The following is a 113888-nucleotide window of genomic DNA, read 5'->3' as shown; positions in this document are numbered from 1 at the left end:
GCGGCCGCCGGGACACGTGCCCCGGCCGGGCCCTCCGCGGGGAGCGGAGGGCCCGGCCGGACGGCGCGTTGCGGATGTCAGCGGACGAAGACGGAGGCCTGGTCGGCCAGGTGCAGGAAGTACTGCGGCAGGATCCCCAGCCCCAGGGTGACCAGGACGCCCAGGGCGATCGCGGTCGCCGTGAAGGCGCTGGGGACGGCGACCGTGGGCCCGTCCGGGCGGGGGTCGGAGAAGAACATCAGCACGATCACCCGGATGTAGAAGAACGCCGCCACCGCCGAGGACAGCACACCGACGATCACCAACGGGGTCGCCCCGCTGCTCGCCGCCGCCTGGAAGACGGCGAACTTCCCGGCGAAACCACTGGTCAGCGGGATACCGGCGAAGGCGAGCAGGAAGAGCGCGAAGGTGGCCGCCACCAGCGGCGAGCGCCGCCCCAGACCGGCCCAGCGGGAGAGGTGGGTGGCCTCGCCGCCGGCGTCGCGGACCAGGGTGACCACCGCGAAGGCGCCGAGGGTCACGAAGGAGTAGGCGCCGAGGTAGAACAGCACCGCCGACACGCCCGCCTTGTTCATCGCGATCACGCCGGTGAGGATGAATCCGGCGTGGGCGATCGAGGAGTAGGCGAGCAGCCGCTTCACATCGGTCTGGGTGACCGCGATGATCGCGCCGACCACCATGGTGAGGATCGCCACACCCCAGAGCACCGGGCGCCAGTCCCAGGTGACCCCGGGGAAGGCCGCGTAGAGCAGTCGCAGCAGTGCGCCGAAGGCGGCGACCTTGGTGGCGGCGGCCATGAAGCCGGTGACCGGGGTGGGGGCGCCCTGGTAGACGTCCGGGGTCCAGGCGTGGAAGGGGACCGCGCCGACCTTGAACAGCAGGCCGACGCCCAGCATGGCCAGGCCGATCAGCAGCAGCGCGTCATTGGCGGTGGTGTTGGCCAGCGCCGGGGTCGGCGTGGCCGTACCGGAGACCACGTCGGCGATGCCGCCGAGCGAGACGGTGCCCGCGTATCCGTAGATCAGCGCCAGGCCGAACAGGAAGAAGGCCGAGGAGAAGGCGCCGAGCAGGAAGTACTTGACCGCCGCCTCCTGCGAGAGCAGCCGCCGGCGCCGGGCCAGGGCGCAGAGCAGGTAGAGCGGGAGCGAGAAGACCTCCAGCGCCACGAACATGGTCAGCAGGTCGCTGGCGGCCGGGAAGAGCAGCATCCCGCCGACGGCGAACATGGTGAGCGGGAACACCTCGGTGGTGGCGAAGCCGGAGCGGGCGGCGGACTTCTCCGCGTCGCTGCCGGGGACGGTCGCCGCCTGCGGTGCGAAGGCGTCCACCGGGGCGCCGGTGGAGCTGCGGGGCTCCAGATGGCGTTCGGCGAAACCCAGCACCGCGACGATGGCGACCAGGGCGATGGTGCCCTGCAGGAACAGTGACGGTCCGTCGACAGCGACCGCGCCCATCGCGGCCAAGTGCGCGTTGGCGCCGGCGTAGCCCTTGGCGGCCAGCACCACGATGGCGACGAAGGCGCCGATCAGCCCGGCCATGGCGATGCCGACCTGGGCCCAGTAGCGGTTGCGGCGGGGCAGGAACGCCTCGGCGAGGATGCCGAGCGCCGCCGCGCCGAAGACCACCAGCATCGGCGAGAGCTGGGCGTACTCGATGTGCGGCGTCGGGATGGTCTGCGTCGTGGACGACGCGGCCACTGTCCACAGGCTGTGGACGGCGATGGGCGCGCTCACTGGCCACCTCCCTGGCTGTTGGCGGCTGCCACCTGGGCAGCCGTGATCGGGTGCGCGGGCGCGGGGTCGGTGCGGTGCACGTCCGACATGGTGTCCCGCACCGCCGGGTTGACGATGTCGGCGATCGGCCGGGGGTACACGCCGAGGAACAGCAGCAGCGCGATCAGCGGGGTGACCACCACCAGCTCGCGGGCGTGCAGATCGCGGAAGCCGGCCACCTCGGGCTTGACCGGCCCGGTCATGGTGCGCTGGTAGAGCACCAGCACGTAGAGCGCGGCCAGGACGATGCCGATGGTGGCGATGATCCCGATGGCCGGGTACCGGGTGAAGGTGCCGACCAGGACCAGGAACTCGCTGACGAAGGGCGCCAGCCCGGGCAGCGAGAGGGTGGCCAGTCCGCCGATCATGAACGTCCCGGCCAGCACCGGGGCGACCTTCTGCACGCCGCCGTAGTCGGCGATCAGCCTGCTGCCCCGACGGGACATCAGGAAGCCCGCCACCAGCAGCAGGGCGGCGGTGGAGATGCCGTGGTTGACCATGTAGAGGGTCGCCCCGGCCTGGCCCTGGCTGGTCATCGCGAAGATGCCCATGATGATGAAGCCGAAGTGCGAGATCGAGGCGTAGGCGATCAGCCGCTTGATGTCCTTCTGACCCACCGCCAGCAGCGCCCCGTAGATGATCCCGATCAGCGAGAGCACCAGGATCGCCGGCCCGAAGGTCTTGGAGGCGTCCGGGAAGAGCTGCAGGCAGAAGCGCAGCATCGCGTAGGTGCCGACCTTGTCGACCACCGCGGTGATCAGCACGGCGACGCCGGGGGTGGCCTCGCCCATGGCGTTGGGCAGCCAGGTGTGCAGCGGCCACAGCGGGGCCTTCACCGCGAAGGCGAACATGAAGCCCAGGAACAGCGCCTTCTCGGCGACCGGGGAGAAGTGCAGCTTCCCGGAGGCCAGCGCCTGGGTGATGGTGCCGAGGTCGAAGGTGCCGTGGCCGTCGGTGCCGATGCCCTGCTTGGCGGTGATGACGTAGAGGCCGATCACCGCGGCCAGCATGATCAGGCCGCCGAGCAAGTTGTAGAGCAGGAACTTGACCGCCGCGTAGGAGCGCTGGCGAGCGTCCTCGCCCACGGTGCGGTCGCCGAAGCCGCCGATGAGGAAGTACATCGGGATCAGCATGGCTTCAAAGAAGACGTAGAACAGGAAGACGTCGGTGGCCTCGAAGGAGAGCACCACCATCGCCTCCACCGCCAGGATCAGCGCGAAGAAGCCCTGGGTGCGGCGGTTGCGCTCGAAGGTGCCGGCGTCGTTGGCGACCGGGTCGGCGTCGTGCCAGGAGGCCAGCATCACCACCGGGACCAGGACGGCGGTCAGCAGGATCAGGACGACCGCGATGCCGTCCACGCCGAGGCTGTAGCCGATGCCGAAGTCCGAGATCCAGGAATGGTACTCGGTCATCTGGTAGCGCGCGCCGCCCGGCTTGAAGCGGATCGCGACGATGGCCGCCAGCACCAGTGTGAGGACCGAGACCCCCAGCGGCAGAACCTTGTTGACGTCCCGTCGCTTGGCCGAGGTCGCGGCGGGCAGCGCGGCGGTGAGGACCGCGCCGACCGCCGGGAGCGCGGCGGCGACCGTGAGGAGAGGAAAGGAACTCATACGGCCCTCATCAGGAGAGTGGTGGCGACCAGCACCAGCGCACCGCCGAACATCGACAGCGCGTAGGAGCGGACGTAGCCGTTCTGCAGCTTGCGCATCCGGCCCGAGGTCCCGCCGACGGCGGCGGCGATGCCGTTGACCACGCCGTCGAAGCCCTTGGCGTCCAGATAGACCAGGAAGCGGGTGAGGTGCGTGCCGCCGCCGACCAGCACGACGTGGTTGAAGTCGTCCTGCAGCAGATCGCGGCGGGCCGCCCGGGTGAGCAGCGAGCCGACCGGCGGGGTGGCCGGGACCGGCTGCCGTCCGTACATCAGCCAGGAGACCAGCACGCCGAGGGCGATCACCGCGAAGGTGACGCCGGAGACGGTCCAGCTGCTCAGCGGGGAGTGGCCCTCCTCGTGGCCGGTGACCGGGGTCAGCCAGTTGACGAAGGAGCTGTTCCAGGCGAACAGGGCGCCGGCGCCGACCGAGCCGATGGACAGCACCACCATCGGGATGCCCATGGTCTTCGGCGACTCGTGCGGGTGCGGCTCGTGCCCCTCGGCGTCGGGCTGCCAGCGCTTCTCGCCGAAGAAGGTCATCAGCATCACCCGGGTCATGTAGAACGCGGTGACCGCGGCGCCGACCAGGGCGGCGCAGCCGAGGATCCAGCCCTCGGTGCCGCCGTGGGCGAAGGCCGCCTCGATGATCTTGTCCTTGGAGAAGAAGCCCGACAGGCCCGGGAAGCCGATGATGGCGAGGTAGCCGAGGCCGAAGGTGACGAAGGTCAGCGGCATGTAGCTGCGCAGACCGCCGTACTTGCGCATGTCGACCTCGTCGTTCATGCCGTGCATCACCGAGCCGGCACCGAGGAACAGCCCGGCCTTGAAGAAGCCGTGGGTGACCAGGTGCATGATCGCGAAGACATAGCCGATCGGGCCGAGGCCGGCCGCCATCACCATGTAGCCGATCTGCGACATCGTCGATCCGGCCAGGGCCTTCTTGATGTCGTCCTTGGCGCAACCGACGATGGCACCGAAGAGCAGCGTCACCGCGCCCACGCACACCGTCGCCAGCTGGGCGGTCGGGGCGAGGTTGAAGATGGCGCTGGAGCGGGTGATCAGGTAGACGCCGGCGGTGACCATGGTGGCGGCGTGGATCAGGGCCGAGACCGGGGTCGGGCCCTCCATCGCGTCACCGAGCCAGGACTGCAGCGGCACCTGGGCCGACTTGCCGCAGGCGGCCAGCAGCAGCATCAGGCCGATGCCGGTCAGCGTCCCCTGCGAGGCGGTGTGGGCCGCGCCGAAGACCGGACCGAAGGCGAAGGTCCCGAAGGTGCTGAACATCAGCATGATCGCGATCGAGAGGCCGATGTCGCCGACCCGGTTGACCAGGAACGCCTTCTTGGCGGCGGTGGCCGCGCTGGGCTTGTGCTGCCAGAAGCCGATCAGCAGGTACGAGGCCAGGCCCACGCCCTCCCAGCCGACGTACAGCAGCAGGTAGTTGTCGGCGAGGACCAGCAGCAGCATGGCCGCCAGGAAGAGGTTGAGGTAGCCGAAGAAGCGGCGGCGGCGCTCGTCGTGCGCCATGTAGCCGACCGAGTAGAGATGGATCAGCGAGCCGACGCCGGTGATCAGCAGCACGAACACGACCGAGAGCTGGTCGAGTTGGAAGCCGATCTGGGCCTGGAAGCCCTCGACCGGCACCCAGGTGAACAGGTGGTCGAAGGCCGGGCGCTGCGCGGTCGAGCGGCTCAGCATGTCGAAGAACAGGGCGAGCCCCACGCCGAAGGAGGCGGTGGAGGCGAGGACGCCCAGCCAGTGGCCGAAGCGGTCCAGGCGGCGACCGCCCAGCAGGAGCACGGCGGCTCCGGCCAGGGGTAGCCCAACCAGTACGGGGATGAGATTGTCCACGGTGTGTCAGCCTCCGCCGCTACAGCTTCATGAGGTTGGTGTCGTCGACCGAGGCCGAGTGACGGGTGCGGAAGACACTCACGATGATCGCGAGACCGACGACGACCTCGGCCGCGGCGACCACCATGGTGAAGAAGGCGATGATCTGCCCGTCCAGGTTGCCGTGCAGCCGGGAGAAGGTGACCAGGGCCAGGTTGGAGGCGTTCAGCATCAGCTCGACGCACATGAAGAGCACGATCGCGTTCCGCCGGACCAGCACGCCGGTGGCGCCGATGGTGAACAGCAGCGCCGCCAGGTAGAGGTAGTTGACGGGGTTCATTCCTGCGGCTCCTCTGCGGTCGGTGCGGGCGCCGAGGCAGCGGCCGGCGCCTTCGCCAGCTCGGTGCTGTGCCGGGGCTTGGGCGTCCTGCGGCCGAGCCACCCTGCGGTGCTCGCCTCCAGCTCGCCCATCCGGTCCACCAGCTCGCCGCTGACGTCGCGCATCTGGCCACGGGCCCGCAGCGTCGGGTTGACGGTGAGTTCGGACGGCGTGCCGTCCGGCAGCAGACCCGGGACGTCCACCGCGTTGTGCCGGGCGTAGACGCCGGGGGCCGGCAGCGGGGTGACCTGGGTGCCCAGCCGGACCCGGCGCTCGGCCAGGTCGCGCTGCGACTGCTTCTCCTCGGTGAGCTCACGGTGCGTCAGCACCATGGCGCCGATGGCGGCGGTGATCAGCAGTGCGCCGGTGACCTCGAAGGCCCAGACGTACTTGGTGAAGATCAGCGCGGCCAGGCCCTGGACGTTGCCGCCGGCCTTGGCGTCGGCGGCGCCGGTCCCGGTGAAGGTCCGCAGCTTGGCGTTGGCGATCCCGGCGATCAGCAGCACGCCGAAGCCGAGTCCGGCCACGACCGCCGCGATCCGCTGGCCCTTCAGCGCGTCCTTCACGGTGTCCTCGGCGCTGACGCCGACCAGCATCACCACGAAGAGGAACAGCATCATGATCGCGCCGGTGTAGACGACGATCTGGACGACGCCCAGGAAGACCGCGCCCTCGGCCATGTAGCAGATGGCCAGCGCGATCATCGTCCCGGCGAGGCAGAGCGCCGAGTGCACCGCCTTGCGGCAGAGCACCATGCCCAGCGCCCCGGCGACCGCGATCACCGCGAGGATCCAGAACTGGACGGCCTCCCCGGTGGAGGCGGCCCCGGTGAGGGGGGTGGCGATCTCGATCACGCCGACGCACCTTCCTCCGTGGGCTTCTCGCCCTTGCTGACGGCGACCTGACGGACCGTCCCCGGGGCGGCCTCGGTGACCAGCCCGCGGTAGTAGTCGCCCTCGTCGGTGCCCGGGAAGATCGAGTGCGGCGAGTCGACCATGCCCTCGGTGAGGCCGGCCAGCAGCTGCTCCTTGGTGAAGATCAGCGACTCCCGGCTGCTGTCCGCCAGCTCGTACTCGTTGGTCATGGTCAGCGCCCGGGTCGGGCAGGCCTCGATGCAGAGTCCGCAGAGGATGCAGCGGGCGTAGTTGATCTGGTAGACCCGCCCGTAGCGCTCGCCCGGGGAGTAGCGCTCCTCCTCGGTGTTGTCGGCGCCCTCGACGTAGATCGCGTCGGCCGGGCAGGCCCAGGCGCACAGCTCGCAGCCGACGCACTTCTCCAGCCCGTCCGGGTGCCGGTTGAGCTGGTGCCGACCGTGGAAGCGCGGCGCGGTGGGCTTCTTGTACTCCGGGTACTGCTCGGTGAGCCGCTTCTTGAACATGGCCGAGAAGGTCACGCCGAAGCCGGCTGCGGGGCCCAAGATGTTGTCAGGCATCCTCGTCCGCTCCCTTCAGTGCTGCTGCAGACACCGCTGCAACGGATTCGGGCGTCCGCGACCTGCGGCGCGGTACGGGGGGAAGCTGCTGACCCGGCAGCGGCGGTACCGGGAAGCCGCCGGCCATGGGGTCGAACGCGGGCTGCTCCGCTGCTGCCGCCGCAGGCTCCTCCCGCTTGCGGAGCATGTCCCAGACGATGGAGAGCAGCAGCAGGACCACCACGGCCCCGCCCACGTACAGCACGTCGGTGCCGAAGCTGTAGCCCTTGTTCCGCAGCGCGCGGAAGGTGGCGACCATGACCAGCCACACCAGCGACACCGGGATGAGGACCTTCCACCCCAGCTTCATGAACTGGTCGTAGCGCAGCCGGGGCAGGGTGCCGCGGAGCCAGATGAAGAAGAACAGCAGCAGCTGGATCTTGACGATCATCCACAGCAGCGGCCACCAGCCGTGGTTGGCCCCGGCCCAGAAGGCGCTGATCGGCCAGGGGGCCCGCCAGCCGCCCAGGAAGAGGATGGAGGCGACCGCGGAGACGGTGACCATGTTGATGTACTCGGCCAGCATGAACATCGCGAACTTCAGCGAGGAGTACTCGGTGTTGAAGCCGCCCACCAGCTCGCCCTCGGCCTCGGGGAGGTCGAAGGGGGCCCGGTTGGTCTCGCCGACCATCGAGATGACGTAGATGACGAAGCTCACCGGCAGCAGGCAGACGAACCAGGTGTGGGTCTGCGCGTCCACGATGGCCGAGGTGGACATCGAGCCCGAGTAGATGAACACCGCCGCGAAGGACAGGCCCATCGCGATCTCGTAGGACACCATCTGCGCCGCCGAGCGCACCCCGCCGAGCAGCGGGTAGGTCGAGCCGGAGGCCCAGCCGGCCAGCACGATGCCGTAGATGCCGACGGAGGCGGCGGCCAGGATGTATAGCATCGCCACCGGGAGGTCGGTGAGCTGCATCGTGGTCCTGGTGCCGAAGATGCTGATCTCGTGGTCGGCCGGGCCGAACGGGATCACCGCCACGGCCAGGAAGGCCGGGATCGCGGAGATCACCGGGGCCAGGATGAACACCACCTTGTCCGAGGCGGTGACGACCAGGTCCTCCTTGAGGGCCAGCTTCACCCCGTCGGCGAGGCTCTGCAGCATGCCCCAGGGACCGTGCCGGTTGGGGCCGATCCGCAGCTGCATCCAGGCGACGACCTTGCGCTCCCACACGATGGCGATGAGCACGGTGACGACCAGGAAGGCGAAGCAGAAGACGGCCTTGATGACCACCAGCCACCAGGGGTCGACCCCGAAGACGGTGAGGTCCTCGGCGGCCAGCTGACTGACGGTGAGGTGATCGGCCGCGAGTTGGAGTGCGGGCGTGCTCATCGGTTCGCCTCCGTGACGGCAGGGGCCTGCGCGAGCCCGACCACCCGGCCGGGGGTCGCTCCGAGGGTCCGGAAGGAGCCACCGGGGGTGGAGTTGAGCGGGATCCAGACCACCCGGTCCGGGAGTTCCGGGGTGATCAGCAGCGGCAGCGTGAGGCTGCCGGCCGGTCCGGTGACGCTGAGCGGGGCACCGTCGGCGATGCCGACCTCGGCCGCGGTGGCGGGCGAGAGCCGGGCGACGGCCGGGTGCCGGGTTCCGGCGAGGGCGGTGTCGCCCTCCTGGAGCACACCGTTGTCCAGCAGCAGCCGCCAGCCGCCGAGCACGGCCTCGCCGGCGCTGGGACGGGGCAGCGGACGGGCCTGCTCGGTCGGTGCGTCGACCCGGTCGCCGTGCCAGGCGCCGAGCCCGTCCAGTTCGCGGCGGGCCGCGGTGATGTCCGGGAGCCGCAGGCTGTCGCCCATGGCGTCGGCGATCATGTGCAGCACCCGCAGGTCCGAGCCCAGATGACGGGTGGTCATCTGATCGGCCTTCAGGGCCGGTTCGAAGAACCTGATCCGGCCCTCCCAGTCCATGAAGGCACCGGCCTTCTCGGCCACCGCCGCGACCGGGAACACCACGTCGGCGCGGTCGGTGACGGCGGAGGGCCGCAGCTCCAGGCTGACCACGAAGCCCGCCCTGGCCAGGGCCGCCTCGGCGGCGGCCGGGTCGGGCAGGTCCGCGGTCTCGACCCCGCCGACGACCAGGGCGTCCAGGTCACCGTTGGCGGCGGCGGTGAGGATGCCGGCGGTGTCGCGGCCGAAGCGCTCGGGCAGACCGTCCAGGCCCCAGGCCGCGGCCAGCTGCCGGCGGGCGTCGGGGTCGGTACCGGGACGTCCGCCGGGCAGCAGGCCCGGCAGCGCTCCGGCCTCGACCGCGCCCCGCTCCCCCGCACGGCGCGGGATCCAGGCCAGCCGTGCGCCCGAGGCCCGGGCCAGCCGGATCGCCGCGCTCAGCGCGCCCGGCGTCCCGGCCAGCCGCTCGCCGACCAGCACCACCGCGCCGGGCTGCCGCAGCAGCTCGGCGGCGCGGCCGGCGTCGCCGTCCAGCGGGTCGCCCTCGGCCAGCGCCTCCAGCCACTCGGCCTCGGTGCCGGGCGCGGCCGGCAGCAGCGCCCCGCCCAGCTTGGAGAGCCCGCGGGTGGCGTAGGCGGCCACCGTGAAGACCTTGAGCCCCTTGGTCCTGGCGGCCTTGCGCAGCCGCAGGAAGACGATCGGGGACTCCTCCTCCGGCTCGAAGCCGACCAGCAGCGCCGCCGGAGCGGCCTCCAGCTGCTGGTAGGTCACCCCGCGCCCGTCCGCGTCGATGCCGCGGCCGGCCACCGCGGCGGCCAGGAAGTCGGCCTCCTCGGCGCTGTGGATCCGGGACCGGAAGTCGACGTCGTTGGTGCCCAGCACCGCCCTGGCGAACTTGGCGTAGGCGTAGGCGTCCTCGACGGTGGACCGGCCGCCGACCAGCACCCCGGTACGGCCCCGCACCAGCCCGGCCGCGGCCGCCCGCAGCGCCTCCGGCCAGCTGGCCGGGGCCAGCTCGCCGTCGGCCCCGCGCACCAGCGGAGTGGTCAGCCGCTCGCGCGACTGGCCGTAGCGGAAGCCGAAGCGGCCCTTGTCGCAGGACCACTCCTCGTTCACCGCCGGGTCGTCCCCGGCCAGCCGGCGCATCACCTTGCCGCGCCGGTGGTCGGTGCGGATCGCGCAGCCGGACGAGCAGTGCTCGCACACGCTGGGCGAGGAGACCAGGTCGAACGGGCGGGAGCGGAACCGGTAGGCGGCCGAGGTCAGCGCGCCCACCGGGCAGATCTGGATGGTGTTGCCGGAGAAGTAGGAGCGGAAGTCGTCGCCCTCCCCGATCCCGACCTGCTCATTGGCCCCGCGTTCCAGCAGGTCGATGAAGGGGTCGCCGGCGATCTGCTCGCTGAACCGGGTGCAGCGGGCGCACAGCACGCAGCGCTCGCGGTCCAGCAGCACCTGGGTGCTGATCGGCATCGGCTTCTCGTAGGTCCGCTTGACGCCCTCGAAGCGGCTGTCGGACTGGCCGTGCGACAGCGCCTGGTTCTGCAGCGGGCACTCGCCGCCCTTGTCGCAGACCGGGCAGTCCAGCGGGTGGTTGATCAGCAGCAGCTCCATCACGCCGTGCTGCGCCTTCTCCGCGACCGGCGAGGTCACCTGGGTGTTGACGACCATGCCGTCGGTCACCGTCATGGTGCAGGAGGCGACCGGCTTGCGCTGGCCCTCGACCTCGACGATGCACTGCCGGCAGGCCCCGACCGGGTCCAGCAGCGGGTGGTCGCAGAAGCGCGGGACCTGCACGCCGATCATCTCGGCGGCGCGGATGATGAGGGTGCCCTTGGGCACGTGCACCTGGACGCCGTCGATGGTGACGGCCAGAAGCTCCTCGGGTGGTGGAGCCGCCGGAGTCGCAGGGGTGTTGGCCACTGTCGTCATGCGAGCACCCCCTTCTCCTGGGCGGACTGATGGGTGGGTACGTAGCCGCGCCGGCCGCGGGCGTCGTCGGCCCAGACCGTGGAGGCGGCCGGGTCGAACGGGCAGCGGCCCTCGCGCAGGTGCTGCTCGTACTCCTCGCGGAAGTACTGCAGCGAGGAGAAGATCGGGCTGGCGGCGCCGTCGCCGAGGGCGCAGAAGGACTTGCCGTTGATGTTGTCGGCGATGTCGTTCAGCTTCTCCAGGTCGCCCTCGACGCCCTTGCCCGCCTCGATCCGGCGCAGCAGCTGGACCAGCCAGTAGGTGCCCTCGCGGCAGGGGGTGCACTTGCCGCAGGACTCGTGGGCGTAGAACTCGGTCCAGCGGGTGACCGCGCGGACCACGCAGGTGGTCTCGTCGAAGATCTGCAGCGCCTTGGTGCCGAGCATCGAGCCGGCCGCGCCGACGCCCTCGTAGTCCAGGGCGACGTCGAGGTGCTCCTCGGTGAACATCGGGGTGGAGGAGCCGCCCGGGGTCCAGAACTTCAGCCGGTGACCCTCCCTCACTCCCCCGGTGATCTCCAGGAGTTGACGGAGCGTGATGCCGAGCGGGGCCTCGTACTGGCCCGGGTTGGTGACATGCCCGGAGAGGGAGTAGAGCGTGAAGCCGGGCGACTTCTCACTCCCCATCGAGCGGAACCACTCCTTGCCCCGGTGCAGGATGCTGGGCACCGAGGCGATCGACTCGACGTTGTTGACCACGGTCGGGCAGGCGTAGAGCCCGGCGATGGCCGGGAACGGCGGCCGCAGCCGCGGCTGGCCGCGCCGGCCCTCCAGCGAGTCCAGCAGCGCCGTCTCCTCGCCGCAGATGTAGGCGCCGGCCCCGGCGTGCACGGTGATGTCGAGGTCGAAGCCGGAGCCCAGGACGTCCTTGCCCAGGTATCCGGCCGCGTAGGCCTCGGCGACCGCGGCGTGCAGCCGCCGCAGCACCGGGACGGTCTCGCCGCGCAGGTAGATGAAGGCGTGGCTGCAGCGGATCGCGTAGCTCGCGATGATCATGCCTTCGATCAGCGAGTGCGGGTTGGCGAACAGCAGCGGGATGTCCTTGCAGGTGCCCGGCTCGGACTCGTCCGCGTTGACCACCAGGTAGTGCGGTTTGCCGTCGCCCTGCGGGATGAACTGCCACTTCATCCCGGTCGGGAACCCGGCGCCGCCCCTCCCTCGCAGTCCGGCGTCCTTGACCAGCGCGATCACCGCGTCGGGGTCCATCCGCAGGGCCTCGTGCAGGCCCTTGTAGCCGTCATGGCGCCGGTAGGTGTCCAGGGTCCAGGGGCGGTCGTCGTCCCAGCTGTCGGACAGGACCGGGGAGAGCAGCTTCTCCGGGTGCTCGGCGGTCACTCTTCGACTCCTTCGTTGTCGCCGGGGGCGGCGTCCGCAACGGTGTCCGCAGCGGCGGCGGCGTCCTGCGGGGGGTCCTCGTGCCGCGGGGCGACGACCCGCCTGGCGGCGGCGGTGCCGGGCAGGGTCTCGCCGCGGGCCAGCCGCAGGCCGGCCAGCGTCGGGGCGCCGCCGGCGCCGGACTCGTCCACCGCGCCCTCGCGGGCGTCCGGGAAGCCGGCCAGGATCCGGGAGGTCTCCTTGAAGCTGCACAGCCGTGCGCCCCGGGTCGGCCGCACCTGCGCGCCGTCGCCGGAGCGCAGCTGGTCGACCAGGTCCTTGGCGCTCTCCGGCGTCTGGTTGTCAAAGAACTCCCAGTTCACCATCACCACCGGGGCGTAGTCGCAGGCGGCGTTGCACTCGATGTGCTCCAGCGAGACCGCGCCGTCGCCGGTGGTCTCGTTGTTGCCGATGCCCAGGTGCTGCTGCAGTTCGGCGAAGATCTCGTCGCCGCCGAGGACCGCGCACAGGGTGTTGGTGCACACGCCCACGTGGTACTCGCCGGCCGGACGCCGCCGGTACATGGTGTAGAAGGTCGCCACCGCGGTGACCTCGGCCGTGGTCAGCCCCAACTGCTCGGCGCAGTACCGGATCCCGGTACGGCTGACGAAGCCCTCGGCGGACTGCACCAGGTGCAGCAGCGGCAGCAGCGCGGAGCGGCTGTCCGGGTAGCGGGCGATCAGCTCGGCCGCGTCCGGATCCAGCCGGGCCCGCACCTCGGCCGGAAAGGCCGGGGCCGGCAGCTCGGGCAGCCCGAGCAGCGTCGGCCCGGACAGCCCTGGCCCGGACCCCGCCTCGTTCTCAGTGGTGGTCACCGGTCCACGCCTCCCATCACGGGGTCGATCCCGGCCACGGCGACGATGACGTCCGCGACCTGCCCGCCCTCGCACATCGCTGCCATCGACTGAAGATTGGTGAAGGAGGGGTCGCGGAAGTGCACCCGGTAGGGCCTGGTCCCGCCGTCGCTGACGACGTGCACGCCCAGCTCGCCCTTGGGCGACTCCACCGCCACGTACGCCTGTCCGGCCGGGACGTGGAAGCCCTCGGTGACCAGCTTGAAGTGGTGGATCAGGGCTTCCATGGACTCGCCCATGATGGTGCGGATGTGGTCCAGCGAGTTGCCCATCCCGTCCGGCCCCAGCGACAACTGCGCGGGCCAGGCGATCTTCTTGTCCTCGACCATCACCCGGCCAGGTCCGCCGCGCAGCCGGTCCAGGCACTGCTCGACGATCCGCAGCGACTGCTCCATCTCCGCGAGCCGGATCAGGAAGCGGCCGTAGGAGTCGCAGGTGTCGGCGGTCGGCACGTCGAACTCGTACTGCTCGTAGCCGCAGTACGGGTTGGACTTGCGCAGGTCGTGCGGCAGCCCGGTGGAGCGCAGGATCGGGCCGGTGGCGCCCAGCGCCATGCAGCCGGCCAGGTCCAGGTAGCCGACGTCCACCAACCGGGCCTTGAACACCGGGTTGTTGGTGGCCAGCTTGTCGTACTCGTGCATCCGGCCGCGCAGCGTCTTCACGCCCTCGCGGATCTGGTCCAGCGCACCGGGCGGCAGGTCCTGCGCCAGACCGCCGGGACGGACGTAGGCGTGGTTCATCCGCAGCCCGGTGACCAGCTCGAAGATGTCGAGGATGATCTCCCGGTCGCGGAAGCCGTAGATCATCAGGGTGGTGGAGCCGATCTCCATCCCGCCGGTGGCCAGGCAGACCAGGTGCGAGGAGATCCGGTTGAGCTCCATCATCAGCACCCGGATCACGGTGGCCCGCTCCGGGATGTCCTCGGTGATCCCGAGCAGCCGCTCCACCGCCAGGCAGTAGGCGGTCTCGTTGAACAGCGGGGTCAGGTAGTCCATCCGGGTCACGAAGGTCGTGCCCTGGGTCCAGTTCCTGAACTCCATGTTCTTCTCGATGCCGGTGTGCAGGTAGCCGATCCCGCACCTGGCCTCGGTGACGGTCTCGCCGTCGATCTCCAGGATCAGCCGCAGCACCCCGTGGGTGGAGGGGTGCTGCGGGCCCATGTTGACGATGATCCGCTCGTCGTCGGCCTTGGCCGCCGCCGTGACGATCTCGTCCCAGTCCCCGCCGGTGACGGTGTAGACGCGCCCCTCGGTGGTCTCCCTGGTGGGGGCCTCCGGCTGCTGTTGGGTCTGACTCTCCATCAGTTGTACGACCTCCGCTGGTCGGGAGCCGGGATCTGCGCGCCCTTGTACTCGACGGGGATGCCGCCGAGCGGATAGTCCTTGCGCTGCGGGTGACCCAGCCAGTCGTCCGGCATCATGATCCGGGTGAGCGCCGGGTGGCCCTCGAAGACGATGCCGAAGAAGTCGTACGTCTCCCGCTCGTGCCAGTCGTTGGTGGGGTAGACCGCGAAGGTGGAGGGGATCACCGGATCGTCGTCCGGCGCCGAGGTCTCCACCCGGATCAGCCGGTTGTGGGTGATCGAGCGCAGGTGGTAGACCGCGTGCAGCTCGCGCCCCCGGTCGCCCGGGTAGTGCACCCCGCTGACGCCGGTGCACAGCTCGAAGCGCAGCGCCGGGTCGTCCCGCAGGGTCTTCATCACCTGCGTCAGGAACTCCCGCTCGACGTGGAAGGTGATCTCGCCGCGGTCCACGACCGTCTTCTCGATCACCGCGCCGACGTCCAGGCCCTGCTCCTCCAGCGCGCCCTCCAGCTCGTCGGCGCACTCGTCGAACCAGCCGTGCCCGTACGGGCGGGGCGAGGCGCCGGGCAGCACGATCGGCCGGACCAACCGGCCGTAGCCGGAGGTGTCGCCGCTGTTGCCGCCGACCCCGGCGTGCTCGCTGGGGTTCGACCCGCCGAACATCCCGTGCCGGACGCCGACGACCTCCAGCTCGGTCGCCCCGGCCCGCGGCGTCGGGACGCCGCTCTCCGCGGTTTCCGCGCCTTCCGCGCCCTCCGCACCTTCTGCGGCAGCGCTCTCTTCGGTGCCGTCACTCACCGCAGCAGCCCCTTCATCTCGATCGTCGGGACCGCCTGCAGCGCCTGCTGCTCCGCCTCGTCGTCCGCCTTGGCGCGCTGGGCGCCGAGCTTCTCGTGGCGGATCTGCTCGTGCAGCTTGAGGATCGCGTCCATCAGCATCTCCGGCCGCGGCGGACAGCCGGGCAGGTAGATGTCCACGGGGATGACGTGGTCGACGCCCTGGACGATCGCGTAGTTGTTGAACATCCCGCCCGAGGAGGCACAGACCCCCATCGAGATCACCCACTTGGGGTTGGCCATCTGGTCGTAGACCTGACGGACCACCGGCGCCATCTTCTGGCTGACCCGGCCCGCCACGATCATCAGATCGGCCTGGCGCGGCGACCCGCGGAAGACCTCCATGCCGAACCGCGCCAGGTCGTAGCGGCCGGCCCCGGTCGTCATCATCTCGATGGCGCAGCAGGCGAGGCCGAAGGTGGCCGGGAAGAGCGAGCTCTTCCGCACCCAGCCGGCGGCCTGCTCGACCGAGGTGAGCAGGAAGCCGCTGGGCAGCTTCTCCTCGATACCCATCTGGTGGTCCTCTCAGCTCGTCCTGTGCCGTGTCGGGCTGTGCCGTGCGATCAGTCCCATTCCAGGCCCCCGCGCCGCCAGACGTACGCGTACGCGACAAAGACCGTGGCGATGAACAGCACCATCTCCACCAGGCCGAAGATCCCCAGCGAGTCGAAGGAGACCGCCCACGGGTAGAGGAAGACGATCTCGATGTCGAAGACGATGAAGAGCATCGCCGTCAGGTAGTACTTGATCGGGAACCGCCCGCCGCCGACCGGCTGCGGCGTCGGCTCGATCCCGCACTCGTAGGCATCCAATTTGGCGCGGTTGTACCGCTTCGGGCCGGTCAGCGCGGCCATCGCCACGGAGCCGATCGCGAAGGCAGCCGCGAGGGCGCCAAGTACCAGAATCGGCGCATATGCGTTCATACCGAACGACCTCCCAGGCGTCAGTCCGAGCCGACGTCCATGTCGGTGACTGCGAGTCCGTACAGCTCGGGAGCTTGATCACCTCATGTGAGGCAGTTCACAAGCCCCCAAGACGGCTGCATCCTATGCCTGTTCATGTGTGATCTGCGACACGGGGGTAAGCACCTTCAATGTGATCTACGCCACCTGACGAATGATCATGAGGTTACAGGCGGGTAAAATCAGCCACCCACCGTGTGCTTCTGTTCACAAAGAGCCAACTGATGGGGCATCACTGCAGGTTGGAGGGTCTATCGCTTATCAGAGCAGATGCTTCCATCGCAACTTTTGCCCGCCGCAGGAGCGCGTGTTATTGGTCGCCACCCCGAGGGGGTGGTCGACTGGACAACGGGTTGACGCCGCGGTCGGCGGGCTCAGCTGGCAGGCCGGGAGGCGGGGCGGGGAGGCGGGACGACAACGCTGCGTTACCCGGCAACTGCGGGTGGCTTACATGGCGCCACCGTTGCCGCCCACCGCCGCCCGTGGCTTGTTGCTGTTGCTCGCTCCGCTCGCGGCGACAGGAGCAGGGGGATGCGGGCGGCCCACCGTTGCCGGGCGGCGGGTGAGTTGGTGGCGGGGCCTGCAGAAACGTTCCTTCCGAGGGGCAGTGACCCCAAAAGCCCGGCCCGAGGGCAAACCCGGGTCACTTTTGGGACAAGATGTCACTTGATCATGCCGTAATGCCCGAATTGCCCCGACCCTGGCGTACCAAGAGTGACCCCGTGTCCCAAAAGTGACCCGGGTTTGCCCGAAGCGCGCTCGCAGAATCGTTTCTGCGCCCCCACCCACCACGCGCACCCGGGAACGGCGCGCGGCCCCGACCAGGCTCCCCCGCTGCAGTTGGCCCGCGAGCGCAGCGAGCAACAGCAACAAGCCACGGGCGGGGGCGGGCGGCAACGGTGGCGCCATGTAAGCCACCTACAGCTGCCGCGACCAGCGAAGACGCCTCGCCTCCCCCGACCCCGACGTCACCCCGACCCCCTACGCCCTCGGGGCCACCTTCGCCAGGCCGTTGATGATCCGGTCCATCGCGTCGCCGCCCTGCGGGTCGGTGAGGTTGGCCAGCAGCTTCAGGACGAACTTCATCAGGACAGGGTGGGTCAGCCCGTGCTGGGCGGCCATCCGCATCACCAGGGGGTTGCCGATGGCCTTCACGAAGCCGCGGCCCAGCGAGTAGTAGCCGCCGTAGATGTCCTTGAGGATGGTCGGGTAGGCCTCCAGCGCCCGCTCCCGGCCCAGGTCGGTCTGCCGGGCCAGGGCCTGGACGATGACGCCGGCCGCGATCTGGCCGGACTCCATCGCATAGGCGATGCCCTCGCCGTTGAACGGGTTGACCATCCCGCCCGCGTCACCGACCAGCAGGAAGCCGCGGGTGTAGTGCGGCTGGCGGTTGAAGGCCATCGGCAGGGCCGCGCCGCGGATCGGCTCGGTCATGTTCTCGGGGGTGTAGCCCCACTCCTCGGGCATGCCCGCGCACCACACCTTGAGCAGCTCGCGGTAGTCGATGTCCTTGAACGACTTGGTGGTGTTCAGCAGCCCCAGCCCGACGTTGCTGGTGCCGTCGCCCATGCCGAAGATCCAGCCGTAGCCGGGGAGCAGCTTCTCCTGCCCGGACCTGCGGTCCCACAGCTCCAGCCAGGACTCCAGGTAGTCGTCCTCGCTGCGCGGGGAGTTGAAGTAGGTGCGGTAGGCGACGCCCATCGGGCGGTCGTCGCGCCGGTGCAGGCCCATGGCCAGGGACAGCCGGGTGGAGTTGCCGTCGGCGGCGACCACCAGCGGCGCCTTGAAGACCACCTCGCGCTTCTCTTCTCCCAGCTTCGCCGTGACCCCGGTGATCCGCCCGGTGCGCGGGTCGACGATCGGGCCGGTGACATTGCACAGCTGGTGCAGCTTGGCCCCGGCCTTCTCCGCCTGGGAGGCCAGCAGTTCGTCGAAGTCGGCGCGCTTGCGGACCAGTCCGTAGTCGGGGAAGCTCGCCAGCTCCGGCCAGTCCAGCTCCAGGCGCACCCCGCCGCCGATGATCCGCAGACCCTTGTTGCGCAGCCAGCCGGCCTCCTCGGAGATGTCGATCCCCATGTCCACCAACTGCTTGACCGCGCGCGGGGTCAGCCCGTCCCCGCAGACCTTCTCGCGCGGGAACTGGGCCTTCTCCAGCAGCAGTACCTCCAGGCCGGCCCGGGCCAGGTGGTACGCCGTGGTCGAGCCCGCGGGACCGGCTCCGACGACGATCACATCGGCCTCGGCCTCGACGGCTGCGCTCTGCGCGGTCTGCTGGGTCTGCTGGGTCGACTGCGACACCGGGGACTCCTGCTTGCTCTCGTCGGAAGTCTTTGCTGCTTCGGACCCGCGTCGGGCCACTCCGCAGTCTATGTCTGATCACCTACGCTGATCCGGATCCACCACCAGACGACCACACGACCACAGCACCAGGGGCGGCAGGAGCAGGCCATGCACATCGGAGTCATCGGGCACAGCGACCTCTCGGAGATCACCGAGATGCTGGTCCGCGGCGAGCTCTGGAAGCTGGTGACCGGGTATCAGACCTACGGCCTGGTCGGCGTCAGCCCGCTGGGCCCGGGCGCGGAGAGCTGGTTCGCCGCCGCGGTGCTGGAGCACGGGGGCACCCTGGAGGTGCTCGGCGCCCCCGCTCCCTCGCCGCTGCTGCGCCAGGCCCGCGCAGTGCACCGGCTGGCCCCGGGGCTCGACCCGATCGACGCGCTGCTCGGCCTGGTCGAGGAACTCGTCGCGGTCTGGGACGGCAGCCAGGACGGCCGGATCTCCGAGGCGGTCGCCCGCGCCGAGGCCCAGGGCATCTATGTGCACCGCGTCTGGCCGGAGGGCTCGGCGCACAGCGGCTGACGGCCCTCGGCTCAGCCCCGGATCCCCCGGTGCAGTGCCACGATCCCGCCGGTCAGGTTGCGCCAGGCCACCTTGGACCAGCCGGCCTGCTGCAGCAGTGCGGCGAGCGCCGGCTGGTCCGGCCAGGCGCGGATCGAGTCGGCGAGGTAGACGTAGGCGTCCGGGTTGCTGCTGACGGCGGTGGCCACCGGCGGCAGCGCGCGCATCAGGTACTCCGAGTAGACGGTGCGGAACGGCGCCCAGACCGGGTGGCTGAACTCGCAGATGACGACCCGGCCGCCGGGCCTGGTGACCCGCAGCAGCTCGCGCAGGGCGGCGTCGGTGTCCTGGACGTTGCGCAGCCCGAAGGAGATGGTGACGGCGTCGAACACGCCGTCCGCGAACGGCAGCCGGGTGGCGTCCCCCGCGGTGAGCGGCAGTTCCGGGTGGCGGCGCTTGCCCTCCCGCAGCATCCCGAGCGAGAAGTCGCAGGGCACGACCGTCGCACCGGCCTCGGCGAAGGGCAGCGAGGAGGTCGCCGTGCCGGCCGCGAGGTCGAGCACCCGCTCACCGGGCCTGGCGTCGACCGCACGGGCCACCGCCTTGCGCCACAGCCGGGTCTGGCCCAGCGAGAGCACGTCGTTGGTGATGTCGTACTTGGCCGCGACGTCGTCGAACATGGAGGCGACTTCGTGCGGCTGCTTGTCCAGGGAGGCTCGGGTCACGGTCCCCATTGTTCACCCACCGGTCCGGTGCTCAGGCACGGCGGTGGACGAGTCGCCCGCCGAGGACGGTGGCCAGGCAGTCACCGGCGGCGCTGAACACCGCCAGGTCGGCCCGGCCGCCCACGGCCAGGGTGGGGGTGCGGCCGTCGGTGGCCAGACCGTTGCGGTGGGCGGCGGCGCGCAGTTCGGGGTCGGCGAAGGCGGCGGGCTCGGCCGCGGTCGCGCCGGCGCGAAGTAGGGCGTACACCCGTTCCCGCGCGCTGGGCGCGTCCGGCAGCGCACCCTGGTGCAGCGCGCCGGGCGTGACGGTTCCGTCCCAGCGCCGCACCCTGGCCTGCGGATAGGCGGCCTCCAGCTCCGCCGCCGGACCGAGGGCGGCGATGCGCTCGCCGTCCACGGCCACGGCGGTGCCGTCGTCACTGCCTACGTGCAGAGTGAGCAAGGCGCGGCGTCAGTTGGCGTTGAGGAGCTTCAGCTCCGGGTGCGCCGTGCCGCCGCTGATCGCGGTGGAGGCGATGTGCGAGTAGGCGTGGTCGTTGACCGGGTCGTTCGCCGGGTCGTCGTGGACCACGATGTGCTCGTAGGTGGTGGCGCGCTGGGCGGGGACGCGTCCGGCCGAGCGGATCAGGTTGATCAGCTCCATCCGGTTGGACCGGTGCTTGGCCCCGGCCGAGGAGACCACGTTCTCCTCCAGCATCACCGAGCCCAGGTCGTCCGCCCCGTAGTGCAGCGTCAGCTGGCCCATCTCCTTGCCGACGGTCAGCCAGGAGCCCTGGATGTGGGCGATGTTGTCGAGGAACAGCCGGGCCACCGCGATCAGCCGCAGGTACTCGAACAGCGTCGCCTGGGTACGGCCCTTGAGGTGGTTGTTCTCTGGCTGGTAGGTGTACGGGATGAACGCGCGGAAGCCGCCGGTGCGGTCCTGCACGTCGCGGATCATGCGCAGGTGCTCGATCCGCTCGGCGTTGGTCTCGCCGGTGCCCATCAGCATGGTGGAGGTGGACTCGACGCCCAGGTTGTGGGCGATCTCCATGATCTCCAGCCAGCGCTCGCCCGACTCCTTGAGCGGCGCGATGGCCTTGCGGGGGCGCTCGGGCAGCAGCTCCGCGCCGGCGCCCGCGAAGGAGTCCAGCCCGGCGGCGTGGATCCGGCGGATCGCCTCCTCGGCGGTGACCCCGGAGATCCGCGACATGTGCTCGACCTCGGAGGCGCCGAGGGAGTGGATCACCAGCTGCGGGAAGTCCTTCTTGATCGCGGAGAAGGCCCGCTCGTAGTACTCCACGCCGTAGTCGGGGTGGTGGCCGCCCTGGAACATGATCTGGGTACCGCCCAGCTCGACGGTCTCCGCGCAGCGGCGCAGGATCTCCTCCAGGTCCCGCGACCAGCCCTTCTCCACGTCCTTGGGCGGGGCGTAGAAGGCGCAGAACTTGCAGGCCGTGACGCACACATTGGTGTAGTTGATGTTGCGTTCGATGATGTACGTCGCGATGTGCTCGGTGCCGGCGTAGCGGCGGCGGCGTGCGGCGTCGGCGGCTGCGCCGAGGGCGTGCAGGGGGGCGCGGCGGTAGATCTCCAGCGCCTCCTCCGGGGTGATACGCCCCCCGGCCGCGGCGCGGTCGAGGACTGCCTGCAGATCCGTCTCCTGGGGCTGGGCGGTCTCGAGCACCTCGGCGTCCTCTCTCGTCACTGCTTGTCTCATCACTGCTGCGGTCCGACACGTCCATACGGTCGCCGCCCAGACTACGCCAGCGCCCCTACCCCGCCTTGTGCAAGTCGCCGCTGGGCGTCCCGCTGCCTGCGCCGTTGTCCTGGTAGTGCAGCGTGCCGTCGGGGTTGAGGGTGAAGACCTGGGTGTCGGAGGCGGCCGAGCAACTGCCCGTACTGCTGCCCGGCAGCAGCCGGTCCTTGAAGGTGATCGAGGACGCGGTGGACGACACCAGCCGGTCGCCGCCCAGGCAGGACAGGCCGGCCAGTCCGGTCACGGTGGTGATGCTGGTGGTGTTCTCGGCCCCGACCGGCCCCGGCCGGATGGCGATCGCATAGGGCTCGCTGAGCAGGCCGTCGGAGGTGACCAGCGTCCCGGTCCAGGTGCCCAGGAAGACGGCCGGAACGGCGTTGGGGCTGCTCGGACCTGGGGACGGGGCGGCCGGCGGGGTCGGGCCGGCGGCGGTGGGGGTCTCGGTGGCGGAGGCCGAGGTGGTGACGGAGGCCGTGCTGGAAGGGGAGGTGGAAGGCGTGGTGGACGCGGTGGTCGTCGTCGTCACCGTGCCGGTCCCGAGGGAGCCTCCGGTGCTCCCGGTACCGCCGTTGTTGCGCAGCAGCAGCGGGACCAGCACCGCGGCGAGCACCACCAGCAGCACCACACCGCCGACCAGCACCGGCGTCCGGCCGCGACCGGACTGCGGGGGTGGCGGCGGTGGCTGCTGCCGAGTGGGTGGTGCCGCCATGGGAGGAGTGTCCGAGACGGACGCCGCCCCCACTCCGGCTCCTGTCCCTGCTCCTGCTCCCGTTCCCGCCCCCGTTCCCGGCACCGGTGTGGCATCCATCACCGGCGCAGGGCCGAATCCCCCGGGCACCGGCGTGACGGCCTCCCCCACCGTCTCCAGGTCCAGCAGCTCGGCCGTCCGCCGCCCCACCGAGGCGACCAGCAGCGGTGGCAGCCAGCCGTCGGACGGGCCGACCCCGCCCAGTACCGTCCGCAGTTCCTCCAGGCTCGGGCGATCCCCCGGCTCCTTCGCCAGGCAACGCTCCACCGCGGCGCGCAGCGGCCCGTCCGGGAACCCCTCCAGCCGCGGCGCCTCGTGCAGCACCCGGTACAGCAGCAGCACCGGCGAGGTCCCGCTGTCGCCGAAGGGTCCGGCGCCCGTCGTCGCGAAGGCCAGCACCCCGCCCAGCGCGAAGACGTCGCTCGCGGGTCCCGCCGCCTCCCCCGCGCCCTGCTCCGGTGACATGTAGCCGGGCGAGCCGACCACGTACCCGGACCGGGTCAGCGCCGTCGCCGCGTCCAGGGCCCGGGCGATCCCGAAGTCGATCAGCCGCGGCCCGTCCAGGGTGAGCAGCACGTTGGACGGCTTCAGGTCGCGGTGCACCAGCCCGGTGGCGTGGACCGCGGCCAGCGAGTCGGCGAGCCCGACCCCCAGCATCCGCACCGAGTCCTCCGGCAGCACCCCGAAGTCCCGTACCGCGACGTCCAGTCCGGGGCCGGGGACGTACCCGGTGGCCACCCAGGGCTGTTCGCTCTCGGTGTCGGCGTCCAGCACCGGCGCGGTCCAGACCCCTCCGACCCGGCGCGCCGCCGCGACCTCCTGGCGGAAGCGGGCCCGGAAGTCGGTGTCGTCGGCCAGGTCGGTCCGCACCAGCTTCACCGCGACGGTGCGGCCCCCCGCCGTCCGGCCCAGGTAGACCCGGCCCATGCCGCCCGCACCGAGCCGCCCCAGCAGCCGGTACGCCCCGATCTGTCGCGGATCTCCCGCCCCCAACGGTTCCATGACTGGCCATCATGTCCGCCGGAGCGACGGCCTGTCAGCCGTCCAGCAGGATCACGTCCTCCGTACTCGCGCCGATCCGGCGGGCGAACTCCCGCATCCCCTCCAACTGCCGGTCCCCGAAGGAGAAGTCCAGCGCCTCGGCGAAGTAGCGGCGCAGCAGCTCCTCGTCGAACAGCTCCCAGCGGGCGGTCTGCTCGGCGACCTTGTCGACCTCCTCCATGGACAGGTCGCGCGAGGCCAGGAACGCGCGCCGCACCTCGCGCACCAGCTCCGGCTCGCGCTCCAGGAAGTCCCTGCGGGCGGCCCAGACCGCGAAGACGAAGGGCAGCCCGGTCCAGTCCTTCCACATCGCGCCCAGGTCGTGGACGTCGAGGCCGAGCCGCGGTCCGTCGAACATGGTGGCGCGCAGCGCGGCGTCGCCGATCAGCACGGCGGCGTCGGCCTCCTGCATCATCAGCGCCAGGTCGGGCGGGCAGCTGTAGTAGTCGGGCTGCACCCCGTACTGCTCGGCCAGCAGCAGCTGCGCCAGCCGCACCGAGGTGCGGCTGGTCGAACCGAGGGCGACCTTGCGACCGTCGAGCTGGTCCAGCGGCACCTGGCTGACGATCACGCAGGACAGCACCGGGCCGTCACTGCCCACCGCGATGTCCGGCATGACGACCAGCTGGTCGGCGTTGCGCAGGTATTCCACGCAGGTGATCGGGGAGATGTCCAGGTCGCCGGCGACCAGGGCGTCGCTGAGCCGCTCGGGGGTGTCCTTGCTGAGGTCCAGGTCGAGCAGGCTGCCGGTACGGGCCAGACCCCAGTAGATGGGGACGCAGTTCAGGAACTGGATGTGCCCGACCCGGGGCCGCACGCGACGGTGGTCGCTGCCGTTCCCGGTGGGTCCGTCCACACGCTCGGAGTTGTCGGGGTCGCCGTCACGCTCGGTGTATGTATCCACACCCAGCACAGTAGTCCGGGAGGTGAGATCGTCCCTGGCCGGGCCCGGAACCGCGTGCTAGGGTTTTCCGCAGTTGCAGTTTGATTTCCCATGCAGTACTCGAGCCTGCGGAGCATGTGACCGCGGGCTTCTGTCGTTTTCAGAAGCTTTGTCACAGAAGTACCTGAAGCGGGGCGATCAGCGCAGCGGACCGGGCGCCACGAGGTGTGGCGTCCTTTACGTCCCTCGCAAGGAGAACGGTATGGCGACCGGAACCGTCAAGTGGTTCAACGCCGAGAAGGGCTTCGGCTTCATCGCCCAGGACGGCGGCGGCCCCGACGTCTTCGTCCACTACTCCGCCATCAACGCGAACGGCTTCCGCTCGCTTGAGGAGAACCAGACCGTGGAGTTCGACGTCACGCAGGGTCCGAAGGGCCCGCAGGCGGAGAACGTCACCGCGATCTGAATCCCATCCACTGATCACCCGCTCCTGATCATCCAAGATCGGGCCGCACGATCGCCCGGTGGCTAGTACAGCACCACCCAAGAGGGCCCGCGCCGCTGCAGCGACGACGGGCCCTCTGCCTGTCCTGTTCTGTTCTGTTCTACCTGCCCGTCACACGGGGGCGAGCTCCCGCGAAGGTCAGCGCGCCTGCAGCCGCCGACCGCGCAGCGCCAGCTCGATCTCGAAGCGGGCGTCCGGATCCGACAGCGCCTCCCCGAACAGCTCGTCGATGCCGCGCATCCGCTGCCGCACCGTCTGCGGGTGCAGGCCCAGCCGCGCGGCGACCTCCGGAGCGCTGCCGCTGGACGTCTCCAACCACGCCAGCAGCGTCTCCTCCAGCCGCTCCCTGCGCTTCCCGGTCAACCCCTCCAGCGGCGCCAGCCGACGCGCCGCCAGCAGCTTGACCAGGTCCTCGTCGCCCAGCAGCAGGACCGACGACAGCTGGTTGTCGCAGTGCACCAGTCCCGGTTCCGCGTCCGCGGGCAGCCGCGCGGCCACGGTACGGGCCCAGCGCAGCGACTGCGCCGCCTGCACGACCGGGACCGCCGGCCCCAGCACCGCCGTACGGTCGGCCAGGACCGCGGCCAACTGCTCGACCCTGCCCGGCAGCTCGGGATCGGCGAGGAACAGGCAGGGCTCCTGGCCCTGCCCCTCCAGGTCGGCGAGCACCGACGGCATGGTCCGCAGCCCGGCGGCCGCGCCGAGCAGCCCGTCCGTGCGCAGCGCCACCGCGGCGATCCGCTCCGGCAGCGGGTACCGGGCCGCCCGCGAGCACTCCGTCAGCACCGGTTCGGCCGCGCCGCCGACCAGCAGCTGCACCAGCCTCCGCCGGGCCCGTCGCAGCGTGCCGGCCGCGTCCGCGCGCGCCTCGGCGTAGCCCTCGACCGAGGCCGCGGCCATCTCGTCGATGTGGGCGAAGATCGCCTCCGCGAGCGCCGTCATCGCCACCGCCGGCACCCCGGCCCGACGCGCCAGCCGGGCGTACCGACGCCACGCCAGCCTGGCCCCCAGCCGGTAGGCCGCCTGCAACGCGTCCAGGCTGCGCCCCTCGCGCCACTCACCGCGTCCCAGCGCCCGGTACACCTGGAGCGATTCCTCCGGGCAGGCACGATCGTCCGCGACCAACTCGGCGAACTGCGCCACGGCCCGCGCCGCGCCCTGCTGGATTCCCACCCCGAACCGGCCGTCCAGCGGCCTCGCGTACTCGGGAATCTGACGGCGTATCTCCTGCACGATCTCCGGCACCAGCCGCACATTCTCGGCCCTGATCAGCGCCGAAAGCCCGGACGGCAACGCCGCCCACGGACGCGCCTGCATGTACGCCCGGGCCTGTGCCTGAGGCTGGCTCAGGCGCCGGACAGGCCCCTGGAGCTGGGTCGAAACGGCCATCAAACCTCCTGCGTCGGTCCGGAATACCTGCCGATGCAGCAATTTCGATAATTGCCAGCAATCGATGGCAGCTTCCGGAGAATCACATCCCCCGACGTGAAGAATCTGCGCACAATTTCATGCAGCAATGCCAAACAATGATGCCTGAGACGCAGTATCTGTCCCTTGTTACCGGAGTGTCAACGTTGAAAAGCGGATGAGGATCACCCGGATAGGACGGGGAGCCGGCCCCCACCGCCGGGGGCGGCACCCGCAGGTGGCTTACATGGCACCACCGCTGCCGCCCGCCCCCGCCCGTGGCTTGTTGCTGCTGCTCGCTGCGCTCGCGGCGACAGGAGCAGGGAGGGTGCGGGCTCTCGCCGTTGCCGGGCGGCGGGGCAGTTGGTGGTGCGACCGAAGAAGCGATTCTCCAGATAGGTGCCCTCTACACTTTGGGTCACTTCTCGTACATGGGGTCACTTGATCTACGCGAATGCCCGGATATATCCGACATCTCCGTACGACGAGTGACCCCTTGTACGAGAAGTGACCCGAGTTCAGACGACTCGACCCGCCGCACGCCCCCCGGCCCGCCCGGCACGCCCCCGCCACGGGCCTACGGCGCCCAACCGGGGCACCCCCTCCCGTAGTTGGCCGCTTTCGGGGCGGAGCCCCGGAGACGGTGGGTGCGATCGCGGCCCGGCGAATGCCGTTGCAGGCCGAGCGCGAAACCCTGGACGGACCGGGCCAGGGCGCGTGCGAGTGCGCGAACCGCGATGGCTATGGTCTCCAGATGCCCCCAACGGACCCGGATCCTCACCGCAAGCGGCACCTCCGGCACATCGGTCGCCCGTTCGGGCTACTCCTTATCGGCGCCACCACCGGGCTCTGCTCGGCATGCTCGGGTTCAGCGGATGTCCGCCCCGCGTTCCCGCCTCCGGTCGGCCGGCAGACCGCTGAATGCGCCGCCCTTCAAGCGGCGCTCCCACAGGACTTCGGCGGCCAGCAGCGCAGATCCGTTTCGCCGAGGAGCACGACCACGGCAGCCTGGGGATCACCCGCGATCACACTGCGCTGCGGCGTGACCATCCCAGCAGTGATCAACCCAGCCAGCGGCAACAAGTACAACGCGCTGGCCGCCTCCTGGGACGTCGGCGGCCTCTGCTGGCTCCCGGAGGCGCTTCCCGGTGGTGGCGAGAAGTACACCACCGTCAAACAGGACGTCTACGTCGAAATCTCGATCCCGGGTTCCTACTTCAACCGGAGAACCGTGATGCCGAACCCGTTGACCTCGATCACCGACCTCGTGAGCCGAGCAGATCCCCGGAACCCCGAGAAGGTGTTCGACTGTGCGGACTAGCCCCGCGGTGGGCGGCAGTCCTGGCCCCAGCTCGACTGCTGAGGCCAGGAGCCAGGGGCCGGACTGAGACTGTCCTTCTCCGGCTCCTCCTGGGACTGGGCATGAACGTCGTACTGGTACGTTCCCCCACCTGGTCGAGGTCCAAGGCGCGCGCAGGTCCAGGGAGACTGCCTCGACCATCATCGACAAGATGGTGGGTCCACCGGCCGAATCCGAATGCGTCCACATGGCCGTCATGCGCCTGGATCCGACTGCGCAGCTCCACTACTAGTATTCGGCCACGACACGCATGACAGCGCATGCGGAAACCCCCGCTGGCGAGTAGACGAATTTTGCCAAACCATTGCCGGACCGATTCACCCCTTTATGCGCGCGATGCAATGCGGCGAACGCGGAGAAAAGCCACGAGCATGCCGAACCCCGGCAAATCAATGATTATGCCAGCTGGATCCCGGCATGGAATGCATTCGGGGTCGGCAAATTTCATGATCCGCAATAGTGCCTTATTGCTCGCCCGATGAGACTGTGATGTACTCCCGATGCCGAACCGCTGCATGATGCACACGCATCTGATCCTTCCGGGAGAAGCGATGAAATTGCGACTGATCGCACTGCTGCCCACCGTGATTGCCGCTACGTTCACTCTGCCCCTGTCCACTGCGGCAGCCCAAACGAGCGACACGATTACCGCCGCATCAGGGACGCCTACCGGCTGGACGCTCATGGACCATGTCTGCACGGTGATCGGCGACGACACCGTCACCCAGGCCGTCGTCTGCTCCGATCTCTACAAGGACCAGTACGGCGAGGCAGTTCCCGCCGTGGAGGCCATGTGTCAGGATATCGGTTCGCCAACATATTTCCCGCAGTGCGCGAACATATCGCTCGCTTCAACGGGACTGAGGCTGTACACGACGGGACCCGTCCTCGAGGAGGAAAATCCGTATGCCATCAGCTGCGGACATGACCTGACAAACATGTGTCCTGCCAATGATCGGGAAATATGGACCTTCACTCCATATGCGGTTGCATCCGACCAATGGACCGTGGTGAAGGCGAGCACGGTGAAAATTCAGCTACCCGGGACAGGGCAAATCAAAACGCTCAACCAGGACCTCGGATCTGGACACTGGGCACCTTAGCGCTGATTGCGCAGACCTGCCGTCGGATCACCAGTCAGAGATAACGCTTGAAACCCCGGCGCCACCACTGGTTCCGGGGGTCGTGTTGGCTCAGGTCAGATCACGAAGTGACGAGCGACGGTTCCTCCGTCAGCGCGTTCCAGGTGGTTAAGAGTCTGACGAAGGCACCGAACTGATCCGACTACTCGCACGATCGCCGGTCGCGGTGCTTTCACGCACAGGCTCACGTGTCCTTGTCGTGTTCCGGTGCCCGGCGCTCCCTGGACGCCCCACGTCGGCGCCGCCACCTGATCGTCTCTCCCACAGTGCAGAGCAGGGCGAGAAAGGCGACCACCAACCATGCGTCGCCATGCGGTAGCCATACAGGCAGCATGCCCACCAGAGCGAACACAGCCGCATAGGCGGAGAACGCCAACAGCGGCCGCTTGAGGAAAAAGGCCAGGAACGGCCTCGTGGCCTCCGGTTCAGTGCCGCTGATCGAGACCTCCGACGTTGTGAGTTGCACTCGGGTGACACGACGGGATCGTAGGGCACCCTGATCACGCCTGACAGCCCACCGTCTTCACCGAAGCGACCCTGCACAGTCGTGGCCCCCGGCCCCGCTGCTGGGGTCGGGGGCCACGCCGGCTCGGGTCAGATCACACAGCTACGAGCGACGGCTCCTCCGCCGGCGCGTCCTCCTCGTCGAAGAGGGACTCCGCCTTGGCGCTGCTGAACTTCTCGCGGTCGAGGATGCCCTCGCGCGCGGCGACCAGGATCGGGACCACGGCCTGCCCGGCGACGTTGGTGGCCGTCCTCATCATGTCCAGGATCGGGTCGATGGCGATCAGCAGGCCGACTCCCTCCAGCGGGAGGCCGAGGGTGGAGAGGGTCAGGGTCAGCATGACGATGGCGCCGGTGAGGCCGGCCGTCGCGGCGGAGCCGATGACCGAGACGAAGGCGATCAGCAGGTAGTCGCCGATGCCGAGGTGGATGCCGTAGACCTGGGCCACGAAGATCGCCGCCAGCGACGGGTAGATCGCGGCGCAGCCGTCCATCTTGGTGGTGGCGCCGAACGGCACGGCGAACGAGGCGTACTCGCGCGGGACGCCGAGGTCGATGGTGACGCGACGGGTGACCGGCATGGTGCCGACGGAGGAGCGGGACACGAAGGCGAGCTGGATCGCGGGCCAGGCGCCCTTGAAGAAGTCCAGCGGGTTGACCTTGGCGACGAAGCGCAGCAGCAGCGAGTAGACGCCGAACAGCACGATGGCGCAGCCGACGTAGACGTCCGCGGTGAAGGTCGCCAGCGGCGAGAGCAGGCTCCAGCCGTAGACGGCGACGGACTTGCCGATCAGGCCGAGGGTGCCCAGCGGGGAGAGCCGGATGATCCACCACAGTGCGGTCTGCACCAGGTCGAGCACGGACTGGGTGAGCTTGAGGAAGGGCTCGCCCTTCTTCTCGCCGACCTTCAGCAGCGCGGCGCCGAAGACGATGCCCAGGAACACGATCTGAAGGACGTTCACCTGGACGAACGAGTCGACGATGTTGGTCGGGATCAGCCCGGTGAGGAAGTCGGTCCAGGAGGCGGTGACGTCGGTCAGCTTGGAGCCGTCGTGCGCGGTGAGCCCGGTGCCGTGGCCGGGGTTGGTGATGACGCCGATGAGCAGGCCGATGCTGACCGCGATCAGCGAGGTGATGGCGAACCACATCAGGGTCCGGGCGGCCAGCCTGGCTGCGTTGTTGACGGTCCGGAGGTTGGCGACCGAGATCACGATCGCGCTGAAGACCAGCGGCGGGACGGCCAGCTTCAGCAGCTGGACGAAGATGGTGCCGATCTGGGTGAGCGTGGTGGTGAGCCAGCTCACCTCGGCCTCACGGGCGACGAAGCCGAGGGCGACGCCCAGGCCCAGGCCGAGCAGGATCTGGGCCCAGAACGGGGTGCGGCGGATCCGACCGAGGAAGGATATGGACTGCGCGGACTCGGAGGTCTCGGGCGATGACATGGGTGGGAGCGCTCCAGTGCGGGGGCGGGGCGGCCGTGCGGCTCGGGACAGACGGTCTCGGGACAGGCGGTCTCGGAACAGGGGTGCCGGGGCGGGCCGTGGGTGGGACGGGAACGGACGGAGGCGGCGGCGCGCGGTCCTATCCGGCGAGCAGCGGACGGGACGGGCGCGACGCCCGCATACAGCCGCAGGCGAACGCGGATGCGGCACGCAGCCCCTGCATGCCGGCCGTGTCCACCGTGGCCCCGGCGCACGCGCGGGCAGCACGCAGCATCGTCGTGAGCCGGAGGCTCAGGACGTGGTGCGGGTGCGCGGCGGGGGCGTTCATGTAAGGGACCTTAGCATCAAAACTTTCTCTTACTCAAAGCCCTGCTTTGAGGTATGGACGGGAAGGACCCCGGATCGACCTGCAAGAGGCTTTTGCCCTGGGCGCAGTTATACGTATAACTTTGAGGAACGGAGCCATCCCCCTGCCCGAGGAGAACACCCGCTGTGGGCTACCTGACCGTCCTGCGCAGCCCCCGGGTCGCCCGGCTGCTACTGGGGACCCTCACCGGCCGGCTTCCCGCTGGGATGACCGTCGTCGCCATCGCGCTGGCCCTGCACGCCGCGGGTGCGCCCTACGCCAGGATCGGGCTGACCACCGCCGCGTACGCGGTCGCTGCCGCCGTCGGCGGTCCGGTGCTGGGTCGGCTGGTGGACCGGGCCGGGCAGCCGCGGGTGCTGCTGGTCTCCGCCTGCTTCGCCGCCTGCGGCTACGCCGCGCTGGCGGTCGCCCCCGGCAACCCCGCCGCCGCCCTGGCCGGCGCCGCGCTGGCCGGGCTCGCCATGCCGCCGCTGGAGCCGTGCCTGCGGTCGCTGTGGCCCGACATCGTCGCCCCGGCCGCGCTGGAGACCGCGTACGCGCTGGACTCCGCCGCCCAGCAGATCCTCTATGTCGCCGGGCCGCTGCTGGTGGCCGGGGTCGCCGCCTTCGGCAGCCCGTCGGTCGCGCTGTGGCTGGCAGCCGGGCTGGGGCTGCTCGGCACCGTGACCGTGGCGACCTCCGCACCGGCCCGCGCCTGGCGGGCACCGGTGCGCGTACCCGGCGCGGGCACCGGCTGGCTGGGGCCGCTGCGCTCCCCCGGGCTGGTACTGCTGCTGGTCGCCTTCGCCGGGACCGGCTGGGCCATCGGCGCGCAGAACATCCTCTTCGTCGCCTACGCCCAGGAGCACCCCGGCATCCCCGGCGGCGCCGGCGCCCTGCTCGCGCTGGCCGCGCTCGCCGGGCTGCTGGGCGCCCTCGGCTACGGCGCGGTCCGCTGGAAGGCGCCGACCTCCACCCGGACCTGGGCGCTGGCCGGCGGCATGGCGCTCTGCTACCTGCCGCTGCTGCTGGTGCCCGCCCCGGGGTGGATGGGGGTGGCGGCCTTCGTCTCCGGGCTGGGCCTCGCCCCGCTGCTCGCCGCCGCCTTCCTGCTGATCGCCGAGCTGGCACCGGCCGGGACCACCACCGAGGCGTTCGCCTGGCTGGTCACCCTGTTCGCGACCGGCAACGCCCTCGGCTCGGCCGTCTCCGGGGCGTTCGTCGGCGGATCGCTGCGCACCGCCGCGGTCATCGCCGTCGGCGGGATCACGGCAGGGGCGGTGCTGCTGCTGACCACCCGTCGGCTGCTGGTCCCGGCGGCGGTACCGGCCCTGCCGCCGGTACCGGCTGCCGACCACAAGGCGCCCGCTGCCGGCTACGACCCGTCGGCGACCGCCCCCGCCGAACCCAGGGCCCACTCGGCCACCGTCTCGTAGTGCGCGGCCCCGGTGCCCAGGTGACTGCGCATCAGCTTCAGCGAGGTGGCCGGCCACTCCGTTCCGGCGAAGTCGGCGAGCGCGCCGGCCAGTGCGGGCAGGCCCCTGCCCGCCGCCGTGGGCGGACCGCTGCGGCCGCCGGCCCGGGCCAGGGTGAGGTGGCCCCGGAACGGGCGCTCGTCAACATCGATGCCGGTGTCCCGGGCCGCCGTCGCGACCTCCTCCGCGAGCCGGCGCAGCGGCAGGGTGTCCCCCTGGACGCCGGCCCACAGCGCGCGTTCGCCGAAGCGGCCGCTGCCGGCCAGCCGTAGCCGGGGCGTCCGGGCGACGGTGGCCGCGGCGGCGTCCAGGCGGGCCCGCAGCGGCCCCAGGTCCTCGGCGTCGACCTGGCCGAGGAAGGCCAGGGTGAGGTGCCAGGTCGGCTCGCCGGTCCAGCGCAGGCCGGCTGCCTGCGGCAGCGCGTGCAGCGGCGCGACGGCGGCGGCCAGCTCGCGGACCGCCGCCGGGGGCGGCACGACAGCGGCGAAGAGTCTCATGCGGGCAGTCTCGGCCACGGCCTTCTCCCGGGAAAGGGCTGACGGGTACAAAGATCGTATGGAGATACGACTTGCTGGATCCGAAGACCTCCACCCCGTACTGAAGATCCTGGACGGGACGGTGGAGTGGCTGGTCGCCCAGGGCCGCACCGGCCAGTGGGGCACCGAGCCGTGGTCCACCCGTCCGGCCCTGGTGGACCGGATGGGCGGACGGATCGCCCGCGGTGAGGCCCGGGTCGCGGTGCTGGACGGGGAGGTCGTCGGCGTGGTCTCGGTGTCCGGCGAGGCCCAGCCCTATGTCCGCCCGGCCGGCGAACCGGAGCTGTACGTCAACCTGCTGGCGACCGAGCGCCGCTTCAAGGGCCGTCGGGTCGGCGGTGCGCTGCTGGACGCCGCGCGGGCGGAGGCCCTGCGCCAGGGCCTGCACCTGCTGCGGGTGGACTGCTACGCCGGGGACGACGGGAAGCTGGTGGCCTACTACCGCAGCCAGGGCTTCACCGAGGTGGAGCCGTTCGACGTCGCCCGGGAGGGGCTGCCCGACTGGCCGGGGATGCTGCTGGCGCAGCGGCTGGACTGAACCCGCGGGGACCGGACAGCCGCACCGGCCGCCGGGGCTGCGGATGGGGAACCTGTCCCGATTCGGTGGACAGATTCCCGATCCGCAGCGACGCCGCGCCGGCCCCATCCGGCCGGGCTCGGCCTCAGGCCGCCACGACGACCTTCGGCGCCTGCCGCGGCACGAAGGTGATCAGCTGGTGCTCCGGGCCGCGGTGCAGGTCCAGCTGGACCCGCAGATTGCCGATCCGGGCCAGCACCAGGCCGATCCCGGCCGCGGCGGCCGCCGAGACCAGACCGCAGGCCAGCAGCCCGATCCTGGGGCCGAACTGCTCGGTGACCCAGCCCACCAGCGGCGCGCCCAGCGGCGTTCCGCCCGCGAAGACCATCATGTAGAGGCTCATCACCCGGCCCCGCATCGCCGGGTCGGTACGCAGCTGGATCAGCGAGTTGGCCGCCGTGTTGGTGGTCATGCCGAACAGGCCGACCAGGGTCAGCAGCGCCGCGAAGATCCAGTACGACGGCGAGACCGCCGACACCGCCTCCAGCAGGCCGAAGACCAGCGCGGCGACCACCAGCAGCCGAAGCCGTGGCCTGCTGCGCCGGGCGGCCACCAGCGCGCCGGCCAGCGAGCCGACGGCCATCGCCGTGTTGAGCAGACCGTACAGCCCGGGTCCGACATGGAAGACCGAGTACGCGAACGCGGACAGGATGGTCGCGAAGTTGAACCCGAAGGTGCCGATGAAGCCGACCAGGACGATCGGCCAGATCAGGTCGGGGCGTCCGGCGACGTAGCGCAGCCCCTCCTTCAACTGCCCCTTCTCACGCGGCAGTCGCGGGGTGCGGTGCAGCTCGGAGGCGCGCATCGCGAGCAGGCCGAGGATGACCGCGCCGAAGGAGAGCGCGTTGACCGCGAAGGCGTAGCCGGCGCCGACCGCGGCCATCAGACCGCCGGCGACGGCCGGGCCGATCAGCCGGGCGGTCTGGAAGTTGGCGGCGTTCAGGCTGACGGCGTTGCCGAGGTCCTTCTTGCCGACCATCTCCACCACGAAGGTCTGCCGGGTCGGGTTGTCGACCACGGTCACCAGGCCGAGCAGGAAGGCGAAGAGGTAGATGTGCCAGACCTGGATGACGCCGGAGAGCGTCAGCGCGGCCAGCCCCACGGCCAGCAGTCCCATCGCGCCCTGGGTGGCGATGAGCAGCTGCCGCTTGGGGAAGCGGTCGGCGAGGACGCCGCCGAAGAGGCCGAACAGCAGCATGGGCAGGAACTGCATGGCGGTGGTGACGCCGACGGCGAAGGCGCTGCCGGTGATGCTGAGGACCAGCCAGTCCTGGGCGATGCGCTGGACCCAGGTGCCCGAGTTGGAGACGACCTGGCCGATGAAGAAGTACCGGTAGTTGCGGTTCTTCAGGGCGGAGAACATCCCGCTCTTCGCGGCCCTGTTCGCGGTGCCGGTACTGCCGGAGCCGGTGCGTTCGTCGGGGTCGTCGTCGACGGGGACGACGAGGGACTGCATCGGGGTCTCCTCGGCGGCGTCCGCCTCGGTGGCGAGGCTGACCGCGTTGGCGGTGGTGGTGCTGGTGCTGCTGATGTCAGTGGTACGGATGTTCGCTGTGGTGGCTCCGGTCTGTGCAGGCAATAGCTTGTCCCCTGGCTGGTAACGAATGATCAGGTTCTGTCGGATGCGGCGTCAGAGCTGTGCGAGGCGCTCCAGTACCGGAGCGGCGGCGCGCAGCACCGCCCACTCCTCCTCGCTGAGCTCCCCGGCGAGGTCGGCGAGCCACGCATCCCGCTTGGCCCGGCTCTGGTCGAGGATGCTCTCGGCCTGCTCGGTGCTGCTGACGACGACCTGTCGACGGTCGTCGGGGTGCGGCTCCCTCCGCACCAGGCCCTTCTCCTCCAGCATCGCGATGATCCGGGTCATCGACGGCGGCTGGACGTGCTCCTTGCGCGCCAGCTCGCCCGGGGACGCGCTGCCGCAGCGGGCGAGAGTCGCCAACACCTGCATCTCGGTGGGCGTCAGCGACTCCTCGACGCGCTGGTTGCGCAGGCGGCGGGAGAGTCGCATCACGGCGGACCGCAGCGTGCTGACCGCTGCGGCGTCGCTCTCGGAGAGCTCGGGCATGATTGTTAGGTTAACTCATTACCGAGCCTAAGTAAAATCTATTGCAGAGGGCACGTATTCAGCCGTGCAGGCCCAGGTTCATCCGTGCGGTCGCCAGGTCGCTGGAGAGGTCGGCCGCGTCCAGGGCCGCTATCGCAGAGGTCCATGCGGACTGGGTGTCCGCCGCGGCCAGCCGGTCGGCCTGCGCCGCCTGCTCCAGATCGTCCTTGGCCAGGGCCGCCGCGACGCCCTTCATGAAACTGCCGGTGAAGACGGTGGAGGAGGTGAGCTCACGGGCCTGGTCGCGATCGGCGTCGCCGAGCCGGGTGGCCAGGACCGTCCCGTCCGCCCACTGTGACGGGAGCGTGGCACGGACCTCGTCGGCCAGCATCAGCGCCGGATCGACCAGCTGCAGAAAGCTCTGCTGGACGGCGGTGTAGTGCGACGCCGACTGACGGAGGTCACCGGTGAGCTGACCGCTGTAGGGCGCCTTCAAGGCGCACCACGCCTGGGTGTCCCCGTCGTCCCAGGAGGACTGCTCCGGGTAGTAGGGAGTGATGGCGGCCACCTCGGTGACCCCGAGGGGGTCGGTGAACGCTGTGTACGCCGCGCGGATGCAGGCGATCCAGGCCCGCTGCCGGACGGCGTCGAGGCCCGGATAGGACGACGACCCACCGAGATCGATCTTTGCGATCAGCTGGCGGTCATGGACCCCGGCGCACGGGACCACGGGAACCAGCAGCGTGGTGGACCCCGCCGGCTGGTTGAAGCAGGTCCACGACGGGAGCTCGGACACCGGTCGGGCTCCGGAGCCGGACACCCCCGAGGCCACGACGTGGCCGGACTGGTAGAAAGCCGCCGCGGCGATCACCCCGCCCATGGCGGTCAGCAGCCACAGCCCGGAGAGCACCAGACCGGCGACGGCCAGGCCCTTGCCCCGCTGCCGGGTCCGGCCAATGCGGACCAGCGCGACTATGCCGAAGACCACGCCGGCGGGCACGACGGCGAAGAGGCCGAGCACGAATGAGGCTATCGCCTGCCCGTTCACCCCGGTGGGCTGCGGACGCGGAGGCACCTGCCAGGCGACGTCGCCCCAGTAGTACGGGGGCGGGGCGAAGCCGGGCGGCGGCTGCCCGGGGGCGTAGGGGTGCGTCGGCGGTAGAGGCTGTACGGGTTGTGCGGGTTGAACGGCCTGCGCGGGTTGCACAGCCGGCGCCGGCAATACCGGCGACGCCGGCGTCACTGCCGCATCCGGGGCCGGAGCGGGAGCGGATGCCGAGGTCGGCTCTTCTGGTTCAGTGGTCAACGAACCCCCCTTAGAGGCGGGCAGGTTATCGGATCACCGCATGCGCAGCGGCCCCCGCTCCCGGTATCGGGAACGGGGGCCGTGCGTACCTCCGGGGGCTACTGCCCCAGGCCGAGGGCCGGCATCAGGTAGTAGAAGGCGAAGACCGCCGCGACCACGTAGAGCGGGACGGGCACCTCGCGGACCCGGCCGGTGGCGATCTTTAGGATGCAGAAGACCAGGAACCCTATGCCGATCCCGTTGGTGATCGAGTAGGTGAACGGCATGATCACCATGGTCAGGAACGCCGGGACGGCGAGGGTGAAGTCGGACCAGTCGATGTCCCTGATCCCGTTGGAGAGGATCAGGAAGCCGACCACGACCAGCACCGGGGTGGCCGCCTGGGTCGGGACCATGGTCGCCAGCGGGGTGAGGAACAGCGCCACCACGAAGAACAGGCCGGTGACGACGGAGGCCAGGCCGGTACGGGCGCCCTCGCCGACGCCGGCGGTGGACTCCACGAAGCAGGTGTTGGCGGAGCTGGAGGTCGCGCCGCCGATGGCGGTGGCGATGCCGTCCACCATCAGCACCTTGTTCATGCCGGGCAGGTTGCCGTTGTCGTCCAGCAGGTGCGCCTCGTCGCTGACGCCGAGGATGGTGCCCATCGCGTCGAAGAAGCAGGACAGCAGCACCGTGAAGACGAAGAGGATCCCGGTGAGGATGCCCACCTGGTGGAAGCCGCCGAACAGGCTGACCTTGCCGATCAGGCCGAAGTCCGGGGTGGAGACGATGTGGTGCGGGATCTCCGGGACGGTCAGGCCCCAGTTGGCGGCCGGGATGTGCGCGGCCTTGTCCAGGATGACGGCCAGCACGGTGGCGGCGACGATGCTGATCAGGATGGCGCCGGGGACCTTGCGGGCCATCAGCACCAGGGTGAGCAGCGCGGCGACCACGAAGACCAGCACCGGCCAGCCGTTGAGGTGGCCGTCGTTGCCGAGCTGCAGCGGCACGGTGGTCTGAGCGGCGTCCGGGATGCGGGTGACGAAGCCGCCGTCGACCAGGCCGATCAGCGCGATGAACAGGCCGATGCCGATGGCGATGGACTTGCGCAGGCCCAGCGGGACGGCGTTCATCACCCGCTCACGCAGCCCGGTGGCGACCAGCAGCATGATCGCCAGACCGGCCAGCACCACCATGCCCATGGCGTCGGGCCAGCTCATCTTGGGGGCGAGCTGCAGCGCGACGATGCTGTTGGTGCCCAGACCGGCGGCCAGCGCCAGCGGGATGTTGCCGATGACACCCATCAGCAGGGTGGTGAACGCCGCGGTGATCACGGTCGCGGTGACCAGCTGACCACCGTTCAGGTGGTGGCCGAACTTGTCCGTGGCCGAGGACAGGATGATCGGGTTCAACACGATGATGTACGCCATCGTGAAGAAGGTCGCGGCACCGCCGCGGATCTCCCGGGCGAAGGACGAGCCTCGCTCGCTGACCTTGAAGAAGCGGTCGACGGCGTTGGCCGGGGGGGCCACGGATGACATGCGCTGTTCCTTTTGCAAGTGCTGAACTCAGCAGCGGAGCGGATGACTCAGCAGGTGCTGATCGATCAAAGTCGGAGTACGAAACGTCAAGAAGACTCGCCGTTCGATCCGGAATGGCCAGTATGAATTGCATAAACCGATGTGGCCATCTGCGCGCGTAGACTGTACTTTCCTCCAAAGATCGGCCGAACGGGGGTGTCATCCGTCCCCCGTGACGGCCCCCCGTACGCTTGTCCCCGTGAAGACGACCAAGCTGCCCTCGGCACCGCCCATGGAGGCCAACGACGTCGCCATCGTGACCGGTGGCACCGTGGTGTGGCTGGTCGGCTTCGTCGTGCTGCTGCCGTTCCACGGCTGGCTCTCGGACCACGGCGACACCAAGTGGCTGTGGACCTGCCTGGCCGGCTTCGGCCTCGGGCTGATCGGCATCTGGTACTGCCGCGCCCGCCGCGACGCGATCCGGCGCTCGCAGGCGGCCGGGGCGGCCGCAGGATCCGACGGCGCCGGCGGCGCCGCGGCGGAGGCTTCCCGGGCGGAGTAGGTCCGGCGGCGTCGGCGCACCCCGGCGTCTAGGGTCGGGACCATGACTGCAGCGGCCGAACGCGCGACAGGGCTCAGCTCCGCCGAGGTCGCCGAGCGGGTCTCCCGCGGCGAGGTCAACGACGTCCCGGTGCGGTCCAGCCGCTCCACCGCCGAGATCGTCCGGGCCAATGTGCTCACCCGGTTCAACGCCATCATCGGCACCCTGTTCGTGGTGATCATGACGGTGGGGCCGGTCCAGGACGCGCTGTTCGGCTTCATCATCGTGGCCAACACCGGCATCGGGATCATCCAGGAGCTGCGCGCCAAGCGCACCCTGGACAACCTCGCCGTGGTCGGCGAGTCGCACCCCAGGGTCCGCCGGGACGGCGCGAGCCGGGAGCTGACCAATGCCGAGATCGTCCTCGGCGACCTGGTCGAGCTGGGATCCGGCGACCGGGTCACCGTGGACGGCCGGATCAGCGAGGCCGACGCGCTGGAAGTGGACGAGTCGCTGCTCACCGGTGAGGCCGACCCGGTGCTGAAGCACCCGGGCGACCCGGTGCTCTCCGGCAGCTTCGTGGTCGCCGGGTCCGGTGCCTTCACCACCACCAAGGTCGGCCGCGAGGCCTACGCGGCCCAGCTCGCCGAGGAGGCCAGCCGGTTCACCCTGGTCTCCTCCGAACTGCGCAGCGGCATCGACACCATCCTGCGCTACATCACCTGGCTGCTGATCCCCACCGCGATCGGACTGATCCTCAGCCAGCTGTACGTCAACAAGCAGGACGTCGCCGAGGCGGTGCGCCGGATGGTCGCCGGGATCGTGCCCATGGTCCCGGAGGGCCTGGTACTGCTGACCTCCATGGCCTTCGCCATCGGGGTGATCCGGCTGGGGCGGCGGCAGTGCCTGGTCCAGGAGCTGCCCGCGATCGAGGGGCTGGCCCGGGTGGACACCGTCTGCCTGGACAAGACCGGCACCCTCACCGAGGGCGGCATGGACGTCGCCGAGCTGCGTCCGCTCGGCGATGCTGACCGGGGCCGGGCCGAGCGGGTGCTCGGCATCCTGGGCACCGCCGACCCCCGGCCCAACGCCAGCCTGCAGGCGATCATCGACAGTTATCCGGTCGGTGAGGGCTGGCGGCTGCTGCAGGCTGCTCCCTTCTCCTCGGCCCGCAAGTGGTCCGGGGCGGTGCTGCAGGAGCCGGCCGGCGAGGAGGCGACCTGGCTGCTGGGCGCCCCCGACGTGCTGCTGCCGGCCGGCCACCCGGCCCTCGCCGAGGTGGACGCGCTGGGCGAGCAGGGCCTGCGGGTGCTGCTGCTGGGACGGTCGGAGACCCCGCTGGACGCGCCCGACCCGGCGGCCGGGCTGGTGCCGGTGGCGCTGCTGGCGCTGCGGCAGCGGGTGCGCCCGGACGCGGCGCAGACCCTGGCCTACTTCCGGCAGCAGAACGTCGCCGCCAAGGTGATCTCCGGCGACAACGCGGTGTCGGTCGGCGCCGTCGCCGCCTCGCTGGGGCTGCCCGGAGCCGAGGACCCGGTGGACGCCAGGACCCTGCCCACCGACCTGGCGCTGCTCGCCGAGGTCGTCGAGAAGCACTCCGTCTTCGGCCGGGTGACACCCCAGCAGAAACGGGACATGGTGGGCGCGCTGCAGTCCCGCGGCCACCACGTGGCGATGACCGGCGACGGCGTCAACGACGTGCTGGCGCTCAAGGACGCCGACATCGGCGTGGCCATGGGCGCGGGCAGCGAGGCGACCCGCGCGGTGGCCCAGATCGTGCTGCTGGACAACCGCTTCTCCACGCTGCCGCAGGTGGTCGGCGAGGGCCGCCGGGTGATCGGCAACATCGAGCGGGTGGCCAACCTGTTCCTGGTGAAGACGGTCTACTCGGTGCTGCTGGCGCTCGCGGTGATCATCTGCCGGGTGCCGTACCCGTTCCTGCCGCGGCACTCCACTGTGCTCAGCGCGCTGACCATCGGGGTGCCCGGCTTCTTCCTGGCGCTGGCGCCCAACAACGAACGGGCCAGGCCGGGCTTCGTCCGGCGGGTGCTGCGGTTCGCGGTGCCGGCCGGGCTGATCGCCGGGACGGCCTCGTTCACCTGCTACCTGCTGGCCCGGGCCGACCATGCGACCGGGCAGGTCGCGGACACCAGCAGCACCACGCTGACGCTGTTCCTGGTGGCGCTGTGGGTGCTGGCGATCATCGCCAGGCCCTACACCTGGTGGCGGGTGCTGCTGGTGCTGGCGATGGGCGGGGGCTTCGCGCTGGTGCTGGTGGTGCCCTGGCTGCAGACCTTCTTCCAGCTGGACCTGATCGGCTGGCGCGACCCCTGGACCGGGGTCGGCATCTCGGTCGGCGCCGGGCTGCTGCTGGAGGTGGTGTGGCGGATGATCCGCCCGGAGCACGACGCCACGTCCGATGCCGGGGCTGATCTCGGGGCTGATGCCCGAACCGACGCCACGCCCGACGCCAACCCCGACGCCGGGGCCGACATCGTCGCAGGCGCCGACAAATAGTCGTTGTTGCGGTCTCCTGGCCGCACATGGATCCCCTGTACCGTTCTGGGCACACACGTTCCACTCCGGTTCGAGTACGTCCGCAGGGGAGATCATGACGACTGACACCGATGCCCCCGAGGCGGACATCGGCGTTCCGGCCGGGACCCCGCGCCGCCGTCCGCGCCTGATGCCGCCGCGCTCGGCGGTGCCGCACCTGGTGCTGGGACTGGTCTTCCTCGCCGGATACTGTGCGATCTCGATAGTCAGGTACACGCACTTCGCCTCGATGTCCTGGGACACCGCGATCTTCGTCCAGGAGGTCAGGGACTACGCCCACCTCCAGGCGCCGATCGTCACCATAAAGGGCGCCGGCTACAACATCCTCGGCGACCACTTCAGCCCGATCCTGGCGCTGCTGGCGCCCTTCTACCGGGTCTTCCCCAGCCCGGTCACCCTGCTGGTCGCCCAGGCCGCGCTGTTCGCCGGCTCGGTCACCATCGTGTCGGACACCGCGGCGAAGCTGACCACGCGGGCCAAGGGCCTGTGCGTCGGCATCGCCTACGGGCTGTCCTGGGGGCTCCAGCGGGCCGTCGACTTCGACTTCCACGAGATCGCCTTCGGCGTGCCGCTGCTGGCCCTGGTGCTGCGCAACATCGTGCTGAAGCGCTGGTACCCGGCCGCGTTCTGGGCGCTGCCGCTGGTGCTGGTCAAGGAGGACATGGGGCTGACCGTCGCGGCGATCGGCATCGTGCTGGTGCTGCTGCGGCAGCGGATGATCGGCGCGCTGCTCACCGTCTACGGCGCGGCGATGCTGGTGATCACCATCTATCTGGTGATCCCGCACTTCAACCCGACCGGACAGTACGACTACATGTCCAAGCTGCCCGGCGACTCCCCCACCCACGAGCTGTTCACCGCGCCGTTCGGGCTGCTGCACAGCCTGTTCTCGCCGGACGTGAAGCTGCACACCCTGGGCTATCTGATCGCGATCACCGGCTTCCTGGCGCTGCGCTCGCCGCTGGTGCTGATCGCGCTGCCGACCCTGCTGTGGCGGTTCACCTCGTCCAACGACGCCTACTGGGGCATGGACTGGCACTACAGCGCGGTGCTGATGCCGATCCTCTTCCTGGCCCTGGTGGACGCGATCCGGCGGTCGGAGGAGTCAGGCCCCTGGGAGTGGCTGCGCGCCTACGCGGGTCGGGCCGTCGTCCCTGCGGTGACCGGGATCGCGGCGGCGCTGTGCATCACCATGAACCTCCCCGCCTCCAATGTGCTGTCCCCGTCCACCTACGCCTCCAGCGACCGGATCGCCATGCTGCAGCAGGCCACGGCGGCCGTCCCGGACGGGGTGACCGTCGAGGCCAATGTGACGCTGATGGCCCATCTGGCCGGGCGCACCCAGCTGTACTGGGTCGGCGGCGACAAGACCTCGCCGCCGCAGTACGTGGCCCTGGACATGTCCTACGGCTGGTCCCCCAGCGCCCCGACCGACGTGCCCGGGTACGTCGAGGGGCTGCACCCGGGCACGGTCTACCAGACGGTCTTCGACCAGCAGCAGTTCTACGTGCTGAAGCTGGTCAGCGGCTGAGCCGCGGCCCGCTGGGCACTCACTCGAAGTCCCGGGCCGCGCTGAGTTCGTAGGCGCGGTCCGGGTCGCCGAGCACGGCCAGCACCTCGAACCGGCGGTGCCACTGGCCGGCCGCCCAGGCCAGTCCGGCGGCCAGGCCCTCCGGGGTGGCCGCGTGCAGGGCGCCGGGCGGCACCGGGGCGGCGAACTCGTCGCGCTCGGCCTCCTCCTCTGCCCCGTCGCCGGCCGCGTCCGCGTCGCCTTCGCCTTCGCCGGTCGGTCGGGGTGCCGGGCTGTCCGGGTCCCAGCGCCAGTCCACCGCCGCGTCCTGCCCGTCCGGGCCCACCACCAGCAGTTCCTCGTGCTCCTCGTAGACCTCGGGGCAGCCCGGGAGCAGTTCCTTGACCTCCTCCGGGACCCGGTGCACGGTGCCCTCGCTGAGCACCCGGCCGCCGGCCACCTCGCTGGCCAGCGAGACGTGCAGCCGTTCGCCGAGGGCGGCGGCCAGCGCCGGGGCGACGGTGATCAGCGGGAAGTCGTCCAGCAGCTGGACCAGGTCCGGGGCGTCGGCGATGACGGCCTCGGTGACGTCCACGATGACGGTGCCCGCGGGACGGCGGAGGGTGTCCGGCTCCAGCGGGGGCAGCGCGCGGACCTCCTCGGGCAGGGCGATCCGGCTCAGCTCGACCGAGGCCAGCGCGGTGTAGAGGCCGTGCAGCTGACGGTGCGACACCTCGCTGTCCGGGTCGGTCATCCGGTACAGCACCTCGTCAGGGCCGTCGGTCTCGGCCAGCAGTGCGGACAGGGTGGTGCGCACCCCGAGGGCGTGCAGGAAGACCTCGTCCAGCCGGGTGCGGGCCTCCTCGTAGAGGCCGCGCAGCAGCGGGTCGGCGCCGGCGGCGCGCAGTCCGGCTGGACGGCGGCCGTCCAGCACCGGATGGTCCCGCAGCCACCAGGCGGCGTACGGCGGAACCTGGGCGGTGCGGCCGTCCGGGAGCAGCAGCCGGACCGGCACCACCACGGCGTCGCGCAGCGGCGGGGCGGCCAGCATGGCCAGCGCCTGCGGCCAGGCGTCGTCGGCGACCAGGTCCAGGTCGCGGACGGCGAGCAGTTCGGCGGCGACCGGCGGCACCTCGGGGCCCTCCGACCGGTCCTTGGTCAGCAGGTCGGCGGCCTCCTCGGCCCAGTCGGCGAAGCCGTCCGGGGCCTCGTCCAGCAGGCCGCCGGGCTCGCCGCCGGCGGCGCGGTCGGCGGGGGCGGTGGGGTCGAGCCGTTCCAGGTCGTCCGGGTCCAGCACCACCTCCTCGGCGCGGACCAGCCCCAGGGTGTGGCCGACGCCCACGGCGCGCAGCACCTCGGGGCCCCAGCGCTCCAGCCACTCGTCGTCGAGGAACACCGCGTCGTCCTCGTGCACGATCGCGGCCAACGGGCTGCCCGGCAGCACCAGTTCCCCGGCGGCCACCAGCTCGCCCTCGTCGTCCGGCAGCGCGAGGTGCGCCAGCCACGGGTACCCGCCCTCGGCCAGGTCCCCGGCCCGGACCGCGGCCCGGACGATCCGCAGCACCGCCTCGGCGACGTCCTCGGCCTCGTCCTGGTCGTCCAGGTCGACCGAGCGGCGGACGGCCGCCTGCAGTTCGGCGCTCTCCAGCAGGCCGACCGGGCTGGCGGTGCCGGCGCCCAGCTTCTCCAGCAGCGGGTGCGCGGCGTCGGGGTGGGCCAGCCGCAGGCCGAGCAGGGCCAGGTCCTCGGCCGGGATCGCCGAGTCCGCGGGGAGGTCGACCGGGACCAGCACCCGGCGCGGCCCGGTGACCATCCGGCCGTCGGCGAGCGGGACCGGCAGCGCGCCCAGGGTCTCCGCAGCGGCGCCGCCGGACCCGCTGCCGGCCAGCGCGCCGTAGAGGTTGCGCCACCAGGCGGGCTCCTTCTCCAGGTTGGCGAGTTGGTCCACGGTCTCGGCCAGGGCGACCCGGCGCACGCCGAGGGTGCGCAGCTCCTGCCGGCGCTCCAGACCGGCCGGCAGCAGCCCCGGCAGGACGTCGGCGAGGGCGCGGACCGTGCCGGCGTCCGCCCCCTCCAGCACCACCGCGTCGCGCGGACGCAGGGCGGGGCCCTCGCCGGCGGCGGGCAAGAAGGGGATCTCCGGGAGCCCGTCCAGCACCGCGCGGCGCAGCTGGGCGTCCAACTCGCCCTGGCCCAGCGGGCCGGGGACCAGGTCCAGCGAGCTCAGGTCGGCGCCGCGCTCGCGCACCAGCGCGGCATAGACCTCGCCGGCCCGGGCCACCAGGAAGTCGGTCAGTGCCCCCGGGGCGATGTGACGGCGCGTCGAGTCCAGCGGGAAGGAGGCGATCAGCAGCGCGGGGACGCCCAGCGGCTCGTCGGTCGGGGTCGGCGCGTGCACCACCGGGGCGGTGCCGGGCCGCTGCGGGCGGCCTTCGGCGTCCACCGGTACGGCCCAGGTCAGCGACCAGTGCGGGCGGTGCCGTTCCTCGACGGTGCGGTCCTGGAGCAGTTCGGCGGCCAGCTCGCCGCCGGCCGAGGCCACCTGCCAGCGGCTCTCCCCCGCGTCGCTCGCCACGACCACCACCAGCGGGCCGCTCTCCTCGTTGGCGGCGGGCAGTTCACGGCGGGTCAGGGTCCTGGTCCCGGCCTCCGTCTCGACCACCACCTCGACCAGCCCGCCGAGCGTCAGCAGCAGGGCGTCGTCGATCTCGTCCAGCAGCCGGCGGGTCAGATCGGTGGCGGCGGAGTCGCGCAGCGGCAGCACCACCACGGTGTCGTAGCCGTCCGGCGGGGTGCCCTGCGCGGGCAGCGGCAGCCGCAGCAGCGGGACGTGCCCGTCCCGGCGGCGCAGCTCCTCGGTCAGCTCGGCGCGCTCCTCGACCAGGGCCCTGGCCTCGCCCAGCGACCAGCGCACCCCGCCGGGCCGGCTCAGCACCGCGGGCTCGTCGGACACCGCGAGGACCGCGGCGAAGCCGACGCCGAACCGGCCCACCTGCGACTCCTGCTCGCGCTTGGAGGAGGCCCTGAGCGTCGACAGCGACTCCACGCCCTGCGGGTCCAGCGGCGCACCGGTGTTGGCGGCGCAGAGCACCCCGTCGCGCAGCGCCAGCTTCAGCCGTCCGGGCACCCCGGCCCGGGCCGCCGCGTCGGCGGCGTTCTGGGCCAGCTCGACGACCAGCCGGTCCCGGTAGCCGCCGAGGGCGAGCTCCTCCTCGGCGTTGGCGTCCTCGCGGAACCGGGCCGGCGACGCCGTCCACGCCTCCAGCACCCGCCGCCGCAGCCCCGCCGTCCCGAAGCCGTCGGCCGCGCCGCCTGCCGTGTCCCCTACGATCCGTGTGTCCATGGCCGTCGTCTCCCCGCTCTCGCCGCCCCCACCCGATGGCGGGGGAACCGTACGGGTCGGTCAACCTGTACGCGGGCATTCTGCCTGGTTCCACCGACAGGACGCCGCCGCCCCGGTTCCCGCCGCACCGTCCGCCGCGACTGTTGCCCCGCTGTAACGGCGGATGGACGATGCAGGGATCTTCCGGTGGCAGGCTTGTCGCTATCACCACCACCGTTCCCAGGGGGAACCAGCCATGTCCGCTCGTGTCCGCCGCATCGTCGTCATCGCCACCGCCGTCCTGCTGACCGCCGCCGTGACCGGCTGCACCATGCTGCTGCCGACAGCCGCGCATGCGGCGGAGCCGACGCGGGTGGCGCACAGCAGCTCGGACACGACCGACACGGGCGTGCTGGCGTGGGGCGCGGCCGCGTTCATCGGCACCGGCCTGGTGCTGATGATCGGCATCAACCGCCACGGCCGCCACCGCCACTGACGCCGGCTCAGGCCCGGGTCTGAGGATCCGGGCCTGAGGACCCGTCCCTACAGACCCGCGTAGGAGTGGACGCCGTTGATACTCCATCCCCCCCGGGGGGGCAACCCCCGGACCCCCGGCCTACAGACCCGCGTAGGAGTGGACTCCATTGATGAAGATGGAGACGCCGTAGGCGTTGATCAGGTAGCAGCTGAAGGCGACCAGGGCCAGCACCGCGGCCTTGCGGCCCTTCCAGCCCGCCGTCGCCCGCGCGTGCAGGTAACAGGCGTAGACGACCCAGGTGATGAAGGCCCAGGTCTCGGTCGGGTCCCACTGCCAGTAGTGGCCCCAGGCCGACTCCGCCCAGATCGCGCCGGCGACGATGGTGAAGGTCCACAGCGGGAAGACGATGGCGTTGATGCGGTAGGACAGCTTGTCCAGGGTGGCCGCCGACGGCATCCGCTCGCAGATGTCCGACCAGCGGCCGCCCTTGGTGCGGCCCTCGGCCCTGGCTGCCTCGTAGAAGTCCTTGCAGACGTACATCCCGGCGGTGATCGCTCCCGCGTAGAGCGCTCCGCCGCAGATCATCGCGCCGGAGACGTGGATCCAGAGCCAGTACGAGTGCAGCGCCGGTACCAGCTGCTCGGAGGCCGCGTAGAGGACGGTGACGGCGACGCCGAGCCCGGTCAGCACGCCCAGCATCAGCGGCAGGCCGAGCCAGCGGACGTCGCGCCCGGAGTACAGCAGCCCCAGGAAGACCATCACCGCGACCAGCGTCATCGCGCAGGTGAACTCGTAGAGGTTGCCCCACGGCGGACGGCCCGCCGACATCCCGCGGGTGACCACGCCGCCGAGCTGCAGCAGCGCGGCGAGGGTGGTGAGGCTGACCGCGATCCGGCCGAGCCGGTCGGCCTGCTCGTCGCCGCCGGACGCGCCCGCGCCCTCGACCGGTGGGGCGGAGTCGCCCTTCGCCACGATGTCGACCTTGCCGGCCTTGGCGGCGACGGTGCGGGTCAGCGTGGTGGTCCCGCCGCCGGCCTTGGCGACGCTGACCGAGACCGTGGGCGCCGCCGTGCTGGCGGCCGCCTCGGCCTCGGCCACCGCGGTGGCGACGGACTCGCCCGGACGGGCGGAGAGCGCCGCCGACTGACGGGCGACCCGGCTGCGGCCACCGAAGGTCCACTCGGCCGTGTAGGCGAGGAAGGCGAAGAGGTACACCGCCATCGACGAGTAGATCAGCACGTTGGAGATATGGGCGAGGTTGCTGTTGACGGACTCTGCCGCTGCAAGATTCATCGCGCTCAGCGTTCCTTGGAGAGGGAGGTGGCGGTCAGTTCGGGATCTTCTGCTGACGGATCGTCGTCTGCGTCTTCGCCGTGATCGGTTCCGTCCCCGTCCCGGTCGGCTGGGGCGGAGTCCTGGAGGACCAGGGCCACTTCGGCCAGCTCGTCGGCGATGCGCGAGGACTCGCTGCGGGCCAGCCCGGCCAGCTCGACGACGGTCACCCCGTCCGCGCCGGTCACCGCCCGCACCCAGATCCGGCGGCGCTGGACGAACAGCGAGCCGATCAGCCCGATGATCGCCAGGGCCGAGCTGACCAGCGCGGAGCCGGTGCCCGGGTTGTGCGCCACGGTGAAGTTGGCCCACTGCTTGAGGCCGGTCATGGTGATCGTCCCGCCGTCCGGGAGCTTCATGCCCTGACCGGGGTGCAGCTGCGCCTTCCAGGGGTTGGTCTTGTCCAGCTTCAGCTGCTTCATCGCCGTGGTGTCGAGCTGGTAGACGCTCTGCGCGATGCCCGTGTCCATGCCCAGGTCGCCCTGGTAGCCGGTGATGAACAGGCCGGGGTTGTTGGCGGCGGGGAAGGTCGACCTCGGGCCGAGCACCGGGTCGACCTCGGCGGTGGGGGCGAAGATGCCGCTGAAGCCGAGCTGGGTCTTCTTGCCGTCCTTGCCGACGTAGCCGTCGGTGACCTTGATGGTGCACAGCGAGGTCACATTGGCGTCCTGCGGCAGGCAGGGCGTCGCACCGTCGTAGATGACCTCGCCCTTGGCGTTGGTCACCTTTATCACCGGCGCGAAGCCGTGCGCGGTCAGGTAGATGTTGTCGCCGTCCACCTGCAGCGGGTGGTTGACGGAGGCCGTGCCGGAGGTCTTCTTGCCGTCCGAGCCCAGCCAGTAGGACAGCCTGGCGTCGAAGTTGACGGCCTCTCCGCGCGCGCTGCCGCTGGTCTGGAAGCTGGCGTCGAACCCGTCCAGGGTGAAGCCGAAGGCCTTGAGGCTGTCCGCGGTGTAGAGGCTGCTGGGCTCGAAGTCGTCGTACTGGGTGACGTTGTTGCTGAAGGTGCCGCCCTCCACCACGATCACCGTGCCCTGGCCGCCGGCCAGCTTGGTGACCGCGAAGGCGATCAGCATCGCCACCAGGGAGATGTGGAACAGCAGGTTGCCGAACTCGCGCAGGTAGCCCTTCTCCGAGCTGATCGCGTCGCCCGCGGCCGAGGTCCGGAACCGGCGCTTGCGCAGCGCCCCGTGCGCCGCGGTGAGGACGGTGTCGGCGTCCGCGCTGCTGCGCCAGGTCGCGTAGACCGGCAGCCGGACCAGGTGCCGCGGCGCCGCCGGCGGCCTGGCCCGCAGCACGCCGACGAACTGCCAGGTGCGCGGGATGATGCAGCCCACCAGGGAGACGAACAGCAGGATGTAGATCGCCGAGAACCAGAACGAGCTGTAGACGTGGAACATCCCCAGCTTGTCGAAGAGCGACACCCAGGCCTTGTGCTTCTCCTGCCAGGCCTCGACCTTGGACGGCGAGGCGGCGGTCTGCGGGATCAGCGATCCCGGCACCGCCGCGAGCGACAGCAGGAACAGCAGTATCAGCGCGACCCGCATGGACGTCAGCTGACGCCAGGTCCAGCGCAGCCAGCCCAGCACGCCTATGCCGACGACCTCGGCCTCGGGCTGGTCCTGCTCGGCGACCGGCGCGCTGCTGAGCCGGCCGGCGGCGGACAGTTCGTCGCGCTCCTCGGCGGCTCGGGCGTCGGCGGCCTGTGCGTCGGCGGCTTCTCGATCGTCGGTCATGAGTCAGATTCCCGTGGTGAAGTCGGAGGTCCAGTAGCGCAGCTGGCCGACCAGCTGGTCCCACGCCCCCGTGACCAACAGGATGCCGACCACGACGAGCATTCCGCCGCCGATCCGCATGACCCACTGGTAGTTCTTCTTGACCCACCCGAACGCGCCCAGCGCCCGCCGGAAGGCGAGTGCGGCGAGGATGAAGGGCAGGCCGAGGCCGATGCAGTAGACGGCCATCAGCAGCGCGCCGCGGCTCGCGCTGGCCTGGTTCATCGACAGGGCGTTCACGGCGGTGAGGGTCGGTCCCAGGCACGGGGTCCAGCCGACCCCGAACACGATGCCCAGCATCGGCGCGCCCAGCAGCCCGACGATCGGCTTGCGGTGGCTGCGCAGCTCGCGCTGGGTGAAGCCGGGCAGGAAGCCCATGAAGGCCAGGCCCATGGCGATGGTGAGCACCCCGGACACCTCGGAGATCACCCGCTGGTGCGCCAGCAGGTGGTTGCCGAAGAAGCCGAACAGCGCGCCGCCGGAGACAAACACCGCCGTGAATCCCAGGATGAACAGCACCGCGCCGAGCACGACCCGGCCGCGGCGCCGGCCCTCGGCACTCGCCAGGTCCACCGCGGAGAAACCGGTCACATAGGAGAGGTAGCCGGGCACCAGCGGCAGCACGCAGGGCGAGAAGAAGGAGACCAGTCCGCCGAGCAGGGCGACCGGGACGGCCAGTATCAGCGCCCCGGAGACCTGGCCGCTGATGTCCGCGAGCAGTACCGGCGCGGCGCCGCTCACGACTTCTCCGCGAGTACCGGGGCCAGCATCTGCGTCAGCTGCGAGCTGCTCAGCGGGAGCAGCGCGCGGGCGGCGACCCGGCCCTGGCGGTCCAGGATGATCGTGGTGGGGATGGTCTGCGGGTTGAGCGTCCCCGCCGGGAACTTCAGCAGCAGGTCACCGGCCGGGTCGTAGAGGCTCGGATAGGTGATGTTGTGGTCCGCGACGAAGGCCTTGGGCTGCGCGGTCTGCAGGTCGCGGGTGTCGATGCCGACGAACTGCACGCCCTTGGACTTGTCAGCGGTGTACACCGACTCCAGTCCGTCCGCCTCGGCCCGGCAGGGCGAGCACCAGGAGCCCCAGACGTTGAGCACCACGACCTTGCCCCGGTAGTCGGCGAGGCTGAGCTGGTTGCCGTCCAGGTCCTTGCCGGAGATGCTGATCGCCGCACCCCGGTCCTTGACCGCCACGGAGCTCGTCTCGCCGGTGCCCTTGACGAAGTTGGTGCCGGAGCTGTCGCTCGACCCTGAGGAGGACGTCGAGCAGGCGGCCAGAGCCAGGGCCGACGCGGCCGCGAGGGCGGCGATCAGCGTACGTGCGGAGCTGCGGCGGAGCGGACGGGAACGCATGTGAAGAGTTTCGCATGGGTGTTTTGAGCGGTTTCACCGACCCCGGCGACGGGTCGCGGCAGCCGTGCTGACCTGCCGCGACACCGTGTTCTGTCAACCAGTCAGATGATCACTCCGGCCCACGTTCGAACCCTAGGCGCCGAAGCTCTTGGCGACCGGGGCGTCACCGCGGCGGCCCTTGCCGGTGAGGTGGGCCGGCAGCAGGTCCCGGGCCGGCTCGCTGTAGCCGATGGAGACGATCTTGTCCCCGTGGTAGGTGAAGCTGGTCAGGCTCGCCAGCGAGCACTGCCGCTTGCGCGGGTCGTGCCACAGCCGGCGGTGCTCGGTGAAGCTGCGGGTGATCCAGATCGGCAGCTGGTGGCTGACGCACACGGCCTCGTGCCCGCGCGCGGCGTCCCTGGCCGCGTTCAACGCGCCCATCATCCGCACCACCTGCTCGATGTACGGCTCGCCCCAGGACGGACGGAACGGGTTGGTCAGGTACTTCCAGTACTGCGGGTTGCGCAGCGAGCCGTCGCCGACGCCGAAGGTCTTGCCCTCGAAGATGTTGGCGGCCTCGATCAGGCGCTCGTCGGCGGCGACGGCCAGCCCGTGGGCCGCGCCGATCGGCGCCGCCGTCTCCTGCGCCCGCTCCAGCGGGGAGGCGACGACATGCGTGACGTCCCGTCCGCTGAGGTGGTCGGCGACCCGGTCGGCCATCTTCCGCCCCAGCTCGGAGAGGTGGTAGTCGGGCAGCCGCCCGTAGAGCACACCCTCCGGGTTGTGCACCTCACCATGCCGCATGAGATGGACGACGGTGGTCTCAGGACTGCTCACCTGTACTGCTCCTCTACATCGAAACCTGGCGCCAGTATCGCCCCCGGGAGCCCCGCAGGGGCTCATAGGGGCGCGGGGAACTGCGCGGCCAACCATCTACGGTCAGCACAACCGCATCCCACCGCGCCCCCACCCACCTACCCGGGAACCGCCGCGGCAGCAGCCCGCGCAGCCGAAGGCAACGCCTCAGCGATCCGCCCGACGGCCCGCTCGTCGTGCGAGGCCGAGACGAACCACGACTCGAACGCCGACGGCGGCAGGTACACCCCGTTCGCCAGCATCGACTGGAAGAACGCCGTGAACCGGAAGGACTCCTGGCGCCGCGCCTCGTCGTAGTTGGTCACCTCGTCGTCCGTGAAGAACACCGAGAACATGTTTCCGGCCCGCTGCACCCGGTGGGCGACCCCCTCCTTGCTCAGCGCCTCCCCGACGAGCCCGGAGACCTCCGCCGACACCCGGTCCACCGTCGCGTACACCTCGTCGGTGCAGCCGCGCAGCTGGGCCAGGCCGGCGGCGGTGGCCACCGGGTTACCGGAGAGCGTGCCCGCCTGGTAGACCGGCCCGGCCGGGGCCAGCTGCGCCATCACCTCGGCGCGCCCGCCGAACGCGGCCGCGGGGAACCCGCCGCCCATCACCTTGCCGAAGGTCATCAGGTCCGGGACGGTCTCCGGTCCCCAGCCCTCCTTCGCCGACTCGTACCCGTACCAGCCGGAGCGGGAGACCCGGAAACCGGTCATCACCTCGTCGGAGATGAACAGCGCGCCGTCCTCGCGGCAGAGCCGCGCCACGCCGGCGTTGAAGCCGGGCAGCGGCGGGACCACGCCCATGTTGCCGGGCGAGGCCTCGGTGATGACGCAGGCGATCTCGCCGGGGTGCGCGGCGAAGGCGGCCCGGACCGCGTCCAGGTCGTTGTAGGGCAGCACGATGGTGTCGGCCGCGGTGGCGCCGGTGACGCCGGGGGTGTCCGGCAGGGCGAAGGTGGCCAGGCCGGAACCGGCCGCCGCCAGCAGGGCGTCCACGTGGCCGTGGTAGCAGCCGGCGAACTTCACGATCTTGGTCCGTCCGGTGAAGCCGCGTGCCAGCCGGATCGCCGACATGGTCGCCTCGGTGCCCGAGGAGACCAGCCGGACCTGCTCGACCGGAGTGACCCTGGTCACAATCTCCTCGGCCAGTTCGACCTCGCCCTGGCCCGGTGTACCGAACGAAGTACCGCGCGAGACGGCCGCCTGTACGGCGTCGATCACATCGGGATGGGCATGCCCGAGGATCATGGGACCCCAGGAGCAGACCAGGTCCACGTACTCCCTGCCGTCCGCGTCGGTGAGGTAGGGGCCTTGCCCGGAGACCATGAACCTGGGCGTGCCGCCGACCGCGCGGAAGGCTCTGACCGGGGAGTTGACGCCGCCGGGGGTCACCGCGGAGGCGCGATCGAACAGCTTCTGGGACTCGGGGGCTTCGTAGGGGTAGCTCACAGAGGACATGCTCTCAAATCCCCATCTTCTCCAAACCGCAGCCTGTCCTTCGGCATGTCCCGGCCGATCATCTGGGACGATGATCGGGCCGCAGTGCACAGCCGCCCGCCGACGGGACTCGGCGGAAGGTGAGCCTTTCGGGGAGGCCGGACTGTCACACGCCCGTTGCCTGTTGGCAAAACGATGACTGCCAGTAAGGATGGTGCCGTGTCGGAGGCGCGCGAGGGGTCCGAGGGTCCGGCGAGGGCTTCGCGCAGGCGTCGCGGGGGCAGTGGTAGCGGTAACAGCGGTGGTAGCAACAGAGGCGGTGGCGGTGTGGGGGTGACCTACAAGTACTTCGGTGCACCCGACCGAGCCACCGCCGCCCGGGTACCGACCGCCCTGGGCCGGGACGGCCTCGGTCTGGACGCCGGCGAGCTCGGCACCCTGGGCCGGCTCGGCGAGCTCTTCGGCGCGGAGGGCCGCGACGGGGACGAGACCTTCAGCGGCGGCCTCTCCACCAAGATCAAGCCGGAGACCATGAGCGCCATGGTGCTCACCGGCATCAAGGGCATCCCGCTGGCCAACGTCCCGCCGCTGGAACTGGTCGTGCTCCACCCCGACTACGCCGTCTTCCAGCTCCCGCACACCGTCGTCGAACCGCTCCGCAAGGCCGACGAGGCCGAGCTCGGCACCGCCGCCTTCATCTGGTCCACCGTCCCGGACCGCCGCGGCCCCCGCGACGCCTTCGTGATCTACCAGATGCTCCACGAGTGGCACGACTTCGCCAACCGCCTCCACGACGCGGGGCACCAGCTGTACTGCCTGATGTGGCCCTGACCTACTGGTTAGCGGGTTTTTTTGAGTCCCTGTGAAGCCTCTCCGAGGAGGGGCTGGCGAGGGCCTGTTCAGGCCGCCAGGGCACTCTCAGGGCACATCGCCGCCGAGGGTACATGCTCAGTGCCCTGGTCCTGGTGCGCTCCGCCGAGGAGGACGTCGTCCGTAGCGGCGCGGCTGCAGCCCTCGCTGCCGGGCATGAGGTGGGTGTAGGTCCGCAGGGTGAAACCGGCGTCCGAGTGCCCGAGGAACAGCAAGAGAGCCTTGATGCTGATTCTGCCTTCGAGCTGAGCCGAGGCGTAGGTGTGCCGCAGCGCGTGCATCCCGTCGTCAGGGGCCGCCGCGAAGTACTTCGAGCCTGACACGCGCGGCGGGATCACTCCGGCGTGCACGAGCGCTCGCTTCCAGTCCCCCGCGTTGAAGACGCTCCGGTTGTACGCCTTGCCCTTCGCGTCCACGAAGAGCAGGCGGAGAGTCCTGGGCTTGCCACCCTCGACCGCCCAGGGCAGCGTGACCTCCGTCGGGGGGAACGACTTCAGGTGGGCCCGCAGAGCCACGGCAGTCCGGGGCGACAGGGACACCGAGCGGACCTTGTCACCCTTCGGTAGAGCGAACACTATCGTCTTGCCGACGAAGCGGATCTGCTGGTTGACGTTCAGCCAACCGCCCTTGAAGTCGATGTCCGCCTCGGACAGGGCGAGGACCTCCCATTGCCGCAGGCCGCAGCCGGCTTCGCCCTCCTCCGCCATCGCATCCTGCTCAGCTGACACCCAAACCGGAACGATCAACGCCTACGAAAATCTTTTAAGACCCAAGACGCTGACAGTCCCGGTCCCGAACGACGAGCCGGAACTGCTGGCCCTGCTCGCCGACGTACTGGCACTGGACGAGGACGTGCTCTGGGCGGTCGACGTCGCCAACGGCATGGCCGCCCTACTGATCAACGTGCTCCTAAACCAGGGCCAGCAGCTGGTCTACATACCGGGCCTGGCGGTCAACCGGGGCACGGGAAAGACTGATGCCAAGGACGCCGTCGTCATGGCCGACCAGGCCCGGATGCGCCGGGACCCGGCCGGGATCCGACCGGACGACGAGCACGTCGTCGAGCTGAGGATCCTCACCGACCGCCGCTCGGACTTGTCGGCTGACCGCACCCGTAGGGTCAACCGGCTGCGCGGCCAACTCACCGGAATATTTCCGGCGTTGGAGCGGGTCCTGGACACGGGCAACGTCGGCCCGCTGGTCCTGCTGACCGGCTATCAGACCCCGGCCGCCCTGTGCAGGACCGGCCGCAGCCGCCTGGAGACCTGGCTGCGCAATCGCGAGGTCCGCGGCGCCGAACCCTGGCCCGGGCCGCCCTGGAAGCGGCCGAGCGCCAGCACACCACCATCCCCGGAGAGAAGATCGCCGCCCCAGGTGATCCACACCCTGGCGAAGGAGGTGATGGGCCTCAACGAGCAGATCGCCGAGATCGACAAGCTCATTGCGGCTCGGTTTCGCGACCACGACCGCGCCGAAGTGATCGCCAGCATGCCCGGTATCGGCCCGCTGCTGGGCGCAGAGTTCTTGGCCGCCACCGCCGGCGACATGAGCCGCTTCGGCAGTGCCGACCGCCTGGCCAGCTTCGCCGGAGTCGCCCCGGTGCCCCGTGACTCCGGCAACATCAGCGGCAACCTGCACCGCCCCCGTCGCCACCACCGCGGCCTGCAACACGTCTTCTATACCTCCGCGCTCATCAGCATCCGCAGCTGCGAGGAGTCCCGCTGCTTCTACGAGCGCAAGCGCGCCGAAGGCAAGCGGCACACCCAGGCCGTCCTCGCCCTGGCCCGCCGACGCGTCAACGTCCTGTGGGCCCTCATTCGTGACGGACAGTGCTTCCTACCTGGGCTCCCGGTCATTGCTGCGGCTTGACAACAGCATTAGGAGGTGAGCTATGCCTACGTAAACACCCTCATAGAGAACGACCGCTGATGGTCCCGGATGACCGAGCCACTGCCCCTCGGCTTCACCGACATCTCTACCGCTGCGCTGAAGGAGATCATGGTCCGGACCCCCTGGCGCGGCACAGGAACCGCCCTCCGCATCCACGACACGCTCCTGTCCAATCGCACCGAGGAGCGCGTCACTCTCTCAGTCAACCCCCTGGCAGGCGACGGCAAGGTCCAAGCCCTCTACGTCACCTGGGGATACGAACCCTTCAACGAGCAGCGTCCGTCACCGGACTCCCCAAGTCTCATTGCCATGATCCGCTCCCTCAAGTGCTCGCCCCTCCTACTGACACGTACGGAAACCGCCTCCTGCAATCAGACAGATCCGCATCAACCTCCCCTGAGCGATCACGATCTGAGTAAGAGTCATTCCTTCGAACGCATCTGTGATTGAGTCGAGACCACATGCATGGCGCGCGCGTCCATGACAAGGAGGCCGGGGGGCTGACGTGGAGATTGACAAGAACGACCGACTCCTGATTGACGGCGAACTGGTGACCGTTGTCGCCGCGTCCCAGGAACGGACAGGATTCAACTGCGTGATCAAGTCGCCTACGCGGGGGCTCGCCGAAGCGTTCGTGCTCTTCGCCGACATACCGGCCTGCAAGGTACCTAGCTCCGATGGGAGTGGAGACAGCGCACGTGCAATCACTGCGGTGTGGGCGCAGTGGATGCGATGGGCCATACCCCGGATTCGGTCAGCGGTACTGGCCACACGGCCGCTGCGTCCGTATGCCCACCAGGACGATGCGGTCTTCAGCGTGATGCTGCCGCAGCCCAGGTTGCGGTTCCTTCTGGCGGATGAGCCGGGTACCGGCAAGACCCTGATGACTGGAATGTATCTGGCAGAGGGTCGCCGACAGGGACTGATCCCCGGGAAGGCGGTGATCGTCGTACCGGCCCACTTGGTGGGCAAGTGGATCGGAGAACTGAAGCGATTCTTCGGCATCGACGCGCAGCGGATCACTGCCGAGATCGGCCGTGAGCCCTTGGACCTGCGTGCGGACGTGGACGTCTGGGTGGTCTCGCTGGACCTGTTCACTTACAACACCGATGTGCGCCGCAAGGTGGTCGGCTCCCGGGCCTCCTGGTCATTAGCCGTCTTCGACGAGGCCCACCGGCTGACCCCAACCTCCCAGCACTTGAGCGCCGCGCGCCAACTCGGCGACGTGTCACATCACTTCCTCCTGCTAACCGCGACCCCGCACCGAGGCAAGGAGAACTTCTTCCGGGCGCTGCTGAACTTGCTCGATCCAGCAATCTATCGGTGGGATCCGTCCGAGAAGACCTATGACCACCCTATGCACCCGGGGCCGAACAACTTCCTGCGGCGGATGAAAGAGGACCTCAGGGGCCTGGACGGTGAACTGCTCTTCCGCCCACGATATGCCCAGACCCACCACGTCTTCCTAACCCCAGCCGAGTCCGATGCCTACGACGCGGTCATGGGCTATGTGGAGACCTGGTACTCCTCCGACTCGGTGCTGGCCCGTTCCATCTACGGCAAACGCGCTGCCTCCTCGGTGACAGCAGCTCTCGAAACTCTACGGCGTCGACGGGCCGCGCTGTCCGGCTCACAGGCCGGCCGGGTGCCTCCAGTCGCTCCCGAAGGCTTTGAGAACAACGACCTGGCTCGTGCCGCCCTCGATTCCGATGATGCTTGGCATGACGCGGAAGAAGCCGTACTCCAGGCCCGCAGTATCGACCGCAGGGCTGAACTGGAGGCAGTCTCCGTGGCCATCGGCCAACTGGAGCGGGCCTTGACATCGCGAGACGAAGCCACCAAGTGGCAGGCGGCGCGCGAAATCATGCAGGAGCACCAAATCAGTCCTGGCAGCGGCCAATTGCTGGTCTTCACCGAGTTCACCGACACTGCCCGATGGTTGGCCGGCGTCTTCCGCGCAGAAGGATTCAGTACCGAGGTGCTGGACGGAAGTGTGGACCAGTCCGGCCGCGAGGAGTTACAGGCCAGGTTCCTCAAGGACCGATTCCAGGTCCTCGTGTCGACCGACGCGGGCGGCGAGGGGATCGACCTGCAGTCCGCGCACGTCATGATCGACTGGGACATCCCCTGGAGCTTGGTACGGCTCGAACAGCGCGCCGGTCGACTGCACCGCATCGGCCAGCAGAACGAGGTTTTCGTCTACCACCTGGTGGCTCCCGAGACCCGCGAGGGGCGGGTCCAACAGGTCATCCTGGACAACCTCACAGCTGCATCGGCATCGCTGCGGGGGCGCCTGTACGACCTGCTCGATGCCACGGTCGACCGGACTGGATTTAACTTCGGCGCGGCTATGGCCGCAGCACACCGGGATCCGGCGGCGGTCGGTGAGGTCCTCGCGACCGTGCCTGACACCGCTACCCTCGTCGCCCGTGCCAAGGACATAGTCGCCGAGGAAGACCGGTTCAAGACCCCCGTTGACCACGGCGAGGCGATGCAAAGGTTCGCCAGCGACCGCCTTCAAGCAATCAACCCGGTCATCGTGTCCGCCTTCGTCGACCAGGCTGCTCACGTCGAGGGCTGGAGTGTGTCGACGGGACCCACACCCGGGATACGGGTCCTGCGTTCCGGCCTCACTCACCTCCCCGCCTCCTTCGGTGGCCTCCAGGAATGTCTGATCGCCGCCGACTCCGCAACGGTCGCCAAGGCCCAGGAGGAGCAGTTCCGTCGGGCCGAGGACGTCATCGTCCTGGGACCCACCGAAGACTCGTTCCAAGAACTGGTCGAACGAGCCGTTCAACACTGCGAAGGGGACCTGCTCGCAGGTGCCGCAGCCGTGGACCTGTCCTCCCTGACCGGCTACACCCTGTTCGTCTACGCAGCCGAACTGGAGCATCACAACGGTATCCGCCGCATCCGCCGCACTGTGCCGTTTCTCATCCGCTATTCCGGTGCGGGCGCATTTGCCACCGCTTGGGAATCGGTCATGAACCTCAGCCCTGTCGCCGACCCCTCGAAGCCACCCGTACCCGCCGCACGGGTCGAGGCCGACTCCGCCGCCCGCAAAGCGGTCCAGGCGGAAAGCTCCGAGATGCAGCGCCTGCAACGAGCCGTGACTGCGAAGAGCCGGGACGAACTCGGCGATGTCGAACGCCGACTCAAACGCCAGGTCAGGACTCTGGACGCGGACGTCAGACGCAGCAGGCTCGAGCAATTCGCCGCTGAGAAGGCGGACAGGCTCTCCCACTTCGCTCTGTTCGACAACATCACTCACACCTCTCCCACTCCGCTGGGATGGGTCCAAGTCAGCGGCGGGGCACGGGTCGACGAGCTGGGACACGACCCGGACTCCGAGAAGGTCGCGATCGCCAAGGTGGTCACCGAACTTGAAGGGCTCGGCTGGGTCGTCGACGACCGGCAGACCGCAGGGCTCGGCTATGACCTGCTCGCTCGCCGACCTGGGACCACCGACCAGCGCTTGATCGAGGTAAAGGGCTTCGTCGCCGGGATCCGGCCGGTCTTCTTCGAGCAACACGAATGGGCCCAAGCGCAACAGCGCGGGCCGGACTACTGGCTGTACGTGGTCTTGCAGTGTGCTTCCCGGCCCACCGTGGTCATCCGCTGCCAGGACCCGGCCGGAACACTGGCAGGCCCTCGGCGCATCGAGCGCTTCAAGATTCCCGTCTCTCAGCTTCGGCGCCTTATGGAGAACCGTTGACCACCGACGCAGGCCGCACTCTCATAGACAGTTGGTTCCCGTGCGCGGCTGTCGATGAGGCGTGCGGCAACCGAACAGGATCCGGCCAGGTGGAAAAATCAATCTTCACCTGGTTCGCCTCACGCCCCATCGCCCAGGCCCGGGCGGCTGTGGCCGCGGCGCTGTTACCGGACAGTGCAAGCGTTCGGCAGCTGGTCGACGGGGCGGTGCGCGGCGATCCTGTTGCCCTAGCTGAGACCGCCGCCAGGATCAGCGAGCGTTACCCCGACGGGCGGCCCGTAGTCCTGGACATTTTCTCCGGGCGCGGCATTATTTCCCTGGAAGCGGCCCGGCTCGGTGCCCAGGCCGTCGGCTTGGATCTGAGTCCCGTAGCCACGCTCGCCGGTCGAGTCTTGGCGGACTACCCGTTGCGGGATTGGTCTGCCGAACCAACCCTGCCGTGGCGAGAGACAGACCTGCCAGAACAGCACAATGCCCTGTTCGAACAGGGCGCTCCTCCCCGGCTAGTCGCGGATCTCGAAGTGTTCCTGGCCGAGATCGGCAGGCGTACACAGATCGCCGTTGCTCCGCACTATCCCCGTAACCCCGACGGGTCGCTGCCTTGGGGCTACCTGTGGTCCATCAGTATTCCCTGCGACGGCTGCACTAACCGCTTCCCGCTCCTGGGTAGCTTCGTCCTGCGTCACCCGTACAACCGAACCAACGACATCGGCCAGTCGCTACGGCTGATTACCCACGACGCCACCTGGCACGTCGAAGTGATCGACGGTCCCCCTGAACAAGCCCCGACCTACTCCTCCACCGATCTGGGCGACGGCAGGAAGCGGAAGGGCAAGAGCGCCCGCTGTCCGTTCTGCCAGCAGGTCCATAGCGCGGAGACTGTTAAGGCGAAGGGCATCGCAGGCGAGTACCGCGACGAGCTGCTGGTAGCCATCGACACTCAGGGGGAGGCCAAACGCATCTTTCGGACTCCTCGCCCAGTCGAACGCAAGGCCGCTATTGCGGTGGACCTCTCTGGTCTCAAGGCTGAGGATGCACTGAGCGCCGTTCCGAACGAGGTGATCGCCGCAGGCAATGTGCACACCGTCATGGCCAGCGGGTATGGCTACCGCAGCTTCGGTGAACTGATGAATGCTCGACAGGCCCTGCAGTTCACCGAATTGGTCCGCTCCATACGTTCCTGCCATCACGACGCGTTGTCGGCCGGAATCTCACCGCAGTACGCCCAAGCCCTCACAGCCTTCGCCGCAGCGACCCTCGCTCGACGACTCCGCTACTCAACCCGCGGCTGCGCTGTCCAGACAGTGGGAAAGAGCGACGGCACCGAGCACAACGGCAGTAAGGTCTCCGATCTGTTCGCCAACGAGGCGAAATTGAAGTTCCAGTTCGACTGGGTGGAGACTGGCCCCGGAAACGGACCGGGAACCTGGACCTCTCTGGTGAAAACGGGCCTGGGGCCATACGAGGCGCACATACGCGGCCTACGCGGCTCACCGGCCCGCTTCCGCCAGGCGAACGCAATGCGCCTGCCCTACCGCGACGCAAGCGTCGACGCAGTGGTCACCGACCCTCCGTACTACGACATGATTGAATACGCGGACGCCTCCGACCTCATGTATGTCTGGCTCAAGCGCGTCCTGTTCGACATCGAACCGGACCTCTTCGGGCCGAAGGTGCTGCGCACCAACGATGGCCTACAGAACAAGGACGACGAGATCATCGTCCGTCGGGTGCACGAGCCTGGGCGCGTACGACATGACCAGGACTTCTACGAGGCGTCGCTGTCTGCCGCCTTCCTAGAAAGCCGCCGGGTACTGCGACCCGACGGGCACTTGGTCGTCGTCTTCGGCCACTCCGATCCCGACGCATGGAAGCGCCTGCTCGCGGCTCTCCATGACGCCGGCTTCGTGGTCACCAGTTCCTGGCCGAGTCGGACCGAGTCAGCCAACACCAAGGTGGCCTCGGTCAAGGTCACCATCACGATCGGTTGCCGCGTGGCCCCCGCTGACCGTGAGGCTGCCACCGCCGCGCAGGTCGACAGGGAGATCGCCGACGCAATCCGGCCCCAGGTCCGCAACTGGACCCAGGACGGCCTTGCGCTGGCAGACCAGATGATGGCCGCCTACGGACCCGCTATGGAGGTCTATGGCCGGTATTCCAGCGTCATTCAGCCAGACGGCGAGTCAGCACCACTGGAGCGTTACTTGACCTTGGCCCGACGCTGCGTCCGCGAAGCGACCGCGCTGCGACTGGACCGAATTCCCATCGAGACCTTCGACGCGATCACCCGCTTCGCTGTGTTCTGGATGAGAGTCCACGGGCGCACCGTCGTTGCCAAGGGGGAGGCCATCTTCCTTGCTCAAGTCGACGGGCTGCGACTGGAGAACGTCCGCGGCAACCTCCTTGCGGAATCAGGCAAGGGTTTCCGCCTGATGTTAGACCCTCCCGCGTCGGTCGGCCCCGGCAGTGCCGAGTTCGACGTCGCCCGAGCTCTCGCCGGCGCGTACATCTCTGGGGGCACCGAGGCCGCATCTCTGGTACTCGCCCAGTGGGAGCGCCCTGTCGATGACGAGCACCTGTGGGCGGTGATCGGAGACATGGCCGCCCAACTACCTGCCAGCGACACCATCGCGAAGGCGCTCGTGGCCCTGCAGCGCAATACCGGCACCATCAAGAACATCGCCCGCGGCCTGGCCGGATCACTCACGCGCCGAGACACCGACCGGCACCCGACCCTGTTCGACGTTGAGGACGCCCGATGACCACTGCGTACCCCCACTGGGCCGACGTGCTCACCCTGCGGCCCGAGATAACGGACGCGGACGGGCAGATCGCTGATCTGCAGATGTCTCTGTACAGCGCTGTCTACACCGATCGAAACGTTCCGTACACCGATCCCGTGTACTACGCGGAGATCACCGAGCCGACTCCCAGACTCGTGCAGTTCATGAGCACCGTCGCCAGGCGGCTCGGTACCCGGACCCGCGGCGGGAAGGCCCTGTTCCACCTCGACCAGGGAATGGGCGGTGGCAAGAGCCACGCACTGGTCGGCCTGTATCACCTGGCCAACAGCTCCCATGCCTTTTTGGCGACCGAACTGGGCCAGCGGGTGCTCCGTGAAGGCGAGCAGAACGGTGCGCCGCTGGATCTGGACGGCGCGCGGGTGGTGGTTCTGTCCGCCGACAATATGACCCCAGGGGCGACCAGCCCGGAATTCGGCCCAGCAACCACCTTGTTCGAGCGGTTCCTATGGTCCCTGTTCAGAGGCGATCGAGACCGTTACGCGCACCACCTCGCCGAGGGTTCAAACAAGGCAGCACTGGCCCGAGCCCTGGAGGCAGTTCACGGACCGGTGCTAATCCTTCTCGACGAATTGATGCAGTACGCCCTGGACCTCGCGGACAAGAAGCACATTGCCACGATGCCCGGCGAGAAGGTCTTCCTGGACAGCCTCATGGATGCCGTCGACGAGGTCCCCCAGGTGGCCTTCGTAATCGTGATGATCCGCTCCGACCGCGACGACCGCGGCTACCCGGCAGAAGCCGAGAGCCTTCGTACCTTCGTGACAAGCGGCATCGAGCGCAACGGGATCGGCGACTCCGTTACCGAGCCCCAGGACTTCTCAGCGATCATCCGACGTCGCCTCTTCCAGCCCGCCGACACAACACCCGTCAGAGCTGTCGCCATGGCTTGGGCCGAGCATGCAGGGCCAGCGTGGACAGAGCAGGTCTTCGAGCGGCTAGGCGCCCGGCGCGGCCTCGGCGGCCTGACGGAGCGTCTCGCTGCCAGCTATCCGTTCTCCCCCGACGTCATGGCTTTGGTCCGCGACGACTGGTCGCGCCATGCGGGCTTCCAGCGAGTCCGCTCCACAGTGGAGATATTCTCCGCCACCGCCTACTACTGGGCCCGCGAACACCAAGCCGGCCGATGGACGCCCGAGCTCATCGGGGTGGGCGACCTCCCCCTGCACGTCGCCATAGAGAACATCCTTTCCTCCGGTCTCCTGCACGGCAATGAGCGCGTCATCCAGGGATTTCGGCAGGTTGCCGCAACAGACATCACGACCAAGGACGGCACACGCGGTCGCGCCCGCGCCCTCGACACCGTCCTGGCGGACCGCGGCATCGACACCGGACAGCCGTCGACGAGCCTGCGGATGGCGACCGCCCTGTTCTGCTACTCGCTGGTGCCGCGAGACCAGGCGAAGCGGGGAGCGACTAAGCCGGAACTCCTTGCCAGCGTCTACAGCCCAGGCATCGAGTTCAACTCCGCCGAAGAGGTGTTCAACCTCCTCATCAGTGATGATGAGGGCCTGGGTGCCCTGGAGGTGACCGATTCCGCCTCCGGCCGCGGCACCGCGCGATTCCATCTGGCCATCGCCCAGACCCTACGGATGTTCTACAAGCAGGCGAAGAGCTCCGTCACCGCATCCGACCGCGACGCCTACCTGTGGGACAGAGCAAAGATGATCGCCCGCAGTAGTCAGGGCCCCTTCGACCAGATCATCCCCGTAGCGAACACCCCCGGCGCTCTCCTGTCTCAAGTCTTCAGCGACGTCGACCAGAACAGCAAGACTCGCTTGGTCGTCCTAGATCCGAGCCGCTGGACCCTGCACAACGGCCGGGATACGCCCACCCGAGCCGAGGTCTCAGCGCTGCTCGGCGTTGGTGACCATTCCCTACCCGTCGACAATGGTGCCTCCTGCGTCGTGGCCTGCGTCAATACCCAGCGGCGCGACACAGTACGCAAACGTGCCATAGAAGTACTCGCCTGGCGCTCGGTCATCTCGCAACTCGACCAGGATGACGACAAGCGCCCAGAAGCCCAAGCCGAACTGCGGGCCGCCACCCAGCGTGTGGACGATGACCTTCAGAAGGCGTTCCAGCACTTCGCCTACCTCACCCGCACCGATCAGACCGAAGTTGAATGGCAGCGATTCGACGACGACGGCAAGACCGCTCTCAAGGGCGGCCACGTCTGGGACACCCTGGTCAACCATAGCCGCGCCGTACACCCCGGCCGTCTCTCCGGCACCTATCTGAAGACCCTGCTGTCCAAGATCGCCCGAGATCTGACACTGAAGGAAATAGGCCAACAGTTCTACAAGAACCCGGCCTTCCCCCTCGTCCCCTCCGTCGACGACATCCGGCGAGCCGTACACCAGACCCTGACCGGAGCCGACTCCTTTCAGGTCATCGACGGCGAGGGCTCGCCCCAACACATCTCCTCCCCAGATGAGTTGTCCATTGGCTCGATGGAACTGCGCTTGCGCCGGGCACCGCAGCCGAAGACTGACGGCTCTCCGAAACCTCCACTGGACGCCGGCACGTCTTCTGGTCCCGCAGGAGAGGCAAGCAACGCCTCAGGCTCTGGCTCTGGCCGCGCCGATAGCCCCACGAATCGCCCTGCGGGACCGCCCTCTGCAACGGAACCAGCTGTCAGCGCACCTCCCGAATACCACCGCTACCGGCTTGAGATCCCGAACCGGAGCATGGCATCCACGGACGCCCGCCGCACCGTGGCCAATCTTCTCCAAGAAGTACTCGACCTGGTCGATCCGGAGATCGGCGGAGACATCCAACTGCTCGACCTCCAGTTGACCCTTACGGCTGCTCCCGCAGCCGTGGAGAAGGTGGAATCAACTGCCGACGCGGCGAACGCCGACTGGGAAGAGGAGGCCCTGGACTTCTGAAGCCCTCCGCGCTCCGGAACCGACACGACATCGGAGGAAGAGAGGGTGATCCACGTGGATGACTAGGCTGAGATTCGCAGGTTGCAGGGGGCTGAGAGGTTGTCGGACCAGGCTGTGGCCCGACAGCTGGGGATCTCCAGGGAAACGGCGTTGCGGGCGCTGGCCTCGGACCGGCTCCTGCAGTACCAGCGTCCGCTGAAGGGCTCGGCAGTCGACGCGGTCGAGCCGGCCGTCCGAGAGCTTCCAGAGGCGACTCCGACGATGCTTGTCACCGCGATCGCGGAGCGGATCGGCTGGGAGCGCGGACCGACGATCCTGCGCGAGCTGCAACCGCCCATCTTCCTGTGAACCCGGTCTCTCGCACGGTCTACCAGCCCGGTGAGCTCGCGCAATGCGACCTGTGGTTCCCGGCCGTCGACTCATTGCCCAGGTAGACGTCAGATCAGCGCAGTCCGAGTGTCTCGCCCTTCTGCAGTCCTAGCGCCAGTAGCCTATGGCGCTCAGATCGGTGGGAGCAGGTTCGCGTCGGGTAACTGCTCAAGCGATCGTGCCGCCGCGCGATCTTGGACCGAACAGGCGACGATCGATTATGGGCATGAAGCACGTAGCGGGCGTCCCCATCGGACTCGTCGTCTGCCGACTCGTATGGAAGAACTGGACGACCTCGTCCGATGACCCGCCCGAGGATCCTCAACCTTCGCGACGGCTACTCGTGGACCTGTCGATGCAAGAGCGCTCTCATCAGGCAACATCCGTCGCTGGCCTAAACGCCTTCGCTGGCGCCCTGCTGGGCTTCGAATCTGTTCTAGGGGTGGTCGGGCTCAATCTGGACTCTTGTCCTAACTGGAAGGGGGCGGCGCTCGCCGCACTGGCTATCGGCATCCTCGTCATCCTCATCTCGCTAGCAGACTTCGTCGCACCGGGCCACACACTCAGAGAGGACGAGCCGAAGAGGCTGAAAAAGTACCGCCTGCCTCTACGTAGCTACTCACTGTCACCGGCCGATTTGACCCATCATCTTGGGAAAGCTTTGCGGGACAGTGAGATGATGGCTTTCACGACTGTAGCCACGATCTACAACTTCAATGCCTGGTACACAATCGGGCCTAAGAAACGCTTCCTAACCATTTCAGTCTTCCTTCTAATCCTCGCTCTCACCCTCGGCGGCATCGGGGTAGGCGTGAAGGCAGCAAGGTGATCCTCTTGACCAGTAAAACCGACAAGCTCACAGGCAAGATCCGATACTCCAAGACGACGGCGAGTGAGGCGAGCCACCGTCGGCACCCGTGGCTGTTCCGGACCAAGGTGACTACTCCCAGCGGGGAGGAACTGCAAGAGGTGAACACCGCCAGAGCCACTGAAGCCGAATCCGCTACGTTCGAAGACCTGAAGAAGCAGTACCTCGATAAGTCGGTCGTCACTCACGGTGATTAGCGCGACCCATTTCTGGGACCGCCTGTTCCACCGAGGTGTGGGATGACGGCTGGCGGGTTCGCAGCGAGGATTCGGCACCCTCCAGCGCGGAGCGGCGATCAGACCCGTCCCACGAAACGGATCGATGCGCGAGCCCAGGCGCCGGGAGGCTGGCCGAGGGTTGCAGTTCGGGTTGCATTCGTCTCCGTTCAGCGGTGTCCACCTCGTCGTCGCCGCCGGAGACAACGCCAGCAGCAAGCTTCACAAGGCCCGGGCCCTGGGGGAGCGAAACCATCACACCCGAGGAACTCGAGCAGCGCCTCGCGGGGCATCTGTGAGCGGCGCAATCTGCCTGCATCCTGCGGTTGAGAATCTCCAGGTGTTCGGGTTCCGGTTGCTTGGGCTGGAGCGGGCCAACGCCTATCTCGGGGTCCCCGCAGCGCTGGCCGCCTTCGCAGGGCTCGCGCTGAGCGTGTTTGCAACCGTCTCGGCAGACCCGCAGGTTCCCGGCGCCACGGGTGCAGGACGACGGGTGATCCAACGGGCGAAGGCGTCGAATCGCCCAGGTGGCGGGTGACAGCGACACCAAGTCCGGCGGCTCAGGGGGCGATGCCGCGCATCGCGAAGCGCTCGAGGCAGATCAGGAGGCGAGCGCCGACGGAATCACGGAGATCACCCAGACCGGCGGCGACCAGCACCACGCGGAAGGATAGCGAGGGTAGTGGGGCGTCTTCCGGGCGACCGTACCGAACGGCAGGCGAAGGCCTCCGGCGACGCCCGTATCGTCCAGATCGCGGAAGACCAACACCAGCCCCTCCACATGTACGGCCGGACCAAGGAGTCGGCGGATGAGGCTTGGTCAGTCCCCACCGCTCCGGCTGATCACGGAGCTCACCGACCCCCCTTGAAGACGTGACCGGGTCAGACGCAGAGGACCGTGATCGCCTGGCTGCCGTGGATCTGATCCAGGTACGCCTGGATGTCGCCCTGGTCCGAGGTCGCGACGATCGCCGCATCGATCTCCACGGCCGTGAGCGCGACCAGGCCGTCCACTGGATCAGGCCTCTTCTTCGGGCTGAGATCCGCCCTGCCGATCAGTTCACCCACCCTGCGCCACTCCGCCTCGGTGTAGCAGCACACCACCGCGCAGTCCTTGAGGGCACGCGCCAGGTAGGCGGTGCGGGCGCCTCCCCGCCACGCCTGGGCGACCACTGGAGCAGGAACTACCGGACGCCCCGTCAGGCAGTACTCGGCGTGGAGTACTCGGGCTCGCCGATCCCGTGGATCAGCGAGCGCGATGAGCATCCCCGCGTCGTACACCACGTCACCGAGTGAATCGGCGTCAGGACACGTCGGGCAGCCCCAATTCATGCCGCGTTCCGACGGGAACGGATGGCTGCCGCCCTGGCTCGGGCTGCCGCAACCTGCTCCCTGATCCGAACGGATTCCTCTGTCGGTGCGTCGCTCGCTGACGTCCAGTCCAAGGACTCCGCCTCGGCTTCAGCAGCGGCGATGGCTGCGTCGATATCCGCGAAGGATGCGGCGATACGCTCCCGGCGCACGGCCTCGGTGAGTGCGGCAGCAACCACGAACGCAGAAACGTCCTGACCACCTTCCTCGGCGGCCAGCCTGATGCGTTCGGCCTGGTCGAGTTCCAGGCTGATGGAGATCCTCGTCTTCGCCATGATGAAATCGTATCACGCCGTAATACGGTGGTTGGGTCGGCAGTATCGTCGCAGGTCAGCGCAGTTCCCGTAAGACAGCTGTACTGCCTGATGTGGCCCTGAGCTCCGGGCCCGTCCGGTTGGCGGACGGGCCCGGGCTACACACGGTCAGGGGAGCTTGACCATGGTGAAGTCGTCGCAGTAGCCGGCGCCGGAGCCGGTGTTCTTGTAGCAGTAGACGCCGGCCGAGGTGGTGGAGCTGCCGGTGGTGAAGAAGACCGGCTGCTGGGTGTAGGTGGTGGTGGAGGACCGCAGGTAGGTCTCGGTGCCGCCGAAGGACTTGACGCCGATCGCGACCTGTTCGCCCGAGGTGGCGACCTTGGCCCAGCCGGCGAGCAGGTAACTGCCGCCGGCGGTGAGGCCGGTGACGGTCTGGATGGCGCCGCTGGCGCTGACGCCGGTCTGCAGGGCGTAGCTGCCGGTGCGGGCGTTGGCGGCGGTGACGGAGGAGGTGGTGCTGGTGCTCTGGACCCAGGGGGTCAGCGCGGCGGTCTCGAATCCGGGATTGGTGACGGCGTTGGTCGCCGAGCTGAGCTGTTCGACGGCGAGGTCGTCGCAGTAGCCCGCGCCGCTGCCGCCGGAGTTCTTCCAGCAGTAGACGGTGGCGGTGGTGCTGGTCGAGCCGGTGGTGAACAGCACCGCTGCCTGGGAGTAGGCGGTGGTGGCGATGGTGGTGTAGGTCTCGGTTCCGCCGAAGCCCTTGACGCCGATGGCGAGGGTCTCGCCCGCCGTGGCGACCTTGGCCCAGCCGGTCAGCAGGTAGGTGGTGGCGGGGGACAGACCGGTGAGCGCCTGGTTGGCGCCGCTGCCGGCGGCCGCGGTGGTCAGCGCGTAGCTGCCGGTGCGGGCATTGGCGGCGGTGGCGCCGGCGGCAGCGGAGCTGGCCTGGGTCCACGGGGTCAGCGCGCCGGTCTCGAATCCGGCGTTGCCGAGCAGGTTGCCGCCGGTGCCGTTGTCGGCGCCGATATTGGGCGCGGCGGTGGCGGAGACGGTGTTGCCGAAGGCGTCGAGGCCGCCGTTGGAGCTGATGACGGCTCCGGCGCGGATCACCGGTGAGGAGGGGTGGACCTGGTAGGCGCTCCTGCCGGTGTAGGCGGAGGCGGTGTTGAGGTTCCCCGCGTTGCGGAACTCGGGGTCGGCGGTGACCTTGGCGGCGTCCGCGGGTTCGCGGGAGGGGTGGTTGCCGTAGAACAGGTTGTTGGAGTAGGTGGAGCTGCCGGTGGTGGTGAAGTAGTTGCCGGAGCCATAGTTGAAGACGGCGTTGTTCTGGAAGGACAGTGCGCCGCTGATGGAGGTGCCGGAGCGGGAGTACAGGACCGGGGTGCTCAGGCCGTCCCTGACGTAGAAGGTGTTGTTGTAGAACTGCGGGACGGCGACGGTGCTGGTGCTCAGGTTGGGGACGCCGCCGACGAAGTGCAGCACGCCCGCACCGTGGGTCTGGGTGCCGGAGGTGGGGCAGCCGGAGTTGCTGCCGTCGTTCTCGCTGATGTTGTAGCGCACTACGGTGCCGTCGCTGGCCACCGTCGAGGTGGGCTCGTTGGCGATGGTGAAGGGAGGCATCACCAGCAGGAAGCCGCCGAGGTTCTGGTGGCTGTAGTTGTACTGGAAGGTGGTGTTGTGATTGCCCCAGTCCACGTCGAACCCGGTCCCGTCGGCGCCGTTGACGTGGCAGTACACCTCGTTGTTCTGCACCACGGTGTTGTTGCTGCCGGACATCCAGATGCCGGCCGAGGCCCCGTTGCAGTAGTTGCCGGACGGCGGGCAGGTGGAGTCGGAGCCGCCGTAGCCCGCCTTGTTGCCGTCGATGAGGGCGCCGTCGTTCTTGACGACCAGGATGTCGTCCGCGCCGTCGTAGGTCATGGTGTTGCCGCGGATGACGGTGTTGGTGGTCTGCCCGGTGCCCTGGCCGTCGGCGTCCGGGGTCACCGCGACCGCGATGCGGTCGACGTGGTCGAAGGTGTTGTTCTCGACGACCACGTCGTCCCAGGTGGAGATGGTGGTGGTGTGGTCGGTCTGCACGCCGACGCCCGCGTTGGTGGAGTACCAGCCGCCGCCGTAGCCGCTGATGTTGTGGATGTACATGTCGTGCACCCGGATGTGGTGCAGGATGCCGCCCGAGCTGTTCTCGGCCAGCACGCCGGAGCGGTAGGCCGGGGTCGAGGCGGAGTTGCTGAGCTCCAGGCCGCCGATGTCCCAGTACTGCTGGTTGAGCAGGTGGATGACGGGGCCGGTGGCCCCGGCGGCGTCGATCACCGGCTTGGCGCCGCTGCCGTAGGAGGTGATGGTGATGTTGCTGCCGGAGGCTCCGGAGCCGCCGGGGGCGAGCTGGCCGGTGCAGGTGGTGCCGGCCTTGAACTGGATGCTGTCGCCGGCGGTGAAGGTGACGGCGTTGACGTCGCTCAGGGCGTTCCACGGACTGGCGGCGGTTCCGGTGCCGTCGGTGGTCGCCGAGCAGTCGACGTAGTAGCCGGTACCGGCCGCCGAGGCGCTGGTGGCGGTGAGGGGGACCAGCAGCGCTCCCGCCAGGGCGGCGAGCAGCGGGAGGATCACGGAGGTCCGGCGGGCCGGACGGGTCGTGCTGCGACGCTTCATCGCGACGCTCCTTGGGTGGTGGGGTGTCCCCGACGGCACGGGATGCGCCGCGGGTCGCACGGTGGGCGCCCCTGACTCCGTCCGTCCGGCCTAGCCCGCGGAGAGCGCGGAGAGCGCGGGCAGATGGGCGGTCTTGAGGACGGAGGCGTGGCGCATGCCGGGGGGGAGGTCCAGGGGGACGCGTTCCCAGGCGAGTCCGTCGCGGCTGCGGGAGGCTCCGTAGCTGCCTTCGAGGTAGTGGTCGAAGATCATCACCATCTCCTCGCCGCGACGGAAGATGGAGGGCCCCTCGACCACGGAGGGGGTGACCGGTCCGGCGGAGGCGGTGTAGGGGCCGCCGGGGATGGTGAAGGTGGTCAGGTGGATGTTCTTGTGGGCGGTGTGCAGGTCGTTGGTGCCGCGTTCGTCCTTGTAGGCCATCAGGAAGCCGCCGCCGTCCAGGGCCCGGACGGTGGCGTCGATGACGGAGTGCCCGGGGTCGAAGAAGAGGCCGGGGGCGGAGAAGGAGGCGAAGTCGCGGGTGGTGCAGTGCCAGATGCGGTGGTTCTGGGTGTTGTGCTCGAAGTCGCGGCCTTCGGCGCTGCCGCCGGCTTCGACGACGGAGGACCAGATGAGGTGGTAGAGGCCGGTCGCCCGGTCCAGGAAGAACTCGGGGGCCCAGGCGTTGAGGGCGCCTTCGACGCCCGCCATCACCGGCAGGAGTTCCTGGGCGGACCAGTCGACCAGGTCGGCCGAGCTGGCGTGGACGATCAGCGGGCTGGTCCAGCCGTCGGTGGCGAGCAGGTGGAACAGGCCGTCCGGGCCGACGCCGATGAAGGGGTCGCGCAGTCGGCCGGTGCCGACGGTGCCCCGGAGCACGGGGCGGCCGCCGTTCACCGTCGCGAACGCCTGGCCGTCGTGGCTGTAGGCCAGATGGAGCGCCTCGTCGGCGTCGGTGAAGTAGGAGACCACGTACATGGGTGCTGGGGCCCTTCGGAGGGGCGTCCGGGCATGGCGGTGCCCTGGGGACGGCGGAGTCGTCGTGCGGTGCGGTGCGTTTCGGTGCGCGGCGGTGCGCGGCGGTGCGCGTTTCGGTGTCAGCGGGGCGTGGCCGGGTGCCTCACTTGACCGCCCCGGCGGACATGCCGGCGACCACCTGGCGCTGGAAGAAGATGAAGATCACCAGCAGCGGCAGGACGCCGAGCAGCGCGGCGGGGAACAGGGTGGTCGGCTGCACGGTGTGCGGATCGATCAGCGAGTAGGCGTTGACCATGACCGTGCGCTTGCCGGGGTCCTGCAGGAACACCAGGGGGACCAGCAGGTCGTTCCAGATCTGCAGGGAGACGAAGGTCAGCAGGGTGCTGGTGACCGGGCGGAGCAGCGGCAGGATGATGGTGAAGAAGGTGCGGAAGGCTCCGCAGCCGTCGATGGCGGCCGCTTCCTCCAGTTCGGGCGGAATGGAACGGATGAAGCTGGTGTAGAAGAAGACCGCGACCGGCAGGTTCAGCGCGGTGTAGATGAGGATGATCCCGGCGTAGCTGTCGAGCAGGTTCATGTCGCGCATCAGCAGGTAGAGCGGTGCGATGACGACGAACACGGGGACGGACGTGCCGAGGATGAACAGCCGGTACACGGCGGTGGACCAGCCCTGGGTGATCCGGGCCAGCGGGTAGGCGGCGAGCGAGCCGACGGCGGTGACGGCGACGCAGGACAGGCTGGTGATCAGCAGGGTGTTGAGGGTGCTGGTGCCGTACTGGATCTGGCTGAAGGCGGCGGAGAAGTTCTTCAGCGTGAAGGTGTGCGGCAGGCCCAGCGGGGAGCGGGCCACGTCGGCGGCGGTGCGCAGCGAGGTGGCGACGGTGAAGAGGAAGGGCAGGACGAACAGCAGCGTGCCGAGGCACAGCAGGACGGTGCCGAGCCCGTGGGCGAGGCGGCGCAGCTGTCGGGGGTATGCAGTCATGGTGGCGGTTCCGTCAGCTTCCCGTGGTCAGATTCGTCGCTCGCGGAGCCGGAGCAGGGAGGAGGTGGCGCTCGACAGGACCACCACGGTCACCAGCAGCAGTACCGACAGGGCGACGCCGTAGGCGAACTTTCCGCCGCCGAAGACATTGCGGTACACCAGCAGCGTCAGCGTCTCGGTGGATCCGGCCGGGCCGCCGTTGGTGAGTACCAGGGGGAACTCGAAGACCTTGAGCGAGCCGATCAGACTGAGCGTCACATTGACGGTGAGGGCCGGCGCGAGCAGCGGCCACTCGATGCTGGTGAAGCGCCGCCAGCCGGTCGCGCCGTCCAGGGCGGCGGCTTCCAGGAGCTCGGCGGGCATGCTCATGTAGCTGGCGAGGAAGATCGCACAGGAGTAGCCGGTGAACATCCAGATGTTGACGGCGGCCACCGAGTAGAGCGCGGTGGAGGTGTCGCCGAGCCAGACGTGGTCGAGGCTGTGCAGGCCCACCGCGTCCAGGAGTCCGTTGATGCCGCCGTCGGGGGCGAACAGGTAGGTCCAGATGAAGGCGGCCATGACCGGGGATATCAACGTCGGGGTGAGCAGCACGACGCTGAGCAGCTTGCGGACCCTGGCGCGGCGGAACAACATGCTCGCGAACAGCAGTCCGAGGGCGTTCTGGGCGACCACGACGACCACGGCGTACAGCACCGTGTGCCACAGCGCGGCGACGACTTCGGAGTCACTGGCCATGGTCTGGTAGTTCTTGGCGCCGACGAAGTCGGCCATCGGGCCGCCAAGACTGTCGGTCATGCTCAGATAGAGACCGCGGGCCAGCGGATAGAGCATGAACAGGCCGTAGACGACGATCGCCGGGAGCAGGAAGGCGGCCATGGTGGCGCGCCGTCGGTGGAACACGGTGGGTCCTCCTTCTGCCTGGAGAGCCGGGCGGGGGCGGAACGGAGGCGGGAAGCCTCGCCCCGCCGCGGCTTGACCAGGGACGGGCCTGGTTACTTCGCGTTGGCCGCGGTCTGGATGTCCTTGAGGGTCTGCTCCTCGGAGGCCGAACCGCCCAGGTACGCCTGGATCTTGGCGCCGGTGGTGTTCTCGCTGGTCGAGGCGTACCAGGAGTCGGAGGGCAGGATGCGGTAGCGGCCCTCCTTGAACGCGGCGGTGAACGCAGCGGTGGAGGTGTTCTCCGGGGTGGTGCCGCCGGTGAAGGGGGACTCGGCGTTCTCGGCCGTCAGGTACTGGGAGAGGTTGGCGCTCTGCGACCAGAACTCGACGTACTTGCGGGCGGCGGCGCTCTGCTTGGAGGCGGCGTTGACGGCCCACATGGTGCCGGAGAACAGCATGTCGTTGGGCTTGGTGCCGGCGGCGCCGGCCGGCCAGGCGGTGAAGGAGATCGGGAAACCGGCCTTCTCGGTGCTGGAGACCTGCCAGGCGCCCTGGTACCAGAAGGCGCTCTTGCCGGCGCTGAAGTCGATGGCGCCCTGGGACCACTCGTCGATGCCGAGCTCGTTCTTCCAGTTGACGTAGCCCTTGTCCTCCAGGGTCTTCAACTGCTCGAGCGAGGCCTTCCAGTCGGGGTCGAAGGAGGCCTTGCCGGCCAGGAAGTCGGCGTCCCAGGTCTTGTTCGCCTGGTAGACCAGGGTCGATCCGGCGGCCTGGAAGACGGAGCTGCCGGTCCAGGCGCTCTTGTCGGGCAGCGAGATGGGGTTGATGCCGGCGGCCTTGAGCTTGGCGAGGTCGGCGAGGAAGGTCGGCCAGTCGCTGGGGGACTCGGTGATGCCGACCTTCTTGAGCAGGCTCATGTTGGCGTACAGGCCGATGCCGATGAGCTCCATCGGCATGGCGAGGGTCTTGCCGCCGGTGGTCGCGAAGGGCTTGGCGTCGGAGGCGATGTTCGCGGCCCAGGACTCGTTGGACAGGTCGGCGAGGTAGCCGGAAGCGCCCCAGGTCTTCATCTTGGTGGTGTCCACCATGATGACGTCGCCCGCCTTGCCGCCGAGCAGCTCGGGGTTGAGCTTCTGCAGGTAGGTGTCGTTGGCGGTGATGTACTCGTAGTCGACCTTGATCTTGGGGTTCGCTGCCTCGAACGCCTTGTTGATCGCCGCGACGTTGGCCGGCTCCGAGCCGCCGCCCTTCCAGCCCTGCACATGGATGGTCACGGTTCCGTCGCTGGACACCGCCGACGTACTGCCGCTGCCGCATGCGGTCAGCGTTATCGCCATGGCGGCAATCGTGGTGGTGATCGCGAGACTTCTCCCAGAGCGCTTCATTGCACACCTCAGCTGTCATGTCGGATGGGTTCTCGCCGACCGTCCACTGCCGTGTGGGCGGGACCGGTGGGCGTGGAACCGGGCCTCGGCCCGGGGCGCGGCGTACTTTCGGCGCCGACGGACGGGACTGTAACGCAAAACTTAGAGGACATCTAGACGAAACCTCATGTGAATGATCAGGCCCCGTCGGACCGGCTGGAGTGGGCATTTCGCCCTACTGAAGGCCGCTGGGCGCCATTGGGGGCCGTTCGGGGCCGTTCATTGACGCTGCCGGTTACTTATCGTTAAAGTTTCCCCAAGAGTGTTGCGGCAGCGATGGAGGGGTCAGCGGGGTGGCAGGGCGGGTAACGATCGCGCAGGTGGCCGAGGAGGCCGGGGTATCGGCGATGACGGTGTCCAATGTGATCAGCGGCAAGCCGGGTGCCTCTGACGAGACCCGGCGGCGCGTCCTGGAAGTCGCGGCCAAGCTCGGCTACCGGCCCAACCAGGCGGCCCGCAATCTCAAGACCGGCCGCAGCGGACTGGTCGGCCTGATCGCCCTGGACCTGACCAACCAGTACGGCCTGGAGATCCTGCGCGGCGTCGCCGACGAACTCGCGGGCGCTGAACAGGAGTTGCTGGTCAACGCCTCCTACCATGACGCAGGACGGGAGAAGGACCGGATCGAGTTCCTGGCCGGCGGCCTGGTGGACGGCCTGCTGCTGATCGCCCCCGTCCTGGAGGACGAGACGATCGAACTGCTGCGGCGGCGCAAGCTGCCCTGCGTGGTCATCGACCCTCGCCGACTGGACGTGCCACTGCCCCGGATCACCGTGGACAACTACCACGGCATGCGTCAGGGCACCCAGCACCTCATCGACCTGGGCCACACCCGCATCGCCTATCTGCGCGGCGGCGAGGACCTGGAGAGCACGTCCATCCGCTTCCGGGGCTTCCAGGACGCCATGCGGCTCGCCGGTCTCGAGGTCGCCGAGGAACTGGTCGCCACCTGCGACTTCACCTACGCCAGCGGCTTCCGCACGGCCAGCCGGCTGATCTCCGAGCACCGCCCCACCGCCCTGGTCGCCGGAGCGGACCTGCTGGCGCTCGGCGCCATAGACGCCGCACGCTCCTGCGGTCTCACCGTGCCGAACGACTTCTCCTTCGTCGGCTTCGACGACCTCCCGCAGGCCGCACAGAGCTTCCCCGGCCTCACCACCGTCCGCCAGCCGCTGCATGACATGGGCCAGAAGGCCGCCCTCGCCCTGCTGTCCCTGATCGAGGGACAGAAGCTGCTCATGGAGCACATGGAACTGGGCACCGAGCTCATCATCCGCAACTCCACCGCCGCGCCGCCCGCCTGACCGGCGGCGGGCTCGGGCTGGCGATCGCCTCCGCCCTGAGCTAGCCGGGTGCCCCGGAGAGGGCGGCCGTCCTCGCTAGGTAGACGGTGTTGGCGGCCTCGCGGCCCTGCAGCGGATTGTCGAAGGTGACGACCTCCGCCCTCGCCTCGGCGAACACCTGGCCCAGCGCCGCCAGGAACTCCTGCTCCGGCGGGTCGTTGGACCAGAGCGCGAACACCCCGCCGGGGTGGAGTCCCTCGGCGAGACGGCGCAGTCCCTCCGGCTGGTAGAGGTCGGCGTTGCCGGGGTGCAGCAGATGGCGCGGTGAGTGGTCGATGTCGACGACGATGGCGTGGAAGCGCCGGTCCGGAGCGTCCGGGTCGAGCCCCGACCGGCCCCGGACCATCGCGAAGAAGTCGCCCTGCACCAGCCGGCAGCGCGGGTCGGAACCGAGCCCGGAGGGGATCAGCTCCCGCCTGTGCCATTCGATCACCTCGGCGAGCGCGTCCACCACCACCAGCGAGCGCACCGCCGGGCTCTCCAGCACGGCCTGGGCGGTGCAGCCGAGCCCGAGGCCGCCGACGACCACGTCCAGGGCGGATTCCTGAGCGGAATCCAGGGCGGTGCCGTACGCCAGTTCGGCGAGCGCCAGCCGTCCGAGCTCCAGCTCGGCGACGGTGAACAGGCTCGACATCAGGTACTCGTCATTGAGCTTGATCTCGTAGACGTCCCGGCTCTCCCCGTCCACATCGGGGTAGCGGCGGCGACGGAGCACGAGCTCGCCCAGGTCCGTCCGGCGCCAGTCGAGCTCCTGGAAACGCACACCCACCGGTTCTCCCTCGATCGTCCTGGCCACAGCTTGGCACTGCGGCGGGCGTTCCGGGCACCACCGGCGCCGATCAGCGCTGCGCCGTGCCGGCCAGCTCCTGGTGCTCCTGCGGGGCGGTCTGCTGCTGCGGGACGGTCTCCGGGGCCGGGACGGCCTTCGCGGCCCGGGCGTGGGACCGGTACTCGTCGAGGGCGCTGGTGATGCCGCGCTTCAGCAGCCGGGCCACCGGGCGCTCCACCAGGCGGTGCACCAGCCAGGCGAAGACCAGCATGGTGACGGCGGTCAGGCCCACCAGGGGCCACGGAGGAATGCGGTGGTGCAGCAGCCGGATCATGGTCCAGCCGATGTTCTCGTGCACCAGGTAGAACGGGTAGGTGAGCGCTCCGGCCCAGGTCAGCCACTTCCACTGGATCCGTGAGAGCAGGCCCAGCGCCACCAGCGCCATCACCACGTAGCAGAGCACGACCAGGAGGGCGTCGGGCCAGACCGGGTAGTGGTGGTGCCCGAGCCACCAGTCGATGGAGCGCTGCCGCCCGACCGCGTAGTTGATCGAGACGATCAGGTTGAACCCGACGATCCCCCACAGCAGCAGGTTCTGGCGGAACCGGTACATCAGGTAATAGGCCAGCCCCGCGATGAAGAAGGACGAGGCCGAGGGCATCACGACCAGATTGAGCAGCGGCTCGTTGACGACCGGGCTGAGCAGCCCGGCGACCGTCCAGACCAGGCAGAAGGCGACGACCCGGTTGTAGGTCACGCCCTTCCAGACCACCAGGGCGAACAGCAGGTAGAACCGCAGCTCGAACCAGAGGGTCCAGTAGACCGCGTCCGAGTTGAGGTTGCCCAGGCCGGTCTGGAACATCGTCAGATTGGCGAGGACCGAGTAGTGGTCCAGCGGTTGGGCCACCATCGGCCAGACCGTGAGCACCGCCGTGGTCGCCAGGACCGCGAACCAGTAGGCCGGGTAGAGGCGGGTGACCCGGGAGGTGAAGAAGGCGCCGAGGCCCTTGCCCCAGCTGCTCATGCAGATGACGAAGCCGCTGATCAGGAAGAACAGGCAGACGCCGGTCCACAGGTAGGCGCCCAGCTGGGCCGCGTGCGGGAACACCTCGCGGATCGGCCGGCCCCAGGCGTTGTGGCTGCCGGTCGCACTGCCGCCGAAGCCGACGTAGTGGTGGAACATCACCGTCAGCGCGGCGAGGATGCGCAGACCGTCCAGGACGACCAGCCGGCTCGGCCTTCTCTGTCCCGGTATGCGTGGTTCTGCGGCGTCCCGCGCGGTTCGGATCATCGGCGGAGCTTATCCTCCGCACAGGTGGCCGAAAGACTCCGGACGGCCCACCCCCAGGGTGATCCGCCTCACAGCCCCTACTCAGGCGTCCTCGCTCAGGCGTCCTCCGAGTCGACCACCGCGAAGCCGACGCCCTTGCAGGTCCCGCAGGGCGCGCCGGCCGACACGCCGTCGCCGTGGCACTCACCGCACAGCCCGTCGTGCCACAGCGTTCCGTCGAGCGCCAGATGCGGCCCGGGGTAGTGCGTGTCCGGCAGCACGCACTCGGCCTGCGTGAGCGCGTGCCGCCGCAGGCACAGGTCCTGTCCGGGACGCCGCCATCCACTGTCCGCTTCAGCCATGTCGCCGCTCCTGCCACCCGCCGCTGGGTCCGTCTCTTCCCCAGCTTGGCAGGGGGGTCTGACAACGGGGGTCCGACCATGGCGCGAACGATCAGGTCAGGTCAGGTCAGGTGCGGTCCGACCCGTCGAGCCCGTCGGCCGTGGCGAGCAGGACCTGGTCCAGCGGCGTGGCGGTGAGGCCGAGGGCGCGCTCGGTCCCGGTCGAGTCCAGGATGTGCGGGTTCTCGGTGGCGTACAGCATCTCGACCAGCTCGCCGAGGATCGGGGAGTCCGCGGCGAGCCCGGCCAGGGCCTCCCGGTCCAGGCGCTCCAGGCGCGGCTCCGGTGCGCCGGTCAGCTCGGCGAACCGCCGCGTGAGCTCGCCGACCGGGATGTTGGCGGTGGCCGGGGCGTGCCAGGCCCGGCCCCAGGAGCGGTCGTCGCGGGCCGCCGCGACCAGCGTGCGGGCCACGTCCTGGACGTCCGACCAGCACTGCGGCACATCGAGGCGGCCCGGGTAGGTGGCGACCTCGCCGGCCAGCACCTGCCGGGCGATGCCCAGCGTGAAGGTGCTCACCGCGCCCCGGCCGAGGAAGGCCGCGGCCCGCACCTCGGTGGCCCGCACCCGCCCTGCCTCGGTCGCGGCCAGGGCGTCCAGCCACATCTGCGCGCGCGCCCGGCCCTTGGCCGAGACCGGCGCCATCGGCAGGTCCTCGGTGATCGGCCCGTCCACATGGCCGTAGCCGTAGAGGTTGCCGAGCATGACGTAGCCGACCCCGGTCCGTTCCACCGCCGCCAGCAGCGAGGCCGCGAACGGCGGCACCTCGGCGACCCAGCGGTCGTAGGCCGGGATGGCGCAGTTGATCAGCGTCTCGGCGCCGGTGGCCAGTTCGGCCAGCAGACCGCTGTCGCCGGCGTCCGCCGCCACCCGCTCGACCAGCGGGTGGTCGGCCCCGCCGCCGCGCCGGGAGACCTGGGTCACGGACACGCCCTCCTCGGCGAGCAGCAGTGCGGTGGCCCGGGCGGTGGCACCGGCTCCGACGACGACATGACGGGACATGAGAGCTCCAGACAAGGGTGGGCGCAGCGGGAATGGGCCCGGCTCCGAGGGGAGTTGCTGCTCGGAGCGGGCCGCGCTTCCAGCCTGCGGCCGCCGCCCGGTCGGCGACCACCGGCGAAAACGACCGAGAACCGGAGGATCCGGCCATGCACCGCGTCGCCGTCCTGGCCGTACCCCCGGCCACCACCTTCGACCTGTCCATCCCCGAACTGGTCTTCGGCTCGGCCCTGGTGAACGGTGCCCCCGCCTACGAGGTACGGGTCGGCGCCCCCGACCCCGGACTGGTCGAGGCCTACGGCGGCCTGCAGGTCTCGGTCCGGCACGGGCTGGAGGTGGTGGACGGCGCCGACACCGTGATCGTCACCGGCACCGGCGCCCGCAGCGAGGCCGACCCCCGGGTGCTGGCGGCCCTGCGCCGGGCCGCGGCCGCCGGCAGCCGGATCGCGTCCATCTGCACCGGGGCCTTCGTCCTCGCCCAGGCCGGGCTGCTCGACGGGCACCGGGCCACCACCTACTGGCCGTTCTCGGCCGAGCTGGCGCAGCGCTTCCCGGCCGTGGACGTGGTCGGCGACGTGCTCTTCGTCGACGACGGCGCGGTGCTCACCTCGGCCGGGCTCGCGGCCGGGATGGACCTGTGCCTGCACCTGGTGCGGTCCGACCACGGCGCGGCGGTGGCGGCCGCAGTGGCCCGGCTCGCGGTGGTCTCGCCGGCCCGGTACGGCGACCAGGCCCAGGTGGCCGCGGAGCCGCCGTCCGCAGCCGGCGCGTTCTCGCTCGCCGGGACCCGGGCCTGGGCGCTCGGCCGGCTCGACCAGCCGCTCGCGCTGGTCGACCTGGCCGCCCATGCCCACACCAGCGTCCGCACCCTCACCCGCAGGTTCCAGGCCGAGACCGGGCTGACGCCGCTCCAGTGGCTGCTGGACCAGCGCGTGGACCGGGCCCGGGAGCTGCTGGAACTCACCGACCTCCCGGTGGAACGGGTCGCCGAGCGCAGCGGCCTGGGCAGTGCGGACTCGCTGCGGCACCATCTGTCGCGCCGGGTCCGGCTCACCCCCACCGCCTACCGCCGCCGCTACTCCGGCCCGACGCCGGGGACGGGAACGGGAACGACGCCGGGGACGGGGCTCAGTGCGTCGAGTGCCCCAGGTAGCTGAGCGGTCCGGGGTCGGCGACCGGGATCTCGTGGAAGCCCAGGCGGTCGTAGAAGGCCCGGGCCGCGGTGTTGGCGGTGACCATGCCCAGGTGCACCGCGGGCACTCCGGCCGAGCGGAGCGCGCCGAAGAGCGCGTCCATCAGCTCGCGGCCGTGGCCCATCCGCTGGTGGCTCGGCAGCAGGTCGATGTGCAGGTGCGCCGGGTACCGCTCCAGCTCCGCCACCAGCATCCGCTCCGGACGGTGCATCAGACCCACCATCACCTCGGTCGGCGTCGACGGCTCCCGGTCCGGCTCCGGCTCCGGGTAGCGCTCCAGCAGGGTCGGCAGCCACTCGGTGCGGTAGCGCTTGACGAAGGTCGCGGTGTCGGCGGTGCCGACGACATAGCCGACGGCCCGCTCGCCGTCGTCCACGACGAAGGCCAACTCCGGCTCCAGGACCGCGTAGGGCGCGGCGAAGATGCTCGGCATCAGCTCCGGATCGGGGTAGATGTGCCGGGAGTCGCCGCCGTCGTGGGCGGTCCGCACGCAGATGTCGTACAGGGCGTCGCGGTCTTCCGGCCGGTACGGACGGACCGTTGCTCGCAGAGTCATAGCCCTGATGGTGGGCCACTGAGAGCGCTCTCACAAGTGCCTGGGACGCGGCGCTCCACCGGTGGCCCCTTCCCACGGCGGCCGAATGCTGTTACCGTGGTCTCAGTACGTGAGATCCGCCGTTCTGGGCGCCCGTACTTCTTCGCACCACCGACTGCCCTCTGACGCAGCCCGTCTTTCTGTGACCGGTTTCCAGACGCAGTCCCCGCTCCACCTTCACTCACTTGCACCGCAGGCCGCGCCGCCGTTCTTCCGGCGATGTCCAGCTGACACCTGCCGACACCTGCTGCCGCCTGCCTCGCCCTGTCCGCGAGAGGACACCCATATCATGACCACCATCCTTGAACCCCCGAAAGAAACCACCGAACCATCGGAAACACCCGTCACCACCCTCACCGCCGGGGTCTTCGACCTCGCCACCGGCCGCAACGCCACCGGCGGGGTGCTGCGCACCAGCGGCTACCTGCCGGGGCCGGACGACGTACGGATCACCGCACAGCAGATCCGCCGCTACGGCCTGCGCCGCGGCGACCTGGTCGAGACGGCCGCCGGGACCATCGTCCGCGTCAACGGCCGGGCGCCCGAACTGGCGCTCAAACGGCCGCACTTCGCGGACCTCACCCCGGTCCATCCGCATCAGCGGCTGCGGCTGGAGACCGGTCCGACCGGCCTCACCGCGCGGATGATCGACCTGCTGGCGCCCATCGGCAAGGGCCAGCGCGGGTTGATCGTCGCCCCGCCCAAGGCCGGCAAGACCGCCGTGCTGCAGGCCGTCGCCGACTCCGTGGCCCGCAACCACCCCGAGTGCCGGCTCATGGTGCTGCTGCTGGACGAGCGCCCCGAAGAGGTCACCGACATGCGCCGGTCCGTCCGCGGCGAGGTGCTGGCCTCCACCTTCGACCAGCCCGCCAAGGAGCACACGGCCCTGGCCGAGCTCGCCGTCGAACGGGCGAAGCGCCTGGTCGAGGCCGGCGAGGACGTCGTCCTGCTGCTCGACTCGATCACCCGGCTGTGCCGGGCCCACAACACCACCGCCACCGCCGGCAGCGGCCGCACCCTCAGCGGCGGCGTGGACGCGAGCGCCCTGCTGGCCCCCAAGAAGCTCTTCGGCGCGGCCCGCAGCATCGAGGGCGGCGGATCGCTGACCATCATCGCCACCGCCCTGGTGGAGACCGGCTCCCGAGCCGACGACTACTACTTCGAGGAGCTGAAGAGCACCGGCAACATGGAGCTCCGCCTCGACCGCACCCTCGCCTCGCACCGGGTCTTCCCCGCCATCAGCCCCGCCCCCAGCGGCACCCGTCGCGAGGAACTGCTCACCACCCCGGACGAGTTGGACGCGATGCGGCGGCTCCGCCGGGCCCTGCAGACCCAGGGACCGCAGCAGGCCGTCGAGCTGCTGCTGGAGCGGCTGCGGGACTCCTCCGGCAACGCCGAGTTCCTGACCCGGATCCGGAGCACCACCCCCGAGCCCGGCCGCGGCACCACCGCACGCTGATCCCGCGGGCCGTCGCCCGCGCCCAGGCCCGCTCCCAGGCCCACCCCCACGCGTGCTCTCGTCAGGCGGCGGGACAGCCGATAGGATACGCGATATGTCGCGAGATCCGATCACAGATGATCACCGCCCCGATGACCGCCACACCCTCCGCGCCTCGCACGAGGACCGCGACGAGATCGTCGAGCAGCTGCGGGTCGCCGCCGGTGACGGACGGCTGACCGCCGAGGAGCTGGACGAGCGGCTCGGGTCCGCCCTGGAGGCGCGCACCTACGGGGAGTTGGCCGTCCTGGTGCGGGACCTGCCGACCGGCACCGCGCCGCTGCCCGCGGCCCCCGTCCCGGTCCCGGACGCCAAGGACCTGATCCGGCTCCAGGCCCGGCACTCCAACCTGCAGCGGATGGGCCCCTGGATCGTGCCGCGCCGGCTGGAGGTCGAGGTCCGCAGCGGCAATCTGGTGCTGGACTTCACCCAGGCCGCGATCAGCTCACCCGTACTGGACGTGGAGATCTTCGTGCGCCACGGCAACGTCCGGCTGATCGTCCCGCCCGAGGTGGTGGTGCAGCTCGACAGCGTCGAACTGCACGGCGGCAACATGCAGCAGCGCACGGCCACCCCGGAACCCGGCACGCCGGTACGGCTGCTGGTGACCGTCTCCGGCCAGGTGCAGCACGGGAACGTGCTGGTGCAGAGCCCGCACGTGGGCTTCCGCGAGCGGCGCCGGCGCCGCCTGCTGCAGCGGAAGGCACTGGCCGAGTGACCGGTCCGCGAGATCAGGCCGACGGTAGCGCCGACGGTAGCGCCGACGCCGCGTAGAGCACCTCCCGCAGCCCGGGGACGGCCTCGCGGTCGCCACGCCACACCAGCCGCATCGACAGCGCCTGCACCGGCAGGTCCAGCCGGACCAGGCTGCCCGCCTCCAGCGCGGCCCGCACCGCGAACTCCGGTAGCAGCGCGATACCCAGGCCCTGCTCCGCGCAGGCCCGGGTCAGTGCGACTCCCCCGGCGCGCACCCGGTCCACGTCGGCCCCGAGCAGCCGCTCGCCGGCCATCCAGAACGAACAGGCCGGCGTGGTCACATAGAGCCGCTCGCCGGCCAGGTCGGACCTGGTCAGCCCGGCGACCCCGGCCAGCGGATGGGACGGTCCGGCGACCAGCGCCAGCGGCACCGGCTCCAGATCGACGAAGTCCAGCCGGACCGGCGGCAGCCGGAACCCCAGCTCACCCAGCGGACCCTCGGTGTCCAGCAGCAGTGCGGCCTCCAGCATTCCGGAGGCGACCTCGGACAGCAGCTGGTCCCGGGACGCGTCCGAGCGGATCTCCACCCGGAGTTCGGGGCAGCGGTCCGCGAGCCGGGCCAGCATGCCGGGCACATGGGTGGCCGCGATGGTCTCCAGCGCACCGATCCGCAGCGGCGCCCGAGCGGCGACCACGTCGGCACGGGCCAGCTCGGCCTGGTCCAGCAGCCGCCGCGACCAGACCAGCATCCGGTCTCCGGCCGGGGTGAGCGTCATCCCCCGGGGCGCCCGGTCGAACAGCGCCACCCCCAACGACCGTTCCAGCGACCGGATCTGCTCGGAGACGGACGAGGGCGCCAGCCCCAACGCCGCCGCCGCGTCGGTGACCGTACGGTGGTTGACCACCGCCTCGAAGGTACGCAGCTGCCGCAGTTCCATGGGCGGGCCAACCCGGCCGGGCGTTCGGATATTCCGAACGCAGCGTCAGGCGGAGCCGGTGGAGCGGCCCGGGCGCCGACGCGACATTGGCGGCATGACCTCCTCGCTCACCCCGGCCGTCCGGACGCCGGCGGCCGGCACGTCACCGCCGGGCCGCCGCCGGGCCCTGCTCGGCATCTCCACCGCGTACTTCATGGTGCTCATCGACACCACCGTGCTGTCCGTGGCCGAACCCGATCTGGCCCGCTCGCTGGGCAGTTCGACCGCCGGGCTGCAGTGGGCGTTCACCGGCTACACCGTGGTCCTCGCCGCCCTGCTGCTCTCCGGCGGCGCGATCAGCGACCGCTTCGGCGCGCACCGCGCCCTCCGGATCGGCGTCGCGGTGTTCGGCCTCGGCTCGCTGCTCAGCGCCTTCGCCCCGAACCTGTGGACGCTGGTGCTGCTGCGCGGGGTGCTCGGAGCCGCCGCCGCGGCAACCGTGCCGGCCACCCTCTCGATCATCACCAGGCTCTACCCGGTGCCCGCCGAGCGGGCCAGGGCCGTCTCCGTCTGGGCCGCGATCAGCGGCAGCGCGATGGCCTGCGGCCCGCTGCTCGGCGGGCTGCTGGTCGACCTGGACGGCTGGCGGGCGGTCTTCCTGATCAACGTCCCGCTGGCGGCGCTCACCCTGGTGCTCACCGCCGGCCCGCTGGTCCGCGGTCCGCGCGGGCGGACCCCGATCGACTGGCCGGCCCAGCTCGCGGCCTGCGCGACGCTGGGGCTGCTGACGGACGCCCTGATCGCGCTCGGCTCGGGATCGCCGCTGCACGCGGCCTGCTCCGGCGCCGGGGCCGTCGCCCTGGGAACGCTGCTGTTCCGGCTGGAGCGCCGCAGCGCCGCCCCGGTGGTGTCCGCCGCACTGCTCCGGGCGCCGGGGATACCCGGGCTGCTGCTGGCCGGCGCAGCGGTGACCTTCGCGATGACCGGCATGATCTTCGTCCTGCCGCTGCTGCTGCAACAGCAGTGGCGGCTCAGCCCGTTGACCACAGGTCTGGCCTTCCTCCCGATGTCCCTGCCGCCCTCGGTGAACCCGTTGCTCACCGGCAGGATCGTGGCCCGGATCGGCCCAGCCAAACCGGTGCTGGGCGGGCTCCTGCTGCTGGTCACCGGCAGCCTGGCCTTCGGCGCCGCCGTCCTGGCCGGGGCACCGTACGCCGGGCTGACGGTGGGTCTGCTCTGCTGCGGCTTCGGCGTCTCCTTCGCCCTGCCCGCCCTGGTCGCAGCGGTGGTGACGACCGCCCCGGAGGGCACCGCCGGGGCGGCCGGCGGGCTGCTCAGCTCGATCCGCCAGGTCGGGGCGACGATCGGAGTCGCCGCCATGGGCGCCTTCGTGACGGTGGGTCAGAGCGGGGCGCGGTCCTCGGCCCGGCCGCTGGCCTGGGCGGAGCTGATCCCGGCGGCGGCCTGCGCACTGTCGGCCCTGCTGGTGGCCCGCCACCGCAAGGTCACTAGCCTGGGCCGATGACGACGAGACATATCGCGTTCGACCGGCTGTACAACTTCCGCGACCTGGGCGGCTACGCCGCTGCGGACGGCCGTACGGTGCGCTGGGGACGGCTCTACCGCTCCGACTCGCTCGGCAAGCTCACCCCGGGCGGCGCCGACCACCGGCGCTTCCTCGCCCTCGGCGTGCGCACGGTGATCGACCTGCGCTACCCGTGGGAGATCGAGCGGGCCGGCCGGGTCCCCGAGCAGCCCGGCCTGGAGTACCACAACCTCAGCATCGAGCACCGCCCGTACGACCAGGCGGCGATCGACCCGGACGTCGACCCCTGGCGCCACCTCGCCGACCGCTACGCCGAGGTCGCCGAGGACGGGGTGAAGGAGATCCGCCAGGCCCTGGACCTGATCGCGGCCGCGGACCGGCCCGACGGCGGCCCGCTGGTGTTCCACTGCGCCTCCGGCAAGGACCGCACCGGCCTGATCGCCGCCCTGGTGCTCATCCTGCTCGGCGTCGGCGAGGACGACGTCCTCGCCGACTTCGCCCGCACCGAGCTGGCCACCGACCGGCTGCTCGCCGACTACCGCGCCGCCCACCCGGACCGCGACCGGATCTGGCCCGGCTACGGCCGCGCCCCGGCCGCGGTCATGCGCCACGTGCTGGACGACCTCGGCGCGGCCTACGGCTCCGTGTCCGGCTACGCGACGGAACGGCTGGGCGTGGAACCCGAGTTGGTGGACGCGCTGCGGGCCGGACTGCTGGAGTGACCAAATAACTGGAAAGAGTGTTGACAGTTTATTGGTCTAGTCCAAAGATGTCAGTGTCCAGCCAGAGGTCTCCACCAGTCACACCCCCACAGGAGAGCCCGCATGAGACGCACCACATCACCGTCCAGCCCGCTCCGCTCCCTGCTCACCGGCCTGGTCGCGGTCGCCGCCGCGGCGACCGGCGCCCTGGCCGGGGGAGCCGGCACCGCGCACGCGGCAACCGGGACCCCACTCCCGGCGCATGTGTTCGCGCCCTACTTCGAGGCGTACAACGGCGACAGCCTCACCTCGCTGTCCAGCCAGTCCGGCGCCAACTACCTCTCCATGGCCTTCATCCAGACCGCCAGCAAGGGCTCCTGCACCCCGGACTGGAACGGGGTCAGCAGCACGCCCATCGCCGCCGCCAACTTCGGCAGCGACATCAGCGCCATCCAGGCCAAGGGCGGCAATGTGATCCCCTCGTTCGGCGGCTACACCGCCGACGACACCGGGACCGAGATCGCCGACAGCTGCACCGACGTCAACGCCATCGCCGCGGCCTACGAGAGCGTCATCACCACCTACAACGTCACCCGGATCGACCTCGACACCGAGGACAACTCGCTCACCAACACCGCCGGGATCGACCGCCGCAACAAGGCGATCGCCCTGGTCGACGCCTGGGCCGCGAGCAACGGCCGGACCGTGCAGTTCTCCTACACGCTGCCGACCACCACCAGCGGCCTGGCCTCCAGCGGACTCGCCGTGCTCCAGAACGCGGTGCAGAACAACGCCCGCGTGGACGTCGCCAACATCATGACCTTCGACTACTACGACGGCGCCACCCACGAGATGGGCAACGACGCCGAGAGCGCCGCCACCGGGCTGTACAACCAGCTCGCCTCGCTCTACCCGGGCAAGACCTCGGCGCAGCTCTGGGGCATGATCGGGATCACCCTGATGCCCGGCATCGACGACTACGGAGCGGCCGAGACCACCACGGTCGCGGACGCCAAGGCGGTGGAGAGCTGGGCCGCCGGCAAGGGGCTGGCCAGCCTGTCCTTCTGGGCGCTGCAGCGGGACAACGGCGGCTGCGTCGGCACCGGCGGCTCCGACTCCTGCTCCGGGATCTCCCAGGGCACCTGGGACTTCAGCCATGCGCTGGAGCCCTTCACCAGCGGCGGCAGCACCGTCCCGACCAATGACTTCTCGGTCGGCGTCGCCCCCGGCTCCGGCACGGTCGCCGAAGGGGCCTCCACCACGGCGACGGTGAGCACCGCCGTCACCTCCGGCAGCGCGCAGTCGGTCAGCCTCAGCACCAGCGGGGCACCGAGCGGGGTCACCGCCAGCGTCAGCCCGACCTCGGTCACCGCCGGCGGCTCGGCCACGCTCACCCTGACCGCCTCGGCGACCGCGCCAGCCGGCACCTACCCGATCACGGTCACCGGCAGCGCGGCCTCCGGCAGCCACACCGCGACCTACTCGCTCACGGTCACCGGCACCGGCGGGGGCGGCGGGGGCTCCGGCTCCCTGGTGAACGGGAACTTCGAGACCGGCAGCCTCAGCCCGTGGACCTGCCAGGCCGGCGGCGCCGTGGTCGGCTCCCCGGTCCACGCAGGCAGCCACGCGCTGCAGGTCGTGCCGACCTCCTCGCAGACCGGCCAGTGCGGCCAGACGCTGACCCTCGCCGCCAACCACAGCTACACGCTGAGCGGTTGGGTCCAGGGCAGCTACGCCTACCTGGGCGTCAGCGGCGGCGCCACCGCCAGCACCTGGGCCAGCGGCACCGGCTGGACCAAGCTGACGGTGCCGTTCACCACCGGCGCCAGCGGCACCGTCACCGTGTACGTCCACGGCTGGTACGCCCAGGGCAACGTCTACGCGGACGACCTGTCGGTCAGCTGACAGCAGTCAGCCCGTAGCGGTCAGCGCGTAGCGGTCCGCACCGGAACGTCGAGGTTCACCGTGCCGGCGATGCCGAACATCAGCATCACCGGCACGGTGCCCCCGGCCTTCTGCTCCGCCGCCCTGACCGCCGGCACGGCGCTCGACGGCAGCACGATCGAGGGGTCCTTCACATCGGTGGGGGCCCCGAAGGCGGTGCTGCTCCCGGAGTCAAGCCGGATCCCGGCCGTGGACAGCAGCCCCTCGGCGGCGGGCCCCCCGTTCAGCTGCGCCTGGCCGCCCTCCACGGTCACCAGCCCGAGGTGCTCGGTGACCGGCCCCTTGTTGGCCACGGTGAACTGCAGGCTCGCCTTCCCCGACGCCGGGTCCAGCCGGACCGTGGCCCCGGTCAGCGCCAGGTCCACGTTGCGCGCCTCGACGCTGTACGACACCCCGTCCGGACCGCTGCTCAGGGTGGTCTGCGCCGACCCCGGCGCCGCCCGCTGGACCCCGTCCGACCCGTCGGCCGAGCAGCCGGCCAGCAGGCCCGCCGACAGCACGGCGGCCAGCGCGCCGGCGGCGGGCAGAAGGCTGCGGGGGGATCTCCGTGGGTATCGCATCCCGCCAGTATGGTCCCCCGTACCGGACCGCCCTCAGCGGGCCCCGGCGGGCGCGGGGGCGACCAGACCGTGCTCCTCGGCGGCGTTCCACTGGCTCTTGCCGGTCGGGAACCAGCGGCCCCCGCTCTCCCGGACCATTCCGTACTTCAGCAGGCCGTTGACGTGCCTGCCGATGGTCTGCGGCTGGTAGCCGACGGTCGCGCTGATCTCCTCGACGGTGGCACCGCCGCGGTCCGACTCCAGCAGATGCCGCCAGGTGCGGGCCGCCGGCAGCCCGAGGCCGCCGTCCCGGACGGCGGTCTGGAACAGCGGTCCGACGCCTTCCTCCACGACGGGCACCGTCGCCGCCGCGCTGTCGGCCCGCTGCACCCGCACCGGGCCGGAGGCGGCACCGACCGGACGCGGCCTGCGGTTGACCGTGCGGTGCCTGCGCCCCTTCTGGGATTTGCTCATGGTTCTTCCCTGCTCCTGAATTGCTCGGCTGCATTCCGATAATCGGCCGGGCGCGGACCGGGCGGCGTCACCAGCCGACCGGTCCGCGCGGGACGAGGCTCCGGGCATTCCGGTGCCGAACAGCCTTCCTGCCCAGGGCCGGAACTGCCGTACCGGTAGCGAGGAGGAATCGCCGCCGATAGCACAGTCCCAGCGCCATGGAGCACCCACCGTCACCTGTTGTGTTCAACGACCCTGGAAAGAACAGGAAACGGTTGGTGCCGGAACAGGCCATCCGACGCGGCCCGCTTCGGTCATCCGGCCCTGAAAATGGCACGCGTTCGGGTGAAGGGCCGATCTGACCGTTGCGGTCCGGCGGGCTGAGGCGTTGGACCGACTGACGTTCTCTCAAGGACTTCGTGTCAGCCACGCTCATTTCGAGCATTTACCAGAAAGGACTCACGTCCATGAACACCAAGCGCAGCATGTTCGTCGCCGCCGCCGCAGTCAGCATGATCGCCGCTGGTGCCGGTGCCGCCTCGGCCAGCAGCACCGCCGCCGGCGCTGCGACCAACTCCCCCGGCGTGCTCTCGGGCAACAACATCGCCGTGCCGGTGCACGTGCCGGTGAACGTCTGCGGCGACACCGTCGACGTGATCGGCGCGCTGAACCCGGCCTTCGGCAACACCTGCCACAACATCGGCTGATCTGAGCATCGGTCGAACCTGCCGCAGCGCCGGGTGATCTGAGGTCCCTGCCCTCACGGATCCCACCCGGCCGGGCGCGGGCGAGAGACGGGCCCTCCCGGGTGGAGAGCCCGTCTCTCGCCGTTCCCGCGCCATTGGCCCAGACGTGTGAATGCGCCGTGTCGCACCCGCCGGTCGAGCGGACCGCGCCGAAGTATCACCTGTAGGAGAACATCCGGGGTGGGCGCTGAAGAGAATCCACCACGGATGTTCCGTCACTCTGAAGGAGATCCGCATGGGCTCGATTCGCAAGGCCGCACTGCTCGTCGGCGCCACCGGCGCCCTGCTGTTCGGAGCCACCGGTGTGGCCAGTGCCGACAGCAACGCCTACGGTGCCGCCTACAACTCCCCGGGCGTCCTGTCCGGCAATGTCGTCCAGATTCCGGTCGATATTCCGATCAACGTCTGCGGCAACTCGATCAATGTCATCGGCCTGCTCAACCCGGCGTTCGGGAACAGCTGCAGCAACGGCGGCGACGAGGGCAGCACGGCGAACGAGTGGCACGCCACCCACTGGGGCCACCCCGTCATCTGGAAGCACGAGAAGGACGACTGCAACTAGCGGTCCCCGAACGGGCCCGCCGCGTTCTCGCGGCGGGCCCGTTCCTCGTCCACGGAGGTGGAGACAGGATTCGAACCTGTCTGTACGGCGTTGCGTGCCGCAGCCTAACCTCTCGGCCACTCCACCGGAATTCGCTGACACTCTATCGCCCCGGGCCGCTCACGGGCGGCAGCGAATCACCGTTGATTTCGGCGCAATTCCCGGTGACCGGCGGGGTCTTCGTGCGTTAAGCAGAGCATGACCAAGAACAGAATTCTCCTCATCACCGCCGCTGCCGCGTCGATCGTGGCGGCCGCGGCCCCCGCCGCCCAGGCCATGGAGTCGTCCGCGCCGGCCGCAGTGACCGGACTCGCCGGAAAGGCCGCCGGAGCCGCCGTACTGAGGGCCATGCCGCTCGCCTTCGGCGCCGTCGGGCAAGGGCTCGGGCAGAAGATCGACGATGTCCAGGGAACGGTGAACGCCGGCAAGACCGCGGTCGCGGACGTCAACGACCTCGTGGGCTGACCACCAGGACCACCAGGAAGCGGCCGTCCACTCCGGGAGTGGACGGCCGCCCGTGCAAAGAGCTGTGCCGGCGTCAGCCCGCGTTGGTCGCCCCGTTGCCGAAGGCCGGGTTCAGCAGGCCGATCACATTGGCGCTGATGCCCGAGACGTTGACCGGGACGTGGACCGGAACCTGAACGTTGTTGCCGGAGCCGACACCCGGAGAGCAGTCAGCGTCACCGGCCGAGTGCGAGCTGGCGAAAGCGGCACCGGCGCCACCCGTGATGACACCGGCGGCAGCGACGGTGACCAGGGCACCCTTGACAGCATTCTTCATTACTACTCCATTTATCAGTCTGCATCGGCCGGGCCGTACAGAACACGGAACACACGGCGGAACGGCCGGGCGCGCACAACAGTTTCGGCGCGGTCGCGGAATTCACCCGGAAGAAGCAGTCGCCGCCGCGCCGCCACCCGAAGGGCCCTTTCCGCTACAAGAGTGGTTGTCCCGCACTACGCGCATCCACAGGGCTTCCGGACTCGTTCGCCCGTTGTCCGATCCGCAGAGGACGGCAGAACACAAAGGATTCTCGATGCGCAACGTGATGAAGACCGTGGCCCTCTCCGCCGCCGCCGTCGGTCTGGCCCTGTCCGGCGCCGGTGTTGCGGCCGCCGACGCCGGAGCCATGGGAACGGCCTCCAACTCCCCCGGCTTCCTGTCCGGCAACCTGATCCAGGTTCCGGTGCACGTCCCGGTCAACGTCTGCGGCGTCAGCGCCAACCTGATCGGCCTGCTGAACCCGGCGTTCGGCAACACCTGCGTCAACAGCTGACCCGCTTCCGGCTTCCACCTCACTTCAGGAAGAAGAACATGCAGAACATCAAGAAGGCCGCCGTGCTCACGGTCGCCGCTTTCGGCACCGTTCTCGCCGGCGCCTCCGCCGCCTCCGCCGACGCCACCGCCACCGGTGTCGCCAGCCACTCCCCGGGCGTGCTGTCCGGCAACCTGGTCCAGGTCCCGGTGCACATCCCGGTCAACGTCTGCGGCGACACCGTCAACGTGATCGGCCTGCTGAACCCGGCGTTCGGCAACACCTGCGTCAACGCGCCCGACAACTGCTGAGACCTTCTCCCGGCAGCTGACCGTGCCCCCTCGAGCGGAACGCCTCGGGGGGGCACCGCTGCCTGCGCCGCACGGAACCGGACCCACGGAATCGGAGCCTTTCCCATGGCAGTAGCACGGATCCTCGCCCTGGCGACCGGGACCACCCTGGTCCTCGGCGCCATGGCGGTCCAGCCCACGATCTGCTCGGCGGCCGACAGGGGCACCACCGCCCCCACGATGGCCCTCCAGGAACCCCAGGTCGTCCCCGCGCTGGGCGGCCTCACCGGGGCCACCGGCCACGCCGTCACCCCGGTCAAGGACCTGCGCCTGGACCCGATGGCGGCGTCCTCGGCCGACCCGCTGTCCAACGCGGTCGCGCTGGAGCCGGACGGCCCCAAGGACCAGCCGGTCTCCACCACCCTGCTCACCCAGCCGCTCAGCCAGGGCGGCGGCCTCGGCTCGCTGCCCGTGGTGGGAACGGCCGCACACCTGCTCCCGGGCTGACCGGGACGGACGCGCGGACGAACGCGCCGGACCAACGCGAGGGGCCCGAGATCCCTGGGCGGGATCTCGGGCCCCTGTTCGCTGCCGCGCGCCGACTCAGTCGGAGAGTTCCTGCGCGGTCGCCTTCGCGGTGCTGAGGAAGTCGGCGACGGTGCGGTCCAGCGGGCGGTGGGTGGACCGCTGGTCCAGGGTGAGGAATGCCGCCGGGTCGCTCGCCAGCTGAGGGCTGGTCAACTGCGGCTGCAGCCTGGTCAGGTCGATCTGCTCCTGCTCGGGAGCGCCGGCCGGCACCGTCCCGGGCCGCGGCACGTTGCCGGACCAGGTCAGCGGTGCGCCCAGCGAGGCCGCCGAACCGACCGCCTTGACCGGTGCCTTGGGCAGCGACAGATCGATGCCGTTCGGCTTGACGGATCCGTTGCCGGCCGCGGCCGGCGCGGTCAGGTGCAGGTCCGGGCTCTCGTCGGCGGCCTGCAGCGCGGGCACCAGCGGCTGCGGCAGCAGCGAGTGCTCGTCCCGCGGGGTGCCCTGGGCCGGGCCCTGGAGCGGCAGGCCGGGCAGCGAGCCCTGGACCGCGGTGGTCGACGCGGCACCCGTCAGCGGGGTCAGACCCGACCCGAGCGGAACATCGAAGGGGACCCGGGTTCCCGCTGCCGCCGCCTCCGCCGCCCCGGCCTGATCCGGCGTCATGGAGGCTGCCGTGGCGACCTGTGCGCCTCCGGCCACCCCGGCACACGCCAGCAGGGCGACCACCGACACGCGTGGGCTGAATTTCATTCTTTTCTCGCTTCCTTTACTCCCGGACCGTTCCGCACCCTGACCCAACGAGCGAGGAAACAAGACACTGCCGGGTGTCACCTGTATGCCGCAGCGAAACCTCCGCGGAATGAGCGGAACGGGTGAATCCGGCAATCGGTCGACGGAGAAGGTAACCACTCGGCGACAGGGTCGTTACCCCTGGTGAGCCCGTGCTCAGCGGGGCATGCGCAGTGTCGGCCAGTGCCGGTTCAGCGGTCCGAACCCCGGCTCCGGGTTGGATTTCGCTCTTGTTCCTCGCGCACCATCCATGCGACTGAATCACGTTCGCATCAGGTTGACCGCGCTCGCTCCTGTTCGTACTCAGACTCACCGACCGAAGGAATCGCTCATGCTGAAGAAGGCCCTCGCCGCCGCGGGTATCGCCGCCGCCGCCATCGCCGCGACCGCCGGCCCCGCCTCCGCCATCGGCGACGCCGACGGCACCGCCACCGCCATGCAGGGCGCCGGCGGCACCAACGTCACCGGCACCTGGGGCGACCACAGCCCCAACTTCCACTTCCTGGACAACCCGAACATCTGCCTGCCCGAGGTCCACCACGTCCAGGTCGGCCTTATCCCGGTCCAGGTCGACGTCCCGGTCGCCAACCAGCAGTCGCACCAGACCTGCAACGTCGGCCAGGGCACCCAGAGCGTCGGCGACGGTCCCGCGTCGCACCTCATCGGCTGACCGACCTTCAGGCACCACTCTTCGACAGGAGAACCACCATGCTCAAGAAGACCCTCGGCACCGCCGGCTTCGCCGTGGCCGCCCTGGCGATGGCCACCGGCTCCGCCGCCGCCATCGGTGACTCGGACGGCGCCGCCACCGCCATGCAGGGCCCCGGCGGCACCAACGTCACCGGCACCTGGGGCGACCACAGCCCCAACTTCCACTTCCTGGACAACCCGAACATCTGCCTGCCGGAGATCCACCACGTCCAGGTCGGCCTCATCCCGGTCCAGGCCGACGTGCCGGTCCTGAACCAGCAGGGCCACCAGACCTGCAACGTCGGCCAGGCGGCCCAGAGCGACGGCGACGCCCCGCTCTCCCACCTCATCGGCTGACCAGCCCCGCCCCCAACCCTCTCCCACCCGAAGGAGCAACACCGTGCTGAAGAAGACGCTCGCGACCGCAGGTCTCGTTCTCTCCGCAACCGCCATGGCGATGTCCCCGGCCGCGGCTCTGGGCAACAGCGACGGCTCCGCCACCGCCATGCAGGGCGCGGGCGGCACCGACGTCACCGGCACCTGGGGCAGCCACAGCCCGGCGTTCCACACCCTGGACAACCCGAACATCTGCCTGCCCGAGGTCCACCACGTCCAGGCCGGTCTCATCCCGGTCCAGGTCGACGTGCCGGTCCTGAACCAGCAGCAGCACCAGATCTGCAACGTCGGCCAGGCCACGCAGAGCGACGGCGACGCCCCGCTCTCGCACCTGATCGGCTGAGGCCGGCTTCCAGAAGCCAGGCGTAGGGGTCCGAGTCGGCCGGGGCAGGCGAATCCATCGCCGCCCCGGCCGACTGCTGTTCCCCGGCGCTGTTCCCGGGCGCCGGTCACCCGGCGCCGGTTCGCTCAGCCGCGCAGCATCCGGGCCGCCTCGACGGCCCAGTAGGTGAGCACCTGGTTGGCCCCGGCCCGGCGGATCGAGGTCAGCGTCTCCATGATCGCCCGCTCCCGGTCGATCCAGCCGTTGGCGGCCGCGGCCTCGACCATCGAGTACTCGCCGGAGACCTGGTAGGCAGCCACCGGCACCGGGCTGACCTCGGCGACCTGCCGCAGCACGTCCAGGTACGACATGGCCGGCTTGACCATCACCAGGTCGGCGCCCTCGGCCAGGTCCAGCTCCAGTTCGCGCAGCGACTCACGGGCATTGGCCGGGTCCTGCTGGTAGCTCTTGCGGTCCCCCTTCAGTGAGGACCCGACGGCCTCCCGGAACGGACCGTAGAAGGCCGAGGCGTACTTGGCGGTGTAGGCCAGCACGGACACGTCCTGGTGCCCCGCCCCGTCCAACGCCTCACGCACGACCGCGATCTGACCGTCCATCATCCCGGACGGGCCGACCATGTGGACGCCCGCGTCGGCCTGCACCACGGCCATCTCGGCGTAGCGCTCCAGCGTCGCGTCGTTGTCCACCGAACCGTCCGCGGCGAGCACCCCGCAGTGGCCGTGGTCGGTGTACTCGTCCAGGCACAGGTCGGACATGATCACGACCTGGTCGCCGACCTCGGCGACGACGTCCCTGATCGCCTGCTGCAGGATCCCGTCCGGGTTGGTGCCCTCGGACCCGACCGCGTCCTGCACCGCCGGCACACCGAACAGCATCAACCCGCCGACACCGGCCTCGGCCGCCTCCACGGCGGCCTTCCGCAGGGTGTCCCTGGTGTGCTGCACCACACCGGGCATCGCATTGATCGGCACCGGCGCGGTTACGCCCTCCCGGACGAACAACGGCAGGATCAGCTCCGCGGGGTGCAGCCGCGTCTCGGCGACCAGCCGCCGAACGGCGGGGGTCGTCCGCAGTCGCCGCGGCCTGACCACCGGAATCTGAACGCCCATCACACACTCCTAGAAGTAGCTGCAACCACCCAGGGGCGCGGGGAACTGCGCGCGCAACCGTGCACCTCGTAGAGGGCTGGTCGCGCAGTTCCCCGCGCCCCTGAAAAGCAAAAACAACGCTAGCGCGCCTTCCGGCGGGAGCCGGGTCGTCTTTCGGAGGGGCGGTAGACCTGTTCTCCCGCCTGCATCGCCGCGTCGCGGCGGGCCGCGCCGAAGTCCGCCAGGGCTTCGGCGAGTGCGGCGACCGACGGGGCCGGCGCCAGCACGTCCACCCGGAGCCCGTGCTCCTCCGCGGTCTTGGCCGTGGCCGGACCGATGCAGGCGATCACGGTCACGTTGTGCGGCTTGCCCGCGATGCCGACCAGGTTCCGCACCGTCGACGACGAGGTGAAGATCACCGCGTCGAACCCGCCGCCCTTGATCGCCTCCCGGGTCTCGGCCGGCGGCGGCGAGGCCCGCACCGTCCGATAGGCCGTCACGTCGTCGACCTCCCAGCCCAGTTCGACCAGTCCGGCGACCAGCGTCTCGGTGGCGATGTCGGCCCGCGGCAGCAGCACCCGGTCGATCGGGTCGAACACCGGGTCGTAGACCGGCCAGTCCTCCAGCAGTCCGGCCGCGGACTGCTCCCCGCTGGGCACCAGGTCCGGCTTGACGCCGAAGTCCACCAGGGCCTGCGAGGTGGTCTCGCCGACCGCGGCGACCTTGATCCCGGCGAAGGCGCGGGCGTCGAGCCCGTACTCCTCGAACTTCTCCCGGACCGCCTTGACCGCGTTCACCGAGGTGAAGGCGATCCACTCGTAACGTCCGGTCACCAGGCCCTTGATGGCCCGCTCCATCTGCTGCGGGGTGCGCGGCGGCTCGACCGCGATGGTCGGCACCTCCGACGGCACCGCGCCGTACGAGCGCAACTGCTCGGACAGCGCGCCGGCCTGGTCCTTGGTGCGCGGGACCAGCACGTTCCAGCCGAACAGCGGCTTGGTCTCGAACCAGGACAGCGTGGCCCGGCTGTTCACCTGCTCACCGACGACGGCTATGACGCTGCTGACCGGGTCCACCGGCGCCGAGACCGGCGAGGGCAGCACCCGGGCCGCCTTCAACTCGGCGGCCACCGTGGCCAGCGTGGCGATGTAGGTGCGCTGCCGGGTGGTGGTGCCCTCCAGGGTCACCGAGACCGGGGTGTCCGGCTTGCGGCCGGAGGCCACCAGTGCGGTGGCCGAGCCGGGCAGCGCGTTCAGCCGGGTGCGAACGACCAAGGTCGCGTCGCAGCCGCCGAGGTTGGACCAGTCGTAGGCCTCGGGCACGCAGTGCGAGGCGTCCACGAAGCGGACGTCCGCGCCGCCGCCGGCCGCGCCGCCGCGCAGCGGCACACCCGCGTAGGCCGGAACGCCCACCGACTGGGCCACTCCGGGCACCACCTGGAACGGGATGCCCGCCTGCGCGCAGGCCAGCATCTCCTCGGCGGCCCGGCCGTCCAGGCCGGGGTCGCCGTCCACGGTGCGCACCACGTGCCTGCCGGACAGCACCGCCGGGAAGAGCCGCGCCAGCGGGCCCCCCTCGGGGACGTCGAAGCCGTCCGCCGACGGGTGGGCGTCGTGCAGCTCCACCCCGTCCGGGCAGTGGCTCCGTACGGTCGCGGCCGTGAGCGGGTCGGTGACCAGGACGTCGGCCGCCGCCAGCACCTCGACGGCGCGCAGCGTCAGCAGGCCCGGGTCGCCGGGACCCGCGCCGAGGAAGGTGATCTGGCCGGCCGGGCGCCGACCCGCCTGGTCTGCTGCATTCGGAGTGGGGCTCACAGGGCTCGCTCCCCCATCAGGCCGGCCGCGCCCCCGGCGAGCATCCGTGCCGCCAGCTCGCGGCCCAGGGCCGCCGCTGTCTGCTCGGACGCCACCGCGGACCCGAAGGCGCCGGTAACGGACAACTGCACGACGGACGTACCGTCAACTGTGCCGACGAGCGCCCGGAGGAGCAGTTCGTCGGCGGATTCGGCTCCGGCCGCACCGGCGGTGCCACGCTGCACCTCGGCGAGGGCCCCGACCGGGGCGGAGCAGCCCGCTTCCAGCGCGGCCAGCAGCGCGCGCTCGGCCGCGACGGCGGCCCGGGTGGGCGCGTGGTCCAGTACGGCCAGTGCGGCGACCAGGTCGGGACGGTCGGCGCGGCACTCGATCGCCAGCGCCCCCTGTCCGGGCGCCGGCAGCATCAGCGTGCTGTCGAGGATCTGGGTGGCCTCGCCGAGCCGACCGAGCCGGTTCAGCCCGGCGGCGGCGAGGACGACGGCGTCGAGCTCCCCGGCGTGGACGTAGCCGATCCGGGTGTCGACATTGCCGCGGATCGGCACGGTCTCGATCCGCGCGCCGACCTCCGCCGCCCAGGCGTTGAGCTGGGCGGTCCGGCGCGGCGAGCCGGTGCCGATCCTGGCGGGGGCGTCGACGCACTTGGCGGCCAGCTCGTCCAGGCTGAGCCCGTCCCTGGCGACCAGCGCGTCCCTGGGGTCCTCGCGCAGCGGCACGGCGGCCAGCGCCAGGCCCTCCGGGGCGGCGGTGGGCAGGTCCTTCAGCGAGTGGACCGCGAAGTCGATGGTGCCGGCGAGCAGCGCGTCGCGCAGCGCCGAGACGAAGACGCCGGTGCCGCCGATCTGCGCCAGCAGCTCGCGGGAGGTGTCACCGTGGGTGGTGATCTCCACCAGCTCGACCCGGCGCCCGGTGGAGCGGGCGACCGCCTCGGCGACCATGCCCGACTGGGCCGTCGCCAGCGCGCTGCGGCGGGTGCCGAGGCGCAGCGGCGGACCGTCGGCCGCCGGGGCGGCGGTTGCGGTAGTGGGTTGGACAGTCATGGCATGGTCGTCCCGGTCGTGCTCGTTGCGGTTGTTTCCGGCGGTGGTGGCGACGGTGGTGGCGGCACCCCCGCCGAGGGGGCGCTCCGGGGTCACTGCTAGCGTGCTGGGCAGGTCTCCGGACGTACTCTTACCTGCGGCCGACGGGCGTGCGCCGCCCGGCTGCTGACGCTCCGTCATGCCGAGTCACCGCCCACGGCCGCCTGCAGCGGCACCCGGGCGGGTGCGCCCGCGACGGCCTGGACCGCGGCCGGGTCGAGGTCGAACAGCTCGCGCAGCGCCTCGGCGTAGGAGGCTCCGCCGGGTTCCCCGGCGAGCTGCTTGACCCGCACGGTCGGCGAGTGCAGCAGCTTGTCCACGACCCGCCGGACCGTCTGGGCGATCTCGGCCCGGGCCCGGCCGTCGAGTTCGGGCAGCCGGCCGTCCAGCCGCTCCAGCTCGGAGCCGACCACCTCGGAGGCCATCGCCCGGAGCGCCACCACGGTCGGGGTGATCGCCGCCGCGCGCTGGGCCGCGCCGAAGGCGTCGACCTCGGCGCCGACGATGCGGCGGACCGCGTCCACGTCCAGCGCGCCGGCCGCGGTGCTCTGCGCGGCCTCGGCCAGGGTCTCCAGGTCCACCAGGTGGACCCCGTCGATCCGGTGCGCCTCGGCGGAGACGTCCCGCGGCAGCGCCAGGTCCAGCAGCGCCAGTGGTGTCCGCGCCGACCTCTTCGCGGCGGCGGCCGCGATCTCCTCGGCTCCGAGGACGATTCCGGCCGCCCCGGTACAGGAGATCACCAGGTCCGCCTCGGCCATCGCGGCCGGTACGTCACCGAAGGCGACGGTACGGGCACCCAGTGTCGCGGCCAGCCGCTCGGCCCGTTCGGGCGTGCGATTGGCGATGACCAGTTCGGTGACACCGGCGCGGGCCAGCGTCGCCGCCGCCAGCGAGCTCATCGACCCGGCACCGACCACCAGCGCGCGCAGCCCCGCGACCGGTCCGGACACCTCGGCGATCCGCTCCAGGCCGAAGGTGACCAGGGACTGGCCGGCCTTGTCGATGTCGGTCTCGCTGTGTGCCCGCTTGCCCACCCGCAGTGCCTGCTGGAACAGCTCGTTGAGGCCGCGCCCGGCGGTGTGCTGGTCCTGCGCCAGCGACAGCGCGTCGCGCAGCTGGCCGAGGATCTGCCCCTCGCCGACCACCATCGAGTCCAGCCCGCACGCCACCGAGAACAGATGGTGCACGGCGCGGTCCTCGTAGTGGACGTAGAGGTGCGTGGTGAGCTCCTCCAGGTCGACCCCGCTGTGCTCGGCCAGCAGCACGGACAGGTCGGCGACGCCGGCGTGGAACTTGTCCACGTCCGCGTACAGCTCGATCCGGTTGCAGGTGGCGACCAGCGCCGCCTCACCGACCGGCACGGCCGCGGCGGCGGCGTGCAGCAGCCGCTGCGGGGCGTCGCCGGTGAGCGAGGCCCGCTCCAGCAGCCCGACCGGCGCCGTGCGATGGCTGAGGCCCAGTACCAGCAGGCTCATACCACTGCCTCCCCTCGCGAATAGGCACAGCTTGCACCGGCACGACTCGAGTTCACGCTGTTCACGCCGGCATCACCGCCGGCAGCTCGCCGTCCTCGCCGCGGTCCGTCGCCGGGGCGGCGGCGGACGGGGCTGAGGCGGGCGGGGCCGCCTTCCCCCGAGCGCGGCGGGAGACGGCACGGGCGGCGGCGGCCGCAACAGCCTTGGCCCCACCGGACGCACCGGCCCCAGCACGTGACACTACTGCGGGCGGCTCGTCCGTGAGGTGGTCCTCACCGGACTTTCGCTGTTCGTGGAAGGCCAGGATCTGAAGCTCTATCGACAGATCGACCTTGCGCACATCGACCCCGTCCGGCACCGAGAGCACCGTGGGGGCGAAGTTGAGGATGCTGGTGACCCCGGCCGCCACCAGCCGGTCGCAGACCTGCTGGGCCGCGCCGGGCGGGGTGGTGATCACTCCGATGGAGACGTGCTCCGCCCGGATGATCTCCTCCAACTCGTCCATGTGGCGCACCGGCAGCCCGGCGGCGGTCTGCCCGGCCAGCGCCGGATCGGCGTCCAGCAGTGCCGCGACCCGGAAGCCGCGGGAGGCGAACCCGCCGTAGTTGGCCAGCGCGTGGCCCAGGTTCCCGATGCCGACGATGACGACCGGCCAGTCCTGGGTCAGACCCAGCTCGCGGGAGATCTGGTAGACGAGGTACTCGACGTCGTAGCCGACACCACGGGTGCCGTAGGAGCCGAGGTACGAGAAGTCCTTGCGCAGCTTGGCCGAGTTGACCCCGGCGGCGGCGGCGAGCTCCTCGGAGGAGACGGTCGGCACCGAGCGCTCCGAGAGCGCGGTCAGGGCACGCAGGTAGAGCGGCAGCCGCGCGACCGTCGCATCGGGAATGCCCCGTCCGCGAGTGCGCCTGGGGGCGTCTCCCGAGGACGGAGTGGCTGGGGTGGGACGTCCAGTTGCCACGGTGCTCCTGTGGATACTCCAATTCTCCGGTGAACGACCCCCGGTACGCCCGCAGCTGCGACACGGTGGAGTGGCACCTGTGGCGAGCTGTGGACGAGCGGTGGCCGTGCGGAGAAGCTGGGTGCAGCTTGGCTGCGAACGACAGGCTATGCGTTTGTGAACGTGTGCACAAAGATAGTGTCCGTTTTGTCCCCACCGAGTGACGCGCATCACGCACACCATGCGGCCACCTCCTCGGGATCCGGGAACCGCACCCTGCGGTGTCCTCCGCCCCCCGGCGCAAACCGGTAGATGGTAAGCACACCGACCTCGGATCGCCCAAGCCGCCGACCGGCCGGGCCGCGGGCCCCGGGGCGGTTATCCGCCGAGCGCCCGGCGCAGCCGGGTCTCGTCCACCTTCCAGAAGTCGTGCTGGCGGCCGTCGATCAGGGTCACCGGAATCTGCTCCCAGTACTTCCGGTGCAGTTCGGCGTCCTGGTTGATGTCCAGCTCCTCCCAGGTGAAGCCCAGTTCCTCCGCGAGCCCGAGCACCACCGCCCGTGCCTCCTCGCAGAGATGGCAGTCGGGTTTGCCGATCAGCGTGACCAGATGATCGGCGGGACTCTTGCGGGGCTCGCGACGCAGCAGAGGACTCACGCCCACCATTCTGCCTTCCTGTCGATACCGGCCCGCAACGGTTCGCTGGCTATGCTCGCCATATGCCCAGGCTGCGAAGGCTCCCACAGGAGAAGCGTTCCTCCACCGTGCTGGCGGGTACCGCCGCCGCGGAGGCGGCCGACGCCGCGGCCGGACCGACCGCGGCAGCCGGGACGCCCGAGCAGCCGGCACCGGTCCAGGACCCGCACGGCGCCGCCTTCTTCGACTGCGACAACACCATCGTCCAGGGCGCGGCCATCTTCTACCTGGGCCGCGGCCTCTACAAGCGGAAGTTCTTCAGCCACCGCGAGCTGCTGCGCTTCGCCTGGCAGCAGGCCTACTTCCGGCTGCACGGGGCCGAGAACGCCGGGCACATGGCGGACGCCAAGGAGAGCGCGCTGTCGATCGTCCAGGGCCACCGGGTCGACGACCTGGAGCGGATCTGCGAGGAGATCTTCGAGGAGTACATCGCCGAGAAGATCTGGCCCGGCACCCGCGCGCTGGTGCGGATGCACCTGGAGGCGGGCCAGCGGGTCTGGCTGGTCACCGCCGCACCGCAGGAGGCGGCCCGGGTGATCGCGGCCAGGCTCGGGATGACCGGGGCGCTGGGCACCGTCGCCGAGGCGCTGGGCGGGATCTACACCGGGCGGCTGGTCGGCGAGACCCTGCACGGCCCGGCCAAGGCCGAGGCGGTGAAGGCCCTGGCCGCGCGCGAGGGCCTGGACCTGGCGCGCTGCGCGGCCTACAGCGACTCCGCCAACGACATCCCGATGCTGTCGCTGGTCGGGCACCCCTACGTGATCAACCCGGACGCCGAGTTGCGCCGGCACGCCCGCGAACAGGGCTGGCGGGTGCGGGACTTCCGCACCGGGCGGAAGGCCGCCAGGATCGGCATCCCGGCCGCGGTCGGGATCGGCGCGGCCGCCGGCGGCACCGCCGCCGCGGTGGCGCTGCACCGCAACCGGCAGCGCTGACCAGGTCCGTCCGGCTGACCACTTCTGATCGACCGACCCACTCGAAAATTCATGGGTTGGTTGACGCGCTCCCAGGGAAACGGGCGTCTTACGTTCGCCCCCCGCTGACATCCGGTCAAAATCGGACAAAGTCCTAGCGATCCCGCTCGACATCGCCGATCACATTGTGTCATCAAGCTGTAACAGATGTGACTGAAGCGGCAAATTCAGCAACACGGTGTAGCCGTTGTTGCACGAAGCGTTATCCTCGTCAAACGCACGCCGGAGCCCATGTGTCCCACGCTGGGCGAGCGGGCCGCACTGTTCGCCGCACACCACGGCGTGCGCTGCAACAACTAGATCTGCAACAGTTCTGCCTCTGGGAGTCCCGTGTACCCACACGTCCGGAACGACGCGCCTGCATCCTCCCTGGCCCCCGCCGGCGGGGGCCTGGAGCTGCTGCGCACCCTGGTACGCGAGCAGCACTTCGGTCCCTTCACCGCCCTCTCCGTCGCCGGTGTCGGTGGTGCCGACGGTCCGCCCTACCGCCAGGCCACGCCGCAGCGCACCTCGGTCGCCCTGCGCACCCGCACGATCGGCACCTTCACCTGGCAGGGCCGGGACTTCGGCGCCTGGCTGGTCACCATCGCCCGCAACCTGGTCGCCGACCACTTCAAGTCCAGCCGCTTCCGGCTGGAGGTGACCACCGGCGAGATGCTCGACTCCAACGAGTGCGAGCGCAGCCCGGAGGACTCGGTGCTGGAGTCGCTGTCCAACGCCGCGCTGCTGGAGGCCGTGCACCGGCTGAACCCGCAGCAGCGGGAGTGCGTGCGGCTGCGCTTCCTGCAGGGCCTGTCGGTGGCGGAGACCGCACGGATCATGGGCAAGAACGAGGGCGCGATCAAGACCCTCCAGTACCGTGCCGTGCGTACACTGGCCCGGCTGCTGCCCAGCGACGCGAGATAGCCGCTCAGAACAGATGATCCGTCACTTCTTCGCCGCAGGGCATGATCGCGGAAGCGTAACCGAGCGTCCCCTCCGCTCGTTGCGCACGGTGCAAGGACCTTCAGGTCCCCCGGCGGAGCGCTCCGGGACCTCCGGATCCCTGCGTCACCCTTTGGGGTGGTCCCAGGCACGACTGCGCAACCGTCCGGTCGGCCGAGTTGTCGACAACGACGAGAGGAGGTGCTGCCCATGACAGCCAACGTGCTCGAGCACCGCAGGGCGAGAGCCTTCGCCGACGCTGTGGAGGACCGCCCCGGCACCGCGGTTCCCATCGGGGCGCCGCACCAGGAACCGGCCGGCGAGGGTCAGTTCACCGAACTACTGGCGGCCGTGGACGCACTGGGCGCCCTGCCGCCGCCGGCTCTCGACCCCACCGTGAAGTCGACCCAGCGCGCCCTGCTGATGGCCGAGTTCGAGCGGGCCTTCGCCGGTGGCGGCGGTGCCGCCGTCCCCGGCCAGCGCAGGGGCGCGCACCGGGCCACCGAGGCCGCCCGCAGGTTCCGTCCCGGCTCGCGCTGGGGCCGCCGGCTGGCGTACGGCGGACTGGCCGCCGGGGTCGCCGTGGGCGCGCTCGGCGGGGTCGCCGCGGCGAGCTCCTCGGCCCTGCCCGGCGACTCGCTCTACGGGATGAAGCGCGGTCTGGAGAACTGGCAGCTGGACTTCGCCGGCTCCGACGCCGCCCGCGGGCGGCTGCTGCTGGACCAGGCGTCCAACCGGATGTCCGAGGCGCAGCAGCTGATGGCGCACCAGAGCGAGGGCGAGAGCCTCAGCCCGCACCTCGCGGACGAGGTCTCCCGGGCCCTCACCGACATGAACAGCGAGGGCAGCCAGGGCCGCGAGCTGCTCAAGGCCGTCTATCGGCAGGACCACACCATGGCCCCGCTGCAGCAGTTGGCCTCGTTCGCCGACTCGCAGCAGCAGCGCCTGCACGCGATCGAGCCCCGGCTCGGCGGCCAACTCGCCGGGCCCACCGGTCAGGTGCAGAGCCTGCTCGACGGAATAAGCCAGGACATCGCCCCGCTGCAGCAGCTCCTGCCGACGCCGGGTGGCAGCGACGGTACCGCGGCCCTGCCGAGCGGCGGCACCGGTACCGGCGCGACGCCGAGGGCCGGCGACAGCGGCTCCCCGGGCAGCAGCGCCGCGCCGAGCGGTGCCACCGTCTCCGGGACCGGCAGCACCAGCGGCACCGGCAGCAGTGCGACCCCGACCGGCAGCACCACCTCCGGCACCGGCAGCAGCGGCGGTCTGGTGCAGAACCTGACGGGTGGTCTGCTCAACGGCAGCACCCCGTCGGCCACCCCCTCGGCGACGAGTTCGGCCGCGGCCACCGGCAGCGCCTCGGCCAGCCCGGCGGGCAACGGCGTGACCGTGCCCCCGCTGATCCCCGGGCTGCTGCCGAGCATCGGCATCGGCCTCAGCTGAGCGACAGCAGGAGTGCTTCGGGGCCCGCAGCCAGGAAGGCTGCGGGCCCCGAACCAATCCCGTCCTGCTGGTGGAACCCTGCTAGAAGAACACCGAACGCCGCTGCACCAGCAGCTTGTAGAGGGTGTGCTGCACCGTCTCGCGGACCTCGTCGGTGAGGTTGAACAGCAGCATCGGGTCGTCCGCCGCCTCCGGCGGATAGCTGTCGGTCGGGATCGGCTCGCCGAACTGGATGGTCCACTTGGTCGGCAGCGGCACCGCGCCCAGCGGGCCCAGCCAGGGGAAGGTGGGCGTGATCGGCACGTAGGGCAGCCCGAGCAGCCGGGCCAGCGTCCTGGCGTTGCCGATCATCGGATAGATCTCCTCCGCGCCCACGATCGAGCAGGGCACGATCGGGACCCCGGCCCGCAGCGCCGAGGAGACGAAACCGCCGCGTCCGAAGCGCTGCAGCTTGTACCGGTCGGCGAAGGGCTTGCCGATCCCCTTGAAGCCCTCCGGCCAGACGCCCACGATCTCGCCCAGCTCCAGCAGCCGCTGCGCGTCCTCGTTGCAGGCCAGGGTGTGCCCGGCCTTGCGGGCCAGCTCGTTGACGCCGGGCAGCACGAACACCAGGTCGGCGGCGAGCATCCGCAGGTGACGGTGGGTCGGGGTGTGGTCGTGGATGGCGACCTGGGTCATCAGCGCGTCCAGGGGCAGCACCCCGGAGTGGTTGGCGACGACCAGCGCACCGCCCTTCTCGGGCAGGTTCTCGGCGCCGCGCACCTCCAGCCGGAAGTACTTCTCCGCCAGCGGGCGCACCGCACTCAGCAGCACCTTCTCGGTGAGCTCGGGGTCGAAGCCGAACTCGTCGACCTCGTACTCCCCGGTGAGCCTGCGGCGCAGGAAGCCGAGGCCGCCGGCGGCCCGCTCCTCCCAGCCCCGGCCGAGCAGCCGCCCGGCGAGGCCGCCCAGCGGCCCGGCCAGGGCGTGGCCGACCGCGTCGGCCACCGAGTCCGCGACACCGCGCCCGGGCGCCCGCTCCGGCGGCGCTCCGGCGGGCTCCGACACGGGCTCAGGTCCCGTCCCGGCCCCGGCCGGCTCGGTCCCGGGCGCCGGCACAGGCTCCGGCCCGGACTCCAGCCCTGACTCCGTCCCGGGTTCCGCCCCGGCCAGGACCGTCGGGTCCGCCAGTTCCTCGGTACGCCGCTGTGCGGCCCGGCCGCCGCGCGCACCGCGGCCGTCCCGACCGGCCCGTGAGCCGCGCCCGGTGCCGATGGGGATGACCTTGGCCCGCGCCTCGCCGTCGCCCGCGGGCCCGCCCGCCGTGCCGGCCTGCTCCCTTGCCGAGCTCATCGCCTTTTCCCTCCGCCGTCAGGCAGCGCGGTGACCCGCAGCTGCGCGGCCACCTTCGAAGTCCAACCGGCCACCTGCTCCGGGCGCAGCAGCCCCGGCCTGCCGCTGCCGGCCACATCGGCCAGCGCCTGCTCGGTGGTGTAGCCGGGGTGGTAGCCGAACGTCTCCCGGAGCTGGGTGGTGTCGACCACCCGTCCGTGGGTGAGCAGCCGCATCTGTTCCGGCGAGAAGTCCAGCAGCCTGGTCTGCCGGGCCAGTCCGGCCATCCAGCTGACCGCGGGCAGCAGCATCGGCACCGTGGGCCGGCCGAGCCGCCGGGCGGCCTGCGAGAGCACCATCACGCCCTCGCCGGCGACGTTGAAGGTGCCCACGTTGGTGGTTCCGCGCCGGGGGTCCACCGAGGCCAGCCGCAGCACCTCCACCGCGTCGTCCTCGTGGACGAACTGCAGCCTGGGGTCGTAGCCGAGCACGGTCGGCAGCACCGGCAGCGCGAAGTAGTCGGCGAGCGGGGTGTCCGCGTGCGGTCCGATGATGTTGGCGAAGCGCAGCACGCACACCGCGACGTCGGGGCGGCGCCGGGCGAAGCCGCGGACGTAGCCCTCGACCTCGACGGCGTCCTTGGCGAAGCCGCCGCTGGGCAGCACCTTGGGCTGCATCTGCTCGCTGAACACCGCCGGGTCGCGCGGCGCGGAGCCGTACACGCTGGTCGTGGACTTGACCACGAGCCGCTGCACACCGGCCGCCTTCTGCGCCGCGGCGAGCAGCTGCATGGTGCCGATGACGTTGGTCTCCTTGACCGTCGACCGGCTGGTCGAACCCAGGGCGGTGGTGCTGACGTTGAGGTGCACCACGGTGTCCACGCCGTACTGGGCGATCACCCCGGCCACGGTCGGGCGGCGGATGTCGGCCCGGACGAACCGGTACTCGGCCAGGTCCGCGAGCCGGTCCGGATCGGTGGTCCCGTCCAGGTCGTGCGCCGAGGGCTGCAGATCGACGCCGACGACCAGGTCCACGCCCGGCTGCCGGCGGATCGCCTGGACGTAGCGGCTCCCCAGGTGCCGGGCCACTCCGGTGACGAGCACGACCTTACCCAACGGACAGTCCCTTCCCGCCTCAGGCGCGGAGGTCCCCGACTCCCCCTGGGCGACCTCTCCCTGTGGAGACTACCTGTCGCCTGTTACCTGGCAATGTCGACACCTCGCGCAACAACGCCGCTGCCCGCCCCGACGGATGTCGGAACGGGCAGCAGCGGAACCCGGAGGCCGGGCGAGACCCTGTGGGCCTACTTCTTGTTGCGACGCTGGACGCGCGTGCGCTTGAGAAGCTTGCGGTGCTTCTTCTTGGCCATACGCTTGCGACGCTTCTTGATGACGGAGCCCATAGAAACCCTCACTCACTGGACAAAACCCGCAGAAGCGGGCTGGACATGCCCGCGGAGCGGGACCTGGGTCCAAACGACTGACGTAAGCCACCAGCGTACCGAAACCTCGCCCCAGGACGTAATCCGGCTCCCGGGCAGCAGCCCGGCCAGGGGCAGGAGCCCCTGGCCGGGCTGTCGTTGGCGCTGCGCTGTGCTTCTGTATCGCATGCTTCTCTGGCTCGCATGCTCCTGCCTGGCGCTCCGACCGGATGGCCGACTCGCTCCTACGCGGTCTCCCGTCCCACGTAGGACTCGCGAAGGTAGTCGTGGACCGCCTGCTCCGGAACCCGGAAGGAGCGGCCTACGCGGATCGCAGGCAGCTCGCTGCTGTGCACCAGGCGGTACACGGTCATCTTCGACACTCGCATCACCGAGGCGACTTCCGCCACGGTGAGGAAGTTGACCTCGTTCAGAGGCCGCTCTCCAGACGCCATGACAACACCGACCCTTATCCGTGTGACGGGCACCGGCTTCCCCTCCGGTGACTCCAGCCAGCACACGCGTATACCCAGAGTAGGTGCGGGTGGTACCAGTGGGAAGAGGGGGGAGGGGCCCGAGATTACCGAGACATACCAGCCTGTTGCAGTACGTAGGCGCTCAGCAGTTCGTAGCAGTCCGGTCGCACACCGTCGTCGAGCGGAACCGCCGCCGCGACCATCCCCTCCGCCTCGGCGACGAACACCCCCGGGTCGTTGGAGTCCGCCAGGCCGATCGAGGTGACCCCGAGCCGGCCGGCCCCGCAGGCCCAGCCGTGGTCCCCGAGCAGCAGGTCAGGACGGGGCTGACCAGCCTCGGCGAGTGCGGCCAGGGCGATCCTGACCGGCTGCGGCGAGTGGGTGTGGACGGGGTCGGAGAGCTCGCCCCGGGTGGCGGCACCGCCTTCCGCGGGCACTGCTGCGGAGGGCGACACTCCACTCGGGGGTGCTCCTTCATACACCCTCACGACTCCCACCCGCTGCACGTAGTCGAGCGAACAGGAGCGCTCGCCGTGTACCGAGTGCATCAGGAAGTCACGTCCGTGCGCCGGAGTGAGCACAGCGCATCCGGCGGCCTCCAGCGCATCCCCGAGCGCCGAGTGGAACCCGATGAGCTGCCCGGGGTGCCCGGTGCCCATCAGGACCGAGCCGCCGCGCTCGGCGGTGCGGGCCACCACGACGGCGACGGCGTCCAGGGCGTCGATGGTCAACTGCGGGTCGATGGTGTCCTGGCCCTGCCGGTGGTTCCGGTCGGGCGAGACCCCGGCCCGACGCGCCATCAGCGCCAGCACCTCGTCCTGGGTCCACTCGCCCTCGGGGTCCAGGCCCAGCAGCACCCACGGGTCGCGGCGGGCGAAGCGGGCGTACTTGCTGAGGTTGTCCTCCCTGGGGGTGGCGACCTCCCCGGCGATCCGGCTGTCCAGCAGATGGGCGTGGAGCTCCTCGGCTTTGATCACGGCACCAGTGTTCCAGCGGGGAGCGGCCGGTGACAGACCCTCAGGCCGGCCCGGGAGAGTCAGGGCAGCAGCCCGTGGTGCGGGAAGACCGCCCTGCGGGTCGCCAGCACGGCCTGGTCCAGGCGGTCGGCAGGGTCGTAGCCGCCGTCGAAGTCCTTCCAGGTGGCCGCCATGCCGTCGGTCATCCGCTGCGGGGCGTGCTGCCGGGTGCGGCGCATCACTTCGGCACGCCACTCCTCCGGGGTCTCCTGCTCCGGCGCGAGGGGGTGCCCGGCGGCGATGGCCACCAGATGGGTCCAGGAGCGGGGCACGACGTCCGCCACCGCGTAACCGCCGCCGCCCAGCGCCAGCCAGCGCCCGCCGGCGTGCTCGTCGGCCAGCCCGGCCAGAGCTGCCGCCACCACCCGCTGGGCGTCCAGGCTGACGGCCAGATGCGCCAGCGGGTCCTCCACATGGGTGTCCGCGCCGTGCTGGGTGACCAGGGCCTGCGGCCGGAAGGCGGCGAGCAGTCCGGGCACCACGGCGTGGAAGGCCCGCAGCCAGCCGGAGTCACCGGTGCCGGCCGGCAGCGGCAGGTTGACGGCCGTGCCCTCGGCCTCCGGGCCGCCGGTCTCCTCGGCCCAGCCGGTCTGCGGGAACAGGGTCCGCGGATGCTCATGCAGCGAGATGGTCAGCACCCGCGGATCGTTCCAGAAGGCCTGCTGCACGCCGTCGCCGTGGTGCACGTCCACGTCCACGTAGGCGACCCGCTCGGCGCCCAGCTCCAGCAGCCGGGCGACGGCGAGGGCGGCGTCGTTGTAGACGCAGAAGCCGGACGCCTTGCCGGCCATGGCATGGTGCAGCCCGCCGGCGAAGTTGACGGCCCGTCCGCCCTTCTCCCACACCGCCTCGGCGCCGGCCACCGACTGCCCCGCGATCAGCGCGGAGGCCTCGTGCATGGCCGCGAACGCCGGGTTGTCCTCGGTGCCGAGCCCGCGCGACAGGTCCGGCACCCCGCTCCCGGCCACCTCGCGCACCGCGGCGACATAGCCGGGGTCGTGCACCAGCGCCAGCGTGGAGTCCCCGGCGGCCGGGGCCGAGCGCACGGTGACATTGGGCAGCCGGTCCAGCCCGAAGGCCCGCACCAGCGACATCGTCAGCGCCAGCCGGACCGGGTCCATCGGGTGGCCGGGACCGAAGTCGTAGCGGGTGACGTCGTCGTCCCAGAAGAGGTCCAGGGTGCGCTGCGGCGGAGGCTGGTGCAGGGTCATACCGCCACGGTATCGGCCTCCGCGAGCTGCACGGCCGGTGCCCCGAACGACTTGGCGACCAGCAGGATCAGCAGCACCAGCACCATCGGCACCAGCATCGCCCAGCGGTAGTTCAGTCCGACCGCGATACCGCCGACCAGCGGCGAGCCGACCAGGAAGCCCACGTAGTTGAAGATGTTGATCCGTGCCACGGCCGCGTCGGAGGCGCCCGGGAACAGCCGCCCGCCGGCCGCGAAGACCTGCGGCACCACCACGCTGACCCCCAGGCCGACGACGGCGAAGGCCACCACCGCGGTCCACTGCTCGGGGGCGACGGAGACCAGGCCGAAGCCGACGGCGCAGACGATCGCGCCGAGGCTGACCGTGCGGACGCTGCCCCAGCGCTGCACCCGTCCGTCGCCGAAGGTCCGGCCGAGCAGCATCACCACCATGTAGGCGGCGTACGGGATCGCGTACATGTGCTTGGAGGTGTGCAGCAGGTCCTGCATGTACTTGGCGCTCCAGTTGGAGACCGTCGCGTCGGCGATGTACGCCACGCACATGGCCAGGCAGAGCGGCAGCAGCGGCTTCCAGGGGATGGACCGCGCGGCGGCCGCGGCGGCCTCCTCCACGGCGTGGCCGAGCTCGTGCGGCCCCGCGTACCAGACGCTGGCGACCACCACGACCGGGATCGCCAGGGCGGTGGTGGTGCCGAACAGCGACAGTTGGGTGAAGCCGGTCGCGGCCAGCAGGGCGCCGATGATGCCGCCCAGGCTGTAGGAGGCGTAGAAGCCCTGCATGATGCTGCGGCCGTAGCGGTGCTGCAGCGCCACCGCCGACATCGCCTGGCTGGCGTCCAGGCCGCCGACCATCAGCCCGAAGGCGCCCAGCGCGACGGCGGCCTCGGCCATGTTGTCGCCCGCGCCGACGCCCAGCAGGGTCAGGCAGACCAGCGGCTGGACGATCCGCAGCACGGCCCGCGGCGAGGTCCTCTTGACCACCCACTCCATGGAGATGGAGCCGACACCGGCCAGGATCGGCACCGCGGCGAGGAACACCGGCAGCAGGTTGTCGCTGATCCCGTACTGGGTCTGGATCGAGGGGATGCGGGTGACCAGGAGCGCGAACACCGCCCCCTGCGCCAGATAGCTCACCAGCAGGGCGATCCGCGCGCGGCGCAGCCCCGTCGGGACCTCCGTTGTCCCTGCTGACGACATGTGTCGCACCCCTACTACTCACTGGTATCCGGCCGATTGGCGCGAGCGTACGGACTCCCCCTCTGTTCCGGAACCCCTTCCCGTCAAAAGATCGCAAGCCGCAACCAGCGTCGCTCCCGCTCCGTACCCCACTCGTTACCTACGGTGATAGCACGACCGTAGAAAGAGGATCACTTGAGCACCCGCGACCGACTCCTCTCCCCCCTGCTGGCCCAGCTGCGCCGCAACGTTCCGGCCGATCCGGTGCCGCAGGCCCTGGTCACCGCCTTCACGGCGGAACAGCTGGACCCGGAGCTGTTCAGCCCGGAGCTGCTGCGGCGGGTGCCGCTGGAGCGGCTGCAGGCGACGGTCGACGCCCTGCGGGAGCGCCACGGCGCGGTACGGGGCGTGCGGCGACAGCGCGAGCTCTACCTGGTGCAGTTCGCGCAGGGCGCGGAGCCGGTCTGGGCCGAGACCACCCCCGACGGCCGCCTGACCTCCCTGGTCACCGGCCCCGGCGCACTGACCGCCCGCAGGGGCGGCGTCCCCTCCCAGACCCGCATCGTGGTCCCGTCCGCACCCCCCAGGGGCGCGGGGAACTGCGCGCCCAGCCACGCAGCCGCCGCACCCGAACCCCCCGAGCAACCCCCCGCCCCCAGCGTTCAACCC

General features: G+C 70.3%; 103 protein-coding genes, 1 tRNA gene and 2 pseudogenes. 40 read left to right on the top strand and 66 right to left on the bottom strand.

Annotated features, from left to right (window positions below):
• Nucleotides 1-77 precede the first annotated feature (77 nt).
• The 15 genes from nuoN to IF29_RS0129430 form a co-directional block, all read right to left on the bottom strand.
• Nucleotides 78-1733: an NADH-quinone oxidoreductase subunit NuoN gene (gene nuoN / locus IF29_RS0129500; RefSeq protein ID WP_030261246.1), complete on the bottom strand. Its 1656-nt coding sequence runs from the start codon at nt 1731-1733 to the stop codon at nt 78-80.
• On the bottom strand, nt 1730-3382 hold the full coding sequence (locus IF29_RS0129495) for an NADH-quinone oxidoreductase subunit M (protein WP_030261244.1): 1653 nt from the start codon (nt 3380-3382) through the stop codon (nt 1730-1732). Before IF29_RS0129495 ends, nuoN begins: the two co-directional genes overlap by 4 nt.
• On the bottom strand, nt 3379-5274 hold the full coding sequence (nuoL, locus tag IF29_RS0129490; protein WP_030261242.1) for an NADH-quinone oxidoreductase subunit L: 1896 nt from the start codon (nt 5272-5274) through the stop codon (nt 3379-3381). Before nuoL ends, IF29_RS0129495 begins: the two co-directional genes overlap by 4 nt.
• 19 nt (nt 5275-5293) lie before the next feature.
• Nucleotides 5294-5593 carry an NADH-quinone oxidoreductase subunit NuoK gene (gene nuoK / locus IF29_RS0129485; RefSeq protein ID WP_030261239.1) on the bottom strand — a complete coding sequence of 100 codons (300 nt, stop codon included), beginning with the start codon at nt 5591-5593 and terminating at the stop codon, nt 5294-5296.
• Complete coding sequence (locus tag IF29_RS0129480; protein WP_037597117.1) at nt 5590-6477, bottom strand: NADH-quinone oxidoreductase subunit J; 888 nt, start codon at nt 6475-6477, stop codon at nt 5590-5592. The genes nuoK and IF29_RS0129480 overlap by 4 nt, the downstream gene beginning before the upstream one ends.
• Before the next feature lie 5 nt (nt 6478-6482).
• Nucleotides 6483-7064 carry an NADH-quinone oxidoreductase subunit NuoI gene (nuoI, locus tag IF29_RS0129475; RefSeq protein ID WP_030261234.1) on the bottom strand — a complete coding sequence of 194 codons (582 nt, stop codon included), beginning with the start codon at nt 7062-7064 and terminating at the stop codon, nt 6483-6485.
• A complete protein-coding gene (gene nuoH, locus IF29_RS0129470; RefSeq protein ID WP_051726182.1) occupies nt 7057-8436 on the bottom strand; it encodes an NADH-quinone oxidoreductase subunit NuoH in 1380 nt (459 codons plus the stop codon). The genes nuoI and nuoH overlap by 8 nt, the downstream gene beginning before the upstream one ends.
• A complete protein-coding gene (locus IF29_RS0129465; protein ID WP_030261229.1) occupies nt 8433-10916 on the bottom strand; it encodes an NADH-quinone oxidoreductase subunit G in 2484 nt (827 codons plus the stop codon). The genes nuoH and IF29_RS0129465 overlap by 4 nt, the downstream gene beginning before the upstream one ends.
• A complete protein-coding gene (gene nuoF, locus IF29_RS0129460; RefSeq protein ID WP_030261226.1) occupies nt 10913-12289 on the bottom strand; it encodes an NADH-quinone oxidoreductase subunit NuoF in 1377 nt (458 codons plus the stop codon). The genes IF29_RS0129465 and nuoF overlap by 4 nt, the downstream gene beginning before the upstream one ends.
• The gene (nuoE, locus tag IF29_RS0129455; protein WP_232242649.1) at nt 12286-13143 is read right to left on the bottom strand and encodes an NADH-quinone oxidoreductase subunit NuoE; all 858 of its coding nucleotides are present in this window, start codon (nt 13141-13143) and stop codon (nt 12286-12288) included. The genes nuoF and nuoE overlap by 4 nt, the downstream gene beginning before the upstream one ends.
• On the bottom strand, nt 13140-14483 hold the full coding sequence (locus tag IF29_RS0129450) for an NADH-quinone oxidoreductase subunit D (protein ID WP_030261223.1): 1344 nt from the start codon (nt 14481-14483) through the stop codon (nt 13140-13142). The genes nuoE and IF29_RS0129450 overlap by 4 nt, the downstream gene beginning before the upstream one ends.
• Nucleotides 14483-15283 (bottom strand): NADH-quinone oxidoreductase subunit C, encoded by an 801-nt coding sequence (locus IF29_RS0129445; protein ID WP_030261221.1) that lies wholly within the window; start codon nt 15281-15283, stop codon nt 14483-14485. The genes IF29_RS0129450 and IF29_RS0129445 overlap by 1 nt, the downstream gene beginning before the upstream one ends.
• Nucleotides 15280-15834 carry a NuoB/complex I 20 kDa subunit family protein gene (locus IF29_RS0129440; protein ID WP_030261219.1) on the bottom strand — a complete coding sequence of 185 codons (555 nt, stop codon included), beginning with the start codon at nt 15832-15834 and terminating at the stop codon, nt 15280-15282. Before IF29_RS0129440 ends, IF29_RS0129445 begins: the two co-directional genes overlap by 4 nt.
• A gap of 50 nt (nt 15835-15884) precedes the next feature.
• Nucleotides 15885-16244: an NADH-quinone oxidoreductase subunit A gene (locus tag IF29_RS0129435; RefSeq protein ID WP_030261217.1), complete on the bottom strand. Its 360-nt coding sequence runs from the start codon at nt 16242-16244 to the stop codon at nt 15885-15887.
• Nucleotides 16245-17264: 1020 nt separating this feature from the next.
• Nucleotides 17265-18581 (bottom strand): geranylgeranyl reductase family protein, encoded by a 1317-nt coding sequence (locus IF29_RS0129430; protein ID WP_051726181.1) that lies wholly within the window; start codon nt 18579-18581, stop codon nt 17265-17267.
• Nucleotides 18582-18731: 150 nt separating this feature from the next.
• On the opposite strand from IF29_RS0129430, the gene IF29_RS0129425 reads away from it, so the two are divergent.
• Complete coding sequence (locus IF29_RS0129425; RefSeq protein WP_030261213.1) at nt 18732-19142, top strand: hypothetical protein; 411 nt, start codon at nt 18732-18734, stop codon at nt 19140-19142.
• Nucleotides 19143-19153: 11 nt separating this feature from the next.
• On the opposite strand, the gene IF29_RS0129420 is transcribed toward IF29_RS0129425, so the two are convergent.
• The 5 genes from IF29_RS0129420 to IF29_RS0129400 form a co-directional block, all read right to left on the bottom strand.
• A complete protein-coding gene (locus IF29_RS0129420; RefSeq protein WP_030261211.1) occupies nt 19154-19846 on the bottom strand; it encodes a demethylmenaquinone methyltransferase in 693 nt (230 codons plus the stop codon).
• A gap of 31 nt (nt 19847-19877) precedes the next feature.
• Nucleotides 19878-20288 carry an imidazolonepropionase-like domain-containing protein gene (locus tag IF29_RS0129415; RefSeq protein ID WP_030261209.1) on the bottom strand — a complete coding sequence of 137 codons (411 nt, stop codon included), beginning with the start codon at nt 20286-20288 and terminating at the stop codon, nt 19878-19880.
• Between the two features lie 9 nt (nt 20289-20297).
• Nucleotides 20298-21533: a cyclic dehypoxanthinyl futalosine synthase gene (gene mqnC / locus IF29_RS0129410; RefSeq protein WP_232242647.1), complete on the bottom strand. Its 1236-nt coding sequence runs from the start codon at nt 21531-21533 to the stop codon at nt 20298-20300.
• A 67-nt stretch (nt 21534-21600) separates the two neighbouring features.
• On the bottom strand, nt 21601-23334 hold the full coding sequence (locus IF29_RS0129405; RefSeq protein WP_030261204.1) for a serine/threonine-protein kinase: 1734 nt from the start codon (nt 23332-23334) through the stop codon (nt 21601-21603).
• A 34-nt stretch (nt 23335-23368) separates the two neighbouring features.
• On the bottom strand, nt 23369-24229 hold the full coding sequence (locus tag IF29_RS0129400) for a menaquinone biosynthetic enzyme MqnA/MqnD family protein (RefSeq protein ID WP_030261202.1): 861 nt from the start codon (nt 24227-24229) through the stop codon (nt 23369-23371).
• 289 nt (nt 24230-24518) lie between these two features.
• Here IF29_RS0129400 and IF29_RS0129395 point away from each other — a divergent pair, with 289 nt between their 5' ends.
• Entirely contained in the window at nt 24519-24722 is a 204-nt protein-coding gene (locus IF29_RS0129395; protein WP_030261200.1) for a cold-shock protein, read from the top strand.
• Between the two features lie 177 nt (nt 24723-24899).
• On the opposite strand, the gene IF29_RS0129390 is transcribed toward IF29_RS0129395, so the two are convergent.
• A complete protein-coding gene (locus IF29_RS0129390; RefSeq protein ID WP_232242646.1) occupies nt 24900-26150 on the bottom strand; it encodes a PucR-like N-terminal domain-containing protein in 1251 nt (416 codons plus the stop codon).
• 661 nt (nt 26151-26811) lie between these two features.
• On the opposite strand from IF29_RS0129390, the gene IF29_RS45330 reads away from it, so the two are divergent.
• Both IF29_RS45330 and IF29_RS46335 read left to right on the top strand, forming a co-directional pair.
• Complete coding sequence (locus IF29_RS45330) at nt 26812-27489, top strand: DUF3515 domain-containing protein (RefSeq protein WP_157623987.1); 678 nt, start codon at nt 26812-26814, stop codon at nt 27487-27489.
• Between the two features lie 590 nt (nt 27490-28079).
• On the top strand, nt 28080-28631 hold the full coding sequence (locus IF29_RS46335) for a hypothetical protein (protein ID WP_157623986.1): 552 nt from the start codon (nt 28080-28082) through the stop codon (nt 28629-28631).
• A 638-nt stretch (nt 28632-29269) separates the two neighbouring features.
• Here IF29_RS46335 and IF29_RS0129375 read toward each other — a convergent pair.
• The gene (locus IF29_RS0129375; protein WP_030261191.1) at nt 29270-30616 is read right to left on the bottom strand and encodes a dicarboxylate/amino acid:cation symporter; all 1347 of its coding nucleotides are present in this window, start codon (nt 30614-30616) and stop codon (nt 29270-29272) included.
• A 492-nt stretch (nt 30617-31108) separates the two neighbouring features.
• On the opposite strand from IF29_RS0129375, the gene IF29_RS0129365 reads away from it, so the two are divergent.
• Nucleotides 31109-32398: an MFS transporter gene (locus IF29_RS0129365; RefSeq protein ID WP_084715173.1), complete on the top strand. Its 1290-nt coding sequence runs from the start codon at nt 31109-31111 to the stop codon at nt 32396-32398.
• On the opposite strand, the gene thpR is transcribed toward IF29_RS0129365, so the two are convergent.
• On the bottom strand, nt 32338-32934 hold the full coding sequence (thpR, locus tag IF29_RS0129360) for an RNA 2',3'-cyclic phosphodiesterase (RefSeq protein ID WP_030261185.1): 597 nt from the start codon (nt 32932-32934) through the stop codon (nt 32338-32340). The genes IF29_RS0129365 and thpR overlap by 61 nt on opposite strands.
• Before the next feature lie 58 nt (nt 32935-32992).
• On the opposite strand from thpR, the gene IF29_RS0129355 reads away from it, so the two are divergent.
• Entirely contained in the window at nt 32993-33511 is a 519-nt protein-coding gene (locus tag IF29_RS0129355; protein ID WP_030261183.1) for a GNAT family N-acetyltransferase, read from the top strand.
• A gap of 124 nt (nt 33512-33635) precedes the next feature.
• Here IF29_RS0129355 and IF29_RS0129350 read toward each other — a convergent pair whose 3' ends face one another.
• The 4 genes from IF29_RS0129350 to IF29_RS0129335 form a co-directional block, all read right to left on the bottom strand.
• Nucleotides 33636-35006 (bottom strand): MFS transporter, encoded by a 1371-nt coding sequence (locus IF29_RS0129350; protein ID WP_030261181.1) that lies wholly within the window; start codon nt 35004-35006, stop codon nt 33636-33638.
• Between the two features lie 174 nt (nt 35007-35180).
• On the bottom strand, nt 35181-35615 hold the full coding sequence (locus IF29_RS0129345) for a MarR family winged helix-turn-helix transcriptional regulator (protein ID WP_030261178.1): 435 nt from the start codon (nt 35613-35615) through the stop codon (nt 35181-35183).
• Between the two features lie 58 nt (nt 35616-35673).
• The gene (locus tag IF29_RS0129340) at nt 35674-36801 is read right to left on the bottom strand and encodes a DUF4190 domain-containing protein (protein ID WP_198037586.1); all 1128 of its coding nucleotides are present in this window, start codon (nt 36799-36801) and stop codon (nt 35674-35676) included.
• A 197-nt stretch (nt 36802-36998) separates the two neighbouring features.
• Nucleotides 36999-38420: an NCS2 family permease gene (locus IF29_RS0129335; RefSeq protein WP_030261173.1), complete on the bottom strand. Its 1422-nt coding sequence runs from the start codon at nt 38418-38420 to the stop codon at nt 36999-37001.
• Between the two features lie 238 nt (nt 38421-38658).
• Here IF29_RS0129335 and IF29_RS0129330 point away from each other — a divergent pair, with 238 nt between their 5' ends.
• The 3 genes from IF29_RS0129330 to IF29_RS0129320 all read left to right on the top strand — a co-directional run bounded on the left by IF29_RS0129330 (nt 38659) and on the right by IF29_RS0129320 (nt 43027).
• A complete protein-coding gene (locus IF29_RS0129330) occupies nt 38659-38961 on the top strand; it encodes a DUF2530 domain-containing protein (protein ID WP_030261172.1) in 303 nt (100 codons plus the stop codon).
• 42 nt (nt 38962-39003) lie between these two features.
• Nucleotides 39004-41457: an HAD-IC family P-type ATPase gene (locus IF29_RS0129325; protein ID WP_084715167.1), complete on the top strand. Its 2454-nt coding sequence runs from the start codon at nt 39004-39006 to the stop codon at nt 41455-41457.
• Nucleotides 41458-41551: 94 nt separating this feature from the next.
• A complete protein-coding gene (locus IF29_RS0129320; RefSeq protein ID WP_051726176.1) occupies nt 41552-43027 on the top strand; it encodes a DUF2079 domain-containing protein in 1476 nt (491 codons plus the stop codon).
• Between the two features lie 19 nt (nt 43028-43046).
• Here IF29_RS0129320 and IF29_RS0129315 read toward each other — a convergent pair whose 3' ends face one another.
• Nucleotides 43047-46349 carry a sacsin N-terminal ATP-binding-like domain-containing protein gene (locus IF29_RS0129315; RefSeq protein WP_030261165.1) on the bottom strand — a complete coding sequence of 1101 codons (3303 nt, stop codon included), beginning with the start codon at nt 46347-46349 and terminating at the stop codon, nt 43047-43049.
• Between the two features lie 235 nt (nt 46350-46584).
• Between IF29_RS0129315 and IF29_RS0129310 the strand changes: the two genes are divergently transcribed.
• Nucleotides 46585-46824 carry a hypothetical protein gene (locus tag IF29_RS0129310; RefSeq protein ID WP_030261162.1) on the top strand — a complete coding sequence of 80 codons (240 nt, stop codon included), beginning with the start codon at nt 46585-46587 and terminating at the stop codon, nt 46822-46824.
• A gap of 120 nt (nt 46825-46944) precedes the next feature.
• On the opposite strand, the gene ccsB is transcribed toward IF29_RS0129310, so the two are convergent.
• From ccsB to hemL, 6 genes are all read right to left on the bottom strand, one after another.
• Nucleotides 46945-48099 carry a c-type cytochrome biogenesis protein CcsB gene (gene ccsB, locus IF29_RS0129305; RefSeq protein WP_030261160.1) on the bottom strand — a complete coding sequence of 385 codons (1155 nt, stop codon included), beginning with the start codon at nt 48097-48099 and terminating at the stop codon, nt 46945-46947.
• 5 nt (nt 48100-48104) lie between these two features.
• Nucleotides 48105-49874, bottom strand: a complete 1770-nt coding sequence (gene resB / locus IF29_RS0129300) for a cytochrome c biogenesis protein ResB (RefSeq protein WP_051726175.1) — start codon at nt 49872-49874, stop codon at nt 48105-48107.
• 3 nt (nt 49875-49877) lie between these two features.
• On the bottom strand, nt 49878-50654 hold the full coding sequence (locus tag IF29_RS0129295) for a cytochrome c biogenesis CcdA family protein (RefSeq protein ID WP_084715165.1): 777 nt from the start codon (nt 50652-50654) through the stop codon (nt 49878-49880).
• Nucleotides 50651-51262, bottom strand: coding sequence for a TlpA family protein disulfide reductase (locus IF29_RS0129290; RefSeq protein ID WP_030261152.1), 612 nt, complete (start codon nt 51260-51262; stop codon nt 50651-50653). Before IF29_RS0129290 ends, IF29_RS0129295 begins: the two co-directional genes overlap by 4 nt.
• A gap of 132 nt (nt 51263-51394) precedes the next feature.
• Entirely contained in the window at nt 51395-52045 is a 651-nt protein-coding gene (locus IF29_RS0129285) for a histidine phosphatase family protein (protein WP_232242652.1), read from the bottom strand.
• A gap of 170 nt (nt 52046-52215) precedes the next feature.
• Entirely contained in the window at nt 52216-53559 is a 1344-nt protein-coding gene (gene hemL, locus IF29_RS0129280; RefSeq protein ID WP_030261148.1) for a glutamate-1-semialdehyde 2,1-aminomutase, read from the bottom strand.
• Between the two features lie 312 nt (nt 53560-53871).
• Between hemL and IF29_RS0129275 the strand changes: the two genes are divergently transcribed.
• Entirely contained in the window at nt 53872-54369 is a 498-nt protein-coding gene (locus tag IF29_RS0129275; protein ID WP_084715161.1) for a hypothetical protein, read from the top strand.
• A 68-nt stretch (nt 54370-54437) separates the two neighbouring features.
• Here the strand turns inward: IF29_RS0129275 and IF29_RS0129270 are convergent, their stop codons facing one another.
• On the bottom strand, nt 54438-55136 hold the full coding sequence (locus tag IF29_RS0129270; protein ID WP_051726174.1) for a tyrosine-type recombinase/integrase: 699 nt from the start codon (nt 55134-55136) through the stop codon (nt 54438-54440).
• On the opposite strand from IF29_RS0129270, the gene IF29_RS42450 reads away from it, so the two are divergent.
• From IF29_RS42450 to IF29_RS46325, 9 genes are all read left to right on the top strand, one after another.
• Nucleotides 55045-56277, top strand: coding sequence for an IS110 family RNA-guided transposase (locus IF29_RS42450; RefSeq protein WP_232242644.1), 1233 nt, complete (start codon nt 55045-55047; stop codon nt 56275-56277). The two genes, IF29_RS0129270 and IF29_RS42450, sit on opposite strands and share 92 nt — an antisense overlap.
• 69 nt (nt 56278-56346) lie before the next feature.
• Entirely contained in the window at nt 56347-56748 is a 402-nt protein-coding gene (locus IF29_RS46330) for a hypothetical protein (protein ID WP_157623983.1), read from the top strand.
• 55 nt (nt 56749-56803) lie between these two features.
• On the top strand, nt 56804-60013 hold the full coding sequence (locus IF29_RS0129255; protein WP_030261140.1) for a helicase-related protein: 3210 nt from the start codon (nt 56804-56806) through the stop codon (nt 60011-60013).
• Nucleotides 60010-62775 (top strand): DUF1156 domain-containing protein, encoded by a 2766-nt coding sequence (locus tag IF29_RS0129250; protein WP_198037585.1) that lies wholly within the window; start codon nt 60010-60012, stop codon nt 62773-62775. Before IF29_RS0129255 ends, IF29_RS0129250 begins: the two co-directional genes overlap by 4 nt.
• Nucleotides 62772-65705, top strand: a complete 2934-nt coding sequence (locus tag IF29_RS0129245; protein WP_030261137.1) for a hypothetical protein — start codon at nt 62772-62774, stop codon at nt 65703-65705. Before IF29_RS0129250 ends, IF29_RS0129245 begins: the two co-directional genes overlap by 4 nt.
• 114 nt (nt 65706-65819) lie before the next feature.
• A complete protein-coding gene (locus tag IF29_RS0129240) occupies nt 65820-66053 on the top strand; it encodes a hypothetical protein (protein ID WP_157623981.1) in 234 nt (77 codons plus the stop codon).
• Between the two features lie 247 nt (nt 66054-66300).
• Nucleotides 66301-66903 carry a hypothetical protein gene (locus IF29_RS0129235; protein ID WP_157623980.1) on the top strand — a complete coding sequence of 201 codons (603 nt, stop codon included), beginning with the start codon at nt 66301-66303 and terminating at the stop codon, nt 66901-66903.
• A gap of 5 nt (nt 66904-66908) precedes the next feature.
• A complete protein-coding gene (locus IF29_RS0129230; RefSeq protein ID WP_157623979.1) occupies nt 66909-67139 on the top strand; it encodes a hypothetical protein in 231 nt (76 codons plus the stop codon).
• 545 nt (nt 67140-67684) lie between these two features.
• Nucleotides 67685-67831 (top strand): hypothetical protein, encoded by a 147-nt coding sequence (locus IF29_RS46325; protein WP_157623978.1) that lies wholly within the window; start codon nt 67685-67687, stop codon nt 67829-67831.
• A 208-nt stretch (nt 67832-68039) separates the two neighbouring features.
• Here the strand turns inward: IF29_RS46325 and IF29_RS47975 are convergent, their stop codons facing one another.
• The 7 genes from IF29_RS47975 to IF29_RS0129190 form a co-directional block, all read right to left on the bottom strand.
• Nucleotides 68040-68330: a hypothetical protein gene (locus IF29_RS47975; protein WP_051726172.1), complete on the bottom strand. Its 291-nt coding sequence runs from the start codon at nt 68328-68330 to the stop codon at nt 68040-68042.
• A 155-nt stretch (nt 68331-68485) separates the two neighbouring features.
• Nucleotides 68486-68803, bottom strand: a complete 318-nt coding sequence (locus tag IF29_RS43955) for a hypothetical protein (RefSeq protein ID WP_051726171.1) — start codon at nt 68801-68803, stop codon at nt 68486-68488.
• Between the two features lie 147 nt (nt 68804-68950).
• Nucleotides 68951-71434: a carbohydrate binding domain-containing protein gene (locus IF29_RS0129210; protein WP_030261127.1), complete on the bottom strand. Its 2484-nt coding sequence runs from the start codon at nt 71432-71434 to the stop codon at nt 68951-68953.
• Between the two features lie 90 nt (nt 71435-71524).
• Entirely contained in the window at nt 71525-72391 is an 867-nt protein-coding gene (locus IF29_RS0129205; RefSeq protein WP_030261124.1) for a glycoside hydrolase family 43 protein, read from the bottom strand.
• Nucleotides 72392-72533: 142 nt separating this feature from the next.
• Nucleotides 72534-73373: a carbohydrate ABC transporter permease gene (locus tag IF29_RS0129200; protein WP_051726170.1), complete on the bottom strand. Its 840-nt coding sequence runs from the start codon at nt 73371-73373 to the stop codon at nt 72534-72536.
• A 27-nt stretch (nt 73374-73400) separates the two neighbouring features.
• Nucleotides 73401-74273, bottom strand: coding sequence for a carbohydrate ABC transporter permease (locus tag IF29_RS0129195; RefSeq protein WP_030261121.1), 873 nt, complete (start codon nt 74271-74273; stop codon nt 73401-73403).
• Between the two features lie 92 nt (nt 74274-74365).
• The gene (locus IF29_RS0129190; protein ID WP_232242643.1) at nt 74366-75589 is read right to left on the bottom strand and encodes an ABC transporter substrate-binding protein; all 1224 of its coding nucleotides are present in this window, start codon (nt 75587-75589) and stop codon (nt 74366-74368) included.
• A gap of 380 nt (nt 75590-75969) precedes the next feature.
• Between IF29_RS0129190 and IF29_RS0129185 the strand changes: the two genes are divergently transcribed.
• Nucleotides 75970-76980: a LacI family DNA-binding transcriptional regulator gene (locus IF29_RS0129185; RefSeq protein ID WP_030261117.1), complete on the top strand. Its 1011-nt coding sequence runs from the start codon at nt 75970-75972 to the stop codon at nt 76978-76980.
• A 40-nt stretch (nt 76981-77020) separates the two neighbouring features.
• Here the strand turns inward: IF29_RS0129185 and IF29_RS0129180 are convergent, their stop codons facing one another.
• The 4 genes from IF29_RS0129180 to IF29_RS0129165 all read right to left on the bottom strand — a co-directional run bounded on the left by IF29_RS0129180 (nt 77021) and on the right by IF29_RS0129165 (nt 80459).
• Nucleotides 77021-77788 (bottom strand): polyamine aminopropyltransferase, encoded by a 768-nt coding sequence (locus IF29_RS0129180; RefSeq protein ID WP_030261116.1) that lies wholly within the window; start codon nt 77786-77788, stop codon nt 77021-77023.
• Between the two features lie 70 nt (nt 77789-77858).
• Nucleotides 77859-79079 (bottom strand): acyltransferase family protein, encoded by a 1221-nt coding sequence (locus tag IF29_RS0129175; RefSeq protein WP_051726168.1) that lies wholly within the window; start codon nt 79077-79079, stop codon nt 77859-77861.
• Nucleotides 79080-79174: 95 nt separating this feature from the next.
• Nucleotides 79175-79420: a hypothetical protein gene (locus tag IF29_RS0129170; protein ID WP_030261114.1), complete on the bottom strand. Its 246-nt coding sequence runs from the start codon at nt 79418-79420 to the stop codon at nt 79175-79177.
• A gap of 106 nt (nt 79421-79526) precedes the next feature.
• Nucleotides 79527-80459, bottom strand: a complete 933-nt coding sequence (locus tag IF29_RS0129165) for an NAD-dependent epimerase/dehydratase family protein (protein WP_030261112.1) — start codon at nt 80457-80459, stop codon at nt 79527-79529.
• Nucleotides 80460-80605: 146 nt separating this feature from the next.
• Here IF29_RS0129165 and IF29_RS0129160 point away from each other — a divergent pair, with 146 nt between their 5' ends.
• Entirely contained in the window at nt 80606-81613 is a 1008-nt protein-coding gene (locus IF29_RS0129160) for a GlxA family transcriptional regulator (RefSeq protein WP_063757639.1), read from the top strand.
• On the opposite strand, the gene IF29_RS0129155 is transcribed toward IF29_RS0129160, so the two are convergent.
• On the bottom strand, nt 81585-82205 hold the full coding sequence (locus IF29_RS0129155; protein WP_030261104.1) for a GNAT family N-acetyltransferase: 621 nt from the start codon (nt 82203-82205) through the stop codon (nt 81585-81587). The two genes, IF29_RS0129160 and IF29_RS0129155, sit on opposite strands and share 29 nt — an antisense overlap.
• A gap of 328 nt (nt 82206-82533) precedes the next feature.
• Between IF29_RS0129155 and rho the strand changes: the two genes are divergently transcribed.
• A complete protein-coding gene (gene rho / locus IF29_RS0129150; RefSeq protein WP_030261102.1) occupies nt 82534-83703 on the top strand; it encodes a transcription termination factor Rho in 1170 nt (389 codons plus the stop codon).
• Between the two features lie 94 nt (nt 83704-83797).
• A complete protein-coding gene (locus IF29_RS0129145) occupies nt 83798-84460 on the top strand; it encodes a DUF1707 SHOCT-like domain-containing protein (RefSeq protein ID WP_051726167.1) in 663 nt (220 codons plus the stop codon).
• 13 nt (nt 84461-84473) lie between these two features.
• On the opposite strand, the gene IF29_RS0129140 is transcribed toward IF29_RS0129145, so the two are convergent.
• On the bottom strand, nt 84474-85376 hold the full coding sequence (locus tag IF29_RS0129140; RefSeq protein ID WP_030261098.1) for a LysR family transcriptional regulator: 903 nt from the start codon (nt 85374-85376) through the stop codon (nt 84474-84476).
• A gap of 94 nt (nt 85377-85470) precedes the next feature.
• Here IF29_RS0129140 and IF29_RS0129135 point away from each other — a divergent pair, with 94 nt between their 5' ends.
• The 3 genes from IF29_RS0129135 (at nt 85471) to IF29_RS0129125 (ending at nt 89507) form a co-directional block, all read left to right on the top strand.
• On the top strand, nt 85471-86880 hold the full coding sequence (locus tag IF29_RS0129135) for an MFS transporter (RefSeq protein ID WP_037597081.1): 1410 nt from the start codon (nt 85471-85473) through the stop codon (nt 86878-86880).
• Nucleotides 86877-87623, top strand: a complete 747-nt coding sequence (locus IF29_RS0129130) for a tyrosine-protein phosphatase (protein WP_030261093.1) — start codon at nt 86877-86879, stop codon at nt 87621-87623. Before IF29_RS0129135 ends, IF29_RS0129130 begins: the two co-directional genes overlap by 4 nt.
• A 102-nt stretch (nt 87624-87725) precedes the next feature.
• Entirely contained in the window at nt 87726-89507 is a 1782-nt protein-coding gene (locus tag IF29_RS0129125) for a carbohydrate binding domain-containing protein (protein ID WP_051726166.1), read from the top strand.
• A 20-nt stretch (nt 89508-89527) separates the two neighbouring features.
• Here the strand turns inward: IF29_RS0129125 and IF29_RS0129120 are convergent, their stop codons facing one another.
• A complete protein-coding gene (locus IF29_RS0129120; RefSeq protein ID WP_030261089.1) occupies nt 89528-90106 on the bottom strand; it encodes a hypothetical protein in 579 nt (192 codons plus the stop codon).
• Nucleotides 90107-90139: 33 nt separating this feature from the next.
• Nucleotides 90140-90559, bottom strand: a complete 420-nt coding sequence (locus tag IF29_RS43950; protein ID WP_051726165.1) for a hypothetical protein — start codon at nt 90557-90559, stop codon at nt 90140-90142.
• 446 nt (nt 90560-91005) lie between these two features.
• Between IF29_RS43950 and IF29_RS0129110 the strand changes: the two genes are divergently transcribed.
• Nucleotides 91006-91245, top strand: a complete 240-nt coding sequence (locus IF29_RS0129110) for a chaplin (protein WP_030261084.1) — start codon at nt 91006-91008, stop codon at nt 91243-91245.
• A gap of 274 nt (nt 91246-91519) precedes the next feature.
• On the top strand, nt 91520-91846 hold the full coding sequence (locus IF29_RS0129105; RefSeq protein WP_051726164.1) for a chaplin: 327 nt from the start codon (nt 91520-91522) through the stop codon (nt 91844-91846).
• Between the two features lie 55 nt (nt 91847-91901).
• On the opposite strand, the gene IF29_RS0129100 is transcribed toward IF29_RS0129105, so the two are convergent.
• Nucleotides 91902-91972 (bottom strand) — tRNA-Cys (locus tag IF29_RS0129100).
• A gap of 111 nt (nt 91973-92083) precedes the next feature.
• Between IF29_RS0129100 and IF29_RS0129095 the strand changes: the two genes are divergently transcribed.
• On the top strand, nt 92084-92350 hold the full coding sequence (locus IF29_RS0129095) for a hypothetical protein (protein WP_030261079.1): 267 nt from the start codon (nt 92084-92086) through the stop codon (nt 92348-92350).
• 73 nt (nt 92351-92423) lie between these two features.
• Here IF29_RS0129095 and IF29_RS0129090 read toward each other — a convergent pair whose 3' ends face one another.
• On the bottom strand, nt 92424-92666 hold the full coding sequence (locus IF29_RS0129090; protein ID WP_030261077.1) for a chaplin: 243 nt from the start codon (nt 92664-92666) through the stop codon (nt 92424-92426).
• A gap of 256 nt (nt 92667-92922) precedes the next feature.
• Here IF29_RS0129090 and IF29_RS0129085 point away from each other — a divergent pair, with 256 nt between their 5' ends.
• The 3 genes from IF29_RS0129085 (at nt 92923) to IF29_RS0129075 (ending at nt 93938) form a co-directional block, all read left to right on the top strand.
• A complete protein-coding gene (locus IF29_RS0129085; protein ID WP_030261075.1) occupies nt 92923-93162 on the top strand; it encodes a chaplin in 240 nt (79 codons plus the stop codon).
• Nucleotides 93163-93200: 38 nt separating this feature from the next.
• The gene (locus IF29_RS0129080; RefSeq protein WP_030261074.1) at nt 93201-93452 is read left to right on the top strand and encodes a chaplin; all 252 of its coding nucleotides are present in this window, start codon (nt 93201-93203) and stop codon (nt 93450-93452) included.
• Between the two features lie 105 nt (nt 93453-93557).
• On the top strand, nt 93558-93938 hold the full coding sequence (locus IF29_RS0129075) for a hypothetical protein (RefSeq protein ID WP_051726163.1): 381 nt from the start codon (nt 93558-93560) through the stop codon (nt 93936-93938).
• Nucleotides 93939-94034: 96 nt separating this feature from the next.
• Here the strand turns inward: IF29_RS0129075 and IF29_RS0129070 are convergent, their stop codons facing one another.
• Nucleotides 94035-94712, bottom strand: a complete 678-nt coding sequence (locus IF29_RS0129070; protein ID WP_157623977.1) for a hypothetical protein — start codon at nt 94710-94712, stop codon at nt 94035-94037.
• 370 nt (nt 94713-95082) lie between these two features.
• Between IF29_RS0129070 and IF29_RS0129065 the strand changes: the two genes are divergently transcribed.
• From IF29_RS0129065 to IF29_RS0129055, 3 genes are read left to right on the top strand one after another with little or no spacing between them, the layout of a single operon-like run.
• Nucleotides 95083-95421, top strand: a complete 339-nt coding sequence (locus IF29_RS0129065; protein WP_051726162.1) for a hypothetical protein — start codon at nt 95083-95085, stop codon at nt 95419-95421.
• Nucleotides 95422-95459: 38 nt separating this feature from the next.
• Entirely contained in the window at nt 95460-95798 is a 339-nt protein-coding gene (locus IF29_RS0129060) for a hypothetical protein (protein ID WP_030261064.1), read from the top strand.
• Nucleotides 95799-95841: 43 nt separating this feature from the next.
• Nucleotides 95842-96180 (top strand): hypothetical protein, encoded by a 339-nt coding sequence (locus IF29_RS0129055; RefSeq protein WP_030261062.1) that lies wholly within the window; start codon nt 95842-95844, stop codon nt 96178-96180.
• A gap of 125 nt (nt 96181-96305) precedes the next feature.
• Here the strand turns inward: IF29_RS0129055 and hemB are convergent, their stop codons facing one another.
• From hemB to IF29_RS0129025, 6 genes are all read right to left on the bottom strand, one after another.
• Nucleotides 96306-97289 (bottom strand): porphobilinogen synthase, encoded by a 984-nt coding sequence (hemB, locus tag IF29_RS0129050; RefSeq protein ID WP_030261059.1) that lies wholly within the window; start codon nt 97287-97289, stop codon nt 96306-96308.
• Nucleotides 97290-97408: 119 nt separating this feature from the next.
• On the bottom strand, nt 97409-99082 hold the full coding sequence (locus IF29_RS0129045) for a bifunctional uroporphyrinogen-III C-methyltransferase/uroporphyrinogen-III synthase (protein ID WP_030261057.1): 1674 nt from the start codon (nt 99080-99082) through the stop codon (nt 97409-97411).
• Nucleotides 99079-100119, bottom strand: coding sequence for a hydroxymethylbilane synthase (gene hemC / locus IF29_RS0129040; RefSeq protein ID WP_051726190.1), 1041 nt, complete (start codon nt 100117-100119; stop codon nt 99079-99081). The genes IF29_RS0129045 and hemC overlap by 4 nt, the downstream gene beginning before the upstream one ends.
• A gap of 176 nt (nt 100120-100295) precedes the next feature.
• The gene (locus tag IF29_RS0129035) at nt 100296-101633 is read right to left on the bottom strand and encodes a glutamyl-tRNA reductase (RefSeq protein ID WP_030261054.1); all 1338 of its coding nucleotides are present in this window, start codon (nt 101631-101633) and stop codon (nt 100296-100298) included.
• A gap of 61 nt (nt 101634-101694) precedes the next feature.
• Entirely contained in the window at nt 101695-102594 is a 900-nt protein-coding gene (locus IF29_RS0129030) for a redox-sensing transcriptional repressor Rex (protein WP_030261052.1), read from the bottom strand.
• Nucleotides 102595-102951: 357 nt separating this feature from the next.
• Complete coding sequence (locus tag IF29_RS0129025; protein ID WP_030261049.1) at nt 102952-103239, bottom strand: glutaredoxin family protein; 288 nt, start codon at nt 103237-103239, stop codon at nt 102952-102954.
• A 53-nt stretch (nt 103240-103292) separates the two neighbouring features.
• On the opposite strand from IF29_RS0129025, the gene IF29_RS0129020 reads away from it, so the two are divergent.
• The 3 genes and pseudogenes from IF29_RS0129020 (at nt 103293) to IF29_RS0129010 (ending at nt 106610) form a co-directional block, all read left to right on the top strand.
• A complete protein-coding gene (locus IF29_RS0129020; protein ID WP_030261046.1) occupies nt 103293-104204 on the top strand; it encodes an HAD family hydrolase in 912 nt (303 codons plus the stop codon).
• A 567-nt stretch (nt 104205-104771) separates the two neighbouring features.
• Nucleotides 104772-105149 (top strand): annotated as a pseudogene (locus IF29_RS0129015) (sigma-70 family RNA polymerase sigma factor); the annotation flags it as partial.
• Nucleotides 105150-105377: 228 nt separating this feature from the next.
• Nucleotides 105378-106610 carry a DUF5667 domain-containing protein gene (locus IF29_RS0129010; protein ID WP_030261041.1) on the top strand — a complete coding sequence of 411 codons (1233 nt, stop codon included), beginning with the start codon at nt 105378-105380 and terminating at the stop codon, nt 106608-106610.
• Nucleotides 106611-106691: 81 nt separating this feature from the next.
• On the opposite strand, the gene IF29_RS0129005 is transcribed toward IF29_RS0129010, so the two are convergent.
• The 7 genes from IF29_RS0129005 to IF29_RS0128975 all read right to left on the bottom strand — a co-directional run bounded on the left by IF29_RS0129005 (nt 106692) and on the right by IF29_RS0128975 (nt 113240).
• Complete coding sequence (locus IF29_RS0129005; RefSeq protein ID WP_051726161.1) at nt 106692-107942, bottom strand: 1-acyl-sn-glycerol-3-phosphate acyltransferase; 1251 nt, start codon at nt 107940-107942, stop codon at nt 106692-106694.
• The gene (locus tag IF29_RS0129000) at nt 107939-109036 is read right to left on the bottom strand and encodes an NAD-dependent epimerase/dehydratase family protein (protein WP_030261036.1); all 1098 of its coding nucleotides are present in this window, start codon (nt 109034-109036) and stop codon (nt 107939-107941) included. Before IF29_RS0129000 ends, IF29_RS0129005 begins: the two co-directional genes overlap by 4 nt.
• Nucleotides 109037-109224: 188 nt before the next feature.
• Nucleotides 109225-109323 carry a 30S ribosomal protein bS22 gene (locus IF29_RS45325; RefSeq protein ID WP_003948845.1) on the bottom strand — a complete coding sequence of 33 codons (99 nt, stop codon included), beginning with the start codon at nt 109321-109323 and terminating at the stop codon, nt 109225-109227.
• A 263-nt stretch (nt 109324-109586) separates the two neighbouring features.
• A complete protein-coding gene (locus tag IF29_RS0128990; RefSeq protein ID WP_030261033.1) occupies nt 109587-109796 on the bottom strand; it encodes a helix-turn-helix domain-containing protein in 210 nt (69 codons plus the stop codon).
• A gap of 125 nt (nt 109797-109921) precedes the next feature.
• A complete protein-coding gene (locus IF29_RS0128985; protein ID WP_030261032.1) occupies nt 109922-110794 on the bottom strand; it encodes a phosphatase in 873 nt (290 codons plus the stop codon).
• A gap of 59 nt (nt 110795-110853) precedes the next feature.
• Nucleotides 110854-112044, bottom strand: a complete 1191-nt coding sequence (locus IF29_RS0128980) for an acetoin utilization protein AcuC (RefSeq protein WP_051726160.1) — start codon at nt 112042-112044, stop codon at nt 110854-110856.
• Nucleotides 112041-113240 (bottom strand): MFS transporter, encoded by a 1200-nt coding sequence (locus IF29_RS0128975; protein WP_063757638.1) that lies wholly within the window; start codon nt 113238-113240, stop codon nt 112041-112043. Before IF29_RS0128975 ends, IF29_RS0128980 begins: the two co-directional genes overlap by 4 nt.
• A gap of 174 nt (nt 113241-113414) precedes the next feature.
• On the opposite strand from IF29_RS0128975, the pseudogene IF29_RS42440 reads away from it, so the two are divergent.
• Nucleotides 113415-113888: pseudogene (locus IF29_RS42440) on the top strand (hypothetical protein); the annotation flags it as partial.

Origin of the sequence: Streptacidiphilus jeojiense, from assembly GCF_000719095.1 — a bacterium.
Taxonomy (GTDB): domain Bacteria; phylum Actinomycetota; class Actinomycetes; order Streptomycetales; family Streptomycetaceae; genus Streptacidiphilus; species Streptacidiphilus jeojiensis.
The sequence above is the reverse complement of the archived record's forward strand: the minus strand, read 5'-3'. Positions and strand labels throughout refer to the sequence as shown.

Excerpts from the sequence above, each read along its gene's own strand:
- IF29_RS0129145 (WP_051726167.1), top strand. The coding sequence starts at position 83,798 with ATGTCGCGAGATCCGATCACAGATGATCACCGCCCCGATGACCGCCAC.
- IF29_RS0129010 (WP_030261041.1), top strand. The coding sequence starts at position 105,378 with ATGACAGCCAACGTGCTCGAGCACCGCAGGGCGAGAGCCTTCGCCGAC.
- IF29_RS0129025 (WP_030261049.1), bottom strand. The coding sequence starts at position 103,239 with ATGGTGGGCGTGAGTCCTCTGCTGCGTCGCGAGCCCCGCAAGAGTCCC.
- IF29_RS0129320 (WP_051726176.1), top strand. The coding sequence starts at position 41,552 with ATGACGACTGACACCGATGCCCCCGAGGCGGACATCGGCGTTCCGGCC.
- IF29_RS0128980 (WP_051726160.1), bottom strand. The coding sequence starts at position 112,044 with ATGACCCTGCACCAGCCTCCGCCGCAGCGCACCCTGGACCTCTTCTGG.
- IF29_RS0129090 (WP_030261077.1), bottom strand. The coding sequence starts at position 92,666 with ATGAAGAATGCTGTCAAGGGTGCCCTGGTCACCGTCGCTGCCGCCGGT.
- IF29_RS0129495 (WP_030261244.1), bottom strand. The coding sequence starts at position 3,382 with ATGAGTTCCTTTCCTCTCCTCACGGTCGCCGCCGCGCTCCCGGCGGTC.
- IF29_RS0129190 (WP_232242643.1), bottom strand. The coding sequence starts at position 75,589 with ATGGCGATAACGCTGACCGCATGCGGCAGCGGCAGTACGTCGGCGGTG.
- IF29_RS0129165 (WP_030261112.1), bottom strand. The coding sequence starts at position 80,459 with ATGTCCCGTCATGTCGTCGTCGGAGCCGGTGCCACCGCCCGGGCCACC.
- IF29_RS0129160 (WP_063757639.1), top strand. The coding sequence starts at position 80,606 with ATGCACCGCGTCGCCGTCCTGGCCGTACCCCCGGCCACCACCTTCGAC.
- IF29_RS0129020 (WP_030261046.1), top strand. The coding sequence starts at position 103,293 with ATGCCCAGGCTGCGAAGGCTCCCACAGGAGAAGCGTTCCTCCACCGTG.
- IF29_RS0129315 (WP_030261165.1), bottom strand. The coding sequence starts at position 46,349 with ATGGACACACGGATCGTAGGGGACACGGCAGGCGGCGCGGCCGACGGC.
- IF29_RS0129210 (WP_030261127.1), bottom strand. The coding sequence starts at position 71,434 with ATGAAGCGTCGCAGCACGACCCGTCCGGCCCGCCGGACCTCCGTGATC.
- IF29_RS0129085 (WP_030261075.1), top strand. The coding sequence starts at position 92,923 with ATGCGCAACGTGATGAAGACCGTGGCCCTCTCCGCCGCCGCCGTCGGT.
- IF29_RS0129005 (WP_051726161.1), bottom strand. The coding sequence starts at position 107,942 with ATGAGCTCGGCAAGGGAGCAGGCCGGCACGGCGGGCGGGCCCGCGGGC.
- IF29_RS0129450 (WP_030261223.1), bottom strand. The coding sequence starts at position 14,483 with ATGGAGAGTCAGACCCAACAGCAGCCGGAGGCCCCCACCAGGGAGACC.
- IF29_RS0129155 (WP_030261104.1), bottom strand. The coding sequence starts at position 82,205 with ATGACTCTGCGAGCAACGGTCCGTCCGTACCGGCCGGAAGACCGCGAC.
- IF29_RS0129290 (WP_030261152.1), bottom strand. The coding sequence starts at position 51,262 with ATGCGTTCCCGTCCGCTCCGCCGCAGCTCCGCACGTACGCTGATCGCC.
- IF29_RS0129080 (WP_030261074.1), top strand. The coding sequence starts at position 93,201 with ATGCAGAACATCAAGAAGGCCGCCGTGCTCACGGTCGCCGCTTTCGGC.
- IF29_RS43955 (WP_051726171.1), bottom strand. The coding sequence starts at position 68,803 with ATGGCGAAGACGAGGATCTCCATCAGCCTGGAACTCGACCAGGCCGAA.
- IF29_RS0128990 (WP_030261033.1), bottom strand. The coding sequence starts at position 109,796 with ATGGCGTCTGGAGAGCGGCCTCTGAACGAGGTCAACTTCCTCACCGTG.
- IF29_RS43950 (WP_051726165.1), bottom strand. The coding sequence starts at position 90,559 with ATGAGCAAATCCCAGAAGGGGCGCAGGCACCGCACGGTCAACCGCAGG.
- IF29_RS0129235 (WP_157623980.1), top strand. The coding sequence starts at position 66,301 with ATGAAGCACGTAGCGGGCGTCCCCATCGGACTCGTCGTCTGCCGACTC.
- IF29_RS0129170 (WP_030261114.1), bottom strand. The coding sequence starts at position 79,420 with ATGGCTGAAGCGGACAGTGGATGGCGGCGTCCCGGACAGGACCTGTGC.
- IF29_RS0129285 (WP_232242652.1), bottom strand. The coding sequence starts at position 52,045 with ATGCGGCATGGTGAGGTGCACAACCCGGAGGGTGTGCTCTACGGGCGG.
- IF29_RS0129060 (WP_030261064.1), top strand. The coding sequence starts at position 95,460 with ATGCTCAAGAAGACCCTCGGCACCGCCGGCTTCGCCGTGGCCGCCCTG.
- IF29_RS0129390 (WP_232242646.1), bottom strand. The coding sequence starts at position 26,150 with ATGGCCGTTTCGACCCAGCTCCAGGGGCCTGTCCGGCGCCTGAGCCAG.
- resB (WP_051726175.1), bottom strand. The coding sequence starts at position 49,874 with ATGACCGACGATCGAGAAGCCGCCGACGCACAGGCCGCCGACGCCCGA.
- IF29_RS0129110 (WP_030261084.1), top strand. The coding sequence starts at position 91,006 with ATGAACACCAAGCGCAGCATGTTCGTCGCCGCCGCCGCAGTCAGCATG.
- IF29_RS0129075 (WP_051726163.1), top strand. The coding sequence starts at position 93,558 with ATGGCAGTAGCACGGATCCTCGCCCTGGCGACCGGGACCACCCTGGTC.
- IF29_RS0129245 (WP_030261137.1), top strand. The coding sequence starts at position 62,772 with ATGACCACTGCGTACCCCCACTGGGCCGACGTGCTCACCCTGCGGCCC.
- IF29_RS0128975 (WP_063757638.1), bottom strand. The coding sequence starts at position 113,240 with ATGTCGTCAGCAGGGACAACGGAGGTCCCGACGGGGCTGCGCCGCGCG.
- IF29_RS0129395 (WP_030261200.1), top strand. The coding sequence starts at position 24,519 with ATGGCGACCGGAACCGTCAAGTGGTTCAACGCCGAGAAGGGCTTCGGC.
- IF29_RS0129095 (WP_030261079.1), top strand. The coding sequence starts at position 92,084 with ATGACCAAGAACAGAATTCTCCTCATCACCGCCGCTGCCGCGTCGATC.
- IF29_RS0129375 (WP_030261191.1), bottom strand. The coding sequence starts at position 30,616 with ATGTCATCGCCCGAGACCTCCGAGTCCGCGCAGTCCATATCCTTCCTC.
- IF29_RS0129335 (WP_030261173.1), bottom strand. The coding sequence starts at position 38,420 with ATGTCATCCGTGGCCCCCCCGGCCAACGCCGTCGACCGCTTCTTCAAG.
- IF29_RS0129130 (WP_030261093.1), top strand. The coding sequence starts at position 86,877 with ATGACGACGAGACATATCGCGTTCGACCGGCTGTACAACTTCCGCGAC.
- thpR (WP_030261185.1), bottom strand. The coding sequence starts at position 32,934 with ATGAGACTCTTCGCCGCTGTCGTGCCGCCCCCGGCGGCGGTCCGCGAG.
- rho (WP_030261102.1), top strand. The coding sequence starts at position 82,534 with ATGACCACCATCCTTGAACCCCCGAAAGAAACCACCGAACCATCGGAA.
- IF29_RS42450 (WP_232242644.1), top strand. The coding sequence starts at position 55,045 with ATGTCCGCCTCGGACAGGGCGAGGACCTCCCATTGCCGCAGGCCGCAG.
- nuoH (WP_051726182.1), bottom strand. The coding sequence starts at position 8,436 with ATGAGCACGCCCGCACTCCAACTCGCGGCCGATCACCTCACCGTCAGT.
- IF29_RS0129355 (WP_030261183.1), top strand. The coding sequence starts at position 32,993 with ATGGAGATACGACTTGCTGGATCCGAAGACCTCCACCCCGTACTGAAG.
- IF29_RS0129065 (WP_051726162.1), top strand. The coding sequence starts at position 95,083 with ATGCTGAAGAAGGCCCTCGCCGCCGCGGGTATCGCCGCCGCCGCCATC.
- nuoI (WP_030261234.1), bottom strand. The coding sequence starts at position 7,064 with ATGCCTGACAACATCTTGGGCCCCGCAGCCGGCTTCGGCGTGACCTTC.
- IF29_RS46335 (WP_157623986.1), top strand. The coding sequence starts at position 28,080 with ATGAAATTGCGACTGATCGCACTGCTGCCCACCGTGATTGCCGCTACG.
- IF29_RS0129325 (WP_084715167.1), top strand. The coding sequence starts at position 39,004 with ATGACTGCAGCGGCCGAACGCGCGACAGGGCTCAGCTCCGCCGAGGTC.
- hemB (WP_030261059.1), bottom strand. The coding sequence starts at position 97,289 with ATGGGCGTTCAGATTCCGGTGGTCAGGCCGCGGCGACTGCGGACGACC.
- nuoK (WP_030261239.1), bottom strand. The coding sequence starts at position 5,593 with ATGAACCCCGTCAACTACCTCTACCTGGCGGCGCTGCTGTTCACCATC.
- ccsB (WP_030261160.1), bottom strand. The coding sequence starts at position 48,099 with ATGAATCTTGCAGCGGCAGAGTCCGTCAACAGCAACCTCGCCCATATC.
- hemL (WP_030261148.1), bottom strand. The coding sequence starts at position 53,559 with ATGTCCTCTGTGAGCTACCCCTACGAAGCCCCCGAGTCCCAGAAGCTG.
- IF29_RS0129070 (WP_157623977.1), bottom strand. The coding sequence starts at position 94,712 with ATGAAATTCAGCCCACGCGTGTCGGTGGTCGCCCTGCTGGCGTGTGCC.
- IF29_RS0129435 (WP_030261217.1), bottom strand. The coding sequence starts at position 16,244 with ATGAACGCATATGCGCCGATTCTGGTACTTGGCGCCCTCGCGGCTGCC.
- IF29_RS0129425 (WP_030261213.1), top strand. The coding sequence starts at position 18,732 with ATGCACATCGGAGTCATCGGGCACAGCGACCTCTCGGAGATCACCGAG.
- IF29_RS0129120 (WP_030261089.1), bottom strand. The coding sequence starts at position 90,106 with ATGCGATACCCACGGAGATCCCCCCGCAGCCTTCTGCCCGCCGCCGGC.
- IF29_RS0129200 (WP_051726170.1), bottom strand. The coding sequence starts at position 73,373 with ATGACTGCATACCCCCGACAGCTGCGCCGCCTCGCCCACGGGCTCGGC.
- IF29_RS0129205 (WP_030261124.1), bottom strand. The coding sequence starts at position 72,391 with ATGTACGTGGTCTCCTACTTCACCGACGCCGACGAGGCGCTCCATCTG.
- IF29_RS0129350 (WP_030261181.1), bottom strand. The coding sequence starts at position 35,006 with ATGCAGTCCCTCGTCGTCCCCGTCGACGACGACCCCGACGAACGCACC.
- IF29_RS0129405 (WP_030261204.1), bottom strand. The coding sequence starts at position 23,334 with ATGGAACCGTTGGGGGCGGGAGATCCGCGACAGATCGGGGCGTACCGG.
- IF29_RS0129135 (WP_037597081.1), top strand. The coding sequence starts at position 85,471 with ATGACCTCCTCGCTCACCCCGGCCGTCCGGACGCCGGCGGCCGGCACG.
- IF29_RS0129125 (WP_051726166.1), top strand. The coding sequence starts at position 87,726 with ATGAGACGCACCACATCACCGTCCAGCCCGCTCCGCTCCCTGCTCACC.
- hemC (WP_051726190.1), bottom strand. The coding sequence starts at position 100,119 with ATGACTGTCCAACCCACTACCGCAACCGCCGCCCCGGCGGCCGACGGT.
- IF29_RS0129140 (WP_030261098.1), bottom strand. The coding sequence starts at position 85,376 with ATGGAACTGCGGCAGCTGCGTACCTTCGAGGCGGTGGTCAACCACCGT.
- IF29_RS0129175 (WP_051726168.1), bottom strand. The coding sequence starts at position 79,079 with ATGATCCGAACCGCGCGGGACGCCGCAGAACCACGCATACCGGGACAG.
- IF29_RS0129310 (WP_030261162.1), top strand. The coding sequence starts at position 46,585 with ATGTCCGCTCGTGTCCGCCGCATCGTCGTCATCGCCACCGCCGTCCTG.
- IF29_RS0129035 (WP_030261054.1), bottom strand. The coding sequence starts at position 101,633 with ATGAGCCTGCTGGTACTGGGCCTCAGCCATCGCACGGCGCCGGTCGGG.
- IF29_RS0129465 (WP_030261229.1), bottom strand. The coding sequence starts at position 10,916 with ATGACGACAGTGGCCAACACCCCTGCGACTCCGGCGGCTCCACCACCC.
- IF29_RS0129440 (WP_030261219.1), bottom strand. The coding sequence starts at position 15,834 with ATGGGTATCGAGGAGAAGCTGCCCAGCGGCTTCCTGCTCACCTCGGTC.
- IF29_RS0129345 (WP_030261178.1), bottom strand. The coding sequence starts at position 35,615 with ATGCCCGAGCTCTCCGAGAGCGACGCCGCAGCGGTCAGCACGCTGCGG.
- IF29_RS46330 (WP_157623983.1), top strand. The coding sequence starts at position 56,347 with ATGACCGAGCCACTGCCCCTCGGCTTCACCGACATCTCTACCGCTGCG.
- IF29_RS0129105 (WP_051726164.1), top strand. The coding sequence starts at position 91,520 with ATGGGCTCGATTCGCAAGGCCGCACTGCTCGTCGGCGCCACCGGCGCC.
- IF29_RS45325 (WP_003948845.1), bottom strand. The coding sequence starts at position 109,323 with ATGGGCTCCGTCATCAAGAAGCGTCGCAAGCGTATGGCCAAGAAGAAG.